Annotated in this window: 45 protein-coding genes and 1 pseudogene; 30 read left to right on the top strand and 16 right to left on the bottom strand. The window is 71.7% G+C overall.

All coding sequences use genetic code 11. From position 1 onward, the window contains the following. Positions 1-148 precede the first annotated feature (148 nt). On the bottom strand, positions 149-799 hold the full coding sequence (locus ACFXMF_RS00815; protein WP_360305587.1) for a TetR/AcrR family transcriptional regulator: 651 nt from the start codon (positions 797-799) through the stop codon (positions 149-151). A 90-nt stretch (positions 800-889) separates the two neighbouring features. On the opposite strand from ACFXMF_RS00815, the gene ACFXMF_RS00810 reads away from it, so the two are divergent. Then, entirely contained in the window at positions 890-2,452 is a 1,563-nt protein-coding gene (locus ACFXMF_RS00810) for an FAD-dependent oxidoreductase (RefSeq protein ID WP_379987521.1), read from the top strand. Positions 2,453-2,681: 229 nt separating this feature from the next. Here the strand turns inward: ACFXMF_RS00810 and ACFXMF_RS00805 are convergent, their stop codons facing one another. The 7 genes from ACFXMF_RS00805 to ACFXMF_RS00775 form a co-directional block, all read right to left on the bottom strand. Continuing rightward, positions 2,682-4,199, bottom strand: a complete 1,518-nt coding sequence (locus ACFXMF_RS00805) for an FAD-dependent monooxygenase (RefSeq protein ID WP_379987523.1) — start codon at positions 4,197-4,199, stop codon at positions 2,682-2,684. Between the two features lie 52 nt (positions 4,200-4,251). Then, complete coding sequence (locus tag ACFXMF_RS00800; RefSeq protein WP_379987525.1) at positions 4,252-5,385, bottom strand: zinc-binding alcohol dehydrogenase family protein; 1,134 nt, start codon at positions 5,383-5,385, stop codon at positions 4,252-4,254. A gap of 164 nt (positions 5,386-5,549) precedes the next feature. Next, positions 5,550-6,488 (bottom strand): ketoacyl-ACP synthase III, encoded by a 939-nt coding sequence (locus ACFXMF_RS00795; RefSeq protein WP_379987527.1) that lies wholly within the window; start codon positions 6,486-6,488, stop codon positions 5,550-5,552. After that, positions 6,485-6,733, bottom strand: a complete 249-nt coding sequence (locus ACFXMF_RS00790; RefSeq protein WP_360305595.1) for a phosphopantetheine-binding protein — start codon at positions 6,731-6,733, stop codon at positions 6,485-6,487. The genes ACFXMF_RS00795 and ACFXMF_RS00790 overlap by 4 nt, the downstream gene beginning before the upstream one ends. Then, entirely contained in the window at positions 6,730-7,029 is a 300-nt protein-coding gene (locus ACFXMF_RS00785) for a lipoyl domain-containing protein (RefSeq protein ID WP_360305597.1), read from the bottom strand. Before ACFXMF_RS00785 ends, ACFXMF_RS00790 begins: the two co-directional genes overlap by 4 nt. Continuing rightward, positions 7,026-8,006 carry a transketolase C-terminal domain-containing protein gene (locus tag ACFXMF_RS00780; protein ID WP_360305599.1) on the bottom strand — a complete coding sequence of 327 codons (981 nt, stop codon included), beginning with the start codon at positions 8,004-8,006 and terminating at the stop codon, positions 7,026-7,028. The genes ACFXMF_RS00785 and ACFXMF_RS00780 overlap by 4 nt, the downstream gene beginning before the upstream one ends. After that, complete coding sequence (locus ACFXMF_RS00775) at positions 8,006-8,908, bottom strand: thiamine pyrophosphate-dependent dehydrogenase E1 component subunit alpha (RefSeq protein WP_379987529.1); 903 nt, start codon at positions 8,906-8,908, stop codon at positions 8,006-8,008. Before ACFXMF_RS00775 ends, ACFXMF_RS00780 begins: the two co-directional genes overlap by 1 nt. 562 nt (positions 8,909-9,470) lie before the next feature. Here ACFXMF_RS00775 and ACFXMF_RS00770 point away from each other — a divergent pair. The 11 genes from ACFXMF_RS00770 to ACFXMF_RS00720 all read left to right on the top strand — a co-directional run bounded on the left by ACFXMF_RS00770 (position 9,471) and on the right by ACFXMF_RS00720 (position 36,996). Further along, positions 9,471-9,686, top strand: coding sequence for an MbtH family protein (locus tag ACFXMF_RS00770; protein WP_360305603.1), 216 nt, complete (start codon positions 9,471-9,473; stop codon positions 9,684-9,686). A gap of 34 nt (positions 9,687-9,720) precedes the next feature. Then, entirely contained in the window at positions 9,721-10,380 is a 660-nt protein-coding gene (locus tag ACFXMF_RS00765; RefSeq protein ID WP_379987531.1) for an FMN-binding negative transcriptional regulator, read from the top strand. A gap of 161 nt (positions 10,381-10,541) precedes the next feature. Further along, complete coding sequence (locus ACFXMF_RS00760) at positions 10,542-12,137, top strand: amino acid adenylation domain-containing protein (RefSeq protein WP_360305607.1); 1,596 nt, start codon at positions 10,542-10,544, stop codon at positions 12,135-12,137. Positions 12,138-12,171: 34 nt separating this feature from the next. Continuing rightward, positions 12,172-12,402: a phosphopantetheine-binding protein gene (locus ACFXMF_RS00755; protein WP_360305609.1), complete on the top strand. Its 231-nt coding sequence runs from the start codon at positions 12,172-12,174 to the stop codon at positions 12,400-12,402. 145 nt (positions 12,403-12,547) lie between these two features. Then, positions 12,548-13,735 carry an NAD(P)/FAD-dependent oxidoreductase gene (locus tag ACFXMF_RS00750; RefSeq protein ID WP_360305611.1) on the top strand — a complete coding sequence of 396 codons (1,188 nt, stop codon included), beginning with the start codon at positions 12,548-12,550 and terminating at the stop codon, positions 13,733-13,735. A 43-nt stretch (positions 13,736-13,778) separates the two neighbouring features. Then, positions 13,779-21,539, top strand: a complete 7,761-nt coding sequence (locus ACFXMF_RS00745) for an amino acid adenylation domain-containing protein (RefSeq protein ID WP_379987534.1) — start codon at positions 13,779-13,781, stop codon at positions 21,537-21,539. Between the two features lie 11 nt (positions 21,540-21,550). Next, positions 21,551-29,392: an amino acid adenylation domain-containing protein gene (locus tag ACFXMF_RS00740; RefSeq protein WP_379987536.1), complete on the top strand. Its 7,842-nt coding sequence runs from the start codon at positions 21,551-21,553 to the stop codon at positions 29,390-29,392. Positions 29,393-29,397: 5 nt separating this feature from the next. Next, positions 29,398-34,428, top strand: a complete 5,031-nt coding sequence (locus ACFXMF_RS00735) for an amino acid adenylation domain-containing protein (RefSeq protein ID WP_379987538.1) — start codon at positions 29,398-29,400, stop codon at positions 34,426-34,428. Between the two features lie 15 nt (positions 34,429-34,443). After that, positions 34,444-35,181, top strand: coding sequence for a thioesterase II family protein (locus ACFXMF_RS00730; RefSeq protein WP_379987540.1), 738 nt, complete (start codon positions 34,444-34,446; stop codon positions 35,179-35,181). 118 nt (positions 35,182-35,299) lie between these two features. Further along, on the top strand, positions 35,300-36,238 hold the full coding sequence (locus ACFXMF_RS00725) for an ATP-binding cassette domain-containing protein (RefSeq protein WP_360305621.1): 939 nt from the start codon (positions 35,300-35,302) through the stop codon (positions 36,236-36,238). Continuing rightward, positions 36,235-36,996 carry an ABC transporter permease gene (locus ACFXMF_RS00720; protein ID WP_360305623.1) on the top strand — a complete coding sequence of 254 codons (762 nt, stop codon included), beginning with the start codon at positions 36,235-36,237 and terminating at the stop codon, positions 36,994-36,996. Before ACFXMF_RS00725 ends, ACFXMF_RS00720 begins: the two co-directional genes overlap by 4 nt. Here ACFXMF_RS00720 and ACFXMF_RS00715 read toward each other — a convergent pair. Next, on the bottom strand, positions 36,980-40,123 hold the full coding sequence (locus ACFXMF_RS00715) for a BTAD domain-containing putative transcriptional regulator (RefSeq protein ID WP_379987543.1): 3,144 nt from the start codon (positions 40,121-40,123) through the stop codon (positions 36,980-36,982). The two genes, ACFXMF_RS00720 and ACFXMF_RS00715, sit on opposite strands and share 17 nt — an antisense overlap. Positions 40,124-40,864: 741 nt before the next feature. Here ACFXMF_RS00715 and ACFXMF_RS00710 point away from each other — a divergent pair. Next, complete coding sequence (locus tag ACFXMF_RS00710; RefSeq protein WP_360305627.1) at positions 40,865-41,791, top strand: phytanoyl-CoA dioxygenase family protein; 927 nt, start codon at positions 40,865-40,867, stop codon at positions 41,789-41,791. A 151-nt stretch (positions 41,792-41,942) separates the two neighbouring features. Here the strand turns inward: ACFXMF_RS00710 and ACFXMF_RS00705 are convergent, their stop codons facing one another. Continuing rightward, positions 41,943-42,851: a putative nonproteinogenic amino acid hydroxylase gene (locus tag ACFXMF_RS00705; RefSeq protein WP_360305629.1), complete on the bottom strand. Its 909-nt coding sequence runs from the start codon at positions 42,849-42,851 to the stop codon at positions 41,943-41,945. Positions 42,852-43,327: 476 nt separating this feature from the next. Here ACFXMF_RS00705 and ACFXMF_RS00700 point away from each other — a divergent pair, with 476 nt between their 5' ends. The 10 genes and pseudogenes from ACFXMF_RS00700 to ACFXMF_RS00655 all read left to right on the top strand — a co-directional run bounded on the left by ACFXMF_RS00700 (position 43,328) and on the right by ACFXMF_RS00655 (position 69,287). Next, on the top strand, positions 43,328-43,558 hold the full coding sequence (locus ACFXMF_RS00700; protein ID WP_360305631.1) for a phosphopantetheine-binding protein: 231 nt from the start codon (positions 43,328-43,330) through the stop codon (positions 43,556-43,558). Beyond that, positions 43,555-44,802, top strand: coding sequence for a cytochrome P450 (locus ACFXMF_RS00695; RefSeq protein WP_379987546.1), 1,248 nt, complete (start codon positions 43,555-43,557; stop codon positions 44,800-44,802). Before ACFXMF_RS00700 ends, ACFXMF_RS00695 begins: the two co-directional genes overlap by 4 nt. After that, positions 44,799-45,530 (top strand): thioesterase domain-containing protein, encoded by a 732-nt coding sequence (locus ACFXMF_RS00690; protein WP_360305635.1) that lies wholly within the window; start codon positions 44,799-44,801, stop codon positions 45,528-45,530. The genes ACFXMF_RS00695 and ACFXMF_RS00690 overlap by 4 nt, the downstream gene beginning before the upstream one ends. Before the next feature lie 52 nt (positions 45,531-45,582). Further along, on the top strand, positions 45,583-48,678 hold the full coding sequence (locus tag ACFXMF_RS00685; RefSeq protein ID WP_379987549.1) for a type I polyketide synthase: 3,096 nt from the start codon (positions 45,583-45,585) through the stop codon (positions 48,676-48,678). A 48-nt stretch (positions 48,679-48,726) separates the two neighbouring features. Next, positions 48,727-54,387 (top strand): annotated as a pseudogene (locus ACFXMF_RS00680) (SDR family NAD(P)-dependent oxidoreductase); the annotation flags it as partial. Positions 54,388-54,396: 9 nt separating this feature from the next. Then, positions 54,397-60,972: a type I polyketide synthase gene (locus tag ACFXMF_RS00675; protein ID WP_379987553.1), complete on the top strand. Its 6,576-nt coding sequence runs from the start codon at positions 54,397-54,399 to the stop codon at positions 60,970-60,972. 2 nt (positions 60,973-60,974) lie between these two features. Then, complete coding sequence (locus ACFXMF_RS00670) at positions 60,975-64,091, top strand: type I polyketide synthase (RefSeq protein ID WP_360305643.1); 3,117 nt, start codon at positions 60,975-60,977, stop codon at positions 64,089-64,091. A 175-nt stretch (positions 64,092-64,266) separates the two neighbouring features. Further along, entirely contained in the window at positions 64,267-67,488 is a 3,222-nt protein-coding gene (locus ACFXMF_RS00665) for an amino acid adenylation domain-containing protein (RefSeq protein ID WP_380017770.1), read from the top strand. Between the two features lie 76 nt (positions 67,489-67,564). Next, positions 67,565-68,308, top strand: a complete 744-nt coding sequence (locus tag ACFXMF_RS00660; protein ID WP_379987555.1) for a thioesterase II family protein — start codon at positions 67,565-67,567, stop codon at positions 68,306-68,308. A 133-nt stretch (positions 68,309-68,441) separates the two neighbouring features. Continuing rightward, positions 68,442-69,287 (top strand): DUF4097 family beta strand repeat-containing protein, encoded by an 846-nt coding sequence (locus ACFXMF_RS00655; protein WP_360305647.1) that lies wholly within the window; start codon positions 68,442-68,444, stop codon positions 69,285-69,287. A gap of 133 nt (positions 69,288-69,420) precedes the next feature. Here ACFXMF_RS00655 and ACFXMF_RS00650 read toward each other — a convergent pair whose 3' ends face one another. From ACFXMF_RS00650 to ACFXMF_RS00640, 3 genes are all read right to left on the bottom strand, one after another. Then, a complete protein-coding gene (locus tag ACFXMF_RS00650) occupies positions 69,421-69,933 on the bottom strand; it encodes an Arc family DNA-binding protein (RefSeq protein WP_360305649.1) in 513 nt (170 codons plus the stop codon). A gap of 214 nt (positions 69,934-70,147) precedes the next feature. Then, the gene (locus ACFXMF_RS00645) at positions 70,148-71,308 is read right to left on the bottom strand and encodes a serine hydrolase domain-containing protein (protein WP_379987558.1); all 1,161 of its coding nucleotides are present in this window, start codon (positions 71,306-71,308) and stop codon (positions 70,148-70,150) included. Between the two features lie 158 nt (positions 71,309-71,466). Beyond that, positions 71,467-72,156 (bottom strand): substrate-binding domain-containing protein, encoded by a 690-nt coding sequence (locus tag ACFXMF_RS00640; protein WP_379987560.1) that lies wholly within the window; start codon positions 72,154-72,156, stop codon positions 71,467-71,469. A gap of 237 nt (positions 72,157-72,393) precedes the next feature. On the opposite strand from ACFXMF_RS00640, the gene ACFXMF_RS00635 reads away from it, so the two are divergent. Genes ACFXMF_RS00635 through ACFXMF_RS00610 form a run of 6 tightly spaced genes read left to right on the top strand, consistent with a single transcriptional unit; the run spans position 72,394 to position 78,601 of the window. Further along, entirely contained in the window at positions 72,394-73,608 is a 1,215-nt protein-coding gene (locus ACFXMF_RS00635) for a 4-hydroxybenzoate 3-monooxygenase (RefSeq protein WP_360305655.1), read from the top strand. Positions 73,609-73,634: 26 nt separating this feature from the next. Further along, the gene (locus ACFXMF_RS00630; protein ID WP_360305657.1) at positions 73,635-74,660 is read left to right on the top strand and encodes an amidohydrolase family protein; all 1,026 of its coding nucleotides are present in this window, start codon (positions 73,635-73,637) and stop codon (positions 74,658-74,660) included. 19 nt (positions 74,661-74,679) lie between these two features. Then, positions 74,680-75,375, top strand: a complete 696-nt coding sequence (gene ligK / locus ACFXMF_RS00625) for a 4-carboxy-4-hydroxy-2-oxoadipate aldolase/oxaloacetate decarboxylase (protein ID WP_360305659.1) — start codon at positions 74,680-74,682, stop codon at positions 75,373-75,375. Next, a complete protein-coding gene (locus ACFXMF_RS00620) occupies positions 75,372-76,292 on the top strand; it encodes an amidohydrolase family protein (protein WP_360305661.1) in 921 nt (306 codons plus the stop codon). Before ligK ends, ACFXMF_RS00620 begins: the two co-directional genes overlap by 4 nt. Positions 76,293-76,317: 25 nt before the next feature. Then, a complete protein-coding gene (gene ligA / locus ACFXMF_RS00615) occupies positions 76,318-77,625 on the top strand; it encodes a protocatechuate 4,5-dioxygenase subunit alpha (RefSeq protein ID WP_360305663.1) in 1,308 nt (435 codons plus the stop codon). Between the two features lies 1 nt (position 77,626). Further along, the gene (locus tag ACFXMF_RS00610) at positions 77,627-78,601 is read left to right on the top strand and encodes a Gfo/Idh/MocA family oxidoreductase (protein ID WP_360305665.1); all 975 of its coding nucleotides are present in this window, start codon (positions 77,627-77,629) and stop codon (positions 78,599-78,601) included. Here the strand turns inward: ACFXMF_RS00610 and ACFXMF_RS00605 are convergent. Next, positions 78,547-79,131: an ATP-binding cassette domain-containing protein gene (locus ACFXMF_RS00605; protein WP_379987564.1), complete on the bottom strand. Its 585-nt coding sequence runs from the start codon at positions 79,129-79,131 to the stop codon at positions 78,547-78,549. The two genes, ACFXMF_RS00610 and ACFXMF_RS00605, sit on opposite strands and share 55 nt — an antisense overlap. Before the next feature lies 1 nt (position 79,132). On the opposite strand from ACFXMF_RS00605, the gene ACFXMF_RS00600 reads away from it, so the two are divergent. Continuing rightward, positions 79,133-79,624 carry a hypothetical protein gene (locus ACFXMF_RS00600; RefSeq protein WP_379987566.1) on the top strand — a complete coding sequence of 164 codons (492 nt, stop codon included), beginning with the start codon at positions 79,133-79,135 and terminating at the stop codon, positions 79,622-79,624. 33 nt (positions 79,625-79,657) lie between these two features. On the opposite strand, the gene ACFXMF_RS00595 is transcribed toward ACFXMF_RS00600, so the two are convergent. Both ACFXMF_RS00595 and ACFXMF_RS00590 read right to left on the bottom strand, forming a co-directional pair. Next, on the bottom strand, positions 79,658-80,539 hold the full coding sequence (locus ACFXMF_RS00595) for a geranyl diphosphate 2-C-methyltransferase (protein ID WP_360305671.1): 882 nt from the start codon (positions 80,537-80,539) through the stop codon (positions 79,658-79,660). A 14-nt stretch (positions 80,540-80,553) separates the two neighbouring features. Next, positions 80,554-81,885, bottom strand: coding sequence for a family 2 encapsulin nanocompartment cargo protein terpene cyclase (locus ACFXMF_RS00590; protein WP_380020478.1), 1,332 nt, complete (start codon positions 81,883-81,885; stop codon positions 80,554-80,556). Positions 81,886-81,957 lie beyond the last annotated feature (72 nt).

The following is an 81,957-nucleotide window of genomic DNA, read 5'->3' as shown; positions in this document are numbered from 1 at the left end:
GGGGGCACCCCCCCCCCCCCGGCGCCCCGGGGGGCCGGGGGGCCCGCGCGCCCCGCCGGGGCGTGGGGGCCGCGGCGGCCGACTGCGTTGCCCCGACCCGGCGTTGCGGACCGGGTGTCCCCGGGTCGGCCGGGTCGGGCCCGGCGGATCACCCTTCCAGGGCCCGCTCCAGGGCGTCGAAGGCGGCGTTCAGTCGGGCCAGGTGGTCGCCGACGATGCCCTCGGCCGACTCGCCGGCGATCAACCGCGCGGCCGTGGTGACGTAGACGGAGCGGTAGGCCGCGACGACCAGGGCCGCGTACAGGCGTGCCCGCGGATCGTCGGGTGCCGCGCCGGTGCCGGCGGCGACTTCCGCGGCGAGCGCGTCCTCCAACTCCTCGAGACCCTCGCGCGCCCGGGCCCGCAGCGCCGGGGAGTCCAGCACGACCCGCCAGAACCGGGGGAACCGGTCGCCGATCGCGGACAACGGGTGGCGCTGCTCGACCTGGTCGAGCAACATCCGGCGCAGCGCCGCGAGTGGCGACTCGTCGCCGGCACGCTCGCGGACGGCGGTGCCGAACAGGTCCACGGCCTCGGGGATCCGGTCGAGGAAAAGATCCTCCTTGCGCGGGAAGTGGTTGAACACCGTCATCGGCGACACCCCCGCCGCCTCGGCCACTTCGGCCACCGTCACGTGGTCGAACCCGCGCGTGGCGAACAGTTGGGTCGCGACGTCGGAAATCCGCTGTCGGGTCGCCAACTTCTTCCGCAGCCGCAAACCGGGGCGCTCGGGGTCTCCGCCGCTCTCTTTACTCTGCACGATGAAACACTATAGCCACTAAAAAATTAGAGTCACTATAGTGAATGCCGTCCGGTGAGTGAACGGGTGGGCGCGGAGAGGAGCGCGAACATGGGCAGGGGCATGGACGGGGACCGGGACTGTGACGTCGTCGTGGTCGGCGGTGGACCCGTGGGGTTGTTGTTGGCCTGCGAGTTGGGGCAGGCGGGGGTTTCGGTGGTCGTGCTGGAACGGCTGACCGAGGTGGACACCACGATCAAGGCGGGCGCGATCAACGCACCCAGTGCCGTCGCGCTCGACCGGCGCGGTCTGTTGCCCGCACTGGCCCGGGCGCAGGCCGAGGCATTCGATCAAATGGCGGCGCTGCGGCGGCAGTTGTTCCCGGACGGGGACGCGCCGCCGATGAAGGTCCCGCCGAAGTTCGCCGGGCACTTCGCCGGGATGCCGCTGAGTGCCGACCGCCTGGACGCCACCGATCCGGCCTTCGCCGACGTGGGTCCCGCCGGCGAGGTGGGCCTGGTGGCGCAGGAGGCGCTGGAACGCCTGCTCGCCGAGCGGGCGGCGCAAGTGGGCGTCGAACTGCGCCGAGGTGTCGAACTGACCGGCTTCGTCGCCGAGGAGCACGGCGTCACGGTGCACGCCGGCGCCACCTCGATCCGGGCCGGCTGGCTGGTCGGCTGTGACGGCGGACGCAGCACGGTGCGCAAGCTCGCCGGCTTCGACTTCCCCGGCACGCCCGGCGAAATCACCGGCCACCAGGCGCTCGTGGAGATGACCGACACCGAGGGCCTCGGCTCCGGCTGGACCACCACCGGGACCGGGATCTACGTGAACGGCCCGATACCGGGGCGGATCCTCACCGTGGAGTTCGACGGACCGCCGACCGATCGCGAAGCACCGATCACCGCAGCGGAGTTGCAGGCGAGCATGCGTGCCGTGTCCGGTGTGCGGGTGACCGTCACCAAGGTGCACAGCGCGACCCGCTTCACCGACAACGCCCGGCAGGCGAGTACGTACCGCATGGGCCGGGTGTTGTTGGCGGGCGACGCGGCACACGTGCACTCGCCGTTCGGCGGCCAGGGTCTGAACCTGGGACTGGGCGACGCGATGAACCTGGGCTGGAAGTTGGCCGCGACGGTGGCCGGCCGAGCCCCCGACGGCCTGCTCGACACGTACACCGCCGAGCGGCACCCGATCGGCGCCTGGGTACTGGACTGGAGCCGGGCCCAGGTCGCGCTGATGCGCCCCGACCGGCACGCCCGCGCGCTGCGTGCCGTGGTCGCCGACCTGCTGGAAACCACCACCGGCACCACGTACTTCGTCAAACACATCGCCGGCGTGCTGCACCGCTACGACCTGCCCGGCGACCATCCGCTGATCGGCCGCCGCGCCCCCGACCTCGAACTGGCCGACGGCACACGCCTCGCCGAGCTCCTGCACGACGGCCGAGCGCTGCTCCTGGACCTCGCGGACACGCCCGACTTCCGCAAGCGGGCCGCCGACTACCCGCAGCGCGTCACCGTCCGCACCGCGACCTCGGCGACTCCCGCGCCGGCGGCCCTGCTGATCCGGCCCGACGGCGTGGTCGCCTGGGCCGCCGACCGGCCCACCGACCCGGTCGAGCCGCTCGACGCGGCCCTGCTGCGCTGGTTCGGCGCGCCGGCCGCGGCCTGACCGCTCCCGGGACGGGCGTTCGGGCATCCGCGCCCAAGAAGCCGGCCGGAGCTGCAACCTTTGGGCCCGCTCGCGGGCTACTAGAGGCGAAAGGTCTCGGGCGGGCGGCGGAACGGGGAGCGGATGGACAGGGCCGAGAGGCGGCGCGGACCCACGCAGGGCGCCGCGGCGGAGGAGACGGCCCCAGGCTCCCCGGGTGCCGTAGGCACGCGTGCGGCGCGGCGATGGCTCAGCCCCGCTCGGGTGGGCCGAACCAGGTGGTGAGGGCCGTGCGGAGGGAGGCGGAAGCGACGGCGGCGTCGGTGGGCGCCACCCAGGCGACGTGGCCGTCGGGGCGGATGAGGAGGGCGGCGGGCGCGGGGATGTCGCCGCCGCCGGGGACCGGCCAGTGGTCGTCCTCGCTGCGGGCCCGGACCAGGTCGACACGATCGCGCCAGCCCTCGACGGTTGCCGGCGGCTCGGCGCCGCCGCGCAGGTCGAGCAGGACGGGGCGGGCGGCGTGCAGCAGTTCGTGGACGCCGATCAGGCCGGCGGGCGTCTTGAGATCGGCGTCCGGGACCCGGCGTCCGGTCAACGGGTGGTCGCCCTCGATCGGGTACCGGATGTCCAGTCCGGTGAGCATGCCGCACAGGTATCGGTTGACGTCGTCGAAGACGATGAGCGAGCCGAACACGTCGCGCAGCGCGTCCGTCTGCGGGCCGGGGCGGGTCAGGGCCGCCTGTGCCCGGGTGTTGTGCAACACCCGCTCGGCGACGGGGTGGCGCTCGGCGTGGTAGCTGTCGAGCAGGCTGTCCGGGGCCTGCTCGTGCACCACCGAGGCGAGCTTCCAGCCGAGGTTGACCGCGTCCTGCACGCCGACGTTCAGCCCCTGCCCGCCGGCCGGGAAGTGGATGTGCGCCGCGTCGCCCGCGAGCAGCACCCGACCGTCCCGGTAGCGGGCGGCCTGCCGGGCGGCATCACCGAAGCGGGAGACCCAACGCGGGCTGTGCATGCCGTAGTCGGTGCCCGCGAGCCGGACCAGCGAGTCCCGGAGCTGCTCGAACGTCGCCGGCTCGTCGCCGTCGGCGACGTGGTCGTACTCGGAGGTGATCACCCGGTACCAGCCCGGCTCGAAGGCGATCACCGAGAACTCGCCGGTGGGACGGCGTCGCGCCCAGATGTACTCCTCGGTCAGGTCCGGGAGTTCGACGTCGCCGACCATCGCGGTCATCGTGGCCGGCGTGCCGGGGAAGTCGATGCCGGACAGCTTGCGCACCGTGCTGCGCCCGCCGTCGCAGCCCACCAGGTAGCGGGCGCGCAGCGTCTCGGCGGCACTCCTCGCCGTTCCCAGCTCGACCGTCACGCCGTCCCGGTCCTGGTGGATCCCGCTCAGCTCGGACGACCGGCGCACCCGGACGCCCAACTCCGCGGCCCATTCCTCCAACAGCCGCTCGACGGTGGACTGCAGGATCATCAGCGGGCGGGGGTGCCGCGACTCGGACTCGTCGAAGTCCAGCCAGATCCCGGAGAAGTGGCCCACCGACTGGAATTCGCCGAGCGCCAGGAAGCGGTCCAGGACTCCGCGCTGATCCAACACCTCCAGGGTGCGTGCGTGCATCCCGCCGGCGCGCGACTCGCCCGTGCGCCGGGCGAGCCGTTCGACCACCACCACGTCGACGCCCGCCAGCCGCAGTTCGCACGCGAGCATCAGGCCGGTCGGCCCGGCGCCCGCGATCACCACGTCCGTGTCCAAGCCGGTGTGCCCCACGTCGCTTCCCCTCATTCCACTGCGCTGCCAAGGTTCGCCGCTGCCGGGCCGGTCAGAGCGGGTTCACGCGGTACATCGGGAAGTACGACCCGATCCTGCCGTTCGCGTAGTCGTCGGCCAGCTCCGGCACCCGGTCGAAGTCGTAGATCACGTCGGATCCTTCGGGGGCCATCCAGCCCTCGGCCTCCTGGAAGTCCCGGATGCCGGGGGAGTCCTGGATCCGCCACACGTGCGTGTTGACGTGGATGTGCCGACTGATGCACTCGGCACCGCGCAGGTGCGACAGGCGCATGCCCGCCTTCCAGCCGCACGTGGTGACGACCCCCTCGCGGGCCAGGGCGCCCAGCGTGACGTCGTACAGGGGCTCGCCGATGTTGTCCACGAAGATCGCCACCCCATGGCCGTCGCCGAGTTCCTCGACGACACCCAGGAAGTTCTCCACCGACTCCCGGCGCCGCCGGTGCCGGTCCCGGTCCGCGCGTTGTTGCCGGGTGGGCAGCGAGAGGTCGGGGAAGCGGCGGCGGTCCACCGGTGTGATGCCGTGCTCCCGCAGGAAGGCCAGCCGTTCGTCCGAGCCCGCCGTCATCGCCACCCGGAACCCGGCCCGCTTGGCCAGCATCAGCTCGGCGAAGGCCACGCCGCCGCCCCAACCGAACACCAGGTGGTTCGCCGGATCGTCGTCGGGGACCTGCGTCCGCCAACACCCGTACGCCTTACGCCAGTTGTCCCAGGCGGTGAAGTACCGCCCGTAGGTGGCCCATTGCGGCAGCGAGTACCGGGTGTCGGTCGGAATCGGCAGCAGCAGCCGGACGTCCATCTTCGAGCGCTCGGCCAGCAGGCCGATGGTGTCGGGGGCGTCGTAGGCATAGGCGAGTTCGGCGTAGCCGAAGCGGTCCAGCCTGCCGAACGGCAGGAGCAGGCACAGCTCGCCCTCGCGGACCCGGACCTCCCGGCTGCCCGCGTTCACCTTGAGCACGCGCACCACGCCCAGGTTGCCCAGGACCACCGCGTCCTCGCCCCGGCTGCTGCACACGTCGATCGGCGAACGGGCCAGCGCGTGGTCGACGTTGGCCTCCCACGAGCCGAGGATCGGCTCCACCAGCGCCTCACCCTCCGCCAACGCGCCGAAGGCGAAGCGATCGCGTCGCAGCGCGCCGCCGGGACCACCGTCGTTCGGGCCGGCCACCGCACCGGAGTGCAGGATCCAGGCTTCTGGCGAGTAGATGACAACCTCCTGTGATCGAACTGCGTTCCCGATTTCCCGATTTCCCGAGTTCCCGAGCGCCGAGTGCCGGAAGTCCCGGGTTCTCGAGTTCACGGCTTGCGAAGTCCCGGGATTCGGGGGTGTGTTCAGGGTGCCGGGGCCGCCGGCACTCGGTAGCCCACCGAGACGCCGCCCCACGCCTCGCCGGCGCCGTAGGCCACGGCCCCGAGTCGGCCCGCCGCCGGGAGCGAACCGGAGTCCAGTTCGTCGGCGAACGCCAGCGGGATCGAGGCGGACGAGGTGTTCCCGAAGGTCTCGATCCGGTTCACGAAGGGCACGCCGAGATGGGTGGTGAAGTTGCGGACCTGGTCCAGGATGCGGCCGTTCGCCTGGTGGCCGACCAGCACGGTCGGCGCCGGGCCGTGGTCGCAGAGGTACTGCGCCGACTCCGACATGCGACGCACCGCGCGGTCGAACACCTGCGCCCCGTCCAGATGGATGCCGCCCTCGTCGGTCTCCCGCATCAGCCCCTCCTGGGTGCCGTCGCAGCCGGCGACCTGGCAAAAGCCCGCGAACTCCGCGCGGTCCTCCAACAGGACGGCCGCGGCGCCGTCGGCGAAGATGCACGCCGTCTGCCGGTCCGTGCGGTCCACCAGCCGGGACATGGCCTCCACTGAGCAGACCAGGACCGAGCGCGCGGATCCGGCGTCGCACAGCGAAAGGCCGGTGACCAGCCCGTAGACGAAGCCGCAGCAGGCCGCGTTCATGTCGAAGGCCAGCACCGAGGGCCCCAGCCCGACGAGTTGCGCCACCTTCTGCGCGATCCCCGGGACGCGCTGTCGCACCGAGGTGCTGACCACGATCAGCGCGCCGATCGAGGAGGGGTCGGGCATTTGGCCGACAATCGGGGCGCAGGACTCTGCCGCGACCTCCGCCAGGGGAGTCTCGTCCGGCCACCAGGAGCGGGACGCGATGCCGCTGCGGCGTCGGATCCAGGCGTCGGTGAGGCCGATCGACGCGAAGTGGTCGTTGTCGATCGTCCGGCCCGGTTTCGCGGTCGCGATATCGACGATGCCCGCGCTCATTCCCCGTTCGCCAGCTTCACGAAGTAGCTGCCGAATTCGTCCAGGAAGGCGTAGCCCGCGGTCTCCTTCAGGTCGCCCTTGACCTGGAGTTCGCGCTCCAACTGCTGGTGCAACTCGACCAGGTCGAGCGAGTCGAGGTCGAGGTCGGCGATCGGCCGGCCGAGATCGTCGGGACCCAACGACGGGTCGCGCTCGCGGAGTTTGGCCAGCATGGTCTCCGCGATACGGCTGTCGATGTCGCTCATGTTCCTTCTCCCGTCGAGTGACTGGATGCTTGGACCTCGGACACGCCCTGGTCCGCCGCCAACCGGTACAACACCTCGCCCGAACCGAGGATCGTGCCGACCGTCGCGGCGTGGGCGGTGACCCGTCCGCCGCGCTCCGCCACGATCTCCGTGCTGGCCTTGTCGGTCTCCACGACCGCGACGACGTCCCCCCGCTCGATCCGGTCGCCGATGCCGGCGACCCACTCGATCAGCAGGGCCTCGCCCAGGCCGTGGCCGAAGCCGGGAACATGCATGTCCACGGAGGAGTCGCTCACTTCGTCATCACCAGCACCTCGTCCTTGATCTCCTGCACACCGATCAGATAGGTCTTCTCGAAGTCCGCCGGGGGATACGCGCGGCGCTCGGGCGCCAGCCGGCGGACCGGGCCGCGGAGCACGTCGAAGCCGTGCTCGGCCACCGAGGCGGCGATCTCGGCACCGATACCGACGTCCTTCGACCCCTCGTGCACGATCAGCAGCCGCCCGGTGCGGGCGACGGATTCCAGGACCGTCTCCAGGTCGAGCGGGGCCACCCAGCGCAGGTCCACCACCTCGACGTCGACATCGGGAGCGAGCGCGTGTGCCGCCGCCAGCACCTCGTGGGTGACCGCGCCGTACGTGGCGATCGTCAGGTCGGTGCCGCGCCGCACGACCCGGGCCGCGGTCGGCGAACCGGCCGGTTCCGGGTCGCGGGCGGGTGTGTTGCGCCGCCAGTACAGGCGGATCGGTTCGTAGATCACCACGGGCGAACCGAGTGTGACCGCGTGCCGCAGGACCTGGTCCGCGTCCTCCCCGGTGGAGGGGCAGGCCACCGAGATCCCCGGCACACGGGCGAAGAGCGCCTCATTGGATTCGCTGTGGTGCTCGACGCCCCGCACGCCGCCGCCGGTGGGGATGCGCACCACCAGGCTCGGGCTGACCTGTCCGTTCCACCGGTCGCCGATCCGGGCGGCCTGGGTGACGAGCTGGTTCACCGCGGGATAGGTGAATCCGTCGAACTGGATCTCGCAGATCGGCACCAGCCCGCTCATCGCCATGCCGACGGCCTGGCCGACGATGGTGGACTCGGCCAGCAGCGAGTCCCGGACCCGGTCCGCGCCGAAGCGTTCGCGCAGACCCCGGGTCACCCGGAACACGCCGCCCAGCCGCCCGATGTCCTCGCCGAGCAGCAGCAGGCGCGGATCCTGTTCGAGCAGGTCGGCCAGGGTCGCGTTGATCGACTCCGCCAGACTGGCGGACCGCACGGTGCTCATCACGCGTACTCCTTCATCAACCGCTCGCGCAGCTCCCGCACTTGCGCGTCGACCCCGTCGAGCCATCCGCCGTCCACCAAGCCCAGTTCGCTCAATCGGGCCGCGTAGGCGCTCACCGGGTCCGCGGCCCGGGCCTGCGCGATGTCGTCGGGGCTGCGGTACACCTCGTGGGGGTCGGAGGTCGAGTGACCGTGGATGCGGGCGACTCGGATCTCCACGAGGTAGGGCGCCCGCTCGGTGCGGATGTGGGCGGCGGCCCGGGAGCAGGCCGCGAAGACGGTTTCCGGGTCCTGCCCCGGGATCCGGACGGACTCGATCCCGAAACCCCGGGCGCGCTCGGCGAGCGACGTGCGCATCTGCTCGTCGGTCGGTTTGGAGATGGCCCAGCCGTTGTTCTGGCAGACGAACAGCACGGACGCCGACTCGACGGCGGCGAGGTTCATCGCCTCCGACATGTCGCCCTCGCTGGTGGCGCCGTCGCCGATGTAGACGACGACGAAGTCCTCCAGCCCCTGGAGCCGTTGCCCGATCGAGTAGCCGACGCCGTGCAGCGTCTGCGCGGCCAGCACCAGGGTGTAGGGAAAGAATCGCAACCTGCGCGGGTCCCAGCCGCAGAAGGTGCGACCGGCCCACTGCGCGACCAACTCGTCCGGTGCCACGCCGCGGAGCAGGGCGACCGCGTGTTCGCGGTAACTGGGAAAGACGGTCGGGGCGGGACCCACCGCGAGGGCGGAGCCCACCTGCGCGGCCTCCTGTCCCTGGCAGGACAACCACAGGTCGAGCGCGCCCTGCTTCTGGAGCTGACGGGCCTCCTGGTCGACGCCCCTGGCCACCAGCATGTGGCGCAACAACGACCGTCGCGTGTCGTCCGGAACGGCTTCGTATTCGGAATCTGACTTCAAGACCATTGATCACCAGTCGCAGGTTCGTCGATGAGCCATCTGTCGCCGTGCCTTTGTGGCATGAATGCGGTCGCCGCCGCGCGGGTCGGTAATCGACCACGCGCTCTCGATCGCCTCGACGCGAGGAGATCGGCCCGACCCGAAATCGAGCAGGCCCGGACCCGGGCCGATGCTCGGTCATGGTGGCACAGAACTCGGTGGGGTACAGGTCCGGGCCGATGGCGGTCGGCGATCCCGCCACCATGGTGACCTCGGCGGCCGCGTCCTACCGTGTGGCGTCGGCACTCGGACGGCGGCCGCGGATGCCGACTGTCCCGTCGACGGGACGATGCCGAACGGCGAACTCGCGTCCGACTCCGACGATTTGCCGTCGCGGGTCGCTCCGAGGCCGGTCAGGGGTCGCCCCGGCTCCGGTGATTTGCAATCCTGAGTTGCCCGTGCCGATCGGGGTCGCCCGGACCCGGCCGAATGGCAATCCCGAGATGCCCCGAGTCGATTGGGGTTGCTCGGTTCCGGCTTTTTCATTCCCGAGTCGTATCGTGACGAATTAAGGACGGTGCCAGTGAGCACGAACCCCTTCGACGACGAGGACGGCCGTTTCCACGTCGTGGTCAACGACGAGGAACAGCACTCCCTGTGGCCGGTATTCGCCGAGGTGCCCGCCGGCTGGCGGGTGGTCTTCGGTGAGGCGGCCAGGGCCGAGTGCCTGGAGTACGTCGAGCAGAACTGGACCGACCTGCGCCCGAGGAGCCTGCGGGAGGCGATGGCGGCGGACTGAACGCCGGTCGGATTCTGCGGAGGAGTGGATCACGATGTTCGTACCTCGCATGTACCGAGAGCCCGACGCGCAGTGGATCGTCGAGTTGATGCGGCGGAACCCACTGGCACTGCTGATGACCAACGGCGGCGACGAGGAGGGGCCGTTCGGCACACACCTGCCGGTCGTCCCGGACCCGGAGTCGCCCGTCGAGGGGCTCGCGGACCTGACCGGGGCGACGCTGCTGTGCCACATGAACCGGGAGAACCCCCAGTGGAAGGCGTTGCGACCCGCGATGCCCGGGGTGCTCAGCTTCGCCGGCCCGCACTCCTATGTCTCGCCGACGCTCTACGGGTTCACCCCCGCGGCGCCGACCTGGAACTTCACGGCCGCACAGGTGCGTGGAGTGATCCACCCGATCGAGTCGGTCGAGGAGACGCTGTTCGTGGTGCGCTCCACCGTGCAGGTCCTGGAGTCCGGGTTCGGATCCGGCTGGGACATGTCCGACTCGATCGACTACTTCCGCAAGATACTGCCCGGGGTGGGCGCGTTCCGGTTCGAGATCACCAGGGCCGAGGCGATGTTCAAGCTCAGCCAGGAGCAGACCAGCGAGACCCGGGACCAGGTGTGCAGCCACTTCGCCCGGGAGGGGGCCGGCCGGCAGCGGGAGACCGCGGAGTACATGGGCAGGCTGACCGAAGTGAAACAACCGTGATCGACGCCCGGGTACCCGGCCGCGCGATCGCCGCCCGCCCGCGCGCCCGGGTGCTCGACGCCGCCTAGCCGCGGATCGCCCAGCGGCGCCGGAGCAGCCCGTTCCCCCGCGGTGCGCCGGCGGCTCACCCGACCGGACACCCGTCACATCGGAGTCGGCTGATGATTCTTCAGGGAAAGCGGGTTGCCCTGCCTTCGGCGCCCGTCGTCCACAGGCAGTTCGAGGCGCACGCGAAGGCCACCCCCGACGCCGTCGCGGTGCACTGCGCCGGCCGGGAGGTGACCTACGCGGAACTGGACGCCGAGGCCAACCGGTTCGCGCACCTGCTGGCCGCGCTCGGACACGGCCCGGGGGCGAAGGTCGGCGTCTGCCTCGACTACTCGATCGACCTGCTCGTCACCATCCTCGGCACGCTCAAGGCGGGCGCGGCCTACGTACCCTTCGACCCGGCCTACCCGGCGGCGCGACTGCGGCTGCTGCTCGGCCAGGTGCCCGACCTCGCCTTGATCGTGGCCTCCCCGACCACCGTCGAATCGGTCGAGTCGGCGGCCGTCGAGGTCGTCACCCTCGACCGGTTGGCCGAGCGGCTCGACGCTCTCCCGACGACCGCCCCGAACGTCCCGGTCACCGGGGACGACGTGTGCTACGCGGTGTTCACGTCCGGGTCGACCGGTACGCCGAAGCTGACCGCGGTGCGGCACGAGGGCTGGTTCAACCTGTTGAACTGGCTGATGATCGAGTACGGCCTGGATGCCGGGTCGAACAACCTGGTCGTCAGCGCGTTCGGGTTCGACCTCTCCCAACGCAGCCTGATGATGCCGTTGTTCTGCGGGGCCACCCAATACCTGATGGCCAGCCGGAACTTCGACGCGGCGTTGGCGTATCGCATGCTGACGCGGTACGAGATCCGCACGGTGCACTGCGCCTCCAGCACGCTGTACCTGCTGGTGGACTGGGAGATCGCCCGCAAGGGCGAGGCGCTCGGCCGGCTGGACTACCTGCTCTTCGGCGGCGAGCCGCTGCACGTCGAACGTGTCCTGGACTGGGCACGGCGTCCGGGCAACACCTGCACCCTGCTGCACCAGTACGGCGTCGCCGAGTGCACCGATGTCGCGTCGTCGTACGACCTGGCCGGATACCGGCCCGGCGAACACGACATCGCACCGGTCGGCGGGCCGGCCTACAACACCGACATCCACCTCCTCGACGAGGGGCTGCGCGGGGTCGGGGTGGGGGAGGACGGCGAGATCTGCATCTCGGGGGCCGGCGTCGGCGCCGGCTACCTCAACGGCTCCGGTCCCGAATCCGCGCGATTCACCACGATCGTGGTCGACGGCGAGCCGCGCAGGCTGTACCGCACGGGCGACCGGGGCCACGTGAGCGAGGCCGGGGAACTGGTGGTCGGCGGCCGGATGGACGCCCAGGTCAAGGTGCGGGGCATGCGGATCGATCCGACCGACATCGAGCGGGCACTCGGCCGGCTGGCCGGGGTCCGGCAGGCCGCCGTGGTGGTCGGCCACCCCGAATCCGGCGACGCCGAGCTGATCGCGTTCCTCGTCCCGACGGGGGAGGACCTGGCCGAGCACGACGTGCGTACCCGCCTCCTGGAGACGTTGCCGCGCAACATGGTTCCGGCCCGCTTCGTCAATATCGCGCGGATTCCGCTGAGTCCGCACGGAAAGGTGGACCGGGCGGCGCTGGCCGAAGCGGGCCGGAAGCAATATGCGTCGACCGGCGCCGACGACGACACGGCATAGTCGACGGACCTTGATGGCAACCGAGAGGACTGTGATGATTGCCGAAAGAGTGCGCACCATCTGGTGCCGGGAACTCCAGCGCGACGACATATCGATCGACGACAACTTCTTCGCCCTGGGCGGCCAGTCCGTGATTATGGCCAGGATTCAGGGTGCTTTCATCGACGAACTGGACGTCGAGGTCCCGGCGGACCAGATGTTCCTGAATCCGACGGTGGCCTCGATTTCCGCGTACATCGAATCCATGACCGCGGAAACCCGGTAGCGTCGGGCGAATTCACGGCCGTTCGGCAGCGGAAATTCCGTCCGCTGCATCGACGGCATGCGCAAGCACCGTGGGATCGCGAACACGGTGACATTTCCGGCTGCGGCCGCGTTGGGATCGAAAACTACCTGGTAAGAGAGGCGCCATGTACGACGTAATTGTCATAGGTGCCCGTTGCGCGGGTGCGCCGGCGGCCATGTTGTTCGCTCAGCAGGGATATCGCGTCCTGCTCCTGGAGAAGGCGCGGTTCCCGCTCGACACGTTGTCCTCGCACTACATCCACATGCAGGGCGTCGCGTTGCTCAACCGGTGGGGACTGCTCGACCGGATCCGCGACTCGGGCTGCACGCCGATCACCCGGCAGAGCTACGCGGGGCCCGGCGTCCGGGTCGACGGCTTCTCGCTGCCGATCGACGGTCTGCACCAGACCTACGCGCCGAGGCGGTTCGTGCTCGACCCGATTCTCGCGGACGGCGCCGCGGCGGCCGGCGTGGACTTCCGGCAGGGCTGCGCCGTCAACGATCTGGTGTTCGAGGGCGACCGGGTCGTCGGGGTGCGGTACACCACGCCCGGCGGCGCCGAGGCGACGGACCTGGCGCGTCTGGTCGTCGGCGCGGACGGCATGCGCTCGCTGGTGGCCCGCAAGGTCGGCGCGCAGAACGTCGTCGAACACCCGCGGATGACCACCACCTACTACAGCTACTGGGCCGACGTTCCCTCGCACTTCGAGCTGTACGAGCGGCCGGGGCGCTGGCTCGGGGTCATCCCCACCAACGACGACCTCACGTTGATCATGGCCTACTTCCCCCAGGACGAGTTCAACGAGGTCCGCAAGGCGGTCGAACCCGCCTACCTCGACGCCTTCCGCACCACCGAGCCCGAGTTGTACGAGCGCATGCAGGCGGGCCGGCGGGTGGAGCAGTTGTACGGCACCGGCCATCAGGAGAACTTCTTCCGCAAGGCGTACGGGCCCGGGTGGGTGCTGATCGGTGACGCGGTGAACCACAAGGACTCCATCACCGCCCGCGGCATCACCGAAGCCTTCGTCCAGGCCCAGTCGCTCACCGACCACATCGGCCAGGGGCTGCACGACGACGCCGCGCTCAAGACGGCCCTGCGGCGGTACGAGAACGGCCTGAGCGGTGAAGCCCTCAGCCACTACCAGGGCGCCCTCAACGTGGCCGAACTCAAGCCCGAGGGGCGGGTCGACATGCTGCGGAAACTGGTCGGACACCAGGAGCAGATCGACCGCTACTTCTCGACGTTGTCGGGGGCGTGCTCCATCGACGACTTCTACAACGACGAACTCCTGACCCTGCTCGGCCTGAGCTGAGCGACCACCTGCTCCCTCGTGGTGCCGCCGATTTGGAGACCCAATGATCCCGTTGTCGTTCGCGCAGCGCCGGCTGTGGTTCGTGGACCGGTTCGAAGGCCCGTCGCCGACCTACAACGGCGCGTTCGCGCTGCGGCTGACCGGTGAACTGAGCGTGGGCGCGATGGAGTCGGCGCTTCGCGACGTCGTCGACCGGCACGAGATCCTCCGTACGGTGATCGTCGAGGACGACGAGGGCGTGCCACATCAGCAGGTGCTCCCGGCCGACCACCGGCCGTTCCGACTGCCGGTGGTCGAGGTCACGCAGGCCCGGCGGGCGGCGGCGGTCGAGGAGGTGGCCACCGAGACCTTCGATCTGGCCGCCGACGTGCCGATCCGCGCCCTGCTGGTGCGGTGCGGACCGCGCGACCACACCCTGGTGCTGGTGGCGCACCACATCGCGGTGGACGGCGAGTCGTTCGGGCCGCTGTTCCGCGATCTCACCACCGCCTACGCGGCGCGCAGGCAGGGCCGGGCGCCGGCCTGGGAGCCGCTTCCGGTGCAGTACGCGGACTACACCCTGTGGCAGCGCGACGTGCTCGGTGACGAGTCCGACCCGGACAGTCTGGCGGCCCGGCAACTGGACTACTGGCGAGCGACGTTGGCCGATCTGGCCCAACCGCTGGCGATACCCACCGACCGTCCGCGCCCGAAGGCGATCAGCCCCCGCGGCGATCAGGTGGCGTTCACCATCGACCCCGAACTGCTGGCGTCCGTGGAAAAGTTGGCGGCTCAGGCGGACACCACCGTCTCAATGGTCATGCATTCCGCGCTGGCCGTCCTGCTGTACCACCTCGGCTGCGGCGACGACGTGCCCATCGGCGCGCCGATCGCCGGCCGCACCGACGAGGAACTGCGGGAGCTGGTCGGCTTCTTCGTCAACACCTGGGTACTGCGCGTCGATCTCTCCGGGAACCCGACCTTCCGCGAGCTGCTCCGGCGGGTGCGGGACCGGGCGCTGGCCGCCTACGACAACCAGGACATGCCGTTCGAGCGGTTGGTGGAACTGCTGAACCCGGACCGGTCCACCGCCTACAACCCGTTCTTCCAGGTGATGTTGTCCTGGCAACCGCCCGTGCCGGATCTGACCCTGCCCGACCTCGACGTGCGGGCCGAGCGACTGGACACCAAATCAGCCAAGTTCGACCTGTTCTTCGACATGATTCCGCTCGCCGCGGGCGGCGCGAACTGCCGGCTGGAGTACGTCACCGACCTGTTCGACCAGGACACCGTCCAGGGCATCGCGAACCGGTTCGTACGCGTGCTGAGCCGGCTCGTGGCCGACGCCGGGCGCCGGATCGGCGGCATGGACGTGCTCGACGCGGCCGAACGGGAGCGGTTGCTCGTCCGGTTCAACGACAGCGCCACCGCGGTGCCCGAACTGACCGTCCCGGATCTGTTCGAGGAGCAGGTGGCCAGGACCCCCGACGCCCCGGCGATCGTGTGCGACGACCGGACGCTGACCTACCGCGAGCTGGACGACCGGGCGAACGACGTCGCGGGCGAACTGGTCCGGCGGGGCGCCGGGCCGGAGGACCTGGTGGTACTGGCGCTGCCGCGCACCGAGGACCTGGTGGTCGGCCTGCTCGGCATCCTCAAGTCCGGTGCCGGCTACCTGCCGATGGACCCGCAGTACCTCGGCGGGCGGGCGGCGACCGTGCTGGCCGAGGCCGCGCCGCGGTTCGCGGTCACCGACACCGCGACGTGGCGGGACCTGCCGCACGAGGACATCACGACCGTCGACCTCGACCGGCGCGCCGAATGGCCCGCCCGCGCCGGGGCGTCGCACGCGGGCCGGATCCCGGCGCCGCGCCCGGACAACCTGGCGTACGTGATGTACACCTCCGGCTCCACCGGCAAGCCGAAGGGCGCGGCGATCACCCACCGCAACCTCGTCAACGGGGTACGCGAACTGGTGCGGGTGCTGGACGCGCCGCCCGGGTGGCGGATGCTGGCCGGCACCTCGGTCAACTTCGACGTCTCGGTCTTCGAGCTGCTGACCACCCTGACCACCGGCGGCACCGCCGAGGTGGTGCCCAACGCGCTGGTGCTCGGCGAGCGGGACGGCTGGGACGGCCAGGTGATCAGCGCGGTCCCCTCGGTGCTGGGCGAACTGCTCGGCCACCTGGGGAAGACGACCGGGGTGCGCTCCGTCGTGCTCGCGGGCGACGTGCTCCCGGCCCGGCTGGTGCGACAGGTGCGCGCGGCGCTGCCCGACGCGCAGATCGTGAACTCCTACGGGCAGAGCGAGAGTTTCTACGCCACCACGTTCGCCCTCGGGGCGACCGAGGAATGGACGGACGGCGAGGTCGCGCCGATCGGCACCCCGTTGGGGAACATGCGTGCCTACGTGCTCGGCCCGGGACTGGCCCCGGTGCCGCAGGGTGTGATCGGAGAGCTGTACGTGGTGGGGACCTGCCTGGGTCGCGGCTACCACGGCCGCCCCGGGATGACCGCCGAGCGGTTCGTGGCGAACCCGTTCGGCCCCGCGGGCGAACGCATGTACCGCACCGGCGACCTGGCCCGCTGGAACGCCCAGGGCAGGCTGGAGTGCCTGGGTCGCGGCGACGGCCAGGTCAAGGTGCGCGGCTTCCGGATCGAGACGGCCGAGGTCGAGGCCGCGCTCGCGCAACACCCCGGCCTCAGCGAGGTCGTGGTGGTCAGCCGCGAGGTACCCGCGGGCGGGCGACGGCTCGTCGCGTACGTGGTGCACATCGGCGAGGGAGGCGTCGGCGCCGACGGTGTCGGCGGGATCGGCGACGTGGACGTGCAGGCCGGGGCCTCGGCCGCCGAACTGCGCCGGTTCGTCGCGGCCCGGTTGCCCGACTACATGGTGCCGTCGGCCTTCGTGGTGCTGGGCCGGATGCCGCTCGGGCCGACCGGCAAGCTGGACCGCTCGGCGCTGCCCGAACCGGAGTTCGTGGGCGAGGTCTACCGGGAACCGCGCACCGAGGCCGAGGAGATCATCACCGCGGCCTACGCGGACGTACTCGGTGTGGAACGGGTCGGTGTCGACGACGACTTCTTCGCGGTGGGCGGGGACAGCCTGCGCTCGATCCAGGTGGTGGCCCGGGCCCGCGCCCGCGGCCTGGACCTGACCACCCGGGAGATCTTCGAGTGCCGTACGGCGGCCCGCCTCGCCGAGGTGGCCGGCACCGACCGGGACCGGGCGCCCGCGCTCGCCGAGGACGAGGGCGGCGGCGTCGGCCCGATGCCGTTGCAGCCGGTGGCCCGACACGTCTTCGAGCACGGCGGCGGCATCGACCGCTTCGCCATGTCGATGGTGCTCGAACTGCCCGCGGACATCGACGAGCGCGGCCTGGTCGCGACCTTGGACGCGGTGCTGGACCGGCATGATCTGCTGCGCGCGCGGCTGGTACGGGCCGACGAACTCTCGCTCGTCGCGCGGCCGCAGGGCTCCGTGCGGGCGGCGGACCTGATCCGCCGGGTCGCCTGCGACGGCCGGTGGGACGAGCCTTCCGCGCTGAAGGCGGCCAAGGCGGAACTGGACGACGCGGTCGGGCGACTCGACCCCGAAGCCGGGACGATGGCCGCCTTCGTCTGGTTCGCCCCGGAATCGGGAGCGGGCCGGCTGCTCGTGCTGCTGCACCACCTGGTGGTCGACGGCGTCTCCTGGCGCATCCTCATGTCGGACCTGGCCGAGGCGTGGCAGCAGGTCCGCTCCGGTCGCCCGCCCGAGCTGCCCGAGGTCGGCACCTCGGCCCGGCGCTGGGCCGCGGCCCTGGAGAGCCAGGCGTTCGCCCCGGAACGGGAAGCGGAGCTGGACTACTGGCGGGACGTGCTCGAAGCGTCGAACCCCCCGCTGGGCGCCCGGGCGTTCGACCCGGCGGTGGACGTGATGGCCACGCTCGACAGCGTGCGGGTGCAACTGTCCGCCGAGGTCACCGAGGCGGTGCTGACCAAGCTGCCCGCGGCGTTCAAGAGCACCGGGACCGACGTGCTGCTCGCCGCCCTCGCGCTGGCGGTGAACCGGTGGCGCGACGCGGACCGCTCGACCCTGGTGCGGTTGGAGGGGCACGGCCGGGAGGAGGACGTCGTCCCCGGCGCCGACCTGTCCCGGACCGTCGGCTGGTTCACCAGCATGTACCCGGCCCGGATCGATGTGCGCGGGGTCGACTCGGCCGACGCGCTGACCGGTGGCCCGGCCGCCGGGACGGCGATCAAGCTGGTCAAGGAGCAACTGCGGGCGATCCCGGACAAGGGCGTCGGGTACGGACTGCTGCGCCATCTGAACCCGGAGACCGGCGCACGACTCGCCGACCTCCCGGTGCCGCAGATCGGGTTCAACTACCTCGGCCGGATCTCCGACGCCGATGTGCCCGAACACCTGCGCGGCAACGGGTGGGGCCCGGCGTCCTGGTCGGCCGAACTGATCCCGGCACCCGACCCGGACCTGCCCGCGTTGTCCGCCCTGGAGGTCAACTCGGTCGCCACCGAGACCGCCGACGGCACCCGGTTGCAGGCGGTCTTCATGTTCCCCACCGGGGCGCTGTCCCGCGAGCGGGCCGGCGAACTGGCCGACCTGTGGGTGGAGATGCTGCACGGCATGGCCGCGTACGCCGCACGGCCGGCGATCGGCGGACTGACCCCCTCGGACACCCCGCTGGTGCCGGTGCGCCAGGACGAGATCGAGACCTGGGAGACCCGCTACGGCCGGCTGACCGACGTCTGGCCGGTTTCCCCGTCGCAGTCCGGGATCCTGTTCCAGGCGGCGTTCGCCGACGGCTCCTTCGACGTCTACCACATGCAGTTCGTGCTGCACCTGTCCGGACGCGTGGACCCGGCGCGGATGCGGGCCGCCGGCCAGGCACTGCTCGGCCGGTATCCGAACCTGCGCTCCGCGTTCGTCACCGGCGCCGGCGGCGATCCGGTGCAGGTCGTGGCGGAACATGTGGTGCTGCCCTGGCGGCACGTCGAGCTGACCGGGCGCGGCGAGGCCGAACAGGACGCGGCACTGGACACGTTCCTCGCCCAGGACCGGGCCGACCAACTCGATCCCACCCGGCCGCCGCTGTTGCGCCTGGGGCTGCTCACCTGCGGGCCGGAGCGGGCGAAGCTGGTGATCACCGCGCACCACACCGTGTTCGACGGCTGGTCGTCGCCGTTGGTGATCACGGACCTGGTTCGGCTGTACTCCGAGACCGAAGAGCTTCCGCCGGTCCGCAGCTACGGTGACTACCTGGCCTGGCTTTCCCGGCAGGACCGGGAGGCGTCGGCCGCCCGGTGGGCCGCCGAGCTCGCCGGACTCGAACAGCCGACCCTGGTCGCCCCGAAGGCCCCGTTCCAGGAGGCGGCGTCCGCCCTCGGGCGGGTCGAGGTGCCGCTGTCGATCGACAAGGGCCGCGAACTCGCGCGGCGTGCCGCGGCGTTGGGGGTCACCCAGAACACGCTCCTGCAAGGTGCCTGGGCGATCCTGCTCGCCAAGCTGACCGGCCGGCAGGACGTGGTGTTCGGCGCGGCCGTCAACGGTCGCCCGGCGGACCTGCTCGGCTCGGACGAGATGGTCGGCCTGTTCATCAACACCCTGCCGATCCGGGTGTCGTGCCGACCGGAGCACACCCTGGGCGGTGTGCTCACCGAGTTGCAGGCCCGGCAGACCGCGCTGCTCGACCACCACTACCACGGACTGGCCGACATCCAGCGCGGCGTGGGGCTGCCCGCCCTGTTCGACACGATCGTCGTGTTCGAGAACTACCCGGTCGACCGCGAGGGCATGGCCGACGCGAACACCTCGGCCGGGTTCACCATCGACGGCATCCGGCCGTTCGCGGGCTCGCACTACCCGCTGACCCTCAACTCCGCCGACCCCTACCTGCGGCTTTCCCTCGACTACCAGAACAACCTCTACGACCGCGCCGAGGCCGAGGCGATCGCCGCCCGGCTCGTCCGGGTGCTGGACGAACTCCTCGCCGATCCGGGGGCGCGCCTCGCGGACGTCGACGTGCTCGGCGAGCAGGAGCGGCACTGGTTGTTGCACGGCGTCAACGACACGGTCGAGCCGACCCTGGAACCGGACCTGGTGCGGGCGGTGTCCGCGCAGGCCCGGGCGACGCCGGCGGCTCCGGCCGTGATCGGCGAGGAAGAGTCGTTGACCTACCGGGAGTTGGAGGAGCGGGCGAACCGGTTGGCGCATTGGCTGATCGATCGGGGGGTGCGGCCGGAGTCGCTGGTCGCGGTGTGCCTGCCCCGAACCGCGGACCTGGTGGTCGCGCTGTCGGCGGTGCTCAAGGCCGGCGCGGGATACATCCCGATCGACCCGGCACACCCGCGTGCGCGGATCGACCACATCCTGGCGGACTCCCGTCCGGCGCTCGTGCTCGATCCCGATCTGCTCGCCGATGCGCGGTGTTCGGCGTATCCGGATTCGCCGCCGGAGCCGGTCGTGCGGCCGGAGAACACCGCGTACGTGATCTACACCTCGGGTTCGACCGGACGGCCGAAGGGAGTGGCCGTCTCGCGCGGCGCGTTGGCCAACTTCCTGGCCACCTTCCGCCGACGGGTTCCGCTGACGGCGGCGGATCGGCTGCTCGCCGTGACGACGGTCTCCTTCGACATCGCGGGGTTGGAGCTGTATCTCCCGCTCATCTCCGGGGCGGCGGTGGTGCTCGCGGGCAAGGACACCGTCGCCCAGCCGTCGGCCGTGGTGGAGACGATGCGCCGGCACGAGGTCACCGTCGTCCAGGCGACACCGGCGTTCTGGCAGATGTTGCTGATGGAGGAGCCGGACGCGGCGCGGGGTCTGCGGATCCTGGTCGGTGGCGAGGCGCTGCCCGCGCAACTGGCCGAAGCCCTGGCCGCGGCGGGCGTCGAGGTCGCCAATGTGTACGGTCCGACCGAGACGACGATCTGGTCGACGATCGCGCGGGTCGAGCCCGGAGGCGGTGTCCCGGCGATCGGGACGCCGGTCGGGAACACCTCGGTCTACGTGCTCGATTCGGCGCTGCTGCCGGTCCCGCGCGGGGTGCCGGGCGAGTTGTACATCGCCGGCGACGGCCTGGCCCGCGGGTATCGGGGTCGGCCGGAGTTGACCGCCGCGCGCTTCGTGGCCTGCCCGTTCGGCGAGCCCGGCGCGCGGATGTATCGCGCCGGCGATCTGGTGCGATGGGGCGCGGACGGTCGACTGGAGTACCTCGGACGCACCGACTTCCAGGTGAAGGTCCGCGGCTTCCGGATCGAACCCGGGGAGATCGAGCAGGTGCTGGCCGAACACCCCGGCGTGGCACAGGCGCTCGTCGTGGTGCGCGAGGACCGCGTCGGGGACCAGCGGCTGGTCGCGTACGTGCTGGCGGGCGCCGGGGCGGACCCGGGCGGGCCGGACGTCGAGGCGCTGACCGGCCTGCTCCGCGAGCGCCTGCCGGAGTACATGGTTCCTTCGGCGATCCTGTCGCTCGCCGCGTTCCCCACCACACCGAGCGGGAAGATCGACCGCGCCGCGCTGCCCGCACCCGACCACGCGAAGGCCGCGACCGGACGCGGACCGCGCAACCCCAGGGAGCAGGTGTTGTGCCGGCTGTTCGCCGAGCTGCTCGGGGTGGAGGAGGTCGGCATCGACGTCGGCTTCTTCGACCACGGCGGGCACTCGCTGCTGGCCACGCGGCTGATCGGCCGCATCCGCAGCGAACTCGACGTGGACGTCAAGGTCACGATGGTGTTCCGCAATCCGACCGTCGCCGGGTTGGCGGCGCGGATCGAGGAGTTGTCGAAGTCGAAGCGCCGCCCCCAGCTCCGCCAGATGACCGTCTAGGAGAAGCGTCGATGATCCCGTTGTCTTTCGCCCAACGCCGACTGTGGTTCCTGCACCGTCTGGAAGGCCCGTCCGCGACCTACAACTTCCCGTTCGTGCTGCGCTTGGACGGGCCGCTGGACACGGCGGCGCTGGCCGAGGCGGTGGCGGACGTCGTCACTCGGCACGAGAGCCTGCGCACGTTGGTCGTGGAGGACGCGGACGGCACGCCGGAGCAGCGGGTCCTGCCGCCGGAGGAGGCGGCCGTGCGGTTCGAGGTGGTGGACGTGGCCGCGAACGCGGTGGACTCCGCGCTGCACGAGGTGGTGTGCGAGGGGTTCGACCTGGACACCGAACTTCCCTTACGGGTGACGGTGCTTCGGATCGCTCCGCAGGAGCACGTGCTGGTCGCGGTGTTCCACCACATCGCCGCGGACGGGGCGTCGGTGGCACCGTTCCTGCGGGATCTGGTGTCGGCGTACTCGGCCCGCCGGGAGGGGCACGCGCCGGGGTGGCAGCCGCTGCCGGTGCAGTACAAGGACTACACGTTGTGGCAGCGGCAGCTCCTGGGCGACGAGGCGGACCCGGAAAGCATCGCGGCAGAGCAACTCGCTTACTGGCGTGCGGAATTGGCCGGAGTTCCGCAGCCGGTGCAGTTGCCGCTGGACCGGCCCCGGCAGACCGCGCCCGGACACCGCGGCGGCCACGTCGACTTCGAGATGGAACCGGAACTGCTCTCCGGCATCGGCAAGCTGGCCGCGGACCACGGTGCCACCGCGCCGATGGTCGCCCAGGCCGTGCTCGCGGTGCTCCTGCACCACCTCGGCGCCGGCAACGACCTGACCATCGGCAGCCCGATCGAGGGCCGCGCCGACGAGCAACTCGACGATTTGATCGGCCTGTTCGCCAACACCTGGGTGCTGCGCGTCGATCTGTCGAAGAACCCCTCGTTCGGCGACCTGCTGGAGCAGGTGCGCGATCGGGCGCTGGCCGCGTACGACAACCAGGACGTGCCGTTCGAGCGACTGGTGGAACTGCTCGGCCCGGACCGCACCACCTCGTACCAACCGCTGTTCCAGGTGATGCTCGCCTGGCAGTTCGTGTGGGCCGAGTTCGAGATACCGGGCCTGGAGGTCACCCCGGTCCCGGCGGGCACCGGCACCGCGAAGTTCGACCTGTTCCTCAACATCGTCCCGGGCGCGTCCGGGCGGGCCTACGGGCGGTTGGAGTACGCGACGGAGCTGTTCGACCACACCACCGCCGAGAGCCTGGCCGACCGCTACGTGCGGGTGCTGCGCCAGGTGGTCGCCGATCCCGACAGGCGGCTGGGCGCGGTGGACGTGCTCACCGAGGACGAGCACGATCGGCTGGACCGGTCGAACGAGACGACGGTGCCGGCGCCGGACTCGACGGTGGTGCGGCTGCTCGCCGAACAGGCGCTGCGCACACCGGACGCGACCGCCGTGGTGTTCGGGCAGACCACCTTGTCCTACCGGGAGTTGCATGCGCGGGCCGACCGGCTGGCCGAGGTGCTGCGCGGACGCGGGGTCGGGCCGGACGTCCTGGTGGCCGTGGCCCTGCCGCGATCCGCGGACCTGGTCGTCGCGCTGCTCGGCGTGCTCAAGGCCGGCGGCGCCTACCTGCCGATCGACCCCGAACACCCGGCCGCCCGCCTGGACCTCCTGCTCGGCACGGCCGCGCCCGCCCTGATCCTGACCGATCGGGACACGGCGTCGACGTTGCCGAACTGCCCGGCGCCGGTGCTGCACCTCGAAGACCGGCGCCTCGAAGACCGGAGTCCCGAAGCCCAGCGTCCCGAAGACCGGGACCGGCGCGACCTCGTCGGCGACGGGCCCGACACCGGACTCCGCCCGGACCACCTGGCCTACGTGATGTTCACCTCGGGTTCGACCGGAACCCCCAAGGGCGTCGCGATCACCCACGCCGCCGTGGTCAACGGGGTGCGGGACCTGCGTCGGGTGGCCGGGATCGAGGCGGGATCGCGGATGCTCGCCGCGACCTCGGTGAACTTCGACGTCTCCGTCTTCGAGATCTTCACCGCGCTCGGCACCGGGGCGAGTGTCGAGATCGTCCGGGACGTCCTCGAACTCGCCGAACGCGACCGGTGGTCGGGCAGCACCATCAGCGCGGTGCCGACGGTGTTCTCCGCCCTGCTCGACGACCTCGCCGGCAACCGCCCGGGCAACCTGGAACTGGATGTGCGGACCGTGATCCTCGCCGGCGAGGCACTGTCGGCGGACCTGGTCCACAAGGTGCACGGCGCGCTCCCCGAGGCCCGGATCGTCAACGCCTACGGGCAGACCGAAAGCTTCTACGCGACCACCTTCACGCTCCCGCGCCGGTGGGCCGGGACCGGTGCGATCCCGGTCGGGCAACCACTGGCCAACATGCGCACCCATGTCCTGGGGCCGGAACTGGCCCCGGTCCCGCCGGGCGTGGTCGGCGAACTGTACGTCACGGGCCTGCTCGCCCGCGGCTACCACCGGGCCGGCGGGGCGACCGCGGAACGGTTCGTCGCCTGCCCGTTCGGACCCGCCGGCGCACGCATGTACCGCACCGGCGACCTGGCCCGGTGGGACGACGACGGTCGGCTGAAATACGTCGGGCGGGCCGACAACCAGACGAAGATCAACGGCATCCGCATCGATCCGACCGAGATCGAGACCGTCCTGGCCCGGCATCCCGCGATCGGCCGGGCGGCGGTCACGGTGCGCGAGGACGGGACCGGCAACAAACGACTCGTCGGCTACGTGGCGCCGGTGGGTGTTCGTCCCGCGGACGTCGACGTCGAGACGGGCGCCGATGTCTCGATGGCGGAGCTGCGGCGCTTCGTGGCCGAGCGGTTGCCGGACTACATGGTGCCCGCCGTGTTCGTGCTGCTGGACCGGCTGCCGTTGACCGCGACCGGCAAGCTGGATCGGGCGGCGCTGCCCGAGCCGGAGTTCGCCGGCACCGGCTACCGGGCGCCGCGCAGCGACGCGGAGCGGGTGTTGGCCGAGGTCTACGCCGACGTGCTGGACGCCGAACGCGTCGGTGTCGACGACGACTTCTTCGCCCGGGGCGGCGACAGCATCCGATCCATCCAGGTCGTCGCACGGGCCCGGACGCGTGGCGTGCTGGTCAGCACCCGCGAGGTCTTCGAGCAGCGAACGGTCGCCCGGCTGGCGGAGTTGGTCGAGGGCCGGGGGGACGAGGAGCGGGTCACCCTGGCCGAGTTGCCGGGGGGCGGTGTGGGCTGGGCGCCGTTGCCGCCGACCGCGGCGCATGTGCTGGAGCTGGGTGGCGGCATCGGTCGGTTCTGCATGTCCGCGTTGTTGACGCTGCCCGAGGGCGTCGATCGTGCGGGGTTGGTCGCGACGTTGCAGGCGGTGCTGGATCGGCACGACGTGCTGCGTTCGCGGCTGGACCGGGCCGGGTCGCGGTTGTGGATGGACCCGGTCGGCGGTGTGGACGCCGGCGCGCTGCTGCGCGAGGTGGTCCACGGCGAGGCGGACGTACGGGCCGAGTTGCACGCGGCGGCGGGTCGGCTGGACCCGGACGCGGGCGTGATGGCGCAGTTCGTCTGGTTGTCGGCCGACGCGGACACCGACGCGGACACCGGCCGGTTGTTGATCGTGCTGCATCACCTGGTCGTGGACGGCGTGTCGTGGCGGATCCTGGTCCCGGACCTGGTGTCCGCCTGGCAGCGGGTCCGCGACGGCCACACCCCGGAGCCGGCCGGCACGGGTACCTCGTTGCGCCGGTGGGCACATGCCCTGGCCGACGAGGCGACCGACCCCGCGCGGGTGGCCGAACTGCCCGTGTGGCAGGGGATCCTGGCCGGTGACGAGCCCGTGCTGGGTTCGCGGGAGCCGGATCGCACCCGCGATGTCGCGGCCACCGTGGACACGGTGCGCGTGCGGGTGCCGGCCGACGTCACGCGCACCTTGTTGGACACGGTGCCCGCGCTCTTCCGCGCCGGGGTCGACGACGCGCTGTTGGCCGCCCTGGCACTGGCGTTGGCGCGCCGGCGCGGCACCCGGGGCGGGGCCGGATCCTCGACGCTGGTCCGGCTGGAGGGGCACGGCCGCGAGGAGCACCTGGTGCCGGGCGCGGACCTGTCCGGCACGGTCGGCTGGTTCACCGCGATGTATCCGGTGCGCCTGGACTGGGCCGGGATCGACGTGGCGGACGCGTTCGCCGGCGGGCCGGCGGCCGGGCGGGCGATCAAGGCCGTCAAGGAGCAGTTGCGGGCGGTGCCGGACCACGGCATGGGCTACGGCCTGCTGCGCCGGCTCAACCCGGAGACCGCCGCCGTGCTGGCGGGGGAGCGCGAGCCGCAGATCGGCTTCAACTACCTGGGCCGGGCCTCCGGCGGGGACATCCCCGAGGAACTGCGGGGCCTGGGGTGGGTCCCGGACACCACGCACGCGGACCTGATCGCCGCGCCGGACGCGGACCTGCCGGTGTTGTCCGCGCTGGAGATCAACGCGGTGACCGCGGCCGGCCCCGAAGGCGAGGAACTGACCGCGTACTTCGGCTTCCCGACCGGCGTGCTCTCCCGCGACGAGGTGCGCGAACTGGCCGATGCGTGGGTCGAGGCGTCGACCGCCCTGGCTCGGCACGCCGAAACGTGCGACGCCGGCGGGTTGACCCCGAGCGACGCGCCTCTGGTCACGGTGAGCCAGGCGGAGATCGACGCCTGGGAGGCCCGCTTCGGCAGACTGGCGAAGGTGTGGCCGGCGACTCCGGCACAGTCCGGGATCCTCTTCCAGACCATGCTGGCCGGGGCGTCGTTCGACCCGTATCACATCCAGTTGGTCTTCCAACTCTCCGGCGCGGTCGACCCGGAGCGCATGCGCCGGGCCGGGCAGGCACTGCTGGAGCGGCACGCCGGCCTGCGCGCCGCGTTCGTCGACCGGGCGGACGGCGACATCGTGCAGGTGATCCCGGAGACGGCGACCCTGCCGTGGCGCCACCTCGACCTGACCGGGGCCGACGAGGCGGAACGAGCCGAGGCGTTCGAGCGCTTCCTCGCGCAGGACCGGGCCGCGCACTTCGACGCCGACGCCCCGCCGCTGTTCCGGCTGGCCCTGGCCGTGCTCGACCCCGATCGACCGGAATTCGTGCTGACCGTCCACCACGTGTTGTTCGACGGCTGGTCCACGCCGCTGCTGATGCGGGACCTGCTGCTGCTCTACGCCGCCGACGGCGACCCGGCCGGTCTGCCCCCGACCCGCGACCACGGCGAGTTCCTCTCCTGGCTCGCCCGACAGGACCGGGACGAGGCGGCTCGGGCGTGGGCAGCCGAACTCGAAGGCGTCGAGGCGCCCACCCTGCTCGCTCCCGACGCCGGCGACGCGGACGACGGCGCTCGCGGCCTGGTCGACATCCCGCTCCCGCTCGACCAGGCCCGCGAACTCGGCCGACGGGCAGCCGAGCTGGGCATCACCGCGAACACCCTGGTGCAGGGCGCCTGGGCGCTGCTGCTGGGCGAACTGACCGGCCGCCGGGACGTGGTCTTCGGCACCACCGTCTCCGGGCGCCCGCCCGCGGTCACGGGCGTCGAGTCGATGGTGGGGATGTTCATCAACACCGTCCCGGTGCGCGTCGCGTACGCGCCCGGTGACACCGTCGCCGAGGTGCTCACCCGGTTGCAGAGCCGGCAGGCCGGTCTGGTGGAGCAGCACTACCACGGGCTCGCGGAGATCCAACAGGCCGTCGGTCTGCAACCCCTGTTCGACACGCTGTTCGTCTTCGAGTCGTATCCGATCGACCGGAAGGGGCTCAGCGCCGCCACCGACGCCGCGGACGGGATCGCCTTCACCGACTTCCGCCCGTCCGCGGGCAACCACTACCCGCTGTGCCTGTTGGCGGCGGCCGACCCGGATCTCCAGCTCACCATCCAGTACGCGCCGGCCGTCTTCGACCGGGAGACGGTGCGGACGTACGCGGCCCGCCTGGCCCGCGTGCTGCGGCAACTGGCGGCCGACCCCGGGCTCAAGGTCGCGCAGGTCGACACCCTGGAGCCGGCCGAACGCGAGCGCATGCTCGCCCGATTCGACGACCCGGCCGCCGCGCCCCGGCGCGTCACGATCACCGAACTCGTCGAGGCCCAGGTGGCCCGGACCCCGGACGCGATCGCCGTGGTCGCCGAGGGCGAGTCGCTGACCTACGCCGAGTTGCACGCCCGCGCCGAACGGCTCGCGGTCGAACTGGTCGGGCGCGGGGTGGGCCCGGAGACCGTGGTGGGCGTGGTCCTGTCGCGCACCGCGAACGCGGCCGTGGCCCTGTTGGGCGTGCTCCGGGCGGGCGGGGCCTATCTGCCCGTCGACCCGGCCTTCGCCCGCAGCCGCCTGCCGCACATCCTGCCCGGCACCCGGCCGCACCTGATCCTGGCCGACGCGAGCACCCGCGACGTCGTCCCCGCCACGGACACCCCCATCCTCGTCCTGGACGACCTCGACCTGCGGGCCACCGCGTCGACCGGTGCGGCGGCCACCGCGTCGACCACCGCCCGGCCGGCGGCCGGCCCGGACAACCTCGCCTACGTTATCTACACGTCCGGCTCCACCGGCGTGCCCAAGGGCGTGAGCGTCACCCACACCACGGTCGTCAACGCCGTGGACACCCTGGTCGCGCACGCCGGCACCACGGCGGGCGGGCGGGTGCTGCTCGCCGCCTCGATCGGCTTCGACGTCGCGACCTTCGAGTTGTTCGCCGCGCTCACCACCGGTGGCAGCGTCGAGATCGTGCGCGACGTACTGGCGCTGATCGAACGCGACAGTTGGGACGTCGACGTCATCTGCTCGGTCCCGTCCGCGTTCGCCGAACTCGTCGACCAACTCGGCGACCGCATCCGGCCCACGGCACTGAACATCTCCGGCGAAGTGCTGACCCCGGCCCTGGCGGAGCGGGTGCGCACGCTCTGGCCGACGGCCCGGGTGATCAACAGCTACGGCCCCAGCGAGACCTTCTACGCCACCGGACACCTCCTGGACCCCGACGAGCGCTACGCCGGCGGGGTGCCCATCGGCCGCCCCTTCCCCGGGGTGCGGGCCTACGTGCTCGGCCCGGGCCTGACCCTGCTGCCGCCGGACACACCCGGCGAGCTCTACCTGGCCGGGGCCGGCCGCGGCTACCACCGCCGCCCCGGGATGACCGCCGAGCGCTTCGTCGCCGACCCGTACGGGCCGCCCGGCACCCGGATGTACCGCACCGGCGACCTCGCCCGGCTCACCCCCGACGGCGAGTTGCACCACCTGGGCCGGATCGACACCCAGGTCAAGATCCGCGGCTACCGCGTCGAACCCGGCGAGGTCGAAGCCGCACTGACGGCCCATCCGCGGATCGCCCAGGCCGCCGTGGTGACGCAGCGGACCGACGACACCACTCCCTACCTGGCCGCCTACCTCGTCCCCGCCCCGGGCGCGAGCGCCCCGGACCCGGACGAACTGCGCGAGCACCTGGCCGAGCGACTGCCCGACTACATGGTCCCCGCCGCCTACGTACCGCTCGACCGGCTGCCGCTGTCGCCCAACGGCAAGCTCGACCTCAAGGCGCTGCCCGCCCCCGACCTCACCCCCACCAGGCCCTTCCGGGCGCCGCGTACCGCCCGCGAACAGGCGCTGGCCGCGTTGTTCGCCGAGGTGCTCGGCCTGGAGCGGGTCGGCATCGACGACGGCTTCTTCGAACTCGGCGGGCACTCCCTGCTCGCCACCCGGCTGATCACCCGCGCCCGCGCCGAGGTGGGCGTGGAGATACCCATCCGCCGGCTCTTCGACCTGCCCACGGTGTCCGCGCTCGCGGAGTGGACGGAGAAATCGGCTGTTCCCCTTCGCCCCGCTCTCCGCAAGATGATCGTAGAGGAGTAGAACCAGTGATTCCGCTTTCGTTCGCACAGCGCCGCATGTGGCTGACGCACCAACTGGAGGGTGGGGCGGAGACCTACAACATCTCCCCGGCGTTCCGGCTGACCGGGCCGCTGGACCGGGACGCCCTGGTCGCGGCGATCCGTGATGTCGTCGAGCGGCACGAGATCCTGCGCACCACGTACGTCACGGACGACGACGGCGAGCCGCACCCGCGGATCCTGCCGGCGGCGCAGGCGCAGGTGCAGGTTCCGGTCGTCGACGTGGCGCCCGACGCGCTGTCCGGCGCGGTCGACGACTTCATCGCGCACCGGTTCGACCTCTCCGCCGAACTCCCGTTGCGCGCCGCCTTGTTCCGCTGCTCCGCCGAGGAACACGTGCTGGTCCTGCTGGTTCACCACATCGCCTCGGACGGCGCCTCGGGCGCGCCGATGGCCCGGGATCTCACCACTGCCTACACCGCCCGCCGGCAGGGCCTGGCGCCGGCGTGGGAGCCGCTGCCCGTGCAGTACAAGGACTACGCGGTATGGCAGCGCGAGTTGCTCGGCGACGTGGCCGACCCGGGCAGTCTGGCCGCGGCACAGGCCGAGTACTGGCGCGCGGAGTTGGCCGAGGTGCCGCAGCCGCTGAACCTGCCGCTGGACCGGCCGCGCCCCGCGGAACGAAACCTGCAGGGCGACGCGGTCGACCTCGTGGTGGAACCGGAGGTGGCGACCGGCCTGCAGAAGCTGGCCGACGAGCGCGGGATGACCATGTCGATGGTCCTGCAGGCCGCGCTGGGCGTGCTGCTCGGCAAGCTCGGCGGCGGCGAGGACGTCACGATCGGCGGTCCGATCGCCGGGCGGACCGACGAGGCGCTGGCCGACCTGGTCGGCTTCTTCGTCAACACCCAGGTGTTGCGGGTGGACCTGTCCGGCAACCCGTCGTTCGTCGATCTGCTCGGCCGGGTGCGGGAGAAGGCGCTGACCGCCTACGAGCACCAGGACGTGCCGTTCGAGACGCTGGTCGAATTGATCAACCCCGACCGCTCCACGGCCTACCAGCCGCTGTTCCAGGTGATGCTCGCCTGGCAGAACTTCGAGAAGCAGGAATTTGAACTCCCGGGCCTCAAGGTCGAGTTCGAGCAGTACCTCACCCAGACCTCGCTGGCCGACCTGCTGATGTTCTTCAGCATGGACGAAACGGGCGCGCTGCGCGGCGACCTCCAGTACGCGACCCAGATCTTCGACCGGAGCACGGCCGAGGCCATCGCCGCCCGATTCGCCCGCGTGCTGGAACAGTTGGTCGCGGACCCGCAGGCCCCCATCGGCGCCGTCGAGGTGTTGTCGGCGGACGAGCGGGACTGGCTGGTGCGCGGGGTCAACGACACCGCGCACACGGTGAGCGAGGACACCCTGCCGGGCGCGTTCGAGGCGCAGGTGGCGCGCGCCCCCGAGCGCGTCGCGGTGATCGGCGAAGACGAGACGCTGACCTACGCCGAGTTCAACCGACGGGCCAATCGACTGGCCCACTGGCTGATCGAACAGGGCGCGGGCCCCGAGCAGTTGGTCGCCGTACGGATCCCACGCTCGGTGGATCTGATGGTGGCCATCTACGCCGCCCTCAAGGCGGGCGCCGGCTACCTGCCGATCGACACCGAGCTGCCCGAGGACCGGGTGCGGCTGATGCTCGACGGCGCCGAGCCGCTGCTGGTGCTGGACGAGGCGCTCGCGGACGTGTCCGCCTACCCGGAGACGAACCCGGAGCGCGCCCTGTCGCCGGACAACGCCGCGTACGTCATCTACACCTCCGGATCCACCGGCGGCCCCAAGGGCGTGCAGGTGACCCACCGGTCGATCATGAACCGGCTCGAATGGGGCCTGGCGCACTTCGACGTCACCGCGGAGGACCGGGGGCTGCTCAGCTCATCGGCGAGCTTCGACGCGTCCATGCCGGAGCTGTTCGCGCCGCTGCAGATCGGCGCGGCCGTGGTGATCACCCGTCCGGACGGACCCCGGGATCCGGCCTACCTGGCCGACTTGATCCGGCGCGAGCGGGTGACCAGCGCGTTCTTCGTCCCCTCCCTGGCGGGGGCGTTCGTCGCCGAACCCGCGGCCAAGGAGTGCACGAGCCTGCGCTGGCTGGAGATCGCGGCCGAGGTGTTCCCGGCCCCGCTCGCCAACACGATCGCCGACCTGCTGCCCGACTGCGCCGTGCACAACCTCTACGGCCCCACCGAGGCCACGGTGGAGGTCACCTCGTGGCAACACGTGCCGGGCGCGGACCGGGTGCCGATCGGCGCACCGATCTGGAACACCCGGGTATACGTGCTGGACACGGCGCTGCGCCCGGTCGCCCCCGGGGTGGCCGGCGAGTTGTACGTGACCGGCGCCGGCCTGTCCCGGGGCTACCTCGGACAGACCGCGCTGACCGCCGAGCGGTTCGTGGCCTGCCCGTTCGGCGAGCCCGGCGCGCGGATGTACCGCACCGGGGACCTGGTGCGGTGGAACAAGGACGGTCGGGTCGAATACATCGGGCGGTCCGACTTCCAGGTGAAGATCCGCGGCTTCCGGATCGAACTGCCCGAGATCGAGCAGGCGTTGACCGGGCACCCCGCGCTGGCCCAGGCGGCGGTCGTGGTGCGCGAGGACCAGAAGGGCGACAAGCGCCTGGTGGCGTACGTGGTGCCCGACCCCAAGGCCGCGGTGGACGACGCCGACGCGCAGGTGGACGAATGGCGCCAGGTCTGCGACGCGGGATACGCCGGTTCGGCCGGCGAGGAATGGGGCGAGGACTTCCGCCTGTGGAACTCCGGCTACACCGGCGAACCGCTGCCGCTGGATCAGATGCGGGAGTGGCGGGACGCGGCGGTGGACCGGGTGTTGCGGTTCGCGCCGCGGCGGGTGCTGGAGATCGGCGCGGGTTCGGGCCTGCTCCTCGCGAAGATCGTCGGCGAGGTCGAGGAATACTGGGCCACCGACATCTCGCCGACGGTGGTGGACCGGGTCCGCGCACAGGCGGAGCAGGCCGGGCACGGGGAACGACTGCGGCTGAGCGTGCAACCGGCCGACGACGTCCGCGGACTGCCCCGAGGCACATTCGACACCGTGCTGCTCAACTCGGTGGTGCAGTACTTCCCGAGCGTCGACTACCTGGACCGGGTGCTGCGCCAGGCGCTGGAACTGCTCGCGCCGGGCGGCCGGGTGATCGTGGGCGACGTCCGCAACGCCGCGACCCTGCGCCTGCTGCTGACCGCGGTGCGGCGTACGGCGCAGCCGAACGCCTCGCGTGAGGACGTGCGCGAGGCGGTCGAGCAGGCGCTGCTCGCCGAACGCGAACTGGTGGTCGCCCCCGAGTGGTTCGCCGACTGGGCGGCGGAGAACGGGGTCGGCGTCGACATCCGGTTGAAGCCGGGCCGGGCGCACAACGAACTCACCCGGCACCGCTACGAGATCGTCCTGCACAAGGAACCGGCGGACGTGCTCGACCTGTCCGGCGTCCCGGCGCTGCCGTGGGGTCGGGAGGTGTCCGACCTGGCCGGGCTGGGCGCGTGTGTGGACCGGGCGGGCGGCGCTCCGGTGCGGGTGTCCGGGATACCCAACGCGCGGCTGATGGCGGAGGCCACCGCCGCGTCGGCCACCGGGGTGCTGGGCACGGCCACCGCCTCGCGCCGGCCGGTCGACCCGGAGGACCTCGCCGCCTGGGCCCGCCGGCGGGGCGGGGAGGCGGTGCTCACCTGGTCCGGCGACGCGGTGCACAACTTCGACGCGATCCTGCTGTCCGAACCGCAAGGCGAACAGCGCTCCCTCGCGGCCGGGTTCGTGCCCGGCGCGGCTTCGGGGCGGAACAAGGCGAACGCTCCCGCCCTGGGCAAGTCGATCGCCCCCCTGCTGGCCGGGCTGCCCGAGTATCTGCGTGGCCGGTTGCCGGACTACATGGTCCCGGCCGTGCTGGTGCCGCTTGCCGAGCTTCCGTTGACCGCGGGCGGCAAGCTCGACCGGCGCGCGCTGCCGTCCGAGCACACCACCACGGTGAGCAGCGGCGGGCCGCGCAACTCCCATGAGGAAAAGCTGTGTTCCTTCTTCACCGAGTTGCTCGGCCTGGAGGCGGTCGGCATCGACGACGACTTCTTCCGACTGGGCGGGCACTCGCTCCTGGCCACCCGGCTCTGCGCTCGGATCCGCAAGCAGTTCGGCGTCGATCTGCCGCTCAGGACGATCATCCAGTACCCCACGGTGGCCGAGCTGGGCGCGCTGGTGCTCGTCGGCGGCATCCCCGAGGACTACGTCGACGACTCGTTCGACGTGGTGCTGCCGCTGAACCGGGACCCCGGTACCGGCAAGCCGCCGGTGTGGTTCTTCCACGGCGGGGGCGGCGTCGGCTGGGCGTTCTTCACCTTCGCGCCCTACCTGGACCGGCCGGCCTACTCCCTCCAGTCCCGCGGCTCCAACGGCACGGACGAACTGGCGGGTTCGATCGAGGAGATGGTCGAGGACTACCTCGCCCAGATCCTGCGGATCCAACCCGAGGGGCCCTATCACCTGGTCGGCTGGTCCTTCGGCGGCCCGATCGCGCACGCCGTCGCGGCGTCGCTGGACAAGCTGGGTCGCGAGGTCGCCTTCGTCGCCGTGCTGGACTCCCAACCGGCGAACTCCGCCCCGGGGAACGGCTTCCGGCAGGTGCGCGACAAGGGGAAGGTGATGTACCGGGCCGATGTCGAGGAAGTCTTCGGCCAGTTCATGAACACCGAGAACCTGGACAACTTCCTGGAGAACATGTCGCGGGTGGGCGCCAACAACCTGAAGACGATGGGTGTCTTCGAATCCCCGGTCTACCGCGGTGACGTGCTGTACTTCAACGCGAAGTTGGACAAGGAGGAGGGCTTCTCGTACGGGCCCGACTGGCGGCCGCACGTCCTGGGCGCGATCGAATCGCACGACGTGGACGCCACGCACCACGACCTGCACATGCCCAAGCCCGCGGGTCAGATCATGAAGGTCATCGTCGCCAAGCTGGCGGAGCTGGACGTGGTGGGCAGGGCCGGGTACTCGAATGCGTGATTGGGGTTGGTCGGGGTGACACAGGCGGACAAGTCCGGACGCGACCGCGACCGGAGCGCGCTGCTGTGCGTGCCGTTCGCGGGAGCGGGACCGTCGTTCTTCCATCCGTGGCGCGAGTTGTCCGGCGACCGGTGGCGGGTGCTCTCGGTCGAGTTGCCCGGTCGGGAGCGGCGGATTCTGGAGACGCCGTACCGCAATGTCGTCGAAGCGGCCCGCAAATCGGTCGACGACGTCATCGCGGACCTCGGCGAAGGGGCCCGGCCCGTGGTGCTGTTCGGGCACAGTCTCGGCGCGGTGCTCGCCTACGAGTTGGTGCATCTGCTCGACGCCCGCGGAGTGCGGGTCGAGCGGCTCGTCGTCAGTGGTTCGCCGGGGCCGTGGACGCAGCGGGAGCGGCGGGCGACCGGCCTTCCGGACGAGGAGTTCCTGGCCCGGGTCGAGGAGTTCGCGGGGTTTCGGCACGAGGCTCTGGATCACCCGGAGATGCGGGAACTGATCCTCCCCGTGCTCCAGGCCGACTGCGAGATGCACGAGAACTACCTGCCCAGCACGGACGAGCCGGTGTCGGTGCCGATCTGCTCGATTCGAGGCGGCTCCGACGGCCTGGTGAGCGCGGACCAGGCGCAGGAGTGGCGGAAGGCGACCACCGGCGAGTTCGAGTACGCGGAGTTCCCGGGCGATCACATGTACCTGGTCGACCGGGGCCGGGAGGTGCTGGATCTGATCGAGGCGCAATCCCGCCGCGATCGTTAGCGGTGTCCCGGGCGCGTTCGCTCCGGCAGGTCGTCCCCGTTCATCGGGGAGGGTGTGCCGGAGCGCCGTGTCAGGGGCGTGACAGACCGGTGTCAGGCTCGGCGGCCACGGTGGGGGCATGAAAAGTTCGGCGATTGAAGTCTCAGGGCTGCGCAAGGCATTCGGCGACAAGGTCGTGCTCGACGGCATCGACTTCGAGGTCGCCGCAGGATCGGTGTTCTCCATGCTCGGGCCGAACGGGGCGGGCAAGACGACGACGGTGAACGTCCTGGCGACCCTGCTCAAGGGCGACTCCGGGACGGTGCGCGTCGCAGGCCACGACGTGGCGACCGAGACCAAGGCGGTGCGGGCGGCCATCGGGGTGACCGGACAGTTCGCCGCGGTGGACGAGTTGTTGTCCGGCCGGGAGAACCTGGAGCTGATGGCGGACCTGAAGCGGGTGCGGTCGAAGGAGCAACTGGTCTCGGGGCTGCTGGAGCGGTTCGACCTGACCGAGTCGGCGGACAAGCGGTCCGCGACCTACTCCGGCGGTATGCGCCGCAAGCTGGACCTGGCGATGACGCTGGTCGGCACGCCGCGGATCATCTTCCTGGACGAGCCGACGACCGGACTGGACCCGCGCAGCAGGCGCACGATGTGGGGGATCGTCCGCGAGTTGGTGGCCGAGGGCACCACGATCTTCCTCACCACCCAGTACCTGGAGGAAGCCGACCAGCTCGCCGACCGGCTCGTGGTCCTCGACCAGGGCAAATTGGTCGCCGAGGGCACTCCCGACGAACTCAAGCGCCAGGCTCCCGGCACCCACGTCCGGCTCCGGTTCACCGACATCGCCGACCTCGAGGTGGCGGATCGCATCCTGCCCGGGGGCGCGCGCGACGACGAGGAACTGACCCTGCGGGTGCCCAGCGACGGCCAGTCGAGGTCGCTGCGGGCCCTGCTGGACCGGCTCGACGAATACATGATCAACGCCGAGGAGTTCGCGGTGCACACGCCGGACCTCGACGACGTTTTCCTCGCCCTGACCGGGCGCACGAGCGCGGAGGCGATCGCCAAGTGAGCAGCGTTTCGACGGCGTTGGCCGACTCGGGGATCATGTTGCGCCGCAACCTCAAGCACACGGTGCGCAACCCGCTCGTGTTGTTCAACGCGATCCTGTTCCCGATCGTGCTCCTGCTCATGTTCGTCAAGGTGCTCGGTGGCGGCTTCAGCGTCGGCGAGAACTACATCGACTACGCGACGCCGGGCATGCTCGTGATGGCCGTCAGCTACGGCTTGGGGTCCACCGCGACGGCGGTCAACGACGACATGACCAAGGGCATCATCAACCGGTTCAAGGCCATGGACATCTCCCGCGGCGCGGTACTGACCGGGCAGGTCGTGGTCACCACGGTGCGCTGCCTGGTGGCCTGCGCGGCGATCGTCGCGGTGGCCTTCACCATGGGCTTCGACCCGCAGGCGAGCGCTCTCGACTGGCTCGGCGTAGTCGGTCTGCTGCTGCTGCTCACCTTCGGGGCGAGCTGGCTCACCGTCGCCATGGGATTGGCCGCGAAGACCGCGGAGTCGGCGGGTCTGGCCACCGTGCCGCTGATCATGCTGCCCTTCCTCAGCAGCGCGATCGTGCCCTCGGACACGATGGGAGCGGGCGTGCGGCAGTTCGTGGAGTACCAGCCCTTCACCCCGATCATCGAGACGCTGCGCGGGCTGCTGGCGGGCGACCCGTCGACCGGCGACGCGCTCGCGGCGGTCGCCTGGTGTCTGGGGTTGGCCCTGCTGGGCTACGTGTGGGCGGTGGCCACGTTCAAGAAGCGAGCGTGACCTCGACGAGCCGCGACCAGTCGGTCCGCGTGCCCTCCCGAGCCGCCTCGGCGAACCCCGTGTCGCCGAGGCACCGCCGCACGCTCTGCTCGATCCGGGCCACGTCCGGGTGCGAGCGGTCCGGCAGCCCGCGCACGGCCGCGCTCGCCGCGAGCAGCCGCGCGGCCTGCGCGTGATCCCCGCGGCGCAACGCCAGGTCCGCGACGCCGACAAGCACCTGGGCGATCAGCGGCGCGTGGCCCGCCTGGGCCGCCGCCCGGCAGGCCGCCGCGCGGTGCTCCCGGGCCTGGTCGAGGTCTTCGGCGAGGTAGCCGAGCAGATCCTGGGTCAGCCCGCGGACGTTCACCTGCTCCGCGTCCTCGCCCAAAATGGCCGTCGCCACGCCGAGTTGCCGACGGGCCTCCTCGGCATCGCCCTCCCAGCGGGCGAGTTCGGCCTTCGCCAGGGCCAGTTCGGCCAGCGCGTCCGGCCAGGCCACCCGTTGCGCGCAGCGCTGCGCCTCGGCGATGGCGACGGCGCAGGCGTCCTTGTCGCCGGCCAGCCAATACAGTTGCGCCTGCCGCGACCGCATCCGGATGACGTCCTCGATGGCGCCGACCTCGGTGACGACCGCGATCGCCTGTTCGTAGTGCTCGCACGCGGCGGCGAACTCCCCGCGCACCGCTATTCGGTCGGCCAACTCGCTGTGGGCGAACGAGATGCCGAACCGCTCGCCGAGCGCCCGGAATTCGGCGAGCGCCATCTCCAGGTACGCGTCCGCGTCCCGCCCGTCGTGGCCGAGCATGATCCGCATCTTGCCCAGGTGCAGCCGGGCCAGCGCGCGCACCCACGGATCCTCGTCGTCCAGCAGCGGTTCGAAGGCGGGCAGGAACGCGTCGGGCGACTGCAACAGGCGTTCCAGCGCGGCGACGAGCCCCAGCAGCGGGAAACCGCGCCGGCTGCGGCGGCCGAGCCGGTGCGCCCCGCGGATCCACTCCGCGGCCTGGTGTTCGTCGCCCCGCCCGGCACTGACGAACAACACGACCAGCGCGTAGACCGTGGCCCGGACCTCGTCGGTCACCTCGCCGGGCATCCTGGTGGCGGCGGTGATCAGCTCGATGCCCTCGGTCCGGTGCCCGCCGAGCCACCAGTACCAACCCGCGCCCGCCGCGAGCCGCATCGCCGCCTGGGCCTCGTCGGCCGCCAACGCGCCGCGCATCGCCGCACCGATGTTCTCGTGCTCGGCCTCCAGCGTGGCGAGCCACCGCAACTGCTCGGCGCGGCGCAGATGCGGCTCGGCGGTCTCGGCGAGTTCGGTGAAGTAGGCGAGATGCGCGTGGCGCGCCAGGTCCGCCTCGCCCGCCTCCGCGAGCCGGTGCCCGGCGTACTCCTTGATGGTGCCGAGCATGCGGTAGCGCGGGGCGCCGGAACCCTCGGCGACCAGCAGCGACTTCTCGGTCAGCGCGGTGAGCAGTTCGAGCACCTGCTCCCGCTCGACCGTGCCGCCCGCGCAGACCCGTTCGGCCGCCTCCAGGCTCGCCCCGCCGGAGAACACCGAGAGCATCCGCAACACCACCCGCTCGGCGTGGGTGAGCAGTTCCCAGCTCCAGTCGACCGCCGCGCGCAACGTCTTGTGCCGCGGCAGCGCGGTCCGACTGCCACCGGTCAGCAGGCGGAACCGGTCGTCGAGGCGGTTGGCGAGTTGGTCGATGGACATGGTGCGCAATCGGGCGGCGGCCAGTTCGATCGCCAGCGGCATGCCGTCCAGGGCCCGGCACACCCGCGCCATGGTGGCCAGCGTGTGGGCGTCCACCCACAGATCCCGGCGCACCGCCCCGGCCCGGTCGCGCAGCAGCCGCACGGCCGGTGAGGACTCGATCTCGCCGAGCCGCGCGTCCCCCTCCGGCAGCGCCAGCGGCTCGACCGGCCACAGCGCCTCGCCGGTGATGCCCAGCGGCTCCCGGCTCGTCGCCAGGATCCGCAGCCGCCGGCATTCACCCAGCACCCGGTGCGCGAACACCGCCGCGGACTCGATCACATGCTCGCAGTTGTCCAGGATCAGCAGCGTCTCCCGCTCGCGGATCGCGGCGATGAACCGGTCCACCGGCTCCGCGTTCGGGGCGCCGCCGAGCAGCGCGTCGCGCAGGCCGAGCCCGACCAGGGTCGACTGCGCCACGTCGCCGTCCGCACCGATGCCGGCGAGTTCCACCAGCCAGACCCCGTCCGGCAGGTCGCCCAGCAGCGTGCGCGCGGTCTCCGTGGCCAGCCTGGTCTTTCCGGCGCCGCCCGGCCCGATCACCGTGGTCAGGCGGTGCTCGGCGACGAGCTCGCGGACCGCGGCGACATCGGCGCCCCGACCGACGAAGGTGGTCAGTTCGGCGCGCAGGTTGGTCCTGCGGCTCTCCCGGCTCGGCCCCAACTCGCCCCGCAGCAGCGCGACGTGCAGCGCGGCCAGCTCGGCCGAGGGATCCACGCCCAGCGCGTCGGCCAGGGCCTCCCGGGCCCGCTCGTAGGCCAGCAGCGCCTCGCTGTCGCGACCGGCCGCCACGAGCGCGCGGATCAGGGCGGCGACGAGCCGTTCGCGCAGCGGGTGCGCGGTCACCAGATCGGCCAACTCGGTGACCAGTTCGGCACCGTGCCCCAGGGCGACCTCCGCGTCGACCCGCTCCTCGGTCGCGGTCAACCGCAACCCTTCGAGCCGGGCGACCGCGGCGTCGAACGCGGCGCTGTCCTGGAGACCGACGTCCTGCATCGGCGCACCGCGCCACAACGCCAGGGCCTCGCGCAGCAGCCGCACCCGTCCGGCGGCGTCCTCGGCGCGGGACTGGGCCGCGGCGACCAGGCGTTCGAACCGCACGGCGTCGACGCCGTCGGGCCCCACCGTCAGCCGGTAGCCGTCCGGCTGCCCCTCGATCGCGCCGTCCGGCAGCACCTTGCGCAATCGGGAGACCAGGCGTTGCAGGGCGTTCGTCGCGTCGGCGGGCGGATGTTCCCCCCAGATCCAGTCGACGAGCGACGCCTTGGGGATCGCCCGACCGGGCCTGAGCGCGAGTGCGATCAGCAGTCCGCGCAGCCGCGCGCCCGGCACGTCGGCCAGGTCGCCGGCGTCCGTGCGCACCTCGAATGGACCCAGCATCCCGATCTGCACCCATTGATTTTGTCATGGGTGTTCGGCGGGCAGTGACCGCGTCGACCGGCTGATTCTGTCGCGCGCGTGCGACGGCGGCCACCCGGGTCGACCGGCGCCGGTACCGGTATCCGCATGTTGCCCCGCCGGTGGTGCGGACAACTGGACGCGGGGCGAAATCACCGCCGCGCCGCGCACTCGTGCAGGCATCCACCCGGTATTCCGGTGCGTGCGGGTGGACCCGTCCCGCCGACGGGACAGCCCGCGCACCGGGCCGCCCACAGCCGACTCCGGGCCCGACCGTCCCACCAGCCGTGGAGCCCGAAATCCCATGACTTCGGGCGCAGTTGCCACCCGCGGACCGGCTTGCCGGCGGGCCTTGCACCGGCCCTTGGAACGTTGACACCCTCCGGCCCGGCGGACAGAGTATTGGAGCTGGGGAACCGCGAAAAGGCCCGGGTCGTGTTGCTGCGATCGGCCGGCGTGACCCCCGGCCCGGCGGATCGCTGTTGGGCGTGAGCGTCGATCCGTACACGCAGACGAGCCACTGGAACCGTGTCCACCGCGAGTGGAACCGTGTCGCGGGCCGTCTGCCCGGCCAACAGCGGCTGCGCATCAGGGGCGATGCCGCGTCGACACCCCGGTTTCGACCACCTCTTCGTGTCCGGGGCCGAACTTCAGGAGCCGGCAGACGGTACCCCGTGGCGGCTTCACGAACTCGTTCCGCACGGCAAGCAGTACCTGACAAGTAGGAGCTGACCCATGAACACACTTGGCGATGGCGTATTGGAGAAGGCCGCGGCGGAGTACGCGGAGCAGGGCTTCTCCATCATCCGCAACGTCGTGCCACCGGAGGTCGTGGACGAGGCGCGCGCCCACGTCGAATGGCTCACCGGCAAGTACCCGGACCTGCGTCCCGAGCACTTCCATCACCCGCTGATCCGCAACGACGCCTTCTGGGCACGTCTGGTCTCGGACACCCGTCTGGTGGACATCGCGGAGTTCTTCCTCGGCCCGGACGTGGCGTGCTTCACCGCCCACTACATCTGCAAGCCCCCGCACACCGGACAACCGGTGTTGTGGCACCAGGACGGCGCCTACTGGACGCTCAGTCCGATGGAGGCGCTGACGGTGTGGCTGGCCGTCGACGAGAGCAACACCGAGAACGGCTGCCTGCGCATGATCCCCGGCAGCCACGAACTGCCGCTGCACAAACCGTCGGTCCGTACGGACAAGGACAACATGCTGTTCTCCGTGTCCGACGAGACCCTGGTGCGGGAGTGGGTGGACAAGCGCGGCATCGTGGACATCGAACTCCGGCCGGGCGACGTGTCGATCCACCATCCGCACCTGCTGCACTGCTCGGAACCCAACACCTCCGCCAAGCGCCGGTGCGGTCTCGACATCGGTTACATCTCGACGACCACGCGGATCCACAGCGAGGGGCTGTACCTGGACCCCCTGCTCGTCCGCGGGGCCGACAGCAACGGTGTCAACACCTACCGCCCGTTCCCCGCCTACCAGGAGGGCGAGACGATTCCCTTCGCCGGGCAGGACGAGTGGAGCGCCAAGGTGGCCCCGCTCAACGAGGCGCTGACGTCGCGTTCGCGCGAGGGTTCCGAGGACAGTCCGATCGAGGCGACCCGACGCATGATCGACCGGCTGCGCGAAGGCACCGTGAAGCGCTGATCGCAGCCGCACCGACCGATGGCACACCGCTTTGGGGCGGTGTGCCATCGGTGGTTGTCGGTGCCCGATCGCTCGGCGGGCGCTTCGGGGCGGGGTGGTGCGGGGTGCTGTGGGCCGGCTGCTCAGGCGTGGCGCCGGCGGCCGGGGCGGCTCACCACACGAACGCTTCCCCGTCGCCCCGCTTCTCGATGCAGTAGGCGCGGAAGGCTTGCGCCTTGGCCACCATGTCGGCGTCCCCGGTGCGCCGTACGGCCTCCACGTACCAGTCGAACGACGCGGCGGCGTGTGCGCGTCGCACGAAGTGCAGCGCGGCAAAGCGACGGAACGCCGCCCGCATGGTCTCCGGGGTCAAGTCCCGTCCGGAGTCCATGAGTTCCTCAAGCTCCGCGTCGGTCGGCTCGGGCCGTTCGACGATGCGGATCGGCTCGGTCGCGGGGATGGCGTTGCGGATCGCGACGGGCTCTTCGGCGTCCGTGAAATCAAGGCACAGGGAGAGCCGGGCCGTCCCGACGGAGCTGCGCACGGAATGCGGGACGGTCGTGTGGATCTTCCACACCTCACCGCGACGCAGGTGATAGACGATGTCGTTCTCGGAATGGAGGGATTCATCGGTGGTGCGCAACGGAATCTGCAACCTGGTGCCCGGTTCGGCGAACTCGAGAAAGTCCACGTGCGGTGCGAGAATTCCGTCACGGAGGCTGAAGATGCGCACCCATTGCAGCCGGTCCAGTGGGAAATTATCGGTCACCAGGGACATGATTCCCGGTAGTTCCCGACCCAGTTCGGTGAGGGTCAGGCGACCGTCGTGCGGGCGGAAGGCGGTATCGGAATCGGCGCCGCTGCCATTGGCCAGCACATGGGACGACCACGACCCGAAGGTATAGGTGTCATAGTCGCCTCCGTATTCGTGGCGATCCACGACGGACAATTCGGAATCCAGGTCGTACGAATCGATGGGCAGTACCGCAAGCCGTTGCGACTCAAGCACGGGAATCCCCTTCAGCACATGATTGTTTGATGCACCCGGAAGCTGCTGGGCGTTACTCCCGATCGTCACCATAATTCTCCGGATCTGCGATGGCAATGACGTCACCGTGCCCGGAGTCGCGTGTCTCCGGGCGCTCCGGGAGCGGCGCGGGCCGCCGTACATTGCGGCTGATAGTCGCAGTACACGGGTGCCGTGCGACCGGGCACCGGCTCATAATGTCCTGTTGGCGGGACAACCGGTGCCCGGCCGGCCGTCCGCACCGCCGGCCCTTGCCTGTGGTTTCCCCGGCCATTTACGTTGGCGTCGCGATGGCCTTCGGGTGCACGTATCGAGTACCCGATCGATGCCGGGACGGGCTTCCGGATCGCCGCGTACCGGCACGGCGCCGGCCCGGCCGGCGAACCTCGCGAACACCCGCAATGGCGTGGGTGGTAATTCCCGTTCGGCGGAGAAAGGAAAGGCTGGCCATGGAATCGTCACCGCAGGTCCACCGGCAAGGTGGGCAGGACCAGGTGTCGGAACGACAAGCCGCGCCTTCGAGTGCGCCGGTGTCCCTCGTACCGGAAATTGCCGCGCTGTGGGGTGAATATCTCGACGGCCGCGCGGTCGGGGCGGACGACGACTTCTTCGCCATCGGTGGAAATTCGCTGATCGGGATCAAGATCATCGACCGGGTGACCCGGGACTACGGCGTGCAATTGTCGGTGCGTGATTTCTATCTGGCGCAGACCCCGGCCCGGGTCGCCGAGCTGATCGAGCAGGGGAGGGCCCGGTCGTGAGGTTGACGCCGGGTGCCGGAGGCGACGTCGACCTGGACCGCGTCGACCTGTTCGACCTGGACCTGTACACCTCGGGCGATCCGCATCCGATCTGGGACGTGATGCGGGCCGAGGCGCCCCTGCACCACCAGGTCCTCCCGGACGGGCGGGAGTTCTGGTCGGTGACCCGCTACGACGACGTCTGCCGAGTGCTCGGCGACCACCGGGAGTTCACCTCGGAGCGCGGCACGGTGGTCACCCACCTCGGGGAGGACGACGTCGCGGCGGGCAAGCTGATGACGTCCACCGATCCGCCGCGACACACCCAGGTGCGCCGGGCGATCGGCGCCAAGCTCACCGCGCGGGCGGTGGCCCCCTGGCAGGACCGGATCCGGCAGTCGATCGTGCGCTTCCTCGAACCGGCCCTCGACGGCGCCACCTTCGACCTGGCCGAGCAGGCGCATCGGCTGCCGATGATCGTCGCGGGACCGCTGATGGGGATCCCGGAGCGGGACTGGGACGAGCTGGTGCAGTTGACCGCCATGGTCACGGCCCCCTCGGACCCGCACTTCCGACACGGCAGCGAGGCCGCGACGCTGGCCATCTCGCACCACGAACTCGTCACCTACGTCACCGAATGGGTCAGGAAGCGGCGGGCGGCCGGCGGCGAGGACGGCAGCCTGCTCGACCACCTGATGACCGTGCACGCGGGAGACGCGCCGCTGACCGACGAGGAGATCGCCCTCGACGGATACAGCCTGCTCCTGGGCGCCAACGTGACGACGCCGCACACCGTCTCCGGCACGGTGCACGCGCTCATCGAGCGGCCCGAGCAGTTCGCCAAGGTGCAGGCCGACCCGACGCTGGTGCCCTCGCTGGTCGAGGAGGGGCTGCGCTGGACGTCGGCCGCGTGCAACTTCATGCGCTACGCGGTGGCCGACACCGAGATCGGCGGGGGCGTCGTGCCGGCCCGCAGCGCGGTCGTCGCGTGGATCGGATCGGCCAACCGGGACGAGTCCCAATTCACCGATCCGCACCGGTTCGACGTCACGCGGCGGGAGAACCGCCACGTCGCGTTCGGGTTCGGGCCGCACTACTGCATCGGCGGACCGCTGGCCCGGCAGACGTTGCGGATCTTCTTCGAGGAATTGCTCGGGCGGTTCGAATCGATCGAACTCGCCGGCGAACCGCAACATCTGCGCTCGTACTTCATCGCCGGGATGACCCACCTGCCCATCGTCGCCCGGAAACGGACGACGCCATGACATCCGCCGCCGCCACGTGGCCGTGGTTCGTCCGGCCGCCGTCCGGCGATCACCCCGCCCGGATCTTCTGTTTCCCCTATGCCGGTTCCGGGTCGTCGGCCTTCGGCGGCTGGCCGGCGGTGATCGACGACGTCGAGGTCTGCCCGGTGCAGTTCCCCGGCCGTGAGAGCCGACTGGCCGAACCCCACTACGGCACCTACGAGCGGCTCGTCGTCGACCTGACCGAACCGCTGGCGCCGTTGCTGGACCGGCCGTTCGCGTTCTTCGGGCACTGCGCGGGCGCGCTGCCCGCCTACGAGACCACCCTGCGCCTGATCGAACTGGGCCTGCCCACACCGGAGTCGCTCATCGTCTCCGGCCAGGTCGCACCACACGACGCGGCGGGCGACCGGATGCTCGCCATGACCGAGGCGGAGCTGCGGGCCGAGTTGGCGGCGGTCGTGCGCGGCCGAGGCATCGAACCGCGCCCGGACATGCTCGAACTGGGCATGCTGGTGCTGCTTCGCGACCTGGCCGCCGCGCGCGAGTACCGGCGGGTGGAGCCGGTCCCGCTGCCCTGCCCGATCGTGGTCCTGCGCTGGCGGGACGACCCCGACGTGAGCCTCGACCGGCTCCAGGGGTGGCGTCGGTACGCGGATTCCGTCGACATCCGAGAAGTCGACGGAGGCCGCTACGACTTCATGAACGCGGCGGACGAACTGCTGAAGTTGTCGACCTCCTGGCGGTGAAAGCCGTGCAGCCCGTGAGAGCCGTGCGCCGAGGAAACCGGAAGGGACTCGCATGAGTGGCGCAGCCACCGATATTGCCGTCATCGGGATGTCGTGCCGCTTCCCCGGCGTGCACGATCCGCAGGAGTTCTGGCGTCTGCTGGTCGAGGGCAACTCGACCGTCGGCACCTTTCCCGAGCGGCGGGCGGCCGATACGACGCCCCCCTCGACCCACCCGGACGCCGCCACCGTGAACGCGGGTTCGTTCCTGGCGGCCATCGACGGCTTCGACGCGGAGTTCTTCGGTACGGGTCCGGCGGAGGCCGCCGCGATGGACCCGGTGCAGCGACTGGGCCTGGAACTCGCCTGGGAGGCCGTCGAGGACGCCCGCGTCCCGGCGACCGCGCTGGCGGGCCGGGAGGTCGACGTCGTGGTCGGCGCGGCCCCCTCCGGGTACGAACTGCTGCGCAGGCTGTCCGGTGGCGACCGGGACGACCACTACGCCGCCCTCGGGTCGAGCGGGGCGTTGGTCGCGAACCGGATCTCCGCGCTGTTGGACGTTCGCGGCATGAGCTTCTGCGCGGACTCGGGCCAGTCCTCCTCGCTCGTGTCGTTGGCGCTGGCCTGCGACCGGATCCGCGCCGGCGCGGTCGAGTTGGCGATCGCGGGCGGCGTGCACCTGATCGCCGACCCGGAGGCCGGACTCGGCCTGGCGAACCTGGGCGCGTTGTCCCCCGAGGGCCGTTGCTTCACGTTCGACGAGCGGGCCGGCGGCTTCGTCCGGGGGGAGGGCGGGGCGTTCGTCGTGTTGAAGCGGCTCGACCTGGCCGTGGCCGATGGCGACCACATCTACGCGGTGGTGCGCGGCTGGGGGGTGGGCAGCGGTGGGGCGACCTCCCGGATGCCCGACCCCAGCCCCGGCGCACAGGCGGCGGCCGTGTTGTCCGCGCTCGCACGCTCGGGTGTCCCGTTCGACTCCCTCGACTACGTCGAGGCGCACGGCACCGGTACCCGAGTCGGCGATCCGGCGGAAGCGGCGGGCCTGCGCGAGGTGTTCCGGGAGACCGGCCGGAGTCGGCCCCTGGTGATCGGCTCGGTGAAGACCAATGTCGGGCACCTGGAGCCGGCCGCGGGCATCGTCGGCTTCGTCAAGGTCGCGCTGTGCCTGGATCGTGCCCATCTGGTGCCGAACCTGAACTTCCGCGTCGCCAACCCCGCGATCCCGGACTTCCAGGCGGACTTCGAGGTCCTTGGGGCCGGGCGGCCGTGGCCGGGCACGCCCGGTCGACCGCGGCGGGCGGGGGTGTCGGCGTTCGGCCTGGGCGGCACGAACGCGCATGTGATTCTCGAACAGGCCCCCGAGGAGCGGACCGAACCCCGGCCCGCCGCCGAGGAATCGGGCACCGCGAGCCCCTTCGGGGCGGTGCCGTGGGTGTTGTCGGCGCGCACCGAGCCGGCGCTGCGCGAGCAGGCGGCGCGGTTGCGGGAGTCGTCGGCCGCGGACACCTCGCGGTCGGTGGCGGACATCGCGTACTCGCTGGTGTCGACGCGGTCCTCGTTCGCGCATCGGGCGGTGGTGCCGGCCGCCGACCGGGCACAGGCCCTGGCCGGTCTGGACCTGATCGCGGCGGGCGGTGCCGCGCCGCAGGTCGTGCGCGGGGTGGCGGCGGGGCCGGTGGGTCCGGTCGTCTTCGTGTTTCCCGGCCAGGGGTCGCAGTGGCCGGGCATGGGGAAGCGGTTGTACGCGCAGTCGCCGGTGTTCGCGGCCGCGATCGACGAGTGCGCGCGGGCCCTGGAGCCCTGGGTGGACTGGTCGTTGGTCGAGGTGCTGACCGGTGCGGAGTCGGCCGCGTCGTTGGATCGGGTGGACGTGGTCCAGCCGGTGTTGTTCGCGATGATGGTGTCGTTGGCGCGGGTGTGGCAGTCGCTGGGGGTGGTCCCCGACGTCGTGGTGGGGCACTCGCAGGGCGAGATCGCCGCGGCCTGCGTATCGGGCGCGCTGTCGTTGGCGGACGCGGCGCGGGTCGTCGCGGTGCGCAGCCGGGCCCTGATCGAGCTGGCCGGTTCGGGCGGGATGAGTGCGGTGGCCGCGTCCCCCGAATGGGTTAGGGACCGGTTGCGGCAGTGCTCCGGGCTCTCCTTGGCGGCGGTCAACGGCCCGTCCTCGGTGGTGATTTCCGGAGACGACGAGGCGCTGGACCGTTTCGCGGCGACGGCGGCCGACGAGGGTGTCCGGGTGCGCCGGGTCAAGGTGGACTACGCGTCGCACTCGCACCACGTCGAACGCATCCGTACCGGGCTGCTCGCGGCCACCTCGGGTCTGTCGCCGCGCACCTCGGCGGTGGAGTTCCACTCCACGGTCACCGGCGAACCGCTCGACACGCACATGCTGGACGGCTCGTACTGGTACGACAACCTGCGTTCGACGGTGCGGTTCGGCGAGGTGGTCGAACGCCTGATGCGCGAGCGCGGCGGGGTGTTCGTCGAGGTGAGTCCGCATCCGGTGCTCGAAGTGGCGATGGCGGAGACCGGCGACGCGCTGGCCGCCTCGCCGGTGGTGGTGGGCACGCTGCACAAGGACGACGGGAGCGCGGGCGAGGTGCTGGCGTCGTTGGCCGAACTGTACGTGCGTGGGGTGTCGGTGGACTGGGCGGCGGCGTTCGCCGCGGACCGGCCGCGCCGAATCCCCCTGCCGACCTACCCGTTCCAGCGCCGGCGGTACTGGCTGACCGCGCCCGAGGACGCCGGCCCGACGCCCCCGGGCGCCGCCGCGCACGATGGTGGATCCGGCCCGAACGCCGGCACGGCGGACCTGGGTTCGGAGCTTGCGGTGCTCGACCTGGTGTGCGCCGAGACGGCGGCGGTACTGCACACCGGGGACGCGGATCCGACCGGCGCCGATCTCCTCGCCCGGTCGACGGAGACGTTCAAGGGGTTGGGTTTCGACTCCTCGATGGCGGTACGGCTGCGCAATCGGCTCACCGCGGCGGCCGGGGTGCGGCTTTCGGCCACCGTCGCGTTCACCCATCCCACGCCACAAACGCTCGGGCGCCACATCTTCTCCCTCCTCGCACCGGAGTTGCCCGAAGCCGGGGAAGCGGCGACGACGCGTCCGGCAAACCACAGCGACGACGACCTGTACGCGTTGATCGACCGCGGCTACGTGTAGCCACACCTGTTCTGTTGGCAACGGTTGGGGGAGTTCCCGGTGGAGGATGTCGACAAGCTCCGCTCCTACCTGCGACGCGCCGTCGGCGACGCGCAGGTGTTGCGCGAGCGGGTGCGCGAACTGGAGGAGTCCGCTCGCGAGCCGATCGCGGTCGTGGGTGCGGGGTGTCACTTCCCGGGTGGGGTGACGTCCCCCGAGGGGCTGTGGCAGGTCGTGTCCGACGGTGTGGACGCGATGGGCGACTTCCCCGGGGACCGCGGCTGGGACGTGGAGGCGCTCTACGACCCGGACCCCGAGGCGCGCGGGAAGACGTACACGCGCTCGGGTGGATTCCTGAGCGATCTCGCGGAGTTCGACGCGCCGTTCTTCGGGATCAGCCCGCGCGAGGCGCTGGCGATGGATCCGCAACAACGGTTGATGCTGGAGACGACCTGGGAGGCGCTGGAACGGGCGGGCATCGACCCGGCCCGGCTGCGCGGTTCGGCGACCGGGGTGTTCACCGGGATCTACGCGGTCGACTACGGCCCGCGGCTGGGCGGCGGGGCGGCCGCCGAGGTGGAGGGTTTCGGGATCGCCGGGACGTACACCAGCGTGGCCTCGGGCCGGGTGGCGTACGTACTGGGTCTGGAGGGCCCGGCGGTGTCGATCGACACCGCGTGCTCGTCGTCGCTGGTGGCGGTGCACCAGGCCGTGCGGTCCCTGCGAGCGGGCGAGTGCACGCTGGCACTGGCCGGCGGGGTGTCGGCGATGCCGACTCCCGGGATGTTCGTGGAGGTGGCCCGGCAGCGGGGCCTGTCGGCCGACGGGCGGTGCCGGTCGTTCTCGGACGCGGCCGACGGCACCGGCTGGGGCGAGGGCGCGGGTGTGCTGGTGCTGGAGCGGTTGTCCGAGGCGCGGCGCCACGGGCGTCGGATCCTGGCGGTGATCCGGGGCTCGGCGATCAATCAGGACGGCGCGTCCAACGGGCTGACCGCGCCGAGCGAACTGGCGCAGCGGCGGGTGATCCGAGCGGCCGTGGCCGACGCCGGGCTGTCGCTCGCCGACGTGGACGCGGTGGAGGCGCACGGGACCGGTACGAAGCTGGGCGACCCGATCGAGGCGGAGGCGCTGCTGGCCACCTACGGGCAGGACCGGGACGGCGACAGCCCCCTGTGGTTGGGCTCGCTCAAGTCGAACATCGGCCACACCCAGGCGGCGGCGGGCGTCGGCGGGATGATCAAGATGATCATGGCGATGCGCCACGGGGTGTTGCCCGGGACATTGCATGTGGAACGCCCGACCCCGCACGTGGACTGGTCGACCGGCGCGGTGGAACTGCTGACCGAGGCCAGGGAATGGCCCGGCGCACCCGGGCGGCCCCGGCGCGCGGGCGTGTCGTCCTTCGGGGTCAGCGGGACCAACGCGCACGTCATCCTCGAAGAGGCACCAGAGGCACCAGAGGCACCGGAGGCAGCAGGGGCACCAGGGGCACCAGAGGTACCCGGATCGTCCGAGGCCCCCGGCCCGGGCGTCGCGCCCCGTCCGGCCCGGGACCCCGTCGCCGGCCGGGTGTCGACCGGCGCCCCCGGGACCGTGCCGTGGGTGTTGTCGGGGCGCTCGGCGCAGGCACTGCGCGACCAGGCGTTGCGGCTGCGGGACGCCGTGGCCGCCGACCCGGGCCTGTCGGTCGCGGGCGTGGGCCGGGCGCTGGTGACCACCCGCTCGTTGTTCGAGCACCGTCGGGTGGTGCTCGGCGCGGACCGGGACGAGCTGCTCGCCGGCCTGACCGCCGTGGTCGAGGGCGCCCGCAACCCGGTCGGGGTGGTGTCCGGAGTCGCCGGACCGGTCGGTCGGACGGTGTTCGTGTTCCCCGGCCAGGGGTCGCAATGGGCCGGGATGGGGCGGGAGTTGTGGGAGTCGAGCCCGGTCTTCGCGGAGCACGTGCGCGCGTGCGCGGACGCGCTGGAGCCGTGGGTGTCCTGGTCGTTGATCGACACCGTGTGCGGCGGGCCGGACGCGGCGGACCTGGATCGCATCGACGTCGTCCAGCCGGTGCTGTTCGCGATGATGGTCTCGCTCGCACAGGTGTGGCGTTCGCTCGGGGTGAGCCCGGACGCGGTGATCGGGCACTCCCAGGGGGAGATCGCCGCGGCCTGCGTCGCGGGCGCCCTGACCCTGCCGGACGCGGCCAGGATCGTGGCCCTGCGGTCCCGTCTGCTGGCCACGACCGCACAGGACGGCGGCATGGCCGGGATCGTGGCCTCCGAGGACCGGGTGCGGGAGTTGCTGGAGCCGTGGCGGTCCGAGGTCGCGATCGCCGCGGTCAACGGACCGTACTCGACCACCGTCTCGGGTGCGGCGGCGGCCGTCCGGGAGCTGATCGCGCATTGTGAGTCCCAGCGCGTTCGCGCTCGCTGGATCCCGGCGAGCGTGCCCGGGCACTCGCCGCTGATGGACCGCTTCGAGGAGCGACTCCGGGACGAGCTGAGCGGGATCGAGCCCATGTCCGCGCCGGTGGCGTTCCACTCGACGGTGACCGGTGGGCCGCTCGACACGGCGGAGTTGGATGCGGCCTACTGGTTCCGCAACCTGCGCGAACCGGTTCGGTTCGAGGCCGGCATCACGCGTCTCCTCGAACAGGGGCACGGTGCGTTCATCGAGGTCGGCGCGCACCCACTGCTCACCGTCAACATCCAGGCGATGCTCGACGCCACCCCCGGTTCCGCCGCGGTGGTGGTGGGCACGCTGCGCCGGGGCCAGGGCGGCTGGGCGCGGTTGTACCGGTCCGCGGCCGAGGCGTTCGTGGCGGGCGTCGCGGTCTCCTGGGAGGCGGTGCTCCCGGACCGGGACGGCCGGTGGGTCGACTTGCCCACGTACGCCTTCCAGCGGCAGCGCTATTGGCTGAACACACCCCGGGAGGGCACCGCCGAGAGCACCTCGGACCACCCGCTGCTCGATGCCGTGATCGGGTTGCCCGACGACGGCGAGCGCGGTGGCCTGGTGGCCGGCGGGCGGCTGTCGTTGCGACGCCACCCGTGGCTCGCCGACCACGTCGTGCACGGTGCCGTGCTGGTGCCGGGAGCGGTGCTGGCGGAGCTGGCGGTGTGGGCGGCGGCCGAGGCGGGGTTCGACGTGGTCGACGAACTCGTCGTGGAGACACCGTTGGTGTTGTCCCGGACGGCCGATCGCGAGATCCGCGTCGTGATCGACGGCAAGCGGGCGATCGGCGTGCACTCGCGGGGCGAGGGCGAGGCCGAGTGGACGCGCAACGCCGTCGGCGTGGTCGGGTCGAACTCCGGAGCGACCCACCGCGAGGACGACCTCGTGGTGTGGCCGCCGGCGGGTGCGGTCGGCGTGCCGGTCGCGCAGGAGTACGCCCGGTTGTCCGCCCTCGGGTTCACCCATGGGCCCTCGTTCCGTGGCCTGAAGCAGCTCTGGCGTCGCGGCGACGACCTCTTCGCGGAAGTGGAGTCGCCCGCGCCCGACGGCGCACGGCCGGGCGGATTCCGGATCCACCCGGCGTTGCTGCACGCCGCGTTGCTCCCGACCGGGGCGGGGCAACCCGCCGACGAGTCCGGGCCCCAAGGGTGGCTGCCGTACCGCTGGACCGGGATCCGCCTGGCCGCCGCGCCGACCACGCTGCGGGTGCACCTCGCGGGCGCGGGGGAGGACACGCTGTCCGTCACCTTCGCGGACGGCGACGGAGTGCCGGTCGGCGGCGTCGAGTCGTTGACCCTGCGGCCGGTGGATGTCGAGAAGCTGACCGAACTCGGCTTCGACCGGCGGGACTCGTTGTTCCGGGTGGACTGGGTGCCCGTCGCGATGCCGCCGGTTTCGAGCCCTGCCGAGCAAGCCCGGTACGCGGTGCTGGGCGGGTCCGACGCGCCGGCCGCGCTGCCGGGACCGGGCGGAGCGGTGTTCGCCGACCTCGACGAACTCGCCGCCTCCGGCGCGGTGATCCCGCCGATCGTGATCGCCGGCATCGATCCGGTCGGCCCGGACGGCGGCGACACCCCAACCGTCGTCGAGCACAACCTGCACCGGGTGTTGCGGTGGACGCAGGGCTGGCTCGCCGACGACCGGTTCGCCGACTCGCGGCTGGTCGTGGTGACGCGGGACGCGATCCACGACGAGCGGGGCGCGCAGACCGATCCGGCCGCGGCCGCGATCTGGGGATTCGTCCGCACCGCGCAGACCGAGAACCCGGGCCGGTTCACCCTCCTGGACACGGACGGCCTGCCCGCTTCGTGGCCGGCCGTCCCGGCGGCGATCGCCACCGGGCAGGCCCAGCTCAGGATCCGCGCCGGCCTCGTGAGCACCCCGCAACTGGTCCGCGCCCCCGGCGGCTCCCTCGGCCCGGCGGCGGACCGTCCCGGCCTCGGCTCCGGGACGGTGCTGATCACCGGCGGTCTCGGCGGCCTGGGGGCGATGCTCGCCCGGCACCTGGTGGCACGACACGGGGTGCGCCGGTTGTTGCTGGTCGGCAGGCGGGGACCGGCATCACCGGCGGCGGCGGGGCTGCGGGCGGAGCTGACCGAGGCGGGGGCGCACGTCGAGATCCGCGCGTGCGACGTCACGAACCGCGCCTCCGTCGCCGAACTGGTCGCCGCGGTGCCCGACGAACACCCGCTGACGGCGGTGATCCACTGCGCGACCGTGCTGGACGACGGAGTTGTGGAGGCGTTGACCGAGGACCGGCTGGACGCGGTGCTGGCCCCGAAGGCGCACGGCGCCTGGTACCTGCACGAGGCGACCCGGCACCTGGAGCTGTCCGCGTTCGTGTTGTTCTCCTCGATCGCGAGCGTGCTCGGCACGGCCGGGCAGGCCAACTACGCGGCGGCCAACGCGTTCCTCGACGGCCTGGCGCAGGCCCGTCGGGGCGCCGGAGCGGCCGCGATCTCGTTGTGCTGGGGCTACTGGGCGCAACGCACCGAGGCGGGCGCCGACCTCGGCGAGTCCGACATCGTGCGCCTGCAACGCCAGGGCGTGCGGCCGATGTCCTCGCGCGAGGGGCTCGCGCTGTTCGACGCGGCGATCTCGCGCGACGAACCGGTGCTGGTGCCGGCGCGACTGAACCTCCCGGCGCCGGGCACCGCGCCCGCGGGTCCGGCGCCGTCACCGCTCCTGCGCGAACTGCTCGGCACACCGGCCGATTCCGTCGGTTCCGTCGATGCGGACACTTCGCAGGCGGAGGACATCGCACTCGCGCGGCGGGTCGCCGCGCTGCCGCCGGCCGACGCCGAGGCGGTGTTGCTGGACGCCGTTCGGGCCCAGACCGCGATCGTCCTCGGCCACGCCGGCACCGGACGGGTCGGCCCCGACGCGGCCTTCAAGGACCTCGGCATCGACTCGCTGATGGCACTGGAGCTGCGGAACAGGCTGGCCGAGGCGACCGGCTTGAAGCTGCCCGCCACACTCGCGTTCGACCAGCCGAATCCGAGCACTCTCGCCCGGTTCCTGTCCGCGGCCCTCGCCCCCGACTCCGGCGCGGACCCGGAGCCCGCGGCCGAACGCCTGACCAGGGAGATCGAGGGACTGGGCGCCCGGCTGGCGGACGCGTTCGACGGGCTCGCGGCGCCGGACAGGACCGCCATTGCCACGCTGCTCGGCGAACTACAGGGCCGGGTACGGGCGATGGCGAGCGACGCATCGCCGGTCGGCATCGTCGACCGGATCGGTTCGGCCTCGGCGGGAGAGCTTCTCGCGCTGCTGGACAAAGAGCTCGGCTAGGGGAGAGCGATGACGAACGACAACAACGCCGATGTTCTCGACTACCTCAAGCGCACATCGATCGAGCTGATCGAAACACGCCGGCGCCTGAAGGAGCTGACCGAGGCCGCTGCCGAGCCCATCGCGGTTGTGGGTGTCGCCTGCCGCTACCCGGGCGGGGTGGAGTCCCCGGAGGCGCTGTGGGAGCTGGTGCGGGCGGGCCGGGACGCGCTGTCGGACTTCCCGGACGACCGCAACTGGGACCTGGCGGCTCTGTACGATCCGGATCCGGACCGGCCCAATAGCTGTTACACCCGCTCGGGCGGGTTCCTGCACGACGCGGGCGACTTCGACGCCGAGTTCTTCGGGATCAACCCGCGCGAGGCGCTGGCCGCGGACCCGCAGCAGCGGTTGTTGCTGGAGTCCTCGTGGGAGGCGCTGGAACGAGCCGGCATCGACCCGCAGACCCTGCGCGGCAGCGACACCGGCGTCTTCGCCGGGCTGGCGTACTTCGGGTACGGGAACCACCTCTTCACCCCCGAGAGCATCTCGGGCTACGCGCAGACCGGTTCGCTGCTGAGCGTGGCGTCCGGGCGGGTGGCGTACGCGCTGGGCCTGGAGGGGCCGGCGGTGTCGACCGACACGGCGTGCTCGTCGTCGCTGGTGGCGGTGCACCAGGCGGTGCGGTCGCTGCGGCAGGGGGAGTGCGGGCTGGCCCTGGCCGGGGGCGTCACGGTGATGGCGACGACGCAGGTGTTCCGGGAGATGTCGCGGCAGCGCGGTCTGGCGGTGGACGGCCGATGCAAGGCGTTCGCCGACGCGGCGGACGGCACCGGCTTCTCCGAGGGCGTCGGCATGCTGGTGTTGGAACGGTTGTCGGACGCGCGGCGCAACGGGCGGGCGATCCGGGCGGTGATCCGGGGCTCGGCGATCAACCAGGACGGCGCTTCCAACGGCTTGACCGCGCCCAACGGGCCGGCCCAACAGCGGGTGATCCGGGCGGCGTTGGCCGACTCCCGGGTCCAGGCGAGCGAGGTGGACGTGCTGGAGGCGCACGGCACCGGGACCACGCTGGGCGATCCGATCGAGGCGCAGGCGCTGCTGGCCACCTACGGGCAGGACCGCGATCCCGATCGGCCGCTGTGGCTCGGGTCGTTGAAGTCGAACATCGGCCACGCGCAGGCGGCGGCCGGCGTCGGCGGGATGATCAAGATGATCATGGCGATGCGACACGGGACGATGCCCGCGACGCTGCACGTGGACCGCCCGTCGACGCACGTGGACTGGTCCGCCGGGGCGGTGGAACTGCTGACCGAGGCCCGGGAATGGCCGAACACCCCGGGACGACCCCGGCGGGCGGGCATCTCGGCCTTCGGGGCCAGTGGCACCAACGCCCACCTGATCCTGGAGGAGGCGCCCGAGGAAACGCCCGTGCCCGACGCCGCCGACCCGGGTATCGACACCGGGTTGGTGCCGTGGGTCGTCTCGGCGCGGTCGGTGGACGCGCTGCGGGCGCAGGCGCGGCGGCTGCGTGCCTTCGCCGCCGCCGACGCGTGCCTGGAACCCGCCGACGTGGGGCGTTCGTTGGTGGCCGATCGGGCCCGCTTCGAGCATCGCGCGGTGGTGCTGGGCGGTGATCGGGACGAGTTGCTGAGCGGTCTGGCGGCGTTGGCCGACGGCGCGGAGTCCGCCGCGGTGGTGCGCGGCGTCGCCGGGGACCTCGGTGCGACGGTCTTCACGTTCCCCGGGCAGGGATCGCAATGGACCGGTGTGGCAGGGCGGTTGTACGACACCTTTCCCGTATTCGCGGACGCCCTCGACGAGGTCTGCGCCCGCTTCGACAGCCGGTTGCCCTTCGCGCTGAAGCCCCTGCTGCTCGCCGACGAGCCCGCGGCCCGCGATCGCACCGACATCGCGCAGCCGGCGCTGTTCGCCCTACAGGTCGCCCTGTACCGGCTCATGGTGCGGTTGTGCCGCGAGCCGAAGTACCTGATCGGCCACTCCGTCGGCGAGATCGCCGCCGCCCACGTGTCCGGCGTCCTCGACCTGGACGTCGCGACCAGGCTGGTGGCCGCCCGCGGACGGATCATGCAGACGGTCACCGAACGCGGCGCCATGCTGGCGGTACGCGCCTCGGCGGACGAGGTGGCCGCGCTGCTCGGCGGGTACGACCGGGTCGGTATCGCCGCCGTCAACGGCCCGGAATCGGTGGTGCTCTCCGGCCTTCGCGACCAGGTGCACGAACTCCGGGACCGGCTCGTCGCCGGCGGCACGTCGGCGAAACCGCTCGACGTCGACCACGCGTTCCACTCCCCGCTGATGGACCCGATCCTGGCCGAGTTCGCCGAGGCGATCGGCGAACTGCCCCCGGGCCGCCTGTCGATCCCGATCGTCTCCACCAGGACGGGCCGCGAGGCCACGATCGAGGAGTTGACGTCCGTCGCGCACTGGGTGAACCACGTCCGCGAACCCGTTCGCTTCTTCGACGCGGTGGAACACGCCCGCGCGGCCGGCGCGGACGTCTTCGTCGAAGTGGGACCCGGAGCGACCCTCACGAGCATCACCACGGAAGCCTTCGCCGCCCAGGGAGTGCACGACGCGGTGGTCGTGTCCTCGTCGCGGCGCAACCGCGCGGCGGTGCCCGCGCTGCTGGACACGTTGGCCCGACTGCACGTCCGGGGCGGATTCGTGGACTGGGAGGCCCTGTTCGGATCGCGCCGGCGGGTGGACCTGCCGACGTACGCGTTCCGACACGAGCGCTACTGGCTGGACTTCCGGGCCGGGACGGGCACGGCGGACGTGGCCTCGGCCGGCCTCGCGGCCCCGGCCCACCCGCTGCTGGGCGCCGTACTGGAGCACCCGGGCACCGGCGAGGTGGTGTTCACCGACCGGTGGTCCCTGCGGACCCACGACTGGCCGGCCGATCACGCCGTGTTCGGTGCGGCCGTCGTACCGGCGACCGCCTACCTGGACCTGGCGCTGTCGGTGGGCGAGGTCCTCGGCTGCGCCGCGATCGAGGAACTCTCCCTGGAGGTTCCGCTGGTGCTGCCCGACTCGGGCGACGTGCAGGTACGGATCGTCGCCGGCGCGGCGGACGAGACGGGACACCGCTCCCTGGACGTCTACTCGCGACCCGACCCGGCCGCCCGCACGGTGGACGGCGCGACCGCGGGCGGCTGGACCCGGCACGCGACGGGCGGCCTGGCGCCGAGCGCGGCGCGCCCGATCGCGCGGACCGAGGACGCCCCCGCCCCGACCGTGTGGCCGCCGGTCGGGGCACGCCGGCTCGACGTCGCGCGTCTGTACGACTCGTTCGCGGACGCGGGCTTCGACTACGGCCCGACCTTCCGCGGCCTGCGCGAGGTGTGGCGGCGCGGGGACGACCTGTTCGCACTGGCCACGCTGCCGGACCCCGCCGAGACCGGCGGGTACGCCCTGCACCCGGCACTGCTCGACGCCGCGCTGCACGCGGTGGTGGCCGGCGGGGTCATCGAGGTGACCGACGGCCGGGGCTGGATGCCCTTCTCCTGGTCCGGAGTGGACCGGGTCGGCGCGTGCGGCGCCACCGTACGGGTCCGGATCTCCCCGGCCGGCGAGGGCGCGGTGTCCGTGGGGATCGCCGACGAGCACGGCCGCGCGATCGCGCACGTGCGGGCGCTGACCTTTCGACCGGCGAGCGCCGAGCAACTGCGCGCGGCACGCGGCGGGAACGAGCAAGCGCTGTTCGAGGTGCAGTGGCGCCCGGCTCGGCCGGGCCCGCCGGAAAGCCGGCCCGAGCGGTGGGACGTGCTCGGCACGCCGGACGGACAGGCCGCGCGCCTGGCCCGGACCGGCGCCGAGAGTGTGGCGTTCCACGCGTCCATCGACGACGTCCTGGCCGGGGAGGCGCCCCGACACCTGGTGCTGTGCCTGGACGACTGCCTGGTCGCCGCCGCCGCCGACCCGTTCGCCACCGTCGGCGGCACCGACATGCGCGTGCTGGCCTGGGCCCAGCGCTTCCTCGCCGAGGAGGCGCTCGCCGAATCCACGCTGGTGGTGCTCACCCGCCTGGCCGTGGACACCGGCGGCGGGGAGCGCGTCGAAAGCCTCCCCGGCGCGTCCGTATGGGGCCTGATCCGCTCCGCCCAGACCGAGCACCCCGGCAGGTTCCGACTCGTGGACGTCGACGACGAGGAAGCCTCCTGGGCACACCTCGCGAACGCGCTCGCCCTCGACGAGGAGCAACTGGCCCTGCGCGGCGACGCGCACCTCGTCCCGAGGATGACGGCGACCGAGACCGCGAACCATCGGATCGAGCCACCGGCGCACGGCGCCCACCGGCTGGGCATCCCGATCAAGGGCACGCTGGAGAACCTGACCTGGATTCCCTGCCCCGAGGTGGAAGCACCCCTCACCGGTGGGCAGGTGCGCGTCCGCGTGCACGCCGCCGGGCTCAACTTCCGGGACGTCACGATCGCCCTGGGACTGGTGGAGCGGACCGCCATCGACGCCGGGATCGGCAGCGAGGGCGCCGGAACCGTACTGGAGGTGGCGGACGACGTCACCGGCCTGGCACCGGGCGACCGGGTGATGGGCATCTTCTCCGGCGCCTTCGGCCCGGTGGCCGTCGCCGACCACCGGCTGCTGATGCCCATCCCCGACGGGTGGAGCTACGCCGAGGCGGCGTCGGTGCCCGGTGCCTACCTCACCGCCTACTACGCCCTGTTCCACGTGACGAAGCTGGAAAAGGGCCAACGCATCCTCATCCACGCCGCGGCGGGCGGCGTCGGGATGGCCGCCGTACGACTGGCCGGGCACGTCGGCGCCGAGATCTACGCCACCGCGAGCCCGGCCAAGTGGGCCACCCTGCGCGGTCTGGGTCTGGACGACGAGCACCTGGCATCGTCGCGGAACCTGGAGTTCGCGGAGAAGTTCCTGGACTCCTCCGGTGGTCGCGGCGTCGACGTCGTGCTCAACTCCCTCGCGCACACCTTCGTCGACGCCTCGCTGACGCTGCTCCCCGAGGGCGGGAGCTTCGTCGAGATGGGCAAGACCGACATCCGCGATCCCGGGCGGGTGGCGGCCGATCACGCCGGGGTCGACTACCGGGCATTCGACCTCTACGAGGCCGGCCCGGACTCGATCCACGAGATGTTCCGGGCCGTCATGGAACTGTTCGCCGACGGACGGGTACGCCCGAACCCGATCTCGGTCCGCGACATCCGCGACGCGCGCAGGACGTTTCGCGAGATGAGCCAGGGCCGGCACATCGGCAAGCTGGTCTTCGACCTGGGCGACGGCTTCGGCGGGGGGACCGTTCTGGTCACCGGCGGGACCGGCGGCGTGGGCTCCCTGGTGGCCCGCCACCTGGTCACCGAACGCGGAGTGCGCAGCCTGGTACTGCTCAGCCGGCGCGGCATCGCCGCCGAGGGCGCCGCCGAACTGCGGTCGGAACTGGCGGCGGCCGGCGCCACCGTCACCGTCGTGGCCTGCGACGTCGCGGACCGGGCCGCCCTGGCCGCCGTGCTCGCGGACATGCCCGGGCGATACCCGCTGACCGCGGTCGTGCACGCGGCGGGCGGCCTCGCCGACGGCACCCTGGAGTCACTGACCGCGGAGAGCCTGGACCGGGTGCTGCGGGCCAAGGTCGGCGGTGCGATCAACCTGCACGAACTGACCGCGGACCACACCCTGACGGCGTTCGTGCTCTTCTCCGCCCTCGCCGGCACACTCGGCACCGGAGGCCAGGCCAACTACGCGGCGGCGAACGGCTTCCTGGACGGATTGGCGGCGCAGCGCCGGGCATCCGGCCGGGTCGGCACGTCGCTGTGCTGGGGCTGGTGGGAACAACGCACCGGAATGACCGAGGACCTGGACGCGGTTGACCTCTCCCGGATCCGGCGGCTGGGCATCGCCGAGATGCCGACGGCCCAGGCCCTGGACCTGTTCGACACGGCGTACGCGATCGACAAGCCCGTGCTCATCCCCGCCCGACTGGACCCGGCCGCACTGCGCGGCAGGAGTGCCGACGAACTGCCGCTGCTCCTGCGCGACCTCGTCGCCGGCGCCCGTCCGGCCCGCAACCGGTCGGGCGGCACCGGGGACGGTGGCTCGCTCGGCCTGCCCGCCCGGCTGGCCGGCCTCGCCCAGGACGAGGCGGACATGGTCGTGCTGGACTGGATCCGCGATCAGGTCGCCATCGTGCTGGGCCACCCCTCCGGCGCGGTGGTGGACGCCGACCGGGCGTTCACCCACCTCGGATTCGACTCGCTGACCTCGGTCGAACTGTGCAACCGACTGGCCTCCGCGACCGCACTGCGGCTGCCCTCCACCCTCGTCTTCAGCTACCCGACACCACGCGAGCTGGGTCGGCACGTCCGCGGCCTGCTGCGTGCGACGGAGCAGCCCGGCTCGGCCGAGGACGCGCGGATCCGGGAGGTGTTGCGCAACGTGCCGATCGAGCGGCTGCGCAGCGCGGGAATCCTGGAACTGGTCCTGGCCTGCGCCGATTCCCCGCACCCGGACGCCGACGGGCAGGCGCCGGACACGGAGGCCGATCCGGGCGAACTGGCGGCCCTGGACCTGGAAGCACTCGTCGACCTGGCTCTGGATGAGAGGGGCAAGTGACCATGAACAACGCCGCGGATCGCCCGGCGGACGGCGCGGACCGGGTCCAGCGGGCGCTGCGCACGCTGCTGGAGGAGCGGGACCGCCTCCGGCAGGAGAACGACGCGCTGAAAGCGGGCCGGGTCGAGCCGATCGCCGTGGTGGCGATGGCCTGCCGCTATCCGGGAGGGGTGTCCTCGCCCGAGGAGTTGTGGGACATGGTCCGCGACGGCGTGGACATGGTGGACGAGTTCCCGGGCGATCGTGGCTGGCGGGACGTGTACGACCCGGACCCCGACACGGTCGGCAGCTCGTATGTACGGCACGGCGGATTCCTGGCGGACGTGGGCGACTTCGACGCGGAATTCTTCGGCATCAGCCCGCGTGAGGCGCTGGCCATCGATCCGCAGCAGCGCCTGCTGTTGCAGACCTCGTGGGAGGTCTTCGAGCGGGCGGGCATCGTTCCCGCCGAGGTACGCGGAGCCGACGTCGGCGTGTTCACCGGGGTGAGCTCGACCGAATACGGCTGGCGCTTCCTGGAGGGAGGCAAGAGCGAACTGGAGGGTTACCTGCTGCACGGGAGCGCGCTGAGCGTCGCGTCCGGCCGGGTGGCGTACGAACTGGGGCTGACCGGGGCGGCGGTGACCGTGGACACGGCGTGTTCCTCCTCGCTGGTGGCCCTGCACCTGGCCATGCAGTCGCTGCGGTCGGGCGAGTGCTCGCTCGCGCTGGCGGGCGGGGCGTCGGTGATGTCCTCGCCCGCGATCTTCGTGGAGTTCTCCCGGCAGCGCGGCCTGGCCGCCGACGGCCGGTGCAAGTCCTTCGCGGACGGGGCCGACGGCACCGGCTGGGCCGAAGGGGTGGGCGTGCTGCTCCTGGAGCGGTTGTCCGACGCCCGCCGCAACGGCCACCCGGTGCTCGCCGTCGTTCGCGGTACGGCGGTGAACCAGGACGGGGCCAGCAACGGGCTGACCGCGCCCAACGGTCGCGCCCAGGAGCAGGTGATCCGACAGGCACTGGCCAACGCCGGAGTCGCGGCCGCCGAGGTGGACGCGGTCGAGGCGCACGGCACCGGCACCGTGCTGGGCGACCCGATCGAGGCGGGTGCGCTGCTGGCGACCTACGGACAGGACCGCTCCCCGGACCGGCCGCTGTGGCTGGGATCGATGAAATCCAACATCGGCCACGCCCAAGCCGCCGCCGGGGTCGCCGGGGTGATCAAGATGGTGATGGCCATGCGCCACGGCTTCCTGCCCGAGACCCTGCACGTGGACAAGCCCTCCCGGCACGTGGACTGGTCCTCCGGCGCGGTCGAACTGCTGCTGGCGGGACGGACCTGGACGCCGGCGCACGGTCCGCGCCGGGCCGGGGTGTCGTCGTTCGGAGTCAGCGGCACCAACGCGCACGTGATCCTGGAGGAGGCGCCGCCCGCGGACCCGGACGAGCGTGCTCCGAGCCCGGGCGTGGTCGGCGGGCTGGTGCCGTGGGTGTTGTCGGGCAAGAGCGCGGCGGCCGTGCAGCGCCAGGCGGGCAGGCTGCGCGATTTCGTCGCGGCCGATCCGGACGCGGATGTCGGCGACCTGGGTCGGTCGTTGTGGTCGAGCCGCTCCCGGTTCGAGCATCGGGCCGTGGTGCTGGGCCACGATCGAGACGAACTCCTGGGCGGGTTGGAAGCGTTGGCCGACGGCGTGGAGTCCGCCGCGGTGCTGCGCGGGGCCGCCGGCAAGCTCGGCGGCGTGGTCTTCATGTTCCCGGGACAGGGCTCGCAGTGGGTCGGCATGGGCCGGCAACTGCACGACACCTTCCCGGTCTTCGCGCGCACCCTCGACGAGTGCGCGGCCGCGCTGGCCGAGTGGGTCGACTGGTCGCTGCTCGACGTGCTGCGCGAGGTGCCGGGTGCGCCCACGCTGGATCGGGTGGACGTGGTGCAACCGGCGTTGTTCTCGGTCATGGTGTCGATGGCCGCGCTGTGGCGGTCCTGGGGTGTGGAACCGGCCGCGGTGGTGGGGCACAGCCAGGGCGAGATCGCCGCCGCGCACGTGTGCGGCGCGTTGTCGTTGCGCGACGCCGCCAAGATCGTGGCGCTGCGCAGCAAGGCTCTGGTGGACCTGATCGGACACGGCGGGATGGCGTCGGTGGTCGAGTCCGCGGACCTCGTGGCGGCCCGGCTGACCCCGTGGAAGGACCGGGTGAGCATCGCCGTCGTCAACGGACCTCGTTCGGTGGTGGTTTCCGGAGAACCGGACGCACTCGACGAATTCGTCGAGAAGATGAAGGCGGAAGGCGCCCAGGCCCGCCGAATATCGGTCGACTACGCCTCGCATTCCCACCAGGTGACCCGGGTCCGCGAACGGGTGATCACACCGCTGTCCGACGTGCGGCCGAAATCCTCCGCACTGCCCTTCTACTCCACCCTGTACGGCGAAGTCATCGACACCGCAAAGCTGAACGGCGAATACTGGTACGACAATCTGCGGGAGAAAGTCCGCTTCGAATCCTCCGTCCGCCGGTTGATCGACGACGGGTTCCGGGGGTTCATCGAGATGAGTCCGCACCCGGTGCTGACCGTCCCGGTGCAGGAGATGGTCGAGGACCTGGACGACGCGGTGGTGCTGGCCTCCTCCCGGCGCGATCGCGGCGAGGTCGCGGCCGTGCTCGGCTCGCTGGCCCAACTGCACGTGCGCGGCGGGGCGGTGGACTGGGACGCCCTGTTCGGGACCCGCCGGCGGGTGGAGCTGCCGACCTACGCCTTCCGGCGGCAGCGCTACTGGCTGAACTCCGCGCCCGCGGTGGTCGCGGCCGAGGAGCCCGCGCCGCAACCGCCCGCGACCGACGACGACCCGGTACCCCTGGCCGACCTGCTGCCGACCCTGTCCGAGGACGACGCGAGGACGCGCGTGCTGGAACACGTGCTGGAGCGGGTCGCCGTCGTGCTGGGCCACCCCTCCGCCGAGACGATCGAACCCGACCAGGAGTTCAAGGACATCGGCTTCGACTCGCTGCTGTCGGTGGAGCTGAGCAAACGTCTGGCCGCGACGACCGGACTCAAGCTGCGGGCGAACCTGGTGTTGCGACACCCGACACCGAGACTGATCGCCGGGCACATCATCTCCTCGATGGCCGACCGCGCGCCGCGATGAGCGCGGCGCCGCGGGCGCTTCCCGGTCCGCAGGACCGTCCCGCCGGCGGGACACCGCACGTTCGCGCGCGGTGTGCCCTGTTCCGGCACCCGTTGTCTTGACCGGCCGATCCACCTCCGTGAGTGTGGAGGTGATCTGCGAATTCCTCAGGTTCCCGAGCCTGTTTGCTGAGGGGATGTTCCCTGTGCGTTCGTTCGGTGCGTCGTCGGCGCATAAAGGATTGTGGCTGGCGCAGAAAATGTCTCCGGAAACGCTGAACCACGCGCTGACCATGTGGGACGTGGACGGTGCACTGGATTCGGCGGTGATGGAATCCGCATTCCGGCACGTCCTCGGCGAAGCGGAGGTGCTGCGCGTCAACTTCGTCGACGACGGCGGCGGACTGCGGCTGATTCCCCGGGAATTGGGGGACTGGCGACCGTTCCTCCTGGACCTGAGCGCCGAGGCGGATCCCGAACAGGCCGCGCGTGAGGCGCTGGCCGAGCTGGTGAGGCAGCCGTTCGACCTGGAGCGGGACCTGCTGTTCCGCTTGGGCGTGATCGAACTCGGGCCGGCCCGCTCGCTCGTGGTGATCGCCTACCACCACCTCATCTCGGACGGGTTCGGCGCGGGTGGCCTGCTGTCGCGGCGCCTCGCCGAGGTGTACACGGCACTGGTCCGGGGGACGGAGATCGCCGAACCGCCGCACCCGTGGGACGTCGAGTCGTTCAGCGCCGAGACGGACCGCTACCGCGACTCGCCGAAGTTCGCCGAGGACACCGCGTTCTGGCGCGAGTACCTCGCGGACGCGCCGCCGCCCGCGCAGGTGCCGCGGATCGCCCTGCCCGACGCGACCCGGTCCGCGCTCGCCGAACCGCTGGGCAGCGCCGACCGCTGGGGGCAGTTGGCCGACGCCATCGGCATGGCGAGTCGAACGCTGACCGTGCCGCGCGCCGAGGCGGACGCCTGGACCGAGACCGCGAAGTCCATGGGCGTCTGGATGTCCTCGCTGGTGACCGCCGCCGCCGCGGTGTACCTCCGACACCGGTGCGACCACCCGGAGTTCCTGCTCTCGCTGGCCGTGGGCAACCGGGTCGGGGCGGCCGGCCGGACCCCCGGCCTGGCGGTGAACGTGGTGCCGGTGCGGGTGAAGGTCCCGCTCGGTGCGACCTTCGGCGAGATCGCCGACGCGGTGGTGGACGAGACGTACGAGATCTTCGGCCGAACCGTCTGCCACTACTCGGAGATCCAGCGCGCGAGCGAAACCGTGCTGAGCGGTCGCGGCAGTTTCGGGACCGTGATCAACGTCGTCGAGTTCGTGGACCGACTGCACTTCGGCGACCACCCGGCGCGCTACCTCGGCGCGACGACCGGCGCCTTCGACGAGCTGGCGATCGGCGTCTACACCGACGGGAGTCCCGAGAGCGACCTCTACGTCCGGCTCGACGCCCCCGCGGGCCTCTACTCCGGAGCCGAACTACACTTCATCGGCGCGGAGTTGATCGCCCATATCCGCGCGATGATCGCCGCGGACCCGCAACTGCCGGTCGGTGCGCTGGACGTGCTCACCGGTGTCGAGCGGGATCGGGTGCTGACGGCGCCGGATCAGCCGCCCGGGCCCGGGGCGACGCTTGCGGAGCTGTTCGCCCGCCGGGTGGAGCAGGCCGGCGACGACGTCGCGGTGGTGTCCGGGGACACGGCGCTGTCGTACCGCGAACTGGACGAGCGGTCGGACCGGCCGGCTCGGGCCCTGCGCCGCCGGCAGGTCGCACCCGAGACGGTCGTGGCGGTGGCGATGCCCCGATCGGCGGACCTGATCGTCGCCCTGCTGGCCGTGGTGAAGGCGGGCGGAGCCTACCTGCCGATCGACCCGACCGCCCCGGCGGAACGCATCAGGTCGGTGCTGAGCGATTCCTCGGCGCGTGTACTGCTCACCGACGCGGCGAGCGCGGCCGGGCTCCCCGGCGATCTGCCCGTGCCGACGATCGTGTTCGACGACCTCGGGTCGCACACCGCCGACGGCGACGACGCACGGGAGGTTTCACCCCTGCCGCATCCGGACAACCTGTTGGCTGTGCTCCATGGCTCCGGATCGAACGGCGCGGCCGGCGGGGTCGCCGTGACGCACCGGAACATCCAGCGGATCGTCGCCGACCGGCACTGGCGCGACGGCGGCCGAGGCACCGTTGTGTGGCACTCGCCGCCCACCTCCGAAGCACTCGCCCTCGAACTGTGGGTGCCGTTGCTGAGCGGCGGCCGGGTGGTCGTGGCCCCGCCGGGGGAACTCGACCTCGATGTTGCGACCGAGCCGCGAGCGGGCTCCACGATGTGGCTGCCCGCCGCCCGGTTCGCGGCGATCGCGGCGGAACGCCCCGAGTGCCTGGCCGGGTTGCGCGAGGTGTGGACCGGTGGTGACCGGGTGCCCGCCGCCGCGGTGCGGCGGATGCGCGAGGCGTGCCCCGAGCTGAGCATCGTCATCGGTCACGGTCCGACGGAAACGACCGGGTTCGCCGCCGGCGACCGCCCGGCGGCGGACGGACCGGCGCGGCCCGCGGGCACGGTCGGCCTGCCGATGGACCACACCGCCCTGTACGTGCTGGGGCCGGGCCTGGCGCCGGTGCCCGCAGGCGTGGTCGGCGAGTTGTACGTGGCCGGGCCCGGCGTGGCCCGCGGCTACCCCGGACAGGCGGGGCGGACCGCCGAGCGGTTCGTACCGTGCCCGTTCGGGCCCGCCGGCGGGCTGATGTACCGGACCGGGGACCGGGTGCGCCGGGGCGACGGCGCACGGCTCGAATACGTGGGCCGTGCCGACGCCCGGGCGGAGGTACACGGGCTGCGGGTCGAACCGGCCGAGGCCGAGGAGGTGTTGGCTGAGCACCCCGGGCTGGCCCAGGCGGTGGTGGTCGGCCGGGAGGACGAGTCCGGGCAACGACGCCTGGTGGCCTACGTGGTCCCGGCGGGCGGCCCGCGCGGCGACCTCTCGGGCGAGGAACTGCGGCGGTTCGCCGCGGCGCGGCTGCCGGAGTTCCTGGTGCCGTCGGTGTTCGTACCGCTGGATCGCCTGCCGGTGACGGCGGGCGGACGGGTGGACCGGGCCGCGCTGCCCAAGCCCGAGTTCGACGACGGGCAGTATCGGGCACCGCGCAACCACACCGAGCGGGTGTTGGCCGCGGCCTTCGCCGACGTGCTGGAGCTGGACCGGGTCGGCATCGACCAGGACTTCTTCGACCTGGGCGGCAACTCGCTGCGGGCGATCCGGCTGGTCGGGCTGATCCGGGCGGAGTTGAACCACGAGGTTTCCATCCGCAAGCTGTTCGCGGCGCGCACCATCACCGGTCTGTCGGACATGTGGGGAGACCTCTCCCGATCGAGCAGGCCGGCCCTGCGCAAGCGCACGAAGGACGGCGAAGTGCTCTGAACGCCGACCGCGATCACCACCACTACCCGCACGGAAAAGGCATGTTCGAATGAGGAGTCCGGTGGAGGAACGGTGGGTGCGTCGCTTCCGCGACGACGACGGGTGCGCGACGAGGCTCGTCTGCTTCCCCCATGCCGGCGGCTGGTCGACCGCGTACCGCACTTGGCCGGTGGGACTGCCCTCGGACGTCGGGGTGTTCGGCGTGCGATACCCGGGCCGGGAGGACCGGCTCGGCGACGCCTTCCCGTCCGGACTGGAGGCGCTCGCGGACGACATCGCCGACGCGCTCGCCGAGTCGACGCACCACCGGCTGGTGCTGTTCGGCCACAGCATGGGTGCCTCGGTGGCGCACGAGGTGGCGCTGCGCCTGCAACGACGAGGGTGTGCGCCGGTCGCGTTGTGCGTGTCCGGCCGGCGTCCGCCGCATGCCCTGGAGGGCCAACGGCGGTTCCTCGGCACGGACGAGGAGATGATCGCCGACGTCGTGCGCTTCGACGAGAGCCGCGCCCCGGTTTTCGTGGACCCGGGCCTGCGGGAGATCCTGCTGCCCGCGTTCCGCGCGGACTACCGATTGGTGGACGAGTATCCCGCCGGCCGGCGGGACCCGCTCGACTGCCCGGTCTACGGCTACACCGGCGACGGCGACCCCGAGGTGACCCCGGAGCAGATGCGCGGTTGGGCGGACACCACGAACGCCGGCTTCCGGCTCCGGGTGTTGCCAGGTGGGCACTTCTACCTCAAGGCCAAGGAGAAGGTGCTGCTCGCGGACCTGAGCGAGGTGCTGCGTCGGATCAAGTACCGTGCGGAGGCCGCTTCCTGAGGTGGGCGCTCGGCGCGACGGGTCGGGCCGGTGGGCAAGGCGGGTCGGGCCGGCCGGATGTCGATGGCGCCAATGGCGCCATCGCAGTCGAGACGACTTGCAGATGGCGCATGCATTGCGCCATGATGGCGTCATGGACGTTTTCGCTACTCCCGACCCGATCTCCGTCAAGCTCGACATCTACGTCGGCGACGTGCAGATCACCGCCGAGGACCGGATCGACACCGTCGTCGAGGTACGGCCGACCGACGAGAGCGACGCCTCGGACGTGAAGGCCGCCGAGCAGACGAGTGTCGGGTTTGCCGACGGCGTGCTGGTGGTCAAGGCCCCGAAGCCCGGGCTGTCGGCCATGAACCCCTCCCGCAAGTCCCGTTCGGTGGACGTGTCGATCGTGCTGCCGATCGGTTCGCACGTGCACGGCGAGGCGGCCCTGGGCGACCTGCACTGCTCCGGCCGGCTCGGCGAGTGCACGTTCAAGACGACCACCTCCAACGTGCGTCTGGAGCAGGTCGGCGCGTTGCGGCTGCGTACGGCCGGCCACATCACCGTGGGTCGTGTCGACGGCGACGCGGATGTCCGCACCTCGATCGGACGCATCCGGATCGGCGAGATCGACGGCGCGGCCGGAGTCAAGAATGCCAACGGCAACACCGAGATCGGCAAGGTCACCGGCGACATCCGGGTCCGCGCCTCCAACGGCGACATCACCCTCGACCACGCCCTGGGCGACCGGACCGACGCCAAGACCGCCAACGGCAGCATCCGGGTCGGCGAAGTGGTCCGCGGTGCGGTCGTGCTCAAGACCGCGTGCGGTGACCTGGAGATCGGCATCGGTGCGGATCGCCCGGCGAAGCTGGAACTGACCACCGGTTACGGGCGCGTACACAACTCGCTGCAAGAGGTGGCCAAGTCGGCCGAGGAGTCGATCGAGGTGCGGATGCAGTCCTCCTACGGCGACATCACCATCCACCACGCCTGACGAACGGCAGGCCCGGGAGCGGGTGTTCCCGGGCCGTCGACGGGATGCGGACCGCATGCACGCGCATCCCGTCGGCCTCCGGCCGATCCGGGCCGGGCGCGACCGGGGCGCGATCGCGCGGGCCGCCGCGCCGCTACTGCACCCAGCCGTTGAACTGCTGCTTGCCGCGCTGGGACCGCCTGCTGTTGGTCAGCGCCGCGGCGGACGCCCGGACCATCCAGGTGTTGACCGAGATGCCCTGGCTGGACGCCGCCTTCTCGATCTGTTCCTTCATCTCCTCCGGGGGCCGGAAGTTGATCCGGGCCGTGGCGCCGCTGCGCGGGCCACCGAGGGCGCCGGTCAACCAGTCGCTCGCCGCGTCACCGGTTTCGGCCGGGTCGTCCCCGGCGGGTCCGCCGTCGCTCGGGGGCGCGGTCACCACGAAGCTGGGATCCATCCCGCGCAGGCGCAGGTCCACCGAGCCGGGCGCCAGGTCCCGGCTGATCTCGTCGACCGCGGCCGACAGGACCTTGAGCAACGTGAGCCGGACGGCCGACTCCAGCGGGGCGACGAGTCGCTCGGCAACCGCGCGGGTCTCGGTGTCTCCGGCCGCGGAGGCTGCGACCAGCTCGTCGCGCAGCGCCTCGACGTACTCACGTAGTTCCATGGAACTATCATGGCACATCGATTGCGCCGCGCGGCGCCTGACCGGCGCGCCATTTGTCGGCGCTGTCTTTGTCCTGGTACGTGTGGTGTTTCGGTCGATCGACCGACGCTATTCGGATGCCTTCGGGTCACAACGCGCGAGTGGATTCGGGCAGCCTGTCGCCATCGGCGAGGGCCATGGCGCCATGATGACGCCATGGCGTTCGCGGTCCGGCTCAGCAGTATTCGGCGCTCAGGATGGGCAGGATGGTCTCCGCCCCCCAACTGGCGTTGTAGTTGAACGCGATCCGGTGCCGGCCGTCGTCGGTGGTGGCGACCATGGAGATCCACCCCAGCATGCCGCCGTCGTGGTACCACACGGTGGTGCCGCAGCCCAGCGTGTACCGCTCGATGCCGAGTCCGTAGGAGGCGCCCGGAAAGTCGGGGTTGTCGACGGTCGCCTTCATCGCCGCCAACTGCCGCGGCGGCAGCAGCTTTCCGCGCATCAGGGCACCGTAGAACCGGTTCAGGTCGGCCGCGCTGGAGATGATGTCGCCGTTGCCCCAGCTCTGGGACCCGTTGACCGCGGTGACGTCGTCGACGCGATCCGGCTGCGCCGGGAAGAGCTTGGCGTAGCCTCGGCTGCTCGGTCGGGGCAGGCGGCTGCTCCGCCCGGGGGTGGAGGTCGCTTCCAGGCCCAGTGGTTCGATGATGCGGTCGCGTACCTCGTCCTCGTACGACCTGCCGCCGACCCGCTCGACGATCAGCGCCGCCAGCACATCGTTGGTATTGGAGAACGAGTGCCGGGCCCCGGGCGTGAACAGCGGCTCGTGGGACAGACCCACCCGCACCCGCCACTCGGGCGTCAGCGTGTCGTAGCGGTGCCGGAGGTAGCCGTCGCCCGCCAGGTACGCCTCGCCGTACGCCGGGTCGGCGAGGTAGTCGAACAGGCCGCTGGTGTGGTTGAGCAACTGGCGCACGGTGATCGTGCGGCCGTCGTTGCCGTTGCCGCGGACCAGGCCGGGCAGTCGGCGCTCCACGGTGTCGTCGAGGTCGAGCCGGTGCTCCGCCTCCATCTGGAGCAGCACGGTGGCCACGAAGGTGTTGGTGAGGTTGCCGACGCGGAACCGGTCGTCCTTGCCGCGCGGCGCACCCGTGCTCAGATCGCCCACGCCCGGCGCCGACTTCCAGACTCCGTCGGCATCGTGTACCTGTGCGGTGATGCCCGGAACACCGGCCCGCACGGCCGCGTCCAGCGCGCGCTGCGTCGCCTGGTGGCCGCCCGCCCCGGCACCGGTGCCCCGCGCCGCCTGGGCGGAACCGGTGAAGACGCCGGCCGCCATCGCGATGGCCGCCAGCACGGCCACACCGGCCCTGGATCTTTTGCGTATCGCCATTTCCGCGCTCCCGGGAGTCGTCACTACTCGCCTGTATGCCGTACTCGTGCGGTCCGTCGGCGGCAGCGTAGATCACCATGGCCGGGTACGGGGCGGTTGCGCGGCAAGAGCGCGGCCGACGCGGAAAGCGCGTTCGCGTGTCTCGCCGGCGGGACAGCTCAGGCGGTCTGCATGCCCCTGGCGCGGGCGGTGCGCGAGGCGGTTTCGGAGCCGAGCAGGTCGAGCACCTCGCGGGCACGATCGGGCCGGGTCGAGGAGGCGGGCACGGCCGCGCCGAACGTCGAGGTGATCGCGGCGGTGCCGGGCAGCGGGCCGATCACGGTGACGCCGGGCAGGTCCATCAGTTCGCTGTGCTGTTGCAGGGCCAGGTCGGCCGCGCCGGACGCGAGCAGGCTGCCGACCGGCACGCCCGGCGGGGCCTGGACGAGGCGGGTGCGGAGCGGGTCGGCGAGGTCGAGCCGGGCGATCAGTTCGAGCAGGGCGGTGCCGCTGGGCCCGGTGGAGTAGGCGATCCGGTCGGCGGCCAGCAGGGCGGCGCGCAGGTCGGCTGCCGAGTCGAGGGCCGGCACCGGCGACCCGGACGGCACGGCGGCCACGACCCGGGACACCCACAGCGGGCGCACGGTGCCCTCGACCAGGTGTCCCTCGCGGGCCAACTCGGCCAGTGCCCCGTCGGCCAGCACGAGCACATCGGCCTCGGCGCCCTCGCGTATCCGCCGCGCGATCTCGACCCCGCCGGCCGACTCGAAGCCCACCCCGATGCCGTGCGCGAGCCGAACGTGGTCGGCAACCTCGGCCAGGATCAACCGCGTTGCCATCGAGGACAGCCCACGGATGCGTCGGTCCACGTCGCCTCCCCATGTTCGGCAGTCGGTACGTCCGGCGATCGGGCAGTCGGTCCGTGCACCCCCGTCGGCGCGGACCGGTCGCGCGACCGAGCGCCGGACGTCTGCGCCGAGCCTGCCAGGCGGGCCCGGATCCGCCCGGGCGGGCTTCCGCCTGGCGGAAACACCGCCCGACCCGAGGCCGTCCCGGATGCCAGGGTTCGAGGAGTTCGAGATGTTCGCCGCGTTCCGGGAGATGCCATGGCCGATGCCGCCGCTGTCGACACCGTCACTTCGGTTCCGATAACAATCGTCGGGGCCGGTCCGGCCGGGCTCATGCTGGCGCATCTGCTCGGTCGCGCGGGCATCGAGGCGGTCGCGATCGACACCCGCACCCGGCACGAGATCGAGACCACGCAGCGCGCCGGCATCCTGGAGGCGGACGTCGCCCGGGACCTGGTCGAGACCGGCGTGTCCGACCGGATCCTGCGCGACGGCGACGAGCACGAGGGCATCGAGCTGCGCTTCGGCGGCCGGCCGTACCGCATCGACTTCCAGGAACTGGTCGGCGAGTCGGTGTGGCTCTACCCGCAGACCGACGTGTTCATCGACCTGGCCGCCGCCCGGGACCGCGACGGGGGCACCGTGCACTTCGGCGTCCGGGACACCGAGGTCCTCGACGTCACGAGCGAGCAGCCCCGGGTGCGCTACACCGCGCCCGATGGGACCCGCCACGAGATCCGGGCGCGCTACGTGGTCGGCGCGGACGGGTCGCGCGGCATGTGCCGCGGCCTGGTGCCCGAGGACCGGCGGGTGCGCTACACCAAGGAGTACCCGTTCGCCTGGTTCGGCATCATGACCGAGGCGCCGGCGAGCGCGCCCGAGCTGGTGTACGCCTGCTCCGAGCACGGCTTCGCGCTGATCAGCCAACGCACCGAGACCGTGCAGCGGATGTACTTCCAGTGCGACCCGCACGAGCCGGTCGACGCCTGGTCGGACGACCGCATCTGGGCGACGCTCCAGGCCCGGGTGGCCGGCGAGGACGGCTTCCGGCTCGCCGAGGGGCCGATCTTCGAGAAGACGGTGCTGCGGTTCCGCTCGTTCGTGCAGGAGCCGATGCGCTGGGGCTCGATGGTCCTGGCCGGCGACGCCGCACACACGGTGCCGCCGACCGGCGCTCGCGGCCTCAACCTCGCGCTGCACGACGTCAAGGTGCTCGCCGACGTGCTGGTGCGGGCATTCGGCGGCGAGGGCGCCGGAGCACTGGAGGACTACCAGCCGCGCGCCCTGCAACGGGTGTGGCGGGCCCAGAACTTCTCCTACTGGATGACCCGACTCCTGCACACCGCGCCGGGCGGCACGCCGTTCGACTTCCGACGTCGGCTCGGCGAACTCGAGAACGTGGTGGGCACCCGCGCCGGCCGCGGCTACCTCGCCGAGCAGTACACCGGCTGGCCCACCCGCACCTCGGCCTGACCCCGGACACCCCCAGGAGAGAACGCATGATCATCGACTGCCACGGTCACTTCACCACCGCGCCGGCGCAACTCGCACAGTGGCGGGATCGGCAGGCGGCGGCGGTCGCGGACCCCCGCGACGCGCCCGACCCCGACGACCTGGTCATCACCGACGACGACCTGCGTCGGGCGATCGAGGGCAACCAGCTCCGCCTGATGGACGAGCGCGGCAGCGACCTGACCGTCTTCTCGCCGCGGGCCAGCTTCATGGCGCACCACATCGGCGACTTCGAGGTCTCCTCGATCTGGGCGCGGATCTGCAACGACCTGGTCCACCGGGTGAGCACGCTCTACCCCGACCGGTTCGCGACGGGCGCGATGTTGCCGCAGTCGCCGGGCGTCGACCCGGCGACCTGCCTGCCCGAGCTGCGCCGCGCGGTGGAGGAGCTGGGCGCGGTGACGATCAACCTCAACCCCGACCCGTCGGGCGGCCACTGGAGCGCCCCACCACTGACCGACCGTAGCTGGTACCCGATCTACGAGGCGATGGTCGAATACGACATCCCCGCGATGATCCACGTCAGCACCTCGTGCAACCCGGCCTTCCACACCACCGGCGCGCACTACCTCAACGCCGACACCACGGCGTTCATGCAATTGATCCAGGGCGACCTGTTCGCCGACTTCCCGACGTTGCGGTTCGTGATCCCGCACGGCGGCGGCGCGGTGCCCTACCACTGGGGCCGGTTCCGCGGCCTGGCGATGGCGCTGGGCAAGCCGGACCCCGAGACGTTGTTGGACAACGTCTTCTTCGACACCTGCGTCTACCACCAGCCCGGCATCGACCTGCTCACCCGGGTGATCCCCAGCCGGTCCGTGCTCTTCGCCAGCGAGATGATCGGCGCGGTCCGCGACGTCGACCCGCGCACCGGTCACCACTTCGACGACACCAGGCGATACGTCGACGCCACCGCGAACCTCTCCGACCCGGAGCGGGCCGACGTTTACGCCGGCAACGCCCTCCGCGTCTACCCCCGACTCGCCGCCCGCCTGGCCGCGGCCGGTCACTGAGACCCCAGGAGCACACCCCATGGAGCACACCGAGATCGGCGTCGTGCACACCTCGATCACCCGGGCCGACCCCGAAGCGGTCGCCGCGCTGTCGGCGTTCGGCGTGGCCACGATCCACGAGGCGATGGGCCGGGTCGGGCTGATGCGCCCCTACCTGCGCGGGGTCTACTCGAAGGCCCGGTTGTGCGGTACGGCGGTGACCGTGTTGCTGCAGCCCGGCGACAACTGGATGTTGCACGTCGCCGCCGAGCAGATCCGCGAAGGCGACGTCGTGGTCGCGGCCTGCACCACCGAGAGCGAGGACGGCTTCTTCGGTGAACTGCTCGCCACCTCGTTCCGCGCCCGGGGCGCCCGGGGCCTGGTCATCGACGGCGGCGTGCGCGACGTGGCCGAGCTGGAGGAGATGGACTTCCCGGTCTTCGCGCGGGCGGTCAACGCCAAGGGCACCGTCAAGGCCACGCTCGGCTCGGTCAACGTGCCGGTGGTCTGCGCCAACGCCCTGGTCCGCCCCGGCGACGTGGTCGTGGCGGACCGCGACGGCGTCGTCGTGGTGCCGCGCGAACGGGCCGCCGAGGTCGCCGAGGCGTCCGCGCGGCGCGAGGAGAACGAGGAGGGCAAGCGCGCGCGATTCCGCGCGGGCGAACTCGGCCTGGACATGTACGACATGCGCGGCCCGCTGGCCGCGCTCGGACTGCGCTACGAGGACCGGGGATGACCGAGAACTTCGCGAAGACCCCCGGCTGGTTGGACTGGTACGCCCAGCCGAGCCGGCCGCGCTTCCGGCTGCCCGGGGGCGCCGTCGACGCGCACTGCCACGTCTTCGGCCCGGGAGCGGAGTTCCCGTTCGCCCCCGAACGCAAATACACCCCCTGCGACGCGTCCAAGAAGCAACTCTTCGCGCTCCGCGACCACTTGGGCTTCGCCCGCAACGTCGTGGTCCAGGCGACCTGTCACGGCGCGGACAACGCCGCCATGGTCGACGCGCTGCGCGCCTCGGGGGGCCTGGCCCGGGGCGTCGCGACGGTGCGGCCGGGGATCTCGGACGGGGAACTGCGCGAACTGCACGAGGCCGGCGTGCGCGGCGTGCGGTTCAACTTCGTCAAGCGCCTCGTCGACGCGGCACCGCGGCAGGACCTGTGGGACGTGGTCGAGCGGATCAAGCCGTACGGCTGGCACGTCGTGATCTACTTCGAGGCCGCCGACCTCGCCGACCTGCGCGACTTCTTCCTGGACATCCCGGTGCCGCTGGTGATCGACCACATGGGCCGACCCGACGTCACCCGGGACCCGCACGGCCCGGAGTTCGAGGCGTTCGTCGACTTCGTCCGGGCCAGACCCGACATCTGGTGCAAGGTGACCTGCCCGGAACGGCTCTCGGCGAGCGGCCCCGCGGCCCTGGACGGCGAACAACACGCGTATCGCGACGTCGTCCCGTTCGCCCGACGGGTGGTCGAGGAGTTCCCCGACCGGGTGTTGTGGGGCACCGACTGGCCACACCCCAACCTCACCGCGCACATGCCCGACGACGGCCTGCTCGTCGATTTCATCCCGCACATCGCGCCGACGCCGGAACTGCGCCGCAAGCTCCTGGTCGACAACCCGATGCGGCTGTACTGGCCGGACGCCACCTGACCCACCGTACGATCGGAATCCCACCATGGCGCTGGACAAGACCTACAAACTGGTTCCGGGAACGACCGTCTTCGACGCCGAGCAGTCCGCCAAGGGCTACCACCTCAACCAGTTCTGCATGTCGCTGATGACGGCGGCCAATCGTGCCCGCTACCTCGCCGACGAGCGCGCTTACCTGGACGAGTGGCCGCTGCGCGAGGCGCAGAAGCAGGCCCTGCTCGACCGCGACCTCAACGCCGCGATGGCCGAGGGCGGCAACATCTACTTCCTCGCCAAATGGGGCGCGGCCCTGGGCCTGTCGTTCCAGCAGATGGCGGGCTCGATGACCGGCATGACCGAGCACGACTATCGCGAGATGATGGTCGGCGGCGGTCGCTCCATCGAGGGCAACCGGATCGACCACGCCGTCCTGGACGCGGCGTACGCCGACCCGACACCGCCGACCGAACACGCCACGATCACCGCCGGCGTCTTCACCTCGCACGTGCCGGCGATCGGCGCGGCGATCGACCACGGCAAGACCGACGAGCCCTATTGGCAGCCGCTCTTCGAGGGCTACGAGTACGCCAAGCAGTGGGAGCGGGAGAACATCCCCGACGTGGTCTTCCTGGTCTACAACGACCACGCCACCGCGTTCGACGTGTCGCTGGTACCGACCTTCGCGCTCGGTACCGGCGCGGCCTACCCCACCGCCGACGAGGGCTACGGGCCGCGGCCGGTTCCGGGCATCGAGGGACACCCCGAACTCGCCGCACACATCGCGCACTCGCTGATCCGCGACGACTTCGACCTCACCCTCGTCAACGAGATGGCCGTCGACCACGGCCTGACCGTCCCGCTGTCCCTGATGTTCGGGGACGTCGACGCGTGGCCGTGCAAGGTGATCCCGTTCCACGTCAACGTGGTGCAGTACCCGGTGCCCTCGGGCGCCAGGTGCTACGAACTGGGCCGGTCGCTGCGCAAGGCGATCGAGTCCTACGACAAGCCGTTGAAGGTCCAGGTGTGGGGTACCGGCGGGATGAGCCACCAGCTCCAGGGCCCGCGCGCCGGCCTGATCAACCGCGAGTGGGACAACGCCTTCCTCGACAGGCTGATCCGGGACCCGGCCGGTCAGTCGCGGGTGCCGCACCTGGAGTACGTCGAAGAGGCGGGCTCGGAGGGCATCGAGCTGGTCATGTGGCTGATCGCCCGCGGGGCGATGAGCGACATCGACGGCTCGGGCGAGGTCGAGGTCAAGCACCGCTTCTACCATGTGCCGGCCTCCAACACCGCCGTCGGCCACCTGATCCTGGAAAACCACCCGCGGGCCCAGGCGCCCGCCGCGAAGGAGTGACATGAGCGCCGAACAGACCGTCCGGATCGCCCTCGCCGGGGGCGGCGCCTTCGGCGCCAAGCACGCCGCCGCGCTGGCGCGGATCGAGGGTGTCGAGGTGACCGCGATCGTGAGCGGCACCCTGGAAAGCGCCCGGAAGTTCGCCGCCGAACAGGGCGTGGGCCGCGGCGTGGCCTCCCTGGAGGAGGCACTGGCGATGGACGACGTCGACGCCGTCGTCCTCGCCACACCCACACCCATGCACGCCGCCCAGACGATCGCCTGCCTGGAGGCGGGCAAGCACGTCCAGGTGGAGATCCCGCTCGCCGACTCGCTCGCCGACGCCGAGGCGTGCCTGGCCGCGCAACAGCGCACCGGACTGGTCGCGATGGTGGGCCACACCCGCCGCTTCAACCCCAGCCACCAGTGGGTGCGCCGACAGGTCACGGCGGGGGACTACCGCATCCAGCAGATGGACGTGCAGACGTACTTCTTCCGCCGCAAGAACCTCAACGCCCTCGGTGAGCCGAGGTCCTGGACCGACCACCTGCTGTGGCACCACGCCGCGCACACCGTCGACCTGTTCGCGTACCAGACCGGGTCGCCGATCGTGCAGGCCAACGCGATCCAGGGCCCCATCCACCCCGAACTCGGCATCGCCATGGACATGTCGATCCAACTGCGCGCGGAGAACGGCGCGATCTGCACCCTGTCGCTGTCGTTCAACAACGACGGACCGCTGGGCACGTTCTTCCGCTACATCGGCGACACCGGCACCTACCTGGCGCGCTACGACGACCTGGTCACCGGCAAGGACGAACCGATCGACGTGAGCGGGGTCGACGTCTCGATGGACGGCATCGAACTCCAGGACCGCGAATTCGTCGCCGCCATCCGCGAGGGGCGCGAGCCGAACTCCTCGATCGCCCAGGTGATGCCCTGCTACCGGACACTGGCCGCCCTCGAGAAGCAGCTCGCCGCTGCCGCGAACTCGTGACCGCGACCCGCCCGTCGAGCCCGGGCCACGCGCCGCGCCGGATCGGCCCGATCGAGGTCTCGGCGATCGGCACCCCCGCCGTGTCGGACCTCACGGGCCGCGCCGGTGTATCGCTCGTAGAGGGCGTGCTCGGCGACCGGGTCCAGGGCCGCCGTCGGCTCGTCCGGCAACAACAGCAGCGGGGTGCGTTTCATCATCGCGCGTGCGGTGGCCACGCGTTGCCACTGGCCGCCGGACAGTTCGACGCCGTCCCGGTAGGTCCGACCCAGGTGCGACGCGAGACCGTCGGGCCGGCGGTCCGGAAGGCGCTCCGCGTCCGCGGCCTCCAACGCGCGGGCAACCGGCGCCGCCTCGTCCATCCGGGCGGGGTCGCCGGCTCCGACGCTGTGCTGTCCGCTGGTCTCCAGCCTGGCGTAGTCCTGGAAGGTCCCGGAGACACGTTCGCGCCACCGGTCGATGTCCAGGTCGGTCAACGGCGTGCCGTCGACGAGCAATCGGCCGCCGTCGGGGGTGTACAAACCGCACAACATCTTGACCAGCGTCGTACCCCATCACGCCCATGTGCGCCAGGCCGACCACCTTCGGCTCCTGCCGTGGGACCGCCGACCGGACCTGCACATCGCCTGGGGCGGCGGCAACGCTTTCGCCCGGAGCGTGCACAGCACGCCGCTGCTGGACCCCGTCCCGGCCCAGGTCTTCTACTTCGGCGACCTGGACGTGGCCGGGGTGCGGATCGCGGCAGCCGCGACGCAACAGGCCGAGGAGTTCGGACTCGGCCTGCCGCGACCCGCCGTGCCCTTCTACCGCTTCCTCGTCGAGGGCCCACCCTCCTGGCGCGGCCCCGACCGCAGCAACCGGCCCGGCAGTTCCCACGGCACGCTGCTTCCGTGGTTCCCGCCGGACCTGCGCCCCGCCATCGCCGACCTCTTCGCCACCCGTCGGCGCATCCCCCAGGAACGACTCGGTCTGTCGGCGCTACACGCCGACCCCTCCCTCTGGCTGTGGCTGATCGATCCGCCCTGAGGGCGCCCGGGCCCTATCGGGTCCTTGTCGGGTTCAGATGCGGTCGGCGGCGATCAGGAGGTATTGGAAGGAGCCGTCCCGGTAGGAGTTGATGAACGCCTCCTCGATGCCGGTGACCAGGGAGGAGGTGGCTCGCGCCTCCCAGTAGGGCAGCGTTGCCGGGGTCAGGTCGATGACGGCCTGGGGGACGAGGCGGTTGTCGGCCATGGTGCGCATGTACTCGCGGCGCGAGTGGATGTTGCACTCGAAGTGCGCGTTGATCCGGGAGACCCACTTCGAAGGCTGGCCGTAGCGGGGGTTCCAGCAGCCGGTGATGGTCACGTAGCGGCCGCCGACGGCGAGGATGCGGGAGTGCTCGGCGAAGAGGTCGTCCAGGTCGACGTACATGCTCGACTCGTTGTTCCACGAGGCCGCCACCCGCCCCGTCTCGAAGGGCATGTCGAGCATGTTGCAGACGCGGGCGTGCACGGAGTCCGCGATGCCGAGTTCACCGGCCCGCCGGTTCGCGAACTCGGCCTGCTTGGCCGACAGCGTGACGCCCTCGACGTCGCAGCCGAAGCGCTGGTGGGCCATCACCATCGAGCCGCCGCGGCCGCAACCGGCGTCCACGAGCGTGTCCTCGCGGCCGATGGTGCCCAGGTGGTCCAGGAGGGTGTCGGTCTGGGCCGATTCCAGGCGGTGCAGCTCGGCGATCAGCCGCTGCTCGTAGCCGCTGTCACCGGTGTTCCCGAGGGCGGCGTGGTCGACGGGGCCGATCCCGTAGTGGTGGTGGTAGAGACCGTCCACGTCGCCGAGCCGCAGGTTCACCGGCCGCGCCTCGTGGTCCCAGTAGCGGGCGATGTCGCCCTGGTAGGGCGTGGCCGGGGCGGGCACGAACGCGGAGACAGGGGCGACGATGTGCTGGGTGTTGGTCACAGATGAGTCCGTTCTTACCAGAAGTCGGGAAGGCTGTAGCGGTAGGTGTTGGTCCGGTGCCAGTAGTGGTTGCCGTCGACCCACGCGGCCACGCCCCGCAGGAAGCGCGGCAGGGCGGCGATCGGCAGCTCGGCGGCCAACTCGGCGGCGGCGGCCTCGAAGGCGTGCATGAGCTCGTTGTGGACCTCGATCGCCTTCAGATAGGCGTCGCGCTCCGAGCAGCCCTCGCGGTCGGCGATCACCACGGGCAGGTTCAAGTGGCGTCCGGGGGAGGCCAGTTCCTTGGTGTACGAGTACAGGTCGTTGACGATCGTGGTCGCGTTCCCGGCGAGCGCGATGACCCGTTGCATGCCGGGGTGGGCATGCAGGTCCGCGGCCAGTTCGTAGCCGCCGACGGTGTCGGTGATGGTCGGGCAGGGGCGGAAGTTGTTGAACTGCCGCATCGCCAGGTATTCCCACACCTCCGGTACGTGGTCCGTCTCGGACCAGGACGCCTCCGCGAGGTACCCCAGGTGCAGCCGCGCCATGTCGTGCCGGAAACGATCGGCCTGGGACGGGGTGGCCTGCCCGACGAAGTACTCCATCGCCGAGCGGTAGGCGCGCCGCGGGGCGTCCGAGTGCAACGACCGGGCCCACTGGGGCTCGTACTCCGTCGTCGTCCACACGGGATCGAGGGCGGTATGCGCCAACAACAGGCGCCCGCCCAGGCCGACGGGCGAGCCGCCGTGGTCCTCGCAGTAGCAGTCGTCGACGGCGTTCTCCGCCGCCATCAGTCGCGCCGCGATCATCAGGTGGTCGATGGTGGGCGCGTCCGGATGGCAGGCGACCATGTAGCGGCCCACGGAGAAGCCGTCGAACTGGTCCTCCCAGTCGGGCGGGAAGAGCTCCACCTCGTCCACGGCCCAGGACTTGATCCGGCGGCCGACCTCCTCCGCCCGTACCGGGTCGGGCTCCGGCACCGGGTGGTGGTAGAGGCCCGGGATCGCGATGCCCTCGGTCGGTGGTTGGGCCGGCGGTTCGGCGGGTGCGGGCGGCTCTTCCCGCCGGTACGGGAACAGCCCTGCCGTGCCCAGGCCACTGGGGCCGCGCAGGATGCGCGCCGGCGCGGGACGCGGGGATCCGGCCGGGACCGGGGACGTGGGTGCGGGCAGGCTCGACGGCGAGGAAGAAGGCCCGGGCTGGGGCATCCGCAACTCCTTGGCTCCTTGGTGAGTGGATGGGCTGTCCCCGAATCCGGGCGTGCTCGGTGGACCGGCCGACCCGGGACGGTGCGTGGTGTCGTGCTCCGCGCGAGCCGGCGGAGCGTGTGCTAGGGAGCCCCCACGGGGGTCGGGGGCACGAGCCAGGGCCCGGGGGGGGGGGCGAGGGTAGACACCCCCCCCCGCCCGGCGGGGGCCCCCCCGGCCGGGGGGCTGATG

Origin of the sequence: Embleya sp. NPDC059213 (genome assembly GCF_042754445.1) — a bacterium.
Taxonomy (GTDB): Bacteria; Actinomycetota; Actinomycetes; order Streptomycetales; family Streptomycetaceae; genus Embleya.
This window is presented reverse-complemented; position numbering and strand designations above follow the sequence as displayed.

Coding starts and splice junctions, on each gene's coding strand:
- ACFXMF_RS00610 (WP_360305665.1), top strand. CDS start 77,627: ATGAGCGCCGAACAGACCGTCCGGATCGCCCTCGCCGGGGGCGGCGCC.
- ACFXMF_RS00795 (WP_379987527.1), bottom strand. CDS start 6,488: ATGAGCGCGGGCATCGTCGATATCGCGACCGCGAAACCGGGCCGGACG.
- ACFXMF_RS00690 (WP_360305635.1), top strand. CDS start 44,799: ATGACATCCGCCGCCGCCACGTGGCCGTGGTTCGTCCGGCCGCCGTCC.
- ACFXMF_RS00740 (WP_379987536.1), top strand. CDS start 21,551: ATGATCCCGTTGTCTTTCGCCCAACGCCGACTGTGGTTCCTGCACCGT.
- ACFXMF_RS00790 (WP_360305595.1), bottom strand. CDS start 6,733: ATGAGCGACATCGACAGCCGTATCGCGGAGACCATGCTGGCCAAACTC.
- ACFXMF_RS00710 (WP_360305627.1), top strand. CDS start 40,865: ATGAACACACTTGGCGATGGCGTATTGGAGAAGGCCGCGGCGGAGTAC.
- ACFXMF_RS00655 (WP_360305647.1), top strand. CDS start 68,442: ATGGACGTTTTCGCTACTCCCGACCCGATCTCCGTCAAGCTCGACATC.
- ACFXMF_RS00675 (WP_379987553.1), top strand. CDS start 54,397: ATGACGAACGACAACAACGCCGATGTTCTCGACTACCTCAAGCGCACA.
- ACFXMF_RS00670 (WP_360305643.1), top strand. CDS start 60,975: ATGAACAACGCCGCGGATCGCCCGGCGGACGGCGCGGACCGGGTCCAG.
- ACFXMF_RS00645 (WP_379987558.1), bottom strand. CDS start 71,308: ATGGCGATACGCAAAAGATCCAGGGCCGGTGTGGCCGTGCTGGCGGCC.
- ligA (WP_360305663.1), top strand. CDS start 76,318: ATGGCGCTGGACAAGACCTACAAACTGGTTCCGGGAACGACCGTCTTC.
- ACFXMF_RS00750 (WP_360305611.1), top strand. CDS start 12,548: ATGTACGACGTAATTGTCATAGGTGCCCGTTGCGCGGGTGCGCCGGCG.
- ACFXMF_RS00810 (WP_379987521.1), top strand. CDS start 890: ATGGGCAGGGGCATGGACGGGGACCGGGACTGTGACGTCGTCGTGGTC.
- ACFXMF_RS00765 (WP_379987531.1), top strand. CDS start 9,721: ATGTTCGTACCTCGCATGTACCGAGAGCCCGACGCGCAGTGGATCGTC.
- ACFXMF_RS00725 (WP_360305621.1), top strand. CDS start 35,300: ATGAAAAGTTCGGCGATTGAAGTCTCAGGGCTGCGCAAGGCATTCGGC.
- ACFXMF_RS00755 (WP_360305609.1), top strand. CDS start 12,172: ATGATTGCCGAAAGAGTGCGCACCATCTGGTGCCGGGAACTCCAGCGC.
- ACFXMF_RS00780 (WP_360305599.1), bottom strand. CDS start 8,006: ATGAGCACCGTGCGGTCCGCCAGTCTGGCGGAGTCGATCAACGCGACC.
- ACFXMF_RS00605 (WP_379987564.1), bottom strand. CDS start 79,131: ATGTTGTGCGGTTTGTACACCCCCGACGGCGGCCGATTGCTCGTCGAC.
- ACFXMF_RS00760 (WP_360305607.1), top strand. CDS start 10,542: ATGATTCTTCAGGGAAAGCGGGTTGCCCTGCCTTCGGCGCCCGTCGTC.
- ACFXMF_RS00630 (WP_360305657.1), top strand. CDS start 73,635: ATGATCATCGACTGCCACGGTCACTTCACCACCGCGCCGGCGCAACTC.
- ACFXMF_RS00685 (WP_379987549.1), top strand. CDS start 45,583: ATGAGTGGCGCAGCCACCGATATTGCCGTCATCGGGATGTCGTGCCGC.
- ACFXMF_RS00745 (WP_379987534.1), top strand. CDS start 13,779: ATGATCCCGTTGTCGTTCGCGCAGCGCCGGCTGTGGTTCGTGGACCGG.
- ACFXMF_RS00620 (WP_360305661.1), top strand. CDS start 75,372: ATGACCGAGAACTTCGCGAAGACCCCCGGCTGGTTGGACTGGTACGCC.
- ACFXMF_RS00705 (WP_360305629.1), bottom strand. CDS start 42,851: ATGGTGACGATCGGGAGTAACGCCCAGCAGCTTCCGGGTGCATCAAAC.
- ligK (WP_360305659.1), top strand. CDS start 74,680: ATGGAGCACACCGAGATCGGCGTCGTGCACACCTCGATCACCCGGGCC.
- ACFXMF_RS00635 (WP_360305655.1), top strand. CDS start 72,394: ATGGCCGATGCCGCCGCTGTCGACACCGTCACTTCGGTTCCGATAACA.
- ACFXMF_RS00665 (WP_380017770.1), top strand. CDS start 64,267: ATGTTCCCTGTGCGTTCGTTCGGTGCGTCGTCGGCGCATAAAGGATTG.
- ACFXMF_RS00650 (WP_360305649.1), bottom strand. CDS start 69,933: ATGGAACTACGTGAGTACGTCGAGGCGCTGCGCGACGAGCTGGTCGCA.